Annotated in this window: 106 protein-coding genes, 6 tRNA genes and 4 pseudogenes (2 of these 116 running past the window's edge); 64 read left to right on the top strand and 52 right to left on the bottom strand. The window is 56.2% G+C overall.

From position 1 onward, the window contains the following. From nadR to serB, 3 genes are all read right to left on the bottom strand, one after another. Positions 1–763, bottom strand: the 5' portion of a protein-coding gene (nadR, locus tag L379_RS19270) for a multifunctional transcriptional regulator/nicotinamide-nucleotide adenylyltransferase/ribosylnicotinamide kinase NadR (RefSeq protein ID WP_015572616.1). The gene continues 470 nt to the left of window position 1, outside the view; 763 of the gene's 1,233 nt are visible here — the first part of the coding sequence; the start codon lies at positions 761–763; its stop codon lies off the left edge, out of view. A 35-nt stretch (positions 764–798) separates the two neighbouring features. Further along, positions 799–2,184 carry a DNA repair protein RadA gene (gene radA, locus L379_RS19275; RefSeq protein ID WP_017383829.1) on the bottom strand — a complete coding sequence of 462 codons (1,386 nt, stop codon included), beginning with the start codon at positions 2,182–2,184 and terminating at the stop codon, positions 799–801. A gap of 75 nt (positions 2,185–2,259) precedes the next feature. After that, the gene (gene serB / locus L379_RS19280) at positions 2,260–3,228 is read right to left on the bottom strand and encodes a phosphoserine phosphatase (protein WP_003856524.1); all 969 of its coding nucleotides are present in this window, start codon (positions 3,226–3,228) and stop codon (positions 2,260–2,262) included. Positions 3,229–3,345: 117 nt separating this feature from the next. Between serB and L379_RS19285 the strand changes: the two genes are divergently transcribed. Then, the gene (locus L379_RS19285; protein ID WP_015572615.1) at positions 3,346–3,990 is read left to right on the top strand and encodes a YtjB family periplasmic protein; all 645 of its coding nucleotides are present in this window, start codon (positions 3,346–3,348) and stop codon (positions 3,988–3,990) included. A 39-nt stretch (positions 3,991–4,029) separates the two neighbouring features. Further along, the gene (gene lplA / locus L379_RS19290; RefSeq protein WP_015572614.1) at positions 4,030–5,046 is read left to right on the top strand and encodes a lipoate--protein ligase LplA; all 1,017 of its coding nucleotides are present in this window, start codon (positions 4,030–4,032) and stop codon (positions 5,044–5,046) included. Positions 5,047–5,131: 85 nt separating this feature from the next. Here the strand turns inward: lplA and deoD are convergent, their stop codons facing one another. From deoD to deoC, 4 genes are all read right to left on the bottom strand, one after another. Then, the gene (gene deoD, locus L379_RS19295; RefSeq protein ID WP_003856538.1) at positions 5,132–5,851 is read right to left on the bottom strand and encodes a purine-nucleoside phosphorylase; all 720 of its coding nucleotides are present in this window, start codon (positions 5,849–5,851) and stop codon (positions 5,132–5,134) included. Between the two features lie 125 nt (positions 5,852–5,976). Further along, complete coding sequence (deoB, locus tag L379_RS19300; RefSeq protein WP_003856540.1) at positions 5,977–7,200, bottom strand: phosphopentomutase; 1,224 nt, start codon at positions 7,198–7,200, stop codon at positions 5,977–5,979. A 53-nt stretch (positions 7,201–7,253) separates the two neighbouring features. Beyond that, positions 7,254–8,576, bottom strand: a complete 1,323-nt coding sequence (deoA, locus tag L379_RS19305; RefSeq protein WP_032652511.1) for a thymidine phosphorylase — start codon at positions 8,574–8,576, stop codon at positions 7,254–7,256. 99 nt (positions 8,577–8,675) lie between these two features. Beyond that, a complete protein-coding gene (gene deoC, locus L379_RS19310) occupies positions 8,676–9,455 on the bottom strand; it encodes a deoxyribose-phosphate aldolase (RefSeq protein ID WP_003856543.1) in 780 nt (259 codons plus the stop codon). A 262-nt stretch (positions 9,456–9,717) separates the two neighbouring features. On the opposite strand from deoC, the gene L379_RS19315 reads away from it, so the two are divergent. Both L379_RS19315 and L379_RS19320 read left to right on the top strand, forming a co-directional pair. Beyond that, complete coding sequence (locus L379_RS19315) at positions 9,718–11,253, top strand: YjjI family glycine radical enzyme (RefSeq protein WP_032103051.1); 1,536 nt, start codon at positions 9,718–9,720, stop codon at positions 11,251–11,253. Continuing rightward, the gene (locus L379_RS19320) at positions 11,228–12,088 is read left to right on the top strand and encodes a YjjW family glycine radical enzyme activase (protein WP_017694551.1); all 861 of its coding nucleotides are present in this window, start codon (positions 11,228–11,230) and stop codon (positions 12,086–12,088) included. Before L379_RS19315 ends, L379_RS19320 begins: the two co-directional genes overlap by 26 nt. Here the strand turns inward: L379_RS19320 and L379_RS19325 are convergent. From L379_RS19325 to L379_RS19360, 8 genes are all read right to left on the bottom strand, one after another. Beyond that, positions 12,083–12,865 (bottom strand): TatD family hydrolase, encoded by a 783-nt coding sequence (locus L379_RS19325; protein ID WP_032652508.1) that lies wholly within the window; start codon positions 12,863–12,865, stop codon positions 12,083–12,085. The genes L379_RS19320 and L379_RS19325 overlap by 6 nt on opposite strands. Next, the gene (locus L379_RS19330) at positions 12,862–13,914 is read right to left on the bottom strand and encodes a patatin-like phospholipase family protein (RefSeq protein ID WP_032652506.1); all 1,053 of its coding nucleotides are present in this window, start codon (positions 13,912–13,914) and stop codon (positions 12,862–12,864) included. Before L379_RS19330 ends, L379_RS19325 begins: the two co-directional genes overlap by 4 nt. 122 nt (positions 13,915–14,036) lie before the next feature. Next, entirely contained in the window at positions 14,037–14,198 is a 162-nt protein-coding gene (locus L379_RS19335) for a DUF1328 domain-containing protein (RefSeq protein ID WP_003856556.1), read from the bottom strand. A 124-nt stretch (positions 14,199–14,322) separates the two neighbouring features. Next, positions 14,323–14,940, bottom strand: a complete 618-nt coding sequence (osmY, locus tag L379_RS19340; protein ID WP_015572610.1) for a molecular chaperone OsmY — start codon at positions 14,938–14,940, stop codon at positions 14,323–14,325. Positions 14,941–15,243: 303 nt separating this feature from the next. Continuing rightward, entirely contained in the window at positions 15,244–16,833 is a 1,590-nt protein-coding gene (prfC, locus tag L379_RS19345; protein WP_006810210.1) for a peptide chain release factor 3, read from the bottom strand. A gap of 92 nt (positions 16,834–16,925) precedes the next feature. Continuing rightward, complete coding sequence (gene yjjG / locus L379_RS19350) at positions 16,926–17,603, bottom strand: pyrimidine 5'-nucleotidase (RefSeq protein ID WP_017383835.1); 678 nt, start codon at positions 17,601–17,603, stop codon at positions 16,926–16,928. Positions 17,604–17,622: 19 nt separating this feature from the next. Continuing rightward, positions 17,623–18,066 carry a ribosomal protein S18-alanine N-acetyltransferase gene (rimI, locus tag L379_RS19355; protein ID WP_017383836.1) on the bottom strand — a complete coding sequence of 148 codons (444 nt, stop codon included), beginning with the start codon at positions 18,064–18,066 and terminating at the stop codon, positions 17,623–17,625. Beyond that, the gene (locus L379_RS19360; RefSeq protein WP_023295888.1) at positions 18,035–18,448 is read right to left on the bottom strand and encodes a DNA polymerase III subunit psi; all 414 of its coding nucleotides are present in this window, start codon (positions 18,446–18,448) and stop codon (positions 18,035–18,037) included. The genes rimI and L379_RS19360 overlap by 32 nt, the downstream gene beginning before the upstream one ends. Before the next feature lie 102 nt (positions 18,449–18,550). Between L379_RS19360 and rsmC the strand changes: the two genes are divergently transcribed. From rsmC to L379_RS19390, 6 genes are all read left to right on the top strand, one after another. Continuing rightward, entirely contained in the window at positions 18,551–19,579 is a 1,029-nt protein-coding gene (gene rsmC, locus L379_RS19365; RefSeq protein ID WP_015572609.1) for a 16S rRNA (guanine(1207)-N(2))-methyltransferase RsmC, read from the top strand. 144 nt (positions 19,580–19,723) lie between these two features. After that, positions 19,724–19,810: transfer RNA gene (locus L379_RS19370), tRNA-Leu, on the top strand. A gap of 28 nt (positions 19,811–19,838) precedes the next feature. Beyond that, positions 19,839–19,924, top strand: a tRNA-Leu gene (locus L379_RS19375). Between the two features lie 32 nt (positions 19,925–19,956). Further along, positions 19,957–20,043, top strand: a tRNA-Leu gene (locus tag L379_RS19380). Positions 20,044–20,071: 28 nt separating this feature from the next. Next, positions 20,072–20,157, top strand: a tRNA-Leu gene (locus L379_RS19385). 32 nt (positions 20,158–20,189) lie between these two features. Beyond that, positions 20,190–20,276, top strand: a tRNA-Leu gene (locus tag L379_RS19390). A gap of 42 nt (positions 20,277–20,318) precedes the next feature. On the opposite strand, the gene L379_RS19395 is transcribed toward L379_RS19390, so the two are convergent. Continuing rightward, positions 20,319–20,588 carry a DUF1435 domain-containing protein gene (locus L379_RS19395; protein ID WP_026080652.1) on the bottom strand — a complete coding sequence of 90 codons (270 nt, stop codon included), beginning with the start codon at positions 20,586–20,588 and terminating at the stop codon, positions 20,319–20,321. Positions 20,589–20,804: 216 nt separating this feature from the next. Between L379_RS19395 and L379_RS19400 the strand changes: the two genes are divergently transcribed. Then, a complete protein-coding gene (locus L379_RS19400) occupies positions 20,805–21,869 on the top strand; it encodes a GGDEF domain-containing protein (RefSeq protein WP_032103055.1) in 1,065 nt (354 codons plus the stop codon). A gap of 95 nt (positions 21,870–21,964) precedes the next feature. Then, positions 21,965–22,753, top strand: a complete 789-nt coding sequence (gene fhuF, locus L379_RS19405; RefSeq protein WP_003856570.1) for a siderophore-iron reductase FhuF — start codon at positions 21,965–21,967, stop codon at positions 22,751–22,753. 77 nt (positions 22,754–22,830) lie between these two features. Here fhuF and L379_RS19410 read toward each other — a convergent pair whose 3' ends face one another. Further along, on the bottom strand, positions 22,831–24,177 hold the full coding sequence (locus L379_RS19410; RefSeq protein WP_003856571.1) for a PTS cellobiose transporter subunit IIC: 1,347 nt from the start codon (positions 24,175–24,177) through the stop codon (positions 22,831–22,833). Positions 24,178–24,505: 328 nt separating this feature from the next. Between L379_RS19410 and L379_RS19415 the strand changes: the two genes are divergently transcribed. Next, positions 24,506–24,964 carry a YbaK/EbsC family protein gene (locus tag L379_RS19415; protein WP_003856572.1) on the top strand — a complete coding sequence of 153 codons (459 nt, stop codon included), beginning with the start codon at positions 24,506–24,508 and terminating at the stop codon, positions 24,962–24,964. Between the two features lie 31 nt (positions 24,965–24,995). Here L379_RS19415 and bglJ read toward each other — a convergent pair whose 3' ends face one another. Both bglJ and L379_RS19425 read right to left on the bottom strand, forming a co-directional pair. After that, positions 24,996–25,637, bottom strand: coding sequence for a DNA-binding transcriptional activator BglJ (bglJ, locus tag L379_RS19420; RefSeq protein WP_032652504.1), 642 nt, complete (start codon positions 25,635–25,637; stop codon positions 24,996–24,998). Further along, entirely contained in the window at positions 25,634–26,371 is a 738-nt protein-coding gene (locus L379_RS19425; RefSeq protein ID WP_032652501.1) for a helix-turn-helix transcriptional regulator, read from the bottom strand. Before L379_RS19425 ends, bglJ begins: the two co-directional genes overlap by 4 nt. A gap of 389 nt (positions 26,372–26,760) precedes the next feature. Here L379_RS19425 and L379_RS19430 point away from each other — a divergent pair, with 389 nt between their 5' ends. From L379_RS19430 to L379_RS19470, 9 genes are all read left to right on the top strand, one after another. Then, entirely contained in the window at positions 26,761–27,537 is a 777-nt protein-coding gene (locus tag L379_RS19430) for a threonine/serine exporter family protein (protein ID WP_032652498.1), read from the top strand. Continuing rightward, positions 27,528–28,001 carry a threonine/serine exporter gene (locus L379_RS19435; RefSeq protein WP_015572605.1) on the top strand — a complete coding sequence of 158 codons (474 nt, stop codon included), beginning with the start codon at positions 27,528–27,530 and terminating at the stop codon, positions 27,999–28,001. The genes L379_RS19430 and L379_RS19435 overlap by 10 nt, the downstream gene beginning before the upstream one ends. 44 nt (positions 28,002–28,045) lie before the next feature. Next, on the top strand, positions 28,046–28,498 hold the full coding sequence (locus tag L379_RS19440; protein ID WP_015572604.1) for a MarR family winged helix-turn-helix transcriptional regulator: 453 nt from the start codon (positions 28,046–28,048) through the stop codon (positions 28,496–28,498). 84 nt (positions 28,499–28,582) lie between these two features. Next, complete coding sequence (locus L379_RS19445; RefSeq protein ID WP_003856578.1) at positions 28,583–29,011, top strand: organic hydroperoxide resistance protein; 429 nt, start codon at positions 28,583–28,585, stop codon at positions 29,009–29,011. Between the two features lie 124 nt (positions 29,012–29,135). Further along, a complete protein-coding gene (gene dnaT, locus L379_RS19450) occupies positions 29,136–29,681 on the top strand; it encodes a primosomal protein DnaT (RefSeq protein ID WP_003856579.1) in 546 nt (181 codons plus the stop codon). Beyond that, positions 29,678–30,415, top strand: a complete 738-nt coding sequence (dnaC, locus tag L379_RS19455) for a DNA replication protein DnaC (RefSeq protein WP_003856580.1) — start codon at positions 29,678–29,680, stop codon at positions 30,413–30,415. Before dnaT ends, dnaC begins: the two co-directional genes overlap by 4 nt. Before the next feature lie 84 nt (positions 30,416–30,499). Continuing rightward, entirely contained in the window at positions 30,500–30,982 is a 483-nt protein-coding gene (locus tag L379_RS19460) for a YjjA family protein (RefSeq protein WP_015572603.1), read from the top strand. 271 nt (positions 30,983–31,253) lie between these two features. Continuing rightward, positions 31,254–33,545, top strand: coding sequence for a phosphatidylglycerol--membrane-oligosaccharide glycerophosphotransferase (gene opgB / locus L379_RS19465; protein ID WP_032652496.1), 2,292 nt, complete (start codon positions 31,254–31,256; stop codon positions 33,543–33,545). Beyond that, positions 33,545–34,054: a GNAT family N-acetyltransferase gene (locus L379_RS19470; protein WP_032103061.1), complete on the top strand. Its 510-nt coding sequence runs from the start codon at positions 33,545–33,547 to the stop codon at positions 34,052–34,054. Before opgB ends, L379_RS19470 begins: the two co-directional genes overlap by 1 nt. Before the next feature lie 137 nt (positions 34,055–34,191). Here the strand turns inward: L379_RS19470 and tsr are convergent, their stop codons facing one another. Next, on the bottom strand, positions 34,192–35,856 hold the full coding sequence (gene tsr / locus L379_RS19475) for a methyl-accepting chemotaxis protein (RefSeq protein ID WP_032652493.1): 1,665 nt from the start codon (positions 35,854–35,856) through the stop codon (positions 34,192–34,194). 83 nt (positions 35,857–35,939) lie between these two features. Further along, a complete protein-coding gene (hpaR, locus tag L379_RS19480) occupies positions 35,940–36,380 on the bottom strand; it encodes a homoprotocatechuate degradation operon regulator HpaR (RefSeq protein ID WP_017383846.1) in 441 nt (146 codons plus the stop codon). A 268-nt stretch (positions 36,381–36,648) separates the two neighbouring features. Between hpaR and hpaG the strand changes: the two genes are divergently transcribed. The 15 genes from hpaG (at position 36,649) to L379_RS19555 (ending at position 52,924) form a co-directional block, all read left to right on the top strand. Next, a complete protein-coding gene (gene hpaG, locus L379_RS19485) occupies positions 36,649–37,926 on the top strand; it encodes a 4-hydroxyphenylacetate degradation bifunctional isomerase/decarboxylase (protein WP_032652492.1) in 1,278 nt (425 codons plus the stop codon). Continuing rightward, entirely contained in the window at positions 37,923–39,389 is a 1,467-nt protein-coding gene (hpaE, locus tag L379_RS19490; RefSeq protein WP_032652489.1) for a 5-carboxymethyl-2-hydroxymuconate semialdehyde dehydrogenase, read from the top strand. The genes hpaG and hpaE overlap by 4 nt, the downstream gene beginning before the upstream one ends. Positions 39,390–39,391: 2 nt before the next feature. Further along, entirely contained in the window at positions 39,392–40,243 is an 852-nt protein-coding gene (gene hpaD / locus L379_RS19495; protein ID WP_032652486.1) for a 3,4-dihydroxyphenylacetate 2,3-dioxygenase, read from the top strand. A 9-nt stretch (positions 40,244–40,252) separates the two neighbouring features. Continuing rightward, entirely contained in the window at positions 40,253–40,633 is a 381-nt protein-coding gene (locus L379_RS19500) for a 5-carboxymethyl-2-hydroxymuconate Delta-isomerase (protein WP_023303044.1), read from the top strand. Between the two features lie 154 nt (positions 40,634–40,787). Then, positions 40,788–41,591, top strand: a complete 804-nt coding sequence (gene hpaH, locus L379_RS19505; protein ID WP_015572593.1) for a 2-oxo-hept-4-ene-1,7-dioate hydratase — start codon at positions 40,788–40,790, stop codon at positions 41,589–41,591. Between the two features lie 9 nt (positions 41,592–41,600). After that, a complete protein-coding gene (gene hpaI / locus L379_RS19510) occupies positions 41,601–42,395 on the top strand; it encodes a 4-hydroxy-2-oxoheptanedioate aldolase (protein WP_015572592.1) in 795 nt (264 codons plus the stop codon). A gap of 21 nt (positions 42,396–42,416) precedes the next feature. Next, positions 42,417–43,760 (top strand): 4-hydroxyphenylacetate permease, encoded by a 1,344-nt coding sequence (hpaX, locus tag L379_RS19515; RefSeq protein ID WP_032652483.1) that lies wholly within the window; start codon positions 42,417–42,419, stop codon positions 43,758–43,760. After that, positions 43,732–44,622, top strand: coding sequence for a 4-hydroxyphenylacetate catabolism regulatory protein HpaA (gene hpaA, locus L379_RS19520; RefSeq protein ID WP_017383853.1), 891 nt, complete (start codon positions 43,732–43,734; stop codon positions 44,620–44,622). Before hpaX ends, hpaA begins: the two co-directional genes overlap by 29 nt. 195 nt (positions 44,623–44,817) lie before the next feature. After that, positions 44,818–46,380: a 4-hydroxyphenylacetate 3-monooxygenase, oxygenase component gene (hpaB, locus tag L379_RS19525; protein ID WP_032652479.1), complete on the top strand. Its 1,563-nt coding sequence runs from the start codon at positions 44,818–44,820 to the stop codon at positions 46,378–46,380. A 17-nt stretch (positions 46,381–46,397) separates the two neighbouring features. After that, on the top strand, positions 46,398–46,907 hold the full coding sequence (locus L379_RS19530) for a 4-hydroxyphenylacetate 3-monooxygenase reductase subunit (RefSeq protein WP_032652475.1): 510 nt from the start codon (positions 46,398–46,400) through the stop codon (positions 46,905–46,907). A 120-nt stretch (positions 46,908–47,027) separates the two neighbouring features. After that, on the top strand, positions 47,028–47,285 hold the full coding sequence (locus L379_RS19535; RefSeq protein WP_017383855.1) for an HTH domain-containing protein: 258 nt from the start codon (positions 47,028–47,030) through the stop codon (positions 47,283–47,285). Between the two features lie 219 nt (positions 47,286–47,504). After that, positions 47,505–49,658 carry a carbon starvation CstA family protein gene (locus L379_RS19540; RefSeq protein WP_003856608.1) on the top strand — a complete coding sequence of 718 codons (2,154 nt, stop codon included), beginning with the start codon at positions 47,505–47,507 and terminating at the stop codon, positions 49,656–49,658. 65 nt (positions 49,659–49,723) lie between these two features. Then, a complete protein-coding gene (locus L379_RS19545; protein WP_003856610.1) occupies positions 49,724–49,927 on the top strand; it encodes a YbdD/YjiX family protein in 204 nt (67 codons plus the stop codon). 10 nt (positions 49,928–49,937) lie between these two features. Then, positions 49,938–50,891: a GTPase gene (yjiA, locus tag L379_RS19550; protein ID WP_032652472.1), complete on the top strand. Its 954-nt coding sequence runs from the start codon at positions 49,938–49,940 to the stop codon at positions 50,889–50,891. A gap of 185 nt (positions 50,892–51,076) precedes the next feature. Next, positions 51,077–52,924, top strand: a complete 1,848-nt coding sequence (locus tag L379_RS19555) for a 3'-5' exonuclease (RefSeq protein ID WP_032652470.1) — start codon at positions 51,077–51,079, stop codon at positions 52,922–52,924. Between the two features lie 47 nt (positions 52,925–52,971). Here L379_RS19555 and L379_RS19560 read toward each other — a convergent pair whose 3' ends face one another. Beyond that, on the bottom strand, positions 52,972–54,330 hold the full coding sequence (locus tag L379_RS19560) for an esterase-like activity of phytase family protein (RefSeq protein WP_032652468.1): 1,359 nt from the start codon (positions 54,328–54,330) through the stop codon (positions 52,972–52,974). Positions 54,331–54,741: 411 nt separating this feature from the next. On the opposite strand from L379_RS19560, the gene L379_RS19565 reads away from it, so the two are divergent. Then, entirely contained in the window at positions 54,742–55,287 is a 546-nt protein-coding gene (locus tag L379_RS19565) for a YfaZ family outer membrane protein (protein WP_006810254.1), read from the top strand. A gap of 181 nt (positions 55,288–55,468) precedes the next feature. Here the strand turns inward: L379_RS19565 and L379_RS19570 are convergent, their stop codons facing one another. After that, complete coding sequence (locus tag L379_RS19570; RefSeq protein WP_017694568.1) at positions 55,469–56,839, bottom strand: NAD-dependent succinate-semialdehyde dehydrogenase; 1,371 nt, start codon at positions 56,837–56,839, stop codon at positions 55,469–55,471. A gap of 139 nt (positions 56,840–56,978) precedes the next feature. Then, the gene (locus L379_RS25555; protein WP_050597028.1) at positions 56,979–57,938 is read right to left on the bottom strand and encodes a hypothetical protein; all 960 of its coding nucleotides are present in this window, start codon (positions 57,936–57,938) and stop codon (positions 56,979–56,981) included. Positions 57,939–58,105: 167 nt separating this feature from the next. Between L379_RS25555 and L379_RS19575 the strand changes: the two genes are divergently transcribed. Further along, positions 58,106–59,377 (top strand): DUF445 domain-containing protein, encoded by a 1,272-nt coding sequence (locus tag L379_RS19575; protein WP_032652466.1) that lies wholly within the window; start codon positions 58,106–58,108, stop codon positions 59,375–59,377. On the opposite strand, the gene L379_RS19580 is transcribed toward L379_RS19575, so the two are convergent. From L379_RS19580 to L379_RS19605, 6 genes are all read right to left on the bottom strand, one after another. After that, positions 59,374–60,450, bottom strand: a complete 1,077-nt coding sequence (locus L379_RS19580; protein ID WP_015572578.1) for a DUF2955 domain-containing protein — start codon at positions 60,448–60,450, stop codon at positions 59,374–59,376. The genes L379_RS19575 and L379_RS19580 overlap by 4 nt on opposite strands. After that, a complete protein-coding gene (locus L379_RS19585) occupies positions 60,440–61,507 on the bottom strand; it encodes an HlyD family secretion protein (RefSeq protein ID WP_026094404.1) in 1,068 nt (355 codons plus the stop codon). Before L379_RS19585 ends, L379_RS19580 begins: the two co-directional genes overlap by 11 nt. Continuing rightward, positions 61,504–61,974 carry a MarR family winged helix-turn-helix transcriptional regulator gene (locus tag L379_RS19590; protein WP_015572576.1) on the bottom strand — a complete coding sequence of 157 codons (471 nt, stop codon included), beginning with the start codon at positions 61,972–61,974 and terminating at the stop codon, positions 61,504–61,506. The genes L379_RS19585 and L379_RS19590 overlap by 4 nt, the downstream gene beginning before the upstream one ends. A gap of 149 nt (positions 61,975–62,123) precedes the next feature. Next, the gene (locus tag L379_RS19595) at positions 62,124–62,843 is read right to left on the bottom strand and encodes an ArsR/SmtB family transcription factor (RefSeq protein WP_032652464.1); all 720 of its coding nucleotides are present in this window, start codon (positions 62,841–62,843) and stop codon (positions 62,124–62,126) included. Continuing rightward, entirely contained in the window at positions 62,836–63,159 is a 324-nt protein-coding gene (locus L379_RS19600; RefSeq protein ID WP_032652462.1) for an antibiotic biosynthesis monooxygenase family protein, read from the bottom strand. Before L379_RS19600 ends, L379_RS19595 begins: the two co-directional genes overlap by 8 nt. A 260-nt stretch (positions 63,160–63,419) precedes the next feature. After that, positions 63,420–63,899: a carboxymuconolactone decarboxylase family protein gene (locus tag L379_RS19605; protein ID WP_010427243.1), complete on the bottom strand. Its 480-nt coding sequence runs from the start codon at positions 63,897–63,899 to the stop codon at positions 63,420–63,422. Between the two features lie 102 nt (positions 63,900–64,001). Between L379_RS19605 and L379_RS19610 the strand changes: the two genes are divergently transcribed. Beyond that, positions 64,002–65,390 (top strand): MocR-like pyridoxine biosynthesis transcription factor PdxR, encoded by a 1,389-nt coding sequence (locus tag L379_RS19610; RefSeq protein WP_017694575.1) that lies wholly within the window; start codon positions 64,002–64,004, stop codon positions 65,388–65,390. Positions 65,391–65,475: 85 nt separating this feature from the next. On the opposite strand, the gene L379_RS19615 is transcribed toward L379_RS19610, so the two are convergent. Beyond that, positions 65,476–65,637 (bottom strand): DUF1127 domain-containing protein, encoded by a 162-nt coding sequence (locus L379_RS19615; protein ID WP_003863073.1) that lies wholly within the window; start codon positions 65,635–65,637, stop codon positions 65,476–65,478. Between the two features lie 176 nt (positions 65,638–65,813). Here L379_RS19615 and L379_RS19620 point away from each other — a divergent pair, with 176 nt between their 5' ends. Then, on the top strand, positions 65,814–67,229 hold the full coding sequence (locus L379_RS19620) for an aminotransferase-like domain-containing protein (protein WP_026080655.1): 1,416 nt from the start codon (positions 65,814–65,816) through the stop codon (positions 67,227–67,229). 76 nt (positions 67,230–67,305) lie between these two features. Here L379_RS19620 and foxA read toward each other — a convergent pair whose 3' ends face one another. From foxA to L379_RS19635, 3 genes are all read right to left on the bottom strand, one after another. Beyond that, a complete protein-coding gene (gene foxA / locus L379_RS19625; protein ID WP_103927673.1) occupies positions 67,306–69,414 on the bottom strand; it encodes a ferrioxamine B receptor FoxA in 2,109 nt (702 codons plus the stop codon). A 121-nt stretch (positions 69,415–69,535) separates the two neighbouring features. Further along, positions 69,536–70,492, bottom strand: a complete 957-nt coding sequence (locus L379_RS19630; RefSeq protein ID WP_032652458.1) for a helix-turn-helix domain-containing protein — start codon at positions 70,490–70,492, stop codon at positions 69,536–69,538. 135 nt (positions 70,493–70,627) lie between these two features. After that, entirely contained in the window at positions 70,628–70,861 is a 234-nt protein-coding gene (locus tag L379_RS19635; protein WP_003863067.1) for a DUF2171 domain-containing protein, read from the bottom strand. 219 nt (positions 70,862–71,080) lie between these two features. Here L379_RS19635 and L379_RS19640 point away from each other — a divergent pair, with 219 nt between their 5' ends. Beyond that, positions 71,081–71,266, top strand: coding sequence for a hypothetical protein (locus L379_RS19640; RefSeq protein ID WP_023295865.1), 186 nt, complete (start codon positions 71,081–71,083; stop codon positions 71,264–71,266). 38 nt (positions 71,267–71,304) lie between these two features. On the opposite strand, the gene L379_RS19645 is transcribed toward L379_RS19640, so the two are convergent. Next, complete coding sequence (locus tag L379_RS19645; RefSeq protein WP_015572567.1) at positions 71,305–72,426, bottom strand: ribosomal protein uL16 3-hydroxylase; 1,122 nt, start codon at positions 72,424–72,426, stop codon at positions 71,305–71,307. Positions 72,427–72,560: 134 nt separating this feature from the next. Next, positions 72,561–73,166 (bottom strand): annotated as a pseudogene (locus L379_RS19650) (ATP-dependent Clp protease proteolytic subunit); the annotation flags it as partial. A gap of 85 nt (positions 73,167–73,251) precedes the next feature. Here L379_RS19650 and L379_RS19655 point away from each other — a divergent pair. Together L379_RS19655 and L379_RS19660 are read left to right on the top strand one after the other, a co-directional pair. Further along, positions 73,252–73,638, top strand: a complete 387-nt coding sequence (locus L379_RS19655) for a VOC family protein (protein ID WP_017383871.1) — start codon at positions 73,252–73,254, stop codon at positions 73,636–73,638. A gap of 179 nt (positions 73,639–73,817) precedes the next feature. Continuing rightward, the gene (locus tag L379_RS19660; RefSeq protein WP_017383872.1) at positions 73,818–74,435 is read left to right on the top strand and encodes a response regulator transcription factor; all 618 of its coding nucleotides are present in this window, start codon (positions 73,818–73,820) and stop codon (positions 74,433–74,435) included. Positions 74,436–74,438: 3 nt separating this feature from the next. Here L379_RS19660 and L379_RS19665 read toward each other — a convergent pair whose 3' ends face one another. The 5 genes from L379_RS19665 to L379_RS19685 all read right to left on the bottom strand — a co-directional run bounded on the left by L379_RS19665 (position 74,439) and on the right by L379_RS19685 (position 81,664). Beyond that, the gene (locus L379_RS19665) at positions 74,439–80,024 is read right to left on the bottom strand and encodes a trifunctional serine/threonine-protein kinase/ATP-binding protein/sensor histidine kinase (RefSeq protein WP_032652456.1); all 5,586 of its coding nucleotides are present in this window, start codon (positions 80,022–80,024) and stop codon (positions 74,439–74,441) included. Positions 80,025–80,033: 9 nt separating this feature from the next. Next, a complete protein-coding gene (locus L379_RS19670; RefSeq protein WP_006810275.1) occupies positions 80,034–80,414 on the bottom strand; it encodes a response regulator transcription factor in 381 nt (126 codons plus the stop codon). Between the two features lie 23 nt (positions 80,415–80,437). Further along, positions 80,438–80,698, bottom strand: coding sequence for a XapX domain-containing protein (locus L379_RS19675; RefSeq protein ID WP_003863056.1), 261 nt, complete (start codon positions 80,696–80,698; stop codon positions 80,438–80,440). Next, positions 80,695–80,916 (bottom strand): DUF1427 family protein, encoded by a 222-nt coding sequence (locus tag L379_RS19680; protein ID WP_032652455.1) that lies wholly within the window; start codon positions 80,914–80,916, stop codon positions 80,695–80,697. The genes L379_RS19675 and L379_RS19680 overlap by 4 nt, the downstream gene beginning before the upstream one ends. Positions 80,917–80,977: 61 nt before the next feature. Then, the gene (locus L379_RS19685; RefSeq protein WP_032652454.1) at positions 80,978–81,664 is read right to left on the bottom strand and encodes a hydrolase; all 687 of its coding nucleotides are present in this window, start codon (positions 81,662–81,664) and stop codon (positions 80,978–80,980) included. A 220-nt stretch (positions 81,665–81,884) separates the two neighbouring features. Here L379_RS19685 and L379_RS19690 point away from each other — a divergent pair, with 220 nt between their 5' ends. Genes L379_RS19690 through L379_RS19705 form a run of 4 tightly spaced genes read left to right on the top strand, consistent with a single transcriptional unit; the run spans position 81,885 to position 86,625 of the window. Then, complete coding sequence (locus L379_RS19690; protein ID WP_032652453.1) at positions 81,885–83,756, top strand: amidohydrolase; 1,872 nt, start codon at positions 81,885–81,887, stop codon at positions 83,754–83,756. Beyond that, positions 83,756–84,163 (top strand): DoxX family protein, encoded by a 408-nt coding sequence (locus L379_RS19695; RefSeq protein WP_032652450.1) that lies wholly within the window; start codon positions 83,756–83,758, stop codon positions 84,161–84,163. The genes L379_RS19690 and L379_RS19695 overlap by 1 nt, the downstream gene beginning before the upstream one ends. Continuing rightward, positions 84,160–85,773, top strand: a complete 1,614-nt coding sequence (locus L379_RS19700) for an MFS transporter (protein WP_032652447.1) — start codon at positions 84,160–84,162, stop codon at positions 85,771–85,773. Before L379_RS19695 ends, L379_RS19700 begins: the two co-directional genes overlap by 4 nt. Before the next feature lie 30 nt (positions 85,774–85,803). After that, the gene (locus L379_RS19705) at positions 85,804–86,625 is read left to right on the top strand and encodes an alpha/beta fold hydrolase (protein WP_015572558.1); all 822 of its coding nucleotides are present in this window, start codon (positions 85,804–85,806) and stop codon (positions 86,623–86,625) included. Positions 86,626–86,664: 39 nt separating this feature from the next. On the opposite strand, the gene L379_RS19710 is transcribed toward L379_RS19705, so the two are convergent. After that, positions 86,665–88,059 carry an MFS transporter gene (locus L379_RS19710; protein ID WP_032104358.1) on the bottom strand — a complete coding sequence of 465 codons (1,395 nt, stop codon included), beginning with the start codon at positions 88,057–88,059 and terminating at the stop codon, positions 86,665–86,667. Between the two features lie 45 nt (positions 88,060–88,104). Continuing rightward, complete coding sequence (locus L379_RS19715) at positions 88,105–89,193, bottom strand: cellulase family glycosylhydrolase (protein WP_032652445.1); 1,089 nt, start codon at positions 89,191–89,193, stop codon at positions 88,105–88,107. A gap of 185 nt (positions 89,194–89,378) precedes the next feature. On the opposite strand from L379_RS19715, the gene L379_RS19720 reads away from it, so the two are divergent. After that, positions 89,379–90,386, top strand: a complete 1,008-nt coding sequence (locus L379_RS19720) for a LacI family DNA-binding transcriptional regulator (protein WP_032652443.1) — start codon at positions 89,379–89,381, stop codon at positions 90,384–90,386. Here the strand turns inward: L379_RS19720 and fosA are convergent. After that, the gene (gene fosA / locus L379_RS19725; RefSeq protein WP_032104356.1) at positions 90,372–90,797 is read right to left on the bottom strand and encodes a FosA/FosA2 family fosfomycin resistance glutathione transferase; all 426 of its coding nucleotides are present in this window, start codon (positions 90,795–90,797) and stop codon (positions 90,372–90,374) included. The genes L379_RS19720 and fosA overlap by 15 nt on opposite strands. Before the next feature lie 199 nt (positions 90,798–90,996). On the opposite strand from fosA, the gene trpS reads away from it, so the two are divergent. From trpS to L379_RS26235, 3 genes and pseudogenes are all read left to right on the top strand, one after another. Beyond that, the gene (gene trpS, locus L379_RS19730; RefSeq protein ID WP_032652441.1) at positions 90,997–91,998 is read left to right on the top strand and encodes a tryptophan--tRNA ligase; all 1,002 of its coding nucleotides are present in this window, start codon (positions 90,997–90,999) and stop codon (positions 91,996–91,998) included. 251 nt (positions 91,999–92,249) lie between these two features. Continuing rightward, positions 92,250–92,732, top strand: a complete 483-nt coding sequence (locus L379_RS19735) for a hypothetical protein (RefSeq protein ID WP_032652439.1) — start codon at positions 92,250–92,252, stop codon at positions 92,730–92,732. 3 nt (positions 92,733–92,735) lie between these two features. After that, positions 92,736–92,975, top strand: a pseudogene (locus tag L379_RS26235) (PAAR domain-containing protein); the annotation flags it as partial. A gap of 627 nt (positions 92,976–93,602) precedes the next feature. On the opposite strand, the pseudogene L379_RS0123825 reads toward L379_RS26235, so the two are convergent. Continuing rightward, positions 93,603–94,591: pseudogene (locus tag L379_RS0123825) on the bottom strand (tyrosine-type recombinase/integrase); the annotation flags it as partial. 186 nt (positions 94,592–94,777) lie between these two features. Beyond that, positions 94,778–94,868, bottom strand: a tRNA-OTHER gene (locus tag L379_RS25765). Positions 94,869–94,914: 46 nt separating this feature from the next. Here L379_RS25765 and L379_RS19740 point away from each other — a divergent pair. The 7 genes from L379_RS19740 to L379_RS19770 all read left to right on the top strand — a co-directional run bounded on the left by L379_RS19740 (position 94,915) and on the right by L379_RS19770 (position 101,622). Further along, entirely contained in the window at positions 94,915–95,799 is an 885-nt protein-coding gene (locus L379_RS19740) for a ParA family protein (protein ID WP_050597027.1), read from the top strand. Further along, positions 95,796–96,170, top strand: coding sequence for a hypothetical protein (locus L379_RS19745; RefSeq protein ID WP_032652438.1), 375 nt, complete (start codon positions 95,796–95,798; stop codon positions 96,168–96,170). The genes L379_RS19740 and L379_RS19745 overlap by 4 nt, the downstream gene beginning before the upstream one ends. Further along, entirely contained in the window at positions 96,163–97,518 is a 1,356-nt protein-coding gene (gene dnaB, locus L379_RS19750) for a replicative DNA helicase (RefSeq protein WP_032652436.1), read from the top strand. Before L379_RS19745 ends, dnaB begins: the two co-directional genes overlap by 8 nt. After that, positions 97,515–98,999 (top strand): ParB family protein, encoded by a 1,485-nt coding sequence (locus L379_RS19755; RefSeq protein WP_032652435.1) that lies wholly within the window; start codon positions 97,515–97,517, stop codon positions 98,997–98,999. The genes dnaB and L379_RS19755 overlap by 4 nt, the downstream gene beginning before the upstream one ends. Then, entirely contained in the window at positions 98,983–99,522 is a 540-nt protein-coding gene (locus L379_RS19760; protein ID WP_000938043.1) for a DUF2857 domain-containing protein, read from the top strand. The genes L379_RS19755 and L379_RS19760 overlap by 17 nt, the downstream gene beginning before the upstream one ends. A gap of 18 nt (positions 99,523–99,540) precedes the next feature. Further along, positions 99,541–100,674 carry an STY4528 family pathogenicity island replication protein gene (locus tag L379_RS19765; protein ID WP_032652434.1) on the top strand — a complete coding sequence of 378 codons (1,134 nt, stop codon included), beginning with the start codon at positions 99,541–99,543 and terminating at the stop codon, positions 100,672–100,674. Positions 100,675–101,094: 420 nt separating this feature from the next. Continuing rightward, entirely contained in the window at positions 101,095–101,622 is a 528-nt protein-coding gene (locus L379_RS19770) for an autotransporter outer membrane beta-barrel domain-containing protein (protein WP_023221010.1), read from the top strand. A 468-nt stretch (positions 101,623–102,090) separates the two neighbouring features. Here the strand turns inward: L379_RS19770 and mzaE are convergent, their stop codons facing one another. The 6 genes and pseudogenes from mzaE to L379_RS26230 all read right to left on the bottom strand — a co-directional run. Beyond that, positions 102,091–103,896: an MZA anti-phage system associated AIPR family protein MzaE gene (mzaE, locus tag L379_RS19775; RefSeq protein WP_003863012.1), complete on the bottom strand. Its 1,806-nt coding sequence runs from the start codon at positions 103,894–103,896 to the stop codon at positions 102,091–102,093. Beyond that, entirely contained in the window at positions 103,883–104,911 is a 1,029-nt protein-coding gene (gene mzaD / locus L379_RS19780; protein ID WP_032652433.1) for an MZA anti-phage system associated PD-(D/E)XK motif protein MzaD, read from the bottom strand. The genes mzaE and mzaD overlap by 14 nt, the downstream gene beginning before the upstream one ends. After that, complete coding sequence (gene mzaC / locus L379_RS19785) at positions 104,895–107,753, bottom strand: MZA anti-phage system associated Z1 domain-containing protein MzaC (protein WP_003863009.1); 2,859 nt, start codon at positions 107,751–107,753, stop codon at positions 104,895–104,897. The genes mzaD and mzaC overlap by 17 nt, the downstream gene beginning before the upstream one ends. Continuing rightward, positions 107,750–109,252: an MZA anti-phage system associated ATPase MzaB gene (gene mzaB / locus L379_RS19790; protein ID WP_023284572.1), complete on the bottom strand. Its 1,503-nt coding sequence runs from the start codon at positions 109,250–109,252 to the stop codon at positions 107,750–107,752. The genes mzaC and mzaB overlap by 4 nt, the downstream gene beginning before the upstream one ends. Further along, positions 109,249–111,282, bottom strand: coding sequence for a sigma-70 family RNA polymerase sigma factor (locus L379_RS19795; RefSeq protein ID WP_032652431.1), 2,034 nt, complete (start codon positions 111,280–111,282; stop codon positions 109,249–109,251). The genes mzaB and L379_RS19795 overlap by 4 nt, the downstream gene beginning before the upstream one ends. Before the next feature lie 346 nt (positions 111,283–111,628). Next, positions 111,629–111,730, bottom strand: a pseudogene (locus tag L379_RS26230) (cyclic diguanylate phosphodiesterase (EAL) domain protein); the annotation flags it as partial. A 361-nt stretch (positions 111,731–112,091) separates the two neighbouring features. Between L379_RS26230 and L379_RS19800 the strand changes: the two are divergent. The 5 genes from L379_RS19800 to L379_RS19820 all read left to right on the top strand — a co-directional run. Beyond that, complete coding sequence (locus L379_RS19800; RefSeq protein ID WP_032652429.1) at positions 112,092–112,790, top strand: PFL_4669 family integrating conjugative element protein; 699 nt, start codon at positions 112,092–112,094, stop codon at positions 112,788–112,790. Then, positions 112,780–113,274, top strand: coding sequence for a DUF3158 family protein (locus L379_RS19805; RefSeq protein WP_032652427.1), 495 nt, complete (start codon positions 112,780–112,782; stop codon positions 113,272–113,274). Before L379_RS19800 ends, L379_RS19805 begins: the two co-directional genes overlap by 11 nt. A 565-nt stretch (positions 113,275–113,839) precedes the next feature. After that, positions 113,840–114,256, top strand: coding sequence for an STY4534 family ICE replication protein (locus L379_RS19810; protein WP_001291902.1), 417 nt, complete (start codon positions 113,840–113,842; stop codon positions 114,254–114,256). 120 nt (positions 114,257–114,376) lie between these two features. After that, complete coding sequence (locus tag L379_RS19815; RefSeq protein WP_032652426.1) at positions 114,377–114,841, top strand: PFGI-1 class ICE element type IV pilus protein PilL2; 465 nt, start codon at positions 114,377–114,379, stop codon at positions 114,839–114,841. Next, positions 114,834–114,879, top strand: partial view of a hypothetical protein gene (locus L379_RS19820; RefSeq protein WP_032652425.1) — the start only. 563 nt of this gene lie beyond the right edge of the window; the window shows 46 of its 609 coding nt (coding positions 1–46); it begins with the start codon at positions 114,834–114,836; the stop codon falls past the right edge of the window. Before L379_RS19815 ends, L379_RS19820 begins: the two co-directional genes overlap by 8 nt.

The following is a 114,879-nucleotide window of genomic DNA, read 5'->3' as shown; positions in this document are numbered from 1 at the left end:
AGATGTTAGCCAGCTTATTTACCAGCGTCGATTTCCCGCTCGACTCGCCGCCGAGGATCGCCACCGTACGCACGAAGAACGGCTTCACCTCGGTCGGGATGTAGTCCCAGTAACGGAACGGGTTCTCGCGGATCTGCGCCCCGCTGATGTTCATGAAGGTGCGTTTAGGATCGATCAGCACCGTCTCGATGCCCAGATGCTCGCGGAACTGCGGCGCGTCGGACTCTTCAGAGGTGTAGATCCAGTTAGGCGCAATGCCCTTCTCTTCCATAAACGCTTTGATGCCGTTGCTCCACACGTCCCAGCCGTGCGGATACGGCTCCATGCCCTCTTCGTTAAAGGCATGAATACGAATATTTTTCTGATATTTAAAGGTCTGAAGCAGCCAGCGCAGGCGGTCCGGCACGGTGGGCTGCTGCGACATGGCGCTGTCTTCAAACAGCTGGCGATCGCGGGTTTCATCATAACCCATGATGATATGCAGTTCGTCGACCTGGCTACAGGCGCGCTGGATCAGATAGATATGCCCGGTATGCAGCGGGTAGAACTTACCGAACACCACGCCAATGTTCTTTTGCATCCGCGGAAATTCAAGCCCCAGAAAACGGTGCAGCGCTTCCAGCTTCTGCGCGCTGGGGCTTTTGATTTTGGCGTTCAGCAGTTGGCTCAGGTAGCCCTTGGTCATGCCGCTGGCGTCCGCCACCTGCTGCAACGTGCAGCCCTTCTGGCGGATAGCGGTCTTGATGTAGTCAAATGATGACATAAATTACGGTGCCTCCTGCAAAATCGAATACGTAATTATAAGTCGTCAAAGACATTTAACGCATCTGCAAGTTTTTTAACGCCAAAAACCTGCATCCCTTCCGGAATTTTTTTCGGCACGTTGGCGGCCGGAACAATCGCGCGGCGGAAGCCATGTTTTGCCGCTTCGGAGATACGCTCCTGACCGCTCGGCACCGGGCGGATCTCGCCGGCCAACCCTACCTCACCAAATACCACCAGATCCTGCGGTAACGGTCTGTCGCGCAGGCTGGAGACCATTGCCAGCAGCAGCGCCAGGTCCGCGCTGGTTTCCGTAACCTTCACCCCACCAACCACGTTGACGAACACATCCTGATCCGCCATTTGCAGACCGCCGTGACGGTGCAGCACCGCCAGCAGGATCGCCAGGCGGTTCTGTTCCAGACCGACCGCCACGCGCCGCGGGTTGCCCATCATCGATTGATCCACCAGCGCCTGAATTTCAACCAGCAGCGGACGCGTCCCCTCCCACAGCACCATCACCGAACTACCGGACGTGATCTCGTCGCCACGGCTCAGGAAGATGGCCGACGGGTTGCTGACTTCGCGAAGCCCCTGCTCGGTCATGGCAAACACGCCCAGCTCATTCACCGCGCCAAAGCGGTTTTTATGGCTGCGCAGGGTACGAAAACGGGAATCCGCATCGCCATCGAGCATCACCGAGCAGTCGATACAGTGTTCAAGCACTTTCGGTCCCGCCAGCGAGCCGTCTTTGGTCACATGACCAACCATCACAATCGCCACGCCGCGCGTTTTGGCAAAGCGCGTCAGGTAGGCCGCGGTTTCACGCACCTGCGCCACGCTTCCCGGTGACGACTGAATGTCAGCCATATGCATCACCTGAATGGAGTCAATCACCATCAGCTTCGGCTGCTCTTCTTCGGCGATCATGCAGATCTGCTCGATGCTGGTTTCCGACAGCATATTCAGATTGCCGGTGGGCAGGCCGAGGCGGTGCGCGCGCATCGCCACCTGCTGGAGTGACTCTTCCCCCGTGACGTACAGGGTTTTCATCTGTTCGGCGAGCTTGCAGAGCGTTTGCAGCAGCAGGGTCGATTTACCCGCGCCCGGGTTACCGCCGATCAGAATGGCGCTGCCCGGCACTACGCCACCGCCGAGCACGCGGTCAAATTCTTTGAATCCGGTGGAAAAGCGCGGCAGTGCTTCCAGACTGATATCCGAAAGTTTTTGTACCTTCGACACGCCTGCATTGCCCGCATAGCCACTCAGCCGTTCATTGCGGGCCACGCTCGGCGAAGCCGCCACACCACGCACTTCGGTGATGGTGTTCCAGGCATGACAGGCGCTGCATTGCCCCTGCCAGCGCGGATAATCCGCACCACATTCATTGCAGACAAATGCGCGTTTTGGAGCTTTCGCCACGGTTTACCTCGTTATTTCTGTGCGGTCTGCGCGCCGGGTGGCGCTGACGCTTACCCGGCTTACAAAAGCAGGCCGCTATTTTTGATTAATGCTGCCGGAGAGAATACAGAACACCCCCATCAGATCAGCATGACGGATAGTGACTTCCGTCTTTTCATTTACTTTTGGCTTGGCATGGTAGGCGATACCCAGCCCGGCAACTTTGATCATCGGCAGATCGTTCGCGCCATCGCCGATGGCGACGGTCTGCTCGACCGGAATGGCATATTTCTCCGCCAGACGCGTCAGTGTATTGGCTTTGTACTGCGCGTCCACGATGTCGCCGATGACCTGTCCGGTGAGTTTGCCGTCCATGATCTCCAGCTCGTTTGCCACCACGGTGGTCAGACGCAGCTTGTCACGCAGGTAATCGGCGAAGAAGGTGAACCCGCCGGAGGCAATCGCCACTTTCCAGCCGAGCGTCTCCAGCTTGAGCACCAGCTGCGTCAGCCCCGGCATCAGCGGCAGCTCGTCGCGCACCTGACGCAAAATGTTAGCATCGGCCCCCTTCAGGGTCGCCACGCGCTGTCTCAGGCTGGCGGTGAAATCCAGCTCGCCGCGCATCGCGCGCTCGGTGACTTCCGCCACCAGCTCGCCGCTGCCCGCCAGTTTAGCAATCTCGTCAATACATTCGATCTGAATGGCGGTGGAGTCCATGTCCATTACCAGCAGGCCGGGCGTTTTCAGGTGCGGAATTTTGCCGAGGGGGGCAACGTCCAGCCCGGCGTCGTGCGCCAGACGCGTGGCGCGCTGCGTCAGGGAACCCGCCAGGCGAATAACCTGATAATCTTCCACGCACCAGGCCGCAACGATGACCATCGCTGCGCCCAGTTTGGTTTGATATTGGGTGAGGCGTTGCTTATCCAGGCCGCGTCCGTACAGCAGCCAGCCGCTACGGCCAGCGTGGTAATCGAGAGGCATCACCTCATCGCCACTTAAAGAGAGCGGCAATCCTGGCCATAAAGAGACATCCGTTGGCAGGTCGCACCAGGTAATGTTCGGCATTGAAGCTCCTGTAATTTCGTTCGCGCCGGAAGGTTCCAGAGGGAAAATAACGCATGAGGCTACCCTGTAACCATCACTTCTGGCAACATTAAGCCGTAAATTTTAAGCAGGTGGAATATGGCTCGCGCAAAACTGAAATTCCGGCTTCATCGCGCCGTGATTGTCCTGATCTGTCTCGCACTATTAGTGGCGCTGATGCAGGGGGCATCCTGGTTTAGCCAGAATCACCAACGACAGCGTAACCCGCAGTTTGAGGAGCTGGCCCGGACGCTGGCGCGCCAGGTGACGCTCAACGTTGCGCCGTCTATGCGCACCGAAACGCCGGATGATAAGCGAATAGCCCAGGTATTGCGCCAGCTTACGGAAAACAGCCGCATTCTGGATGCGGGCGTGTACGATGAACAGGGCGACCTGATTGCCCGCGCGGGTGAGCATGTCGACGTGCGCGACAGGCTGGCGCTGGATGGCAAAAAAGCCGGTGGTTATTTCAACCAACAAATCGTCGAACCCATTCAGGGCAAGAATGGTCCGCTCGGCTATTTACGTCTGACACTCGACACCCACACCCTGCCAACCGAAGCCAAACAGGTGGATAACACCACCAATATTTTGCGCCTGATGCTGCTGCTCTCGCTGGCGATTGGCGTGGTACTGGCGCGCACGCTGCTCCAGGGCAAGCGCACCCGCTGGCAGCAGTCGCCGTTCCTGTTAACCGCCAGCAAGTCGGTTCCCGAAGAGGAAGAGAGCGAGAAGAAAGAATAGTGATAAAGTAGGCGGATGATTCGGAAAAGGAACTCTGCCATGTCGACGTTACGCCTGCTAATCTCTGACTCTTACGATCCCTGGTTTAACCTGGCGGTGGAAGAGTGCATCTTCCGCCAGATGCCTGCCACCCAGCGCGTCCTGTTTCTCTGGCGCAACGCCGATACGGTCGTTATTGGTCGCGCGCAAAATCCGTGGAAAGAGTGTAACACCCGCCGTATGGAAGAGGACAACGTCCGCCTGGCGCGCCGCAGCAGCGGCGGCGGTGCGGTGTTTCACGATCTGGGCAACACCTGCTTTACCTTTATGGCGGGCAAGCCGGAATACGACAAAACCATCTCGACCTCCATTGTGCTTAACGCGCTCAATTCACTCGGCGTGACGGCTGAAGCCTCGGGACGTAACGATCTGGTCGTGAAAACGCCTGAAGGCGACCGGAAAGTGTCAGGCTCAGCCTACCGCGAAACGATGGATCGCGGATTCCACCACGGCACATTATTGCTGAATGCCGATCTGAGCCGTCTGGCAAACTATCTGAACCCGGACAAGAAAAAGCTCCAGGCCAAAGGCATTACCTCCGTGCGCGGTCGCGTGGCGAATCTGGTGGAGCTCCTGCCGGGGATTACCCATGAACGCATTTGCGATGCGATCCGCGAGGCCTTTTTCAGGCATTACGGTGAACGCGTAGAAGCCGAGGTGATTTCTCCGGATAAAACCCCGGATCTGCCAAACTTCGCGGAAACCTTCGCCCGCCAGAGCAGCTGGGAGTGGAATTTCGGTCAGGCACCGGCGTTTTCACACCTGCTGGATGAGCGATTTACCTGGGGCGGCGTTGAGCTGCACTTTGACGTCGAGAAAGGCCATATCTCTCGTACCCAGGTATTTACGGATAGTCTTAATCCGGCACCGTTAGAAGCGCTGGCTGCACGTTTGCAGGGCTGTCTCTATCGGGCAGATATGCTGCAACAGGAGTGTGACGCGTTACGTGTTGATTTTCCGGAACAGGAACAAGAGTTGCGGGAGTTATCGGCGTGGATTGCGCAGGCAGTACGCTAATAAAAAAGCCCGCTGGCGCTCTGCTTAGCGGGCCTGGAAAACCGCTGGCCGGGTCAGGCGAAGCCGCCACCCGGCACAACAGGTATTACTCTTTATCGCCGAGCAGAACGGATTCCAGCGCGATTTTGATCATGTCGTTGAAGGTGGTCTGACGCTCGGCAGCGGTAGTCTGCTCGTGGGTACGGATGTGGTCAGACACGGTGCAGATGGTCAGCGCTTTCGCACCGAATTCAGCCGCCACGCCGTAGATACCGGCCGCTTCCATTTCCACGCCCAGAATGCCGTATTTTTCCATCACGTCGAACATGTCGCCTTCTGGCGAGTAGAACAGATCGGCAGAGAACAGGTTGCCCACGCGCGCGTCAACGCCCAGCGCTTTTGCCGCGTCAACTGCGTTACGCACCATGTCAAAGTCAGCGATGGCCGCAAAGTCATGATCTTTAAAGCGAATGCGGTTGACTTTAGAGTCGGTGCACGCGCCCATGCCGATCACCACGTCACGCAGCTTAACGTCCATGCGCACTGCGCCGCAGGAGCCGACACGGATGATTTTCTTCACGCCGAAATCGGTGATCAGCTCTTTGGTGTAGATGGAGCAGGATGGGATACCCATGCCGTGACCCATCACGGAGATTTTGCGGCCTTTATAGGTGCCGGTGAAGCCCAGCATGCCGCGCACGTTGTTCACTTCACGCACGTCTTCGAGGAAGGTTTCTGCAATGTGCTTCGCGCGCAGCGGGTCGCCCGGCATCAATACGACGTCAGCGAAATCACCCATTTCTGCATTAATGTGAGGAGTTGCCATCTTCAGTTCCTTTTACATTGTTGTTTTTGCCGGGTGGCGGCTACGCCTTACCCGGCCTACATTCTGTTCTCCCTCTCCCTGTGGGAGAGGGCCGGGGTGAGGGCATCAGGCCGCACCCAATCCGCTTAGAACATAGCCTTGCCATATTCCATGTCAGACGTACCAAAATATTTCGCGATAGTCTGGCCGATGTCCGCGAAGGTTTCACGGTGACCGAGCGAGCCCGGCTTCACTTTCGGGCCATACACCAGCACCGGAATGTGCTCACGGGTGTGGTCGGTACCGGTCCAGGTCGGGTCACAGCCATGGTCAGCGGTCAGGATCAGAATGTCATCTTCCCCCACCAGCTCCATCAGCTCTGGCAGACGGCGGTCAAACAGCTCCAGACCCGCAGCATAACCGGCGACGTCGCGACGGTGGCCCCAGGAGGAGTCGAAGTCCACGAAGTTGGTGAAGACAATGGTCTTATCGCCCGCTTCTTTCATCTCTTTGATGGTGGCGTCGAACAGCGCATCCAGACCGGTCGCTTTGACCTTTTTGGTAATGCCGCAGTTGGCGTAAATGTCCGCGATTTTACCCACGGAAACCACGTGGCCGTCTTTCTCGTCGACGAGTTTTTGCAGCACGGTCGGCGCCGGTGGCTCCACGGCCAGATCGTGACGGTTGCCGGTACGCTGGAAGTTACCCGCTTTGTCGCCGATAAACGGACGCGCGATAACGCGGCCAATGTTGTAGCCGCCTTCGGTCAGCTCTTCACGGGCGATCTCGCACAGCTCGTACAGTTTATCCAGGCCAAACGTCTCTTCATGGCAGGCGATCTGGAACACGGAGTCAGCAGAGGTATAGAAAATCGGCTTGCCGGTTTTCATATGCTCTTCGCCGAGCTGATCCAGAATCACGGTACCGGAAGAGTGGCAGTTGCCGAGGTAGCCCGGCAGGTTGGCGCGCTTCACCAGCTTATCGAGCAGCTCCTGCGGGAAGCTGTTCTCGTGATCGGAGAAGTAGCCCCAGTCAAACAGCACCGGCACGCCGGCGATTTCCCAGTGACCAGACGGAGTATCTTTCCCGGAAGAGAGCTCGTGCGCCCACGCGTAGGCGCCCACCACTTCCGCGTTACCGTCCATACCGGCTGCGATCTTACCGGTAGAGCCTTCATGCGCTTTTACCAGCCCCAGACGGGTCAGGTTTGGCAGATTCAGAGGGCCTTTACGACCGTTGTCCGCTTCGCCTTTTGCACAGGCTTCCGCGATGTGACCCAGGGTATCGGAACCCACGTCACCAAATCGTTCTGCATCTTCGGTTGCGCCGATGCCGAATGAGTCCAGCACCATAATAAATGCACGTTTCATAATTGTTCTCCGTACTTAGTGCTTCATAAAAATGCGATCAGATCAGTATACCGCTATTCAGTGATACGACGATAGACCGTCGGTGTGGTTTCCGGTGCTTTATCGTCAAGAGATATTGCCGCCTTCACCGCTTTCGCCGCGTCCTGCCAGCTGGCTTCATCTTTCGCGTGGATCACCGCCAGCGGACGTTGGCCGTCAACGCTGTCGCCCAGACGGGCCATATCGGTAAAGCCGACGCTGTAATCAATGGTGTCCGATGCCTGACGACGACCGCCGCCCATAGACACAACAGCCATGCCGAGCGCGCGGGTATCCATAGCCGAGACAAAGCCTTCGCTGTCCGCATAGACCGCTTTGCTGAGCATCGCGGTGGGCAGGTATTTCGCGTAGTTTTCCACGAAGTCGGTCGGGCCTTTCTGCGCCGCCACCATCCGACCAAAGATCTCCGCCGCTTTGCCGTTGTCCAGCACCGCCTGAAGCTTCGCGCGGGCTTCCGCGTCGTCTTTGGCCAACTTGCCGGAGATTAACATCTCAACGCACAGCGCCATGGTGACATCGAACAGGCGCGGGTTACGGTATTCGCCTGTGAGGAACTGCACGGCCTCACGGACTTCAACCGCGTTACCGGCGCTGGAGGCTAGCACCTGGTTCATGTCCGTCAGCAGTGCAGTGGTGCGCACGCCCGCGCCGTTGGAGACGCCAACGATCGCTTCGGCCAGCGCCTCAGAGAGTTCATAGGTTGGCATAAACGCGCCGCTGCCCACTTTCACATCCATCACCAGCGCATCCAGACCTTCCGCCAGTTTTTTGGCAAGGATAGAGGCGGTGATCAGCGGGATGGAGTCTACGGTCGCGGTAATGTCACGCGTCGCGTAGAAACGCTTGTCAGCCGGAGCAAGAGAGCTGGTCTGGCCGATAATCGCCACGCCAACGTCTTTAATAATGTCGCGGAAGCGGTTGTCATCCGGGAAGATATCGAAGCCCGGAATGGCTTCCAGTTTGTCGAGCGTACCGCCGGTATGACCCAGGCCGCGCCCGGAAATCATCGGGATGTAACCGCCACAGGCTGCCACCATCGGGCCAAGCATCAGGGAGGTCACGTCGCCCACGCCGCCGGTGGAGTGTTTGTCCACAATCGGGCCGTTGAGGTTGAGGCTTTTCCAGTCCAGAACGGTTCCTGAATCTCGCATCGCCATGGTCAGCGACACGCGCTCAGGCATCGACATATCGTGGAAGAAAATGGTCATCGCCAGAGCCGCAATCTGCCCTTCAGAGATGGTGTTATCACGAATGCCATTGATAAAAAAGCGGATTTCTTCGTCGCTTAATGGATGACCATCACGTTTTTTACGAATAATTTCTTGTGCGAGAAACACGGTAACCTCCATGCGGAATCGGGTGAATGGCGGCGGATATGTTGACCCGCCCTACGATCCTGTAGGCCGGGTTAGCGTAGCGCCACCCGGCAATTCAACTTAGTAGCTGCTTGCGCTCTTACCGTCACCGTGACCCAGCGCTTTCAGCAGGCTGGCCAGCAGGCTGGACGCGCCGAAGCGGTAGTGGCGGGAATCAGCCCAGTCGGCGCCGAACAGCTCGTCGGCAATCGCCAGGAACTGCTGCGCGTCTTCCGCGGTACGCACGCCGCCCGCCGGTTTGAAGCCAACGGTTTTGGACACGCCCATATCACGGATGACTTCCATCATGATGCGTGCGCTTTCCGGAGTAGCGTTGACCGGCACTTTACCGGTAGAGGTTTTAATGAAATCTGCGCCCGCTTTGATAGAGATTTCAGACGCTTTACGAATCAGCGCCTCTTCTTTCAGCTCGCCGGTTTCGATGATCACTTTAAGCAGCACGTTTGCCGCCGCACACGCGTCTTTACAGGCTTTCACCAGGTCAAAACCGACCTGCTCGTTGCCGGCGATCAGCGCGCGGTACGGGAATACCACGTCAACTTCGTCCGCGCCGTACGCAATCGCCGCGCGGGTTTCTGCCAGCGCGATCTCGATATCGTCATTGCCGTGCGGGAAGTTAGTTACGGTGGCAATGCGCACATCCGGCGTGCCCTGCTCTTTCAGCGTTTTGCGGGCAATCGGGATGAAGCGCGGATAGATACAGACGGCGGCGGTGTTACCCACTGGCGTTTTCGCCTGATGGCACAGGGCGATGACTTTTTCATTGGTGTCGTCATCGTTCAGGGTGGTCAGGTCCATCAGTTTCAACGCGCGCAGGCTGCTTGCAGTTAAATCGGTCATAACATTCTCCAACGGCAGTGCCGTATAAATTTTACCTTGCGGGTCTGTGAGTATTCTAACATTCACCCGCATCCACACTTCGACATTCATCACAGTTAATGAAAACTGTGTGCAAATTTGCATTACTGTAATGAGATCTTCTTCAAATTTTAGTGCGTTAATTGCTGACTAAATCGGCGATATCCCCGTTCTGATCAAAAGCGCCACCAGGCTGGCTTCCTACAATTCGTTCACTATCCGCAGAACAACCAAGGAAGTGAACATGCCCGACGCCCTGCAACAACGTTGCCAGCACATTGTGACCAGCCCGGTGTTAACCCCGGAACAAAAACGTCATTTTCTGGCGCTGGAAGCGGAGAACAATCTGCCCTATCCCGCTCTGCCAGAGGCGGCCCGCGCCGCGCTGGACGAGGGATTCATCTGCGACATGTTCGAAGGCCATGCGCCTTACAAACCGCGCTACGTGCTGCCGGACTACGCTAAATTTCTGGCTAACGGCTCAGAATGGCTGGAGCTGGAAGGGGCTAAAGATCTGGATGATGCCCTCTCGCTGCTCACTATCCTTTATCACCATGTTCCGTCCGTCACATCGATGCCGGTCTATCTGGGCCAGCTCGATGAGATACTCAGCCCTTATGTTAAAATTCTAACACAGGATGAAATCGATAGCCGAATAAAACGTTTCTGGCGTTACCTGGACAGAACCCTGCCCGATGCGTTTATGCATGCCAATATCGGCCCGGCGGATACGCCTGTCACCCGAGCCATCCTTCGCGCGGATGCCGAACTGAAGCAGGTTGCGCCGAACCTGACCTTTATCTACGACCCGGATGTAACCCCCGGCGATCTGCTGCTGAGCGTGGCGGAAAACATTTGTGAATGTAGTAAACCGCATATTTCTAATGGCCCGGTGAATGATAAAATTTTCACAAAAGGTCGCTATGGCGTGGTGAGCTGTTACAACTCCCTGCCGCTGGCGGGCGGCGGTAGCACGCTGGTGCGCCTTAACCTGAAGGCGATTGCGGAACACAGCCGCTCACCGGAAGACTTTTTCACTCGTACCCTTCCCCACTACTGCCAGCAACAAATCGCGATCATCAATGCGCGCTGCGATTTTCTATATGAACAATCCGGCTTCTTTGAGAATAGCTTCCTGGTGAAAGAGGGGCTGATTGATGCCGATCGCTTTGTGCCGATGTTTGGCATGTACGGTCTGGCCGAAGCGGTGAATGTGCTGTGCGAGAAAGCAGGCATTACGGGACGTTACGGTAAGAACGAACAGGCCAATGCGCTGGGCTACCGCATCAGTGAACAGCTTGCGGCGTTTGTTGAAAACACGCCGGTGAAACACGGCTGGCAGCACCGCGCGATGCTGCATGCCCAGTCTGGGATCAGTTCCGATTCTGGCACCACGCCGGGCGCACGTCTGCCGTACGGCGACGAACCGGACCCTGTCAGCCACCTGCTGGCCGTGGCGCCGCACCATAAACACTATCATTCGGGGATCAGCGATATTCTCACCCTGGAGGAAACGGTTAAACGCAATCCTCAGGCTGTGGTGCAGCTGTGCCTGGGGGCGTTCAACGCCGGTATGCGTGAGTTCACCGCGAATGTAGCCGGAAACGACCTGGTGCGCGTCACCGGGTATATGGTGCGGCTCTCCGATCTGGAGAAATACCGGGAGGCCGGCTCGCGCACCAACACCACCTGGCTCGGCGAGGAGGCCGCGCGCAATACCCGTATTCTGGAACGTCAGCCGCGCGTGATAAGCCATGAACAGCAGATGCGCTTTAGTTAGTCAGGTCATACCCTTCTCCTGCGTTGACGGGCCGGGCAGCCGCCTGGCGTTGTTCCTCCAGGGCTGTAACCTGCGCTGCAAAACCTGCCACAACCCGTGGACGATAGGGCGCTGCAACGACTGCGGCGACTGTGTTCCCCACTGTCCTCATGATGCGCTGGCAATTCAGGCCGGGCGCGTCTGGTGGCAGGAGAGTCACTGTCAGCAGTGCGACACCTGTCTGCATCTGTGTCAGCAGCAGGCGACGCCGATGGCGCAACGCTATAGCGTCGAGGAGATCCTCTCCCGGGTTCGCACGTCCGCGCCGTTTATTGAGGGCGTGACCGTCAGCGGGGGTGAGGCCACCACGCAGCTGCCGTTTTTGGTTGCGCTGTTCACCGCGATCAAAGCCGATCCGTCCCTGCGCCATCTGACGTGCCTGGTGGACAGCAACGGCCTGTTAAGCGAAACCGGCTGGCAAAAGCTGTTACCGGTGTTTGACGGCGCGATGGTGGATCTGAAAGCCTGGGGCAATGAACATCACCGTTTTCTGACCGGGCGCGAAAACACGCAGATCAAGCAGAGCATCCGCTGGCTGGCCGATCGTCATCGCCTGACGGAGCTGCGCCTGCTGGTGATCCCCGCTCGGTGTGATTATCTGCACCATCTGCCATCGCTGACCGCTTTTATCCACGCGTTGGGGAACGTTCCTGTGCGGATCAACGCGTTTCATGCTCATGGGGTTTACGGGGAGGCGGCGCGATGGCGGAGCGCCACGCCGGAGGACATCGAGCCGCTGGCGCAGGCCCTGGAACGGCAGCAGATCACGGTGATCCGCCCGGCCCTTTATTTATAGCGTGATGCCGAAGACCGCGCGGGTGTTTTCCAGCAGCGCGCTGGCAATCACATCTTCAGGCTCCTGACGCAGCTCACACAGCACATCAAAAACGCGCGCCGCCTGCTCCGGGCGGTTGGGCTGGCCCTGAAAACCATTCAGCGGCATGTCAGGCGCATCCGTTTCCAGCAGGAGCGAGGTCAGCGGGAGCTGCGCCATCACATCACGGGTTTTGCTGGCACGCGGATAGGTAATGGTGCCACCGACGCCAATCTTATAGCCCAGCTCAATAAAACGCTGCGCCTGCTGAAGGCTTCCAGCGAAACCATGGACCACGCCCCTGCGCGGCACGTCGATACGCTTCAGGTGCATCGCCAGTTTGTCATGGGTACGTCTGGAGTGGAGGATCACCGGCAGATCGTGGCGCTTTGCCAGCCGGAGCTGCGCATCCAGGATCGTCTGCTGGCGCTCAAACTGCGGATCTTCACGATAGAGATCGAGGCCGATCTCACCGATGGCAACCAGCTTTGTATCCGCATTTTGCAGCGTGGCATCCAGCCTGTCGAGATGGTCATCAAGATGGTGCTCAATAACGATCGGATGCAGACCCAGCGCGGCATACAGCGCATCGTGCTCCCGGGCAAGCGCCAGAACTTTGTCGAATCTCGCCGCTTCAATAGCGGGCACAATAATGGCTCTCACACCGGCCTCAGCCGCGCGCGCAATACTTGATGTTTCCTCCCCGCTAAACGGCGGGAAATCAAAGTGGCAATGGGTATCGATAAAGCAGTGCGTCACGCCAGATCCTCCTTATCGAGTAAGCCATCGTTGGCCTGCGGCGCGTCCACCAGCGGCATCGCCACCGCGTCATTGGCCACAACGGCAGGCGGCAAAATGATGCTTTTATGCCGATGAAGAGGCGGTTGCTCCGCCAGCATTTTCCCGACGGTCGCCAGGAAGTAACGCCCGCACAGCCGCCCCGTTTTGTAATCCATACGCAACGCAGGCAGCCGACTGCCCAGCGCCATGCTCAACAGCGGCTTAGGCGGATAAATTTCAAAGATGCGCAGCTTGCCCGGTGGTTTTTCAATAAAACGCTGCATCGCGCCGTAGGTGGTTTCATGCTGCTTCGCGATATTCACCAGCGGTTGCAGGCTGCTGTCGCCCAGCCAGCGTTCCATCCGCTTAAACCACTGTGGGGTGTAATACATCTGCGAAGGCACCGTGCGGATCACCACAATGGTTTTTGCCCCGCGCCGCGCCGCCTCCTGTACCGGCACCGCGTCGCTGATACCGCCGTCAAGATAGCTTATCCCCTCCAGCAGGGCGCCGGTGCGGTAGAATCCCGGGATCGCGCTGGACGCGCGGATGATATCCAGCCAGTTCTCTTTCTGCGGCGAAAAGTAACCCGGCGAATAGTCATCGCCACGGCTGGCGCACATCCAGAACTCTTTGCCGGTATCGAACAGACGTGACGCGGTATCCATGGCCAGCGGCATCTGGCTGGAGGTAGCATCCAGTAACCAGTCGAGATCGATCAGGTTCCCGCCGCGTACGAAGCGTACCGGATTGAAGAATTCTTTGGAGGTGGTGTAGCGCATAATCACTTTGCGCGCATAGCCGGGCTGGTTGCAGACATAGGCGGAGAGGTTCTGCGCCCCGGCAGAGGTACCGAAATAGAGATCGAACGGGTTGAATTGTGCGCGCATAAATTCGTCAAGCACGCCAGCAGTGAAAATACCGCGCTGCCCTCCCCCTTCACAGACCAGCGCAAGCTGGCCTGCATGAAACGGTTTTAACGTCAGCGGCGCAATATTGCCGAGCGTAACGGGAATTCGTTGCCCCACCTCTGCCTTCCTGTTTTCATTATTTTGATGAGACACAGTAACGCACTTCCCCGGTGGTTCTCAAACGAGAAAAAGCCAGTCACGAGGACTGGCTTGAGTTTGTTTAATAAATATTGCGTTTGCTACGGGCGACGTCGACCCGTAAACAGGCTGACCAGGAACAGAATAATACCGACGACGAAGACAATTTTCGCTGCCCATGCCGCGGTACCCGCCAGTCCACCAAAGCCCAATGCGGCGGCAATTAACGCGATAACCAGAAATATAATGCCCCAACGAAACATAAGCCTCTCCTTTACCATAGTTAATGTCGGCCGCTAAACGTGAGCGCTCAGGTCACTCACCGGCTTTTCCAGAATCGTTTTTATTTCGCCCGCGGTTTTCAGCCTGCGGGCGAATGGTACTGCTTTACTTCGTTTTCAGATCGTTTTTGACGCTTTTCACACCATCAATAGCTTTCGCAATTGACTCGGCACGATCGCTTTGTGCCTGATTCTCAACCGTACCGGACAGCTGGACCACACCATCGGTGGTTTCAACTTTCACCATACGGGATGGCACGATGTCGTCAGCTAACAGTTTAGCTTTGATTTCGCTGGTAGTTGCTGCATCTCCGGCATAGCCCTTCACCGACGATTCTTTGCTGTCACGTACGTGCAATTTGTCGCTGACGGAGCTTACGCCCTCAACGCCTTTCGCCACTTTAACGGCTTCTTCGGCCTGGGTCTGGCTTTCAACGAAACCGCTCAGGGTGACAACCTTGTTGTCGGTTTTAACAGAAATATCGGTGCTCTTGATGGATTCGTGATCCACCAGTGCGGCTTTCACTTTTGCTGTGATTGAGCTGTCATCCATGAAATTACCGACTTTATTCATAGAGCTATCGATTTTTTCCCCTGCGGTATTGGCGGAATTTTGCGCTTTATCCATGGTGCTGGTTTCCGCCAGAGCAGAACCGCTTACCAGGACACTACCCAATGTTACAGCCAGCAGAGTTTTAGAAATCTTCAGTCTTGTCATATTCATCGATTTATTCCTGTGTTTTGCCCATTATTTGGGCGACATACTTCCCTAATCTTGGTTTTATATATTGCGAATTAACACCGGGGCAAAATGGAGAACCAATGGATATGCATTGAACAGTTAATTCATCCACGCCCGGTGCTAAACACTGAGTTAAATATAGATCACAATCAGAGGGGTGCATTCAGAATTGGGGAAAAAACGAACGAATAGCGAAAAATTGCGGTGAATTAAGAACATTCCGCAAGGGTTTAATAACACAGGAATTAAAGAAGAGCACGGCGGCTGCCGTGCTCTGAAAGGAAATTAATGCTCGCGCGTTTTGCGGAACTGAACATCAGGATAACGTTCCTGCGTCAGGTTCAGGTTTACCATGGTTGGGGCGATATAGGTCAGGTTATCGCCACCGTCCAGCGCCAGCTGAACTTCGTTCTTACGTTTAAATTCTTCGAATTTCTTCACGTCTGAACATTCAACCCAGCGGGCGGTCGCCACGTTCACCGATTCGTAAATCGCTTCCACGTTGTACTCGCTCTTAAGACGGGCAACCACCACGTCGAACTGGAGCACACCCACCGCGCCCACGATCAGATCGTTATTGGCGATTGGGCGGAACACCTGTACCGCGCCCTCTTCGGAAAGCTGGACCAGGCCTTTCAGCAGCTGCTTCTGCTTCAGCGGATCGCGCAGGCGAATGCGGCGGAACAGTTCTGGCGCGAAGTTAGGGATACCGGTGAACTTCATCATTTCGCCTTGCGTGAAGGTATCGCCAATCTGAATGGTACCGTGGTTGTGTAAACCAATGATGTCACCCGGATAGGCTTCTTCTACATGCGAACGGTCGCCCGCCATGAAGGTCAGCGCGTCGGATATCACTACGTCTTTACCGATACGGACCTGACGCAGCTTCATGCCCTTTTCGTACTTACCGGAAACCACGCGCATAAAGGCGACGCGGTCGCGGTGTTTCGGGTCCATGTTGGCCTGAATTTTAAAGACGAAGCCGGAGAACTTCTCTTCCTTCGCTTCTACTTCGCGGGTGTCGGTTTTACGCGGCATCGGCTGCGGGGCCCATTCAACCAGACCGTCGAGCATATGGTCAACGCCGAAGTTGCCGAGTGCGGTACCGAAGAAGACCGGGGTAATTTCACCGCTCAGGAACAGCTCTCTGTCGAACTCATGCGACGCGCCTTTAACCAGCTCCAGCTCATCGCGCAGCTGGGCGGCCAGCTCTTCACCGACAGCGGCGTCCAGCTCCGGGTTGTCCAGACCTTTCACAATGCGGACTTCCTGAATGGTGTGGCCCTTACCGGTCTGGTACAGGTAGGTTTCGTCTTTATAGAGGTGGTAAACCCCTTTGAACAGCTTGCCGCAGCCAATCGGCCAGGTGATTGGCGCGCAGGCAATCTTCAGCTCGTTTTCCACTTCATCCATCAGCTCCATCGGATCACGGATGTCACGGTCGAGTTTGTTCATAAAGGTGAGGATCGGCGTATCGCGCAGACGGGTGACTTCCATCAGCTTGCGGGTACGATCTTCAACACCTTTCGCGGCGTCGATCACCATCAGGCAGCAGTCCACCGCCGTCAGCGTACGGTAGGTATCTTCGGAGAAGTCTTCGTGCCCCGGGGTGTCCAGCAGGTTCACCAGGCAGTCGTGATACGGGAACTGCATCACGGAGGTGGTAATCGAAATACCACGCTGCTTTTCCATCTCCATCCAGTCGGATTTAGCATGCTGGCTGGAGCCACGGCCTTTAACGGTACCCGCGGTCTGGATCGCCTGTCCGAACAGCAACACCTTCTCGGTGATGGTCGTTTTACCGGCATCCGGGTGCGAGATAATGGCAAAAGTGCGGCGTTTGGCCACCTCTTGCAGATAAGGAGACAACGTCATAATCAATTCTTCTTAGGTAAGCGCGGCAGCAGGCCGCGCATCATGGAATACGAAAAATGCGGCTATTTTACCCATCAACAGGGGGCAGGCAATCATTGTTTACACAGGAGCTGCTCCAGTTCGTTCAATGACGTAACGGTCCAGGTCGGCTCGATGCCTTCCGGCAGCGTGCGACCATGCGCATTCAGCCAGACGGTCGACAGGCCCGATCTCATACCTCCCAGAATATCAGATTCTGCCGTATCCCCCACCATCAGCACGCGATCGCGGTCAGGATTGCCCGCTTGCGCCAGCGCATAATCGAAAATACGCGGATCCGGCTTCGGTACGCCCACCTCTTCGGAGATCACCAGCGCGTCGAAATGATCGCGCAGGCCGGTGCGTTCAAGGCGGATCTGCTGAAGCGCGGTAAAGCCGTTGGTAATGATCCCAAGCTTCACCTTCCCTTTCAGCGAATCCAGCAGAGAAACGGCGCCGGGCAGCGGCGCGCAGATATCCGCCATCGCATTCAGGAAGGCCTCGTTCAGCGCCCCAGGACTGACGTTTAACCGTTCAGCCCACACGTCAAAACGCTGATGCTGAAGCTGTAACGCGGTGATGGCTCCGTTCTGGTAATCCACCCACAGCGGTTTGTTCACCGCCTGATAGTCCTGAAAATCTTCCGCGGTGAACGTCACGCTATAGTCGAGAAACATCCGCTGTAGGCCGCCGAACGAGTCAAACGTAAACAGCGTTTCGTCGGCATCAAAGAAAATCCAGTCCCATTTCATCGTTACAACCTTATTTTCGTTATCCAATCGGCAGAGCCATGATAATGGCGTCTTCACGTCCCTCTGCGGTGGGGTAGTAGTTACGGCGGATAGTCGCCTCGTTGAAGCCTAAGCTTTCATATAGCGCGATGGCGGCGACATTGGACGCGCGCACCTCCAGCCACAGGGTGAAAACGTCACGGGTTTCCAGCTCACGAATGAGGTGCTCAAGCAGTTCCCTGCCCAGCCCGCGGCGCTGGTAAGCGGGATCGACCGCAATATTAAACAGCGTCGCCTCGTCCAGAACGACCTGCGTGATGGCGAACGCAGCCATCGCACCGTCAACGTCCAGGCGGAGATTTAAATAGCGTTCGCCCTGATTGCTGGCAAACGTCTTTTCGCTCCACGGAAAGGCATGGGCGCGGGTTTCAATCGCGAACGCGGTGGTCAGGTCAACCGTCGTGAGGGAAGAAATCGTGTTCATATTCGCAAATTTGTTGCCATAGCGCGCTACGCGCTTTTGGGTTGGCTTTCAGTTCGTCCAGCGCTGGCGAACTGATCTGGCTTCCTTCAAGAGGTAGCTCGTCCACCGCCCCGATTCGCCAGCTGTTACAGCGGCTGTCAGGGGGAAGCATCGCGACGCTTTCAGGCGCCAGCTGTAATACCTGATCGCGGGTCACCTTCAGGGTGCGAAGGACATCCTCAATCAGGGGCTCGTTCAGGGCAGGCGGCGCTTCTGCCACCATCACCAGGCGGACATGCGCAGGGATGGAGATGGCTATTTCGCCCCGCAACGCCGTCGGGCGACGCAAAGCCCACTGGGTAATGCCCAGCTGCTGCAACTGCCAGTCTCGTCGGGATGTCATAGCGAAAACTCCTGTCTCTCAGGCGCGCAAATATAGCAAATGTGTCGAAACTGCGCCATCTACCTACTATAATCCCCGCCTGAGTTTATTGAGGAACAATTCATGTCTGCATTTACCCCGGCAAGTGAAGTCTTGCTGCGTCACAGTGATGATTTCGAAGAAAGCCGTATTCTGTTTGCCGGAGATATGCAGGATGACCTGCCCGCGCGTTTCGACTGTGCTGAAAGCCGTGCCCACACCCAGTACTATCACCACTGGCAGGTGCTGAGCCGCCAGATGGGCGAGCGCGCGCGCTTTAGCCTGGCGGCGGAGCAGAGCGATATTGCTGACTGCGATACGCTCATTTACTACTGGCCGAAAAACAAGCCGGAAGCCCAGTTCCAGCTGATGAACCTGCTTTCTCTGCTGCCGGTCGGCTGCGATATTTTTGTTGTCGGTGAGAACCGCAGCGGGGTGCGTAGCGCAGAGCAGATGCTCGAAGCCTGGGCGCCGCTGACGAAAATCGACAGCGCCCGTCGCTGCGGACTGTACCATGGTCGTCTGGAAAAACAGACCACCTTCGATGCCGACGCCTTCTGGGACGAGTACCAGCTTGACGGCCTGACCATTAAAACCCTGCCGGGCGTGTTCAGTCGTGATGCGCTCGATACGGGCAGCAAGCTGCTGCTGTCCACCCTGACGCCTCACACCAAGGGCAAGGTGCTGGACGTCGGCTGTGGCGCGGGCGTGCTGTCAACGGTTCTCGCCAGCCACTCACCAAAAGTGCGTTTAACCCTGTGTGACGTGAGCGCCCCGGCAGTAGAAGCCAGCCGCGCCACGCTTGCTGCGAATGGCATAGAAGGTGACGTGTTTGCCAGCAACGTCTTCTCCGACGTGACCGGTCGCTTTGACATGATCATCTCTAACCCGCCGTTCCACGACGGAATGGAGACCAGCCTTGAAGCGGCGCAAACGCTGATCCGTGGCGCAACCCGTCACCTCAACAGCGGCGGTGAGCTGCGTATCGTAGCGAACGCCTTCCTCGCGTACCCGAAAGTGCTGGATGAAACCTTTGGCTTCCACGAAGTGATCGCCCAGACGGGCCGCTTTAAGGTCTATCGCACCGTGATGACGCGCCAGGCGAAAAAGTAAACCCCCGGTCCGGCGATGGCCGACGCTGCCATCGCCCATTTTTGCAGCAATCAAAACAACGTGCGCAATTTTCTGTTGACGTAAAGCTGAAAACATCTAGAATGCGCCTCCGTGGTTACGATACTTTTACAGTGTCGATGGTATGCGAAGGTGGCGGAATTGGTAGACGCGCTAGCTTCAGGTGTTAGTGTCCTTACGGACGTGGGGGTTCAAGTCCCCCCCCTCGCACCATAAATCACGTTGATATTGCTCGCACTGGGCGAAGGTGGCGGAATTGGTAGACGCGCTAGCTTCAGGTGTTAGTGTCCTTAGGATGTGGGGGTTCGAGTCCCCCCCCTCGCACCAACGAGGCGATATCAAACCAGTAAGATGACTGTGCGAAGGTGGCGGAATTGGTAGACGCGCTAGCTTCAGGTGTTAGTGTCCTTACGGACGTGGGGGTTCAAGTCCCCCCCCTCGCACCATAAATCACGTTGATATTGCTCGCACTGGGCGAAGGTGGCGGAATTGGTAGACGCGCTAGCTTCAGGTGTTAGTGTCCTTAGGATGTGGGGGTTCGAGTCCCCCCCCTCGCACCAACGAGGCGATATCAAACCAGTAAGATGACTGTGCGAAGGTGGCGGAATTGGTAGACGCGCTAGCTTCAGGTGTTAGTGTCCTTACGGACGTGGGGGTTCAAGTCCCCCCCCTCGCACCAATTATCTTACATCCCCTCAGCAGTGCCTCCTGTTTTTCCCTTTTATTTCAAACTCATCAGAATCACCAGCAGTCCACTGATTAGCGCCACGCATGATGGCAGCAGCACGTAATGCCGTAACTGTTTGTGCCAGATCATTGCGGATGTCACCAGCAAGCCTGAAACAATCATTGCTTTCCAGACATCAATGGGGAGATCGGCAAACATTAGCCCACCGATAATGGAACCAGGCAGTAATATTCCCCACCCACTTCCCAGCGCTTTGCTCAACATGGTTTCACCTCTCGCACTGATAATGATAACCAGTATCATATGATAGTAATTATCACTTGTCAGCATGCGACGTAAGAAATTGCGCCAGCAATTGCTTTCCCATAATGACAGAGAATGTGTAAGGTGATAAATTGCCCACCTGTTAACTTCCGATAAAGTTTTTCTGATAATAAAAATTCAATTTTGTAGCGCCCAATATTACACAACAACACCTTGCTCATTGTTTTAATTGAGTTTTAATAAAAACGCACGCATATGACATCACAATCCTGGCTGTCTTTAGTCAACAAGAAATATCAGCTATCTTTACGTTTGTTTTTATTTCTGAACGCCGCATCAGCATTGTTCTCGGTAACAAACCCTCTCTATTCCGTGCGTGTGTTATCAGTCCCGCTCTTTGCCGTACTGACTATCAGCACAGGCTTACTTATCTGGCACTGGAAAAACAGCACGCGAAAAATAAATATCCCTGTTGTTTCAGCTATTTTTGGTCTTTTATGGGCCTGGCAGATCGTCTCTAAATTTCTGTTAATCACGCACGATCACGCGACCTATTTAATGATGGCGCTATTAACAGTGCTTTTTATAGGGTCTCTGGCGTTCGCAAGTAATATTAAAGCCTTTACGTTACATTCATTTCCCGCTTTTATATCCTGCCTGTGGCTTAGTCCGTCCGAAAACTGGCTGAGAATGGCCTATTTTTTCGCGCTGCCGGTGGTCGCCATTGGTATCCATCATGTTCTTCAGCGGCGCAATGACCGTTTCGCCCAGGAGCTGCTTTCCGAGCTGCTGGAGGAGCGCGAAACCCTGACCGATCTCAGCATGATGGACCCGCTCACCGGCCTATATAACCGTCGCGGGCTGCAAAGCCGGCTGGAGAATCTTCCCAGGCCTGACGCTGGCGAGCACTTCGTGCTGCTGATGGATATCGACCACTTCAAAGCCTACAACGACCATTATGGCCATATGATGGGCGATCAGGCCTTGATCAGGGTCTCGGCTGCGATACGCGACGCCGTGCGCTCACGCGATGTTGTCGCCCGGTTTGGCGGGGAAGAATTTATGGTGCTGTTGAGTAACATCCCGCTGGAGCAAGCGCGACAGACTGCTGAACGCATACGTCAGAAGGTTTACGATCTTAAAATCCCCCATATGTTTAACGAAAGCGTCGCCACTAACGTGACCATCAGCATCGGCATCGCCATGTTCGAAGGTGACGACGTTGAGGGCGCGCTGGCGAAAGCCGATAAAGCCCTCTATGAAGCCAAGCATATGGGACGTAACAGCATTCTGCTGAGCGAAGAGCTTCATACCGCCTGAAACCGCCTTCACAGCGCCAGGATAAAACGCTTGCGCTCGGTTTTATCTATAGTTAGGATTGGCAATCATTATCATTTAGATTTGTAATCCACACTATGGCGACTCGTACCGCACACATCGTTGAGCCCCTACTCTGGCGAGCTCCACTCTCCGCCGGGGAAACGACGCTTGCGGATGCCATTCGGGAAAAAATTGCCGTAACGCGCGCCCATCTGCTGGATTTCATCAAACTGGATGAAGCACCGCCGCATCATGCTCTGACGCTGACTGAGTGGCAACGTCCTGCGGAGCTGCGGTCACTGCTGGCAACCTATTCCGACCATATTTATCGTAACCAACCTACCCTGACGCGGGAAAACAAACCGCTGTTATCCCTCTGGGCACAGTGGTATATCGGGCTGATGGTGCCGCCTGTCATGCTGGCCCTGTTGACCCAGGAAACGATGCTCGATCTCTCGTCGGAACATTTCCATGTTGAGTTTCATGAAACCGGGCGCGCTGCCTGTTTCTGGATTGATGTACATGAAGATCCGAGCGCGAGACACCTGTCAGCGCAGGCGCGTATGGAACGGCTGATTACAAGAGCGCTGGTTCCGGTCATTGATGCGCTGGAAGCGACGGGAGAGATTAACGGCAAACTGATCTGGAGTAATACCGGGTATCTTATCCACTGGTATTTAACGGAGATGAAGCCGCTGCTCGGCGACGAGAAAGTGGATGCACTGCGTCAGAGCTGTTTCTTTGCCAGACAGCTGTCGGATGGACGGGACAACCCTCTTTACCGCACCGTGGTTCCGCGTGAGGGACTTCTGGTACGTCGTACCTGCTGTCAGCGCTACCGTTTGCCGGACGTCCAGCAGTGTGGCGATTGCACGCTTAAGTAGTCTGGCCCGGCCTGAAACCCGCAGAGAGAGGGAACAAACACTAAAAACGGCAACCTGCGTTGCCGTTTTGCTTTTACCTAAGCGACCTGCTGATTTTCCTCTTCTCCATTACGCTGTGCTTCTTCCGCTTCCTGCTGAAGCAACTGTTTCTCGTACACCTTGAAGAACGGGAAATAGATAATGGCGGAAACGCAGGCCAAAACCAGCACCAGAATGGCTGCACGGAAATCCCAGCCCAGCGCCCAGGCGGCACCAACCGGAGCCGGTGCCGTCCACGGCACAACGGAAATCACGCGGCCAATCAGATCAAACTTCATCGCTGCCCATGCCAGCACGGCATTAACCATCGGCGCCAGCAGGAAAGGAATAAAGAACACCGGGTTCATCACAATCGGCGTACCAAAAATCACCGGTTCATTGATATTGAAAATGCTTGGTACCACGCTCAGACGTCCAATGGAGCGCAGGTGCGCGGAGCGGCTACGCAGATAGCAGAACACCAGCCCCATCGTCGCCCCCGATCCGCCGATAACGATAAAGAACGTCCAGAAGGCTTCCATAAAGATGTGTGGCAAAGGCTGGCTCGCCGCCAGCGCGGTCTGGTTCGCCCCCAGGTTTGTCAGCCAGAACATTTGCAGCATCCCGGAGACAATCGCCGCGCCGTGGATCCCGGCAAACCACAGCAGGTGGCCAATCAGCACCGCCAGCAGGATCGCAGGCAGCGAGTCAGCCGCAGAGACCAGCGGTTTGAATATCGACATGATGGCCTGTGGGATCAGCATACCGAACTGCGACTGGATCAGCAGGCTCAGCGGGTATAGCGTGAGCACCACCACCAGCACCGGGATCAGCAGGTCAAACGAGTTTTTGATCATCGGTGGAACCTGGTCTGGCAGGCGGATCCCGATATTGTGTGCTTTCAGGAAACGCATCATCTCAACGCAATAGATCGCCACCAGAATCGCGGTGAAAATACCGGTCCCTCCCAGGCTATCCACCGGTAAAGCGCCTTTGGTTTTAGGGGCGGCGACCAGCAGGAACGCCATCAGCGACAGCATCGCGCACATGAACGGATCCAGCTGATGCGTTTTAACGTAATGTTTGCCCAGGTTGTAGGCAATAGCCGCACAGATATAAAGGGACATCACCCCCATTGTCATATCAAACGGCGTCAGAATTTGACCTTCAAACTGCTTCGCCATATCCAGCCAGGCGCGAGCAAAACCCCAGGTGGTATCAGGCGAAAAAGGCGGGTAAGCGAACACTAATAAAAACGAGCCTACAATCATAAACGGCATCGCTGAGATAAACCCGTCACGAATAGCCATAACGTGACGCTGGGAAGAGATGCGCCCGGCAATAGGGCTGACATAATTTTCAACGAAGCGGAAAATCAGATTAAATGCAGCGTGGTTGGCAGACATAGCAGATCTCCTGTCAGACGTTCGTTTTGGACGCTCTCACGTCACACGTTGTTCCATACATCAGCGTCACAACCTTGCCGGATCGTGTACCTGCGGTACTGCTCAAACGGAATGGTTTCATAATTAGCTCTTATTATTAGATACAGGGGAAGTTACACACTTAGTATTAATCTCTGCATCACGCTCTGCAACCGGTTACTGTAACCGGTTTCTGTGAATGTGAAGGCGATCCAGAAATCGCCCCTGACGGATATTTGTTACTTAAGGGATATTTACAGCGACTAAATTCTTATGACAGATTACGCAGGATATTTGTCAGGAGGAATCAATGAGTTTGCAGTCTGTACAACAGTTTTTTGCCGAACACGCTCCGGATATAGAGATCATTGAGCTTAACCAAAGCACAGCGACTGTTGCCCTTGCTGCTGCCGCGCACAACGTTGAACCCGGCCAAATTGCCAAAACGCTGTCACTGAAAATTAAAAATGACGTGATTCTGGTGGTTGCAAAAGGCGATGCGCGTCTGGATAACAAAAAGCTTAAAGAGACATTCGGCGCAAAAGCCCGCATGCTCAGCAGCGATGAGGTAGTCACCCTGACGGGTCATCCTGTTGGCGGCGTCTGCCCTTTCGGACTGGAAAATCCGCTCTCTGTTTACTGTGACATCACATTAAAACAGTACGCGGAAGTGTTACCCGCAGCGGGTGCCATCCACAGTGCGGTGCGTATATCGCCCGACAGAATGGCGGAGCTGACCGCAGCAAAATGGGTCGATGTCTGCATTTAAACGTTGCGCCAGAAGAACTCTGGCGCACCACTTAACGCTGAGAGAATGAAGGAACGGTGAGAGCTGAACGACGCACTTCCCGGGCAGGGAGATGCGCCAGGATATCCGCCGCATCCAGTAATCCCACGTCAGAATTGACGCCCAGCTTTACCATTGCGTTAAACTTATGCGCCCGGATGGTTTTAATATTGCGTTCAAGCTGCGCCGCAATTTCAGGGATTGAAAAACCCGATGACATATAACGCAGTATTGCCCTTTCGGTTGGGCTTAACATACGATTCTGGCTCGCACACCAGTGATTGTACATGTTGTCATTCACCTGATGCGTTTCGCTGAGTAATGTCTCCAGCCCCTCCATTAGCTGCTTTAGCGGAATCGATTTACTGATTATCCCATGCAAGCGAGAAGGCGAAAGATGGCTGACCAGCCTCGCCTCCATTTCGTCAGAGGCCAGCACGATACGCTGGACGTCGCTGTGGGTGAAGGTGAGATCCCGTAAACAGGCCAGACAGTTTCTCCGCTCTTCACGCTCATCAGACAGTGAATAGATAACCGCATAGAATGAGATATCCGAGAGCGCCGCTTTAAAGCTGGCGAATCTGCTAAACAGGTGCACCTGGTAATGGCTCAGGGCGGGCATCGCAAAGAGATGCTTCAGCCCTACAGCGCTCATTGAGCAGCTTTCGATGACGGCGATATGTCTTGTTGCAGTGGTCTTTTCCATTCCTCAAACTCTCCATAAGCCGACATTAAACTGAGTTCTCGCATTCCCTGGGTACTGCTTATCCACGCGTACATATCGGCATTACTGCGAAGTGATAAGCGGCGCATTGCACTGTTTTTCTGTGCACTGATCGTTTTATTACTTTTATTCAGCAGCGTGGCTATTTGGTTGATTCCCCAACCTTTACCTAATAAACGCAACACCTTGCATTCAGAGTGGGTGAGCGCAATCATTTGCTCACTCTCTTCTTCAATATCGGACGTTTCCGGTATTAATAACGTCTGGCTTATTCGCTCGGCACGTTCACTGCCCGCGCGAATAGCGTTAATAACGCCTTCAATCGGTTCCATATCCGAAAGCAGCGTGCTTTCCGGACGCATAAGAAGCTCTACTGCAAGTGGATAAAGGGGACGCGAGACAAGGAATATCCAGTGAATGTCCCGATACTGATTCATTAATCCATAATACTGCTCAAGCGTGCCGCGAGGATTACGATACTCACCTGAAATATCGGCAATAACGACCCCAGCGCGACGCAATTGTAGTAGCGTCAACTCCTGCATCGAACGGCAGTACGTTATTTCAAAATCAGGAAAATGACGCGTCATGACGCCACCTAGCCCATTTTGCATAACCGGCACTCTACTAATCACCACTCCGTGTTTACCATTCAATGGCAACATAGACCCTCCCTGTCATGAATTCATTATTTAAGAACGAACTAACCCTACGAGTTTAAACACGCTTGCATCCCTCAGTACAAAACGGCTTAATACTCGCAAATCAGAAGAAATGTCCAATGGGTTAAGAAACGCCCAATACTGGCTTAATATCGCATAAAGACCACAAAACTTTAATTAAGATTGCGTGAAAAGATTGAAAATATGAAATTAGAAATACTTAATATATTGTCTTTATAAATCTCTATTTTTATATTCATTAAATAAATAGAAAGTGCGGTTTTCTCCCCCTGCTCACGCGACTGATTGCACAAATGTTGATCTGGCCCAGCGCAAAGGGCCCGGCCCTTTGTGTTAAAAGTAAGCAATCTCTCTTCTCTTCAGGGCGTTTCATGCAGGCAGATCGGTCTACGCAACGTGCTACCACGCGGCTATGTATTCAGTGCGGGCTTTTTCTCTTACAACACGGGGCAGAAAGCGCCCTCGTGGAAGAACTTTCCACACGCCTTGGGCTGGTGCTGGGGATGGACAGCGTTGAGAGCTCCATCTCGTCAAATGCCATTGTGCTGACCACCATTAAAGACGGACAGTGCCTGACCTCCACCCGTAAAAATCATGACCGCGGCATTAACATGCACGTCGTGACGGAAGTGCAGCACATCGTGATCCTTGCTGAACACAAGCTGCTCGATCTGAGGGAGATAGAGAAACGCTTCAACCAGATCAAACCTCTCCGGTATCCACGCTGGCTGGTTGTGCTGATGGTGGGACTCTCCTGCGCCTGCTTCTGCAAGCTCAACGCGGGCGGCTGGGACGGCGCTGTCGTGACCTTCTTTGCCAGCAGCATCGCGATGTATGTCCGCCAGTTGTTGACGCACAGGCAACTGCATCCGCAAATTAACTTCTGCATCACGGCGTTCGTGGCGACAACCGTATCCGGCCTGCTTTTGCGCCAGCCTTACTTCGCCAGCACGCCTACTGTTGCGATGGCCGCCAGCGTATTGCTGCTGGTGCCGGGTTTTCCCTTAATCAACGCCGTCGCTGATATGTTCAAAGGCCACATCAACACCGGTCTGGCGCGCTGGGCGATAGCCAGCCTGCTGACGCTGGCGACCTGTATCGGGGTGGTAATGGCCATGACACTCTGGGGGTTACGCGGATGGGCGTGATGGATTTTCTGCTCGCACTGGCGCAGGACATGCTCCTGGCAGCCCTTCCCGCCGTTGGCTTTGCGATGGTGTTTAACGTACCACAGCGTGCATTACCCTGGTGTGCGCTGCTGGGTGCCATTGGCCACGGCTCACGTATGATCATGATGACCTCGGGCTTTAATATCGAATGGTCGACGTTTATCGCCTCCATGCTGGTCGGCAGCATCGGTATTCAGTGGTCCCGCTGGTATCTGGCGCACCCGAAAGTGTTCACCGTGGCGGCAGTCATTCCTATGTTCCCGGGCATTTCAGCCTATACGGCGATGATCTCCGCCGTCAAAATCAGCCACTTTGGCTACAGCGAACCGCAGATGATCCTGCTTCTGAGCAATTTCCTTAAAGCCTCGTCGATTGTGGGCGCGCTCTCCATCGGCCTGTCGATCCCCGGATTATGGCTTTACCGCAAACGTCCACGCGTATAATAAAATCGCTTGCAATTGTATCGCGCGCTATCTATATTCATTTCATGGACGCAAAAACGAACGACACTACCAACGCGCTTCTGCTGGATAACCAGCTCTGTTTTGCCCTCTATTCGGCAAATCTGGCGCTTAACAAGCTGTACCGGCAACTGCTGGCGCCGCTTAACCTGACCTACCCGCAATATCTGGTGATGCTGGTGCTGTGGGAGCAGGATGATATTACGGTGTCAGACATTGGCGAGCGGCTGTTTCTGGATTCCGCCACGCTGACTCCCCTGCTGAAACGCCTGGAAAGCGCAGGATTAATCTTCCGCCAGCGTTCCCGTCAGGATGAGCGTCAGGTCGCCGTCACCCTGAGCGACGCGGGTCGGGCGCTGCAACAGCAGGCCGTGACGATACCCCACGCCGTGGGCTGTGCAGCGCAGTGTGATACCGACACCATGCTGGCGCTCAAGCAACAGCTCGAACTTTTGCGCCAACAGCTTCATCGCGCGTAAGGCTATACTTTACGCGTCTGATTCTAACTTAATACATCGCGCGCTATTTAATAGTGCATATAAACGTAAGATGAGGAACCTGCCATGTCTTTAGAAAAAGTTGTCTACACTGCCAAAGCCAAAGCAACCGGAGGCCGTGATGGCCGCGCAACGTCTTCCGATGGCGTTCTGGATGTCAAACTGGGTGTGCCAAAAGAGATGGGCGGCATGGGGGGTGAAGTAACCAACCCTGAACAGCTGTTCGCTGCGGGCTACTCCGCCTGCTTCCTGGGCGCAATGAAGTTCGTTGCGGCACGCGACAAATTCGCTCTGCCAAAAGACGCCTTTATTGAAGGCGAAGTGGGGATTGGCCCGCTGCCAACCGGTTTTGGTATCGAAGCGAAGCTGAACATCCACGTTGAAGGGATGGACGCAGCGGAAGCTAAAAAACTGGTGGATGCAGCGCATATCGTCTGTCCGTACTCTAACGCGACGCGCGGCAATATCGACGTGACGCTGAACATCATCGCGTAAACAGCCCTTGTGATTTTAGCCCCGGTAAGCGTAACGCCGCCGGGGAAATCCTCTCCTTTCCTCTCCTCTCTCTGTGCTACCATAACCCTCAATCACGTCCGTAGTAATCAGTTGAGAAAGTGTTATGTCCTCCAGAATCCTGACCACCAGCATTGCTGGCATTGATGCCTTTATGCGCGATCCTCGCGGTGTGTTGACGCACGCCGAAGGCGGCACGCTCGCGGTATTTGCCGACAACGCCCCGGCGTTTTATGCGGTCACGCCGGAACGTCTGGCGCAGCTTCTGGAAATTGAAGCGAAGCTGTCGCGTCCGGCGAGCGATGTCATGCTGGATAATCAGTTTTTTGACGAACCCGCCAGCGCCCCGGTGGCCGTTCCAATGGGGAAATTTCCCATGTACGCCGGTTGGCAGCCGGACGCCGATTTTCAGCGGCAGGCGGCCTTATGGGGAATAGCCCTCGCGCAGCCCGCGACGCCAGAAGAGCTGGCGGCCTTTACCGCTTACTGGCAGGCTGAAGGAAAAGTCTTCCACCATGTTCAGTGGCAGCAAAAGTTCGCGCGCAGTCTGCAAATCAACCGCGCCAGCAACAATGGCCAGCCAAAACGTGATATCAATGCCTTTTCAGAACCGGACAAAAAAATCCCTGATGGATTCCGAGGTGCGAAATGAAAAACGTCGGCGACCTGATGAAACGTTTGCAGAAGATGATGCCCGCAAACGTGAAGCCCGCCTTCACCACCGGTGAAGAGCTGCTGGCATGGCAAAAAGAGCAGGGTAAAATTCGCGCGGCTGCCCTCGCCCGCGAAAACCGCGCGATGAAAATGCAGCGCACCTTTAACCGCTCGGGCATTCGCCCTCTGCACCAGAACTGCTCCTTCGAGAATTATAAGGTCGAGTCACAGGGGCAGATGAACGCCCTCAACCAGGCGCGCCAGTACGTGGATGAATTTGACGGCAACATTGCCAGCTTCATCTTTAGCGGAAAACCCGGCACGGGGAAAAATCACCTTGCGGCCGCAATCTGCAACGAGCTGCTGCTGCGCGGGAAGTCAGTGCTGATTATCACCGTGGCCGATATTATGTCCGCCATGAAGGACACCTTCAGTAACCGCGAAACCAGCGAAGAACAGCTGCTGAATGATTTGAGTAACGTGGATTTGCTGGTCATCGACGAGATCGGCGTCCAGACGGAGTCCCGCTACGAAAAAGTGATCATCAATCAGATTGTCGATCGCCGTTCGTCGTCAAAACGCCCAACCGGTATGCTGACGAACCACAATATCGACGAGATGACCCGACTTCTTGGCGAGCGGGTGATGGATCGCATGAAGCTGGGTAACAGCCTGTACGTCATCTTCGACTGGGACAGCTATCGCAGCCGCGTCACCGGCAAAGAGTATTAAGATATTTCCAGGGAGCACTGGAAGAGCAGAGGTATATACTGAACCCACTTTTGGCCCAAAACGGACCTTGTTGAGTAAATCATTATGAAAAAACAGTTTCTTATCAGCATCCTTACTGGCGCCCTGCTGGTGACTGGCGCAGCGCAGGCCGCATCATGGCAGGAGTCGCTCTCCAGCGCAGCAAGTGAGTTAACCAAAGAGAGCGGCACTTCCCAGGGCGGGCTGTCAGCCTCGTCCCTCACCGGCCTGCTGAGTAACAGCTCCCAAAGCCTGAGCGCCGGAACGATGAACAACGCGGCGGGCATTCTGGAATACTGCGCGAAGCAGAAACTGGCTTCCGTTACCGATACCGAAAACATCAAAAACCAGGTACTGGGTAAACTGGGTCTGGACACCCAGGAGCAGAAAGCGGACACCAACTATATGGACGGTATTCAGGGTCTGCTGAACGCGCAAAATGGCCAGCAGCTGAACCTCAGCACCCTTGGAAATTCATCTCTGGCGAAACAGGTAAAAACGAAAGCCTGCGATCTGGTGCTGAAACAAGGCGTTAATTTCCTCTCCTGATCGCCTCCCATTTTCTGCCACAACACGCCGGGTTTATTACGTTAGTCTTACACCGCGGCGTGAAGTGCGTTTTTTTACCCCCTGCCACCACCTCAGCCTCCGTGTGCCACGATGCGACTGTATTCAAAAATCCGATTTTATAAACCAAATCCTAACAACAGCACACTTTCGTGACACTAAAATTGCAGCTAAGCGACATCGCAATTACATTGTATTACCCAAAAAATAAGCAATTAGTCGGCTAAGCGTCCGGCATGATGAGGATCTGCTGTTGTCAGAGTTAATGTCCCTTGTCCTTTTCCTGGCTTCCATCGGCGTTTATGCCTGGAAAGCCGGTCGTCACACCTGGTGGTTTGTGGCCACCCTGGTGGTGCTCGGCATTTTTATTGTTTTAAACATTACGTTATATGCCAGCGATTACTTTACCGGCGACGGTATTAACGACGCGGTGCTCTACACGTTGACCAACAGCCTCACCGGCGCTGGTGTGGGTAAGTACATCCTTCCGGGTCTGGGGCTGGTGGTCGCCCTGGTGGGCATCTTCGCCGCGCTGGCCTGGGTTCTGCGCCGTCGCCGTCACCGTCCGCATCATCATGGCTACAGCCTGCTGGCGCTGTGCCTGGCGCTGGCCTCCGTGGATGCCAGCCCGGCATTCCATCAAATTACCGAGCTGGTAAAATCCCAGTCGCGCGATGGCGATCCGGACTTTGCGGCCTATTACAAAGAACCCTCGAAGAAGATCGACAATCCCAGACTCAACCTGGTCTATATCTACGGCGAAAGTCTGGAACGCACCTATTTTGATAACGATGCTTTCCCGAACCTGACGCCAGAGCTTGGCGCACTGAAAAACCAGGGCCTCGACTTCAGCCACACCATGCAGCTCCCTGGCACGGATTACACCATCGCAGGGATGGTGGCCTCCCAGTGCGGCATTCCGCTGTTTGCCCCGTTTGAAGGCAACGCCTCCGCCTCGATGTCGAGCTTCTTCCCGCAGAACATTTGCCTCGGCGATATCCTGAAAAACTCGGGCTATGAAAACTACTTTATGCAGGGCGCTAACCTGCGCTTTGCCGGGAAAGATGTGTTCCTGAAATCCCACGGTTTCGATCACTTGTATGGTTCCGAAGAGCTGAAAACCACGGTGGCCGATCCGGCCTACCGCAACGACTGGGGCTTTTACGACGATACCGTTCTTGATGAAACCTGGAAGAAATTCGAGGAGCTTTCCCGCGCCGGTAAACGCTTCTCGCTGTTTGCGTTGACCGTTGACACGCATCATCCGGATGGTTTCGTCTCACGCACCTGTAAACGTCAGGGCTATGACATTGACGGTAAAAACAACAAGTCGTTCAGCGCCGTGACCTGTAGCCAGGAGCATATCGCGGCGTTAATCGAGAAAATCAAAGCGTCGCCGTATTTCAAAAATACGGTCATCGTCGTCTCATCTGACCATCTGGCGATGAAAAACAGCGCCTGGGATGAGCTGAATAAGCTGGATCGCAGCAACCTGTTCTTTGTGCTGCGCGGCGATAAACCGCAGCAGGAGATCATTGCCGCTAAACGTAACTCGATGGATAACGGCGCTACCGTGCTGGATATTCTGGGTGGCGATAACTTCATTGGCCTGGGCCGCAGTACGCTGTCGGGCCAGTCCCTGTCGGAAATCTTCCTCAACATGAAGGAAAAAATCCTCGCCTGGAAGCCGGATATCATTCGTCTGTGGAACTTCCCGAAAGAGATAAAAGACTTCACCATCGATCAGGATAAAAAAATGATCGCGTTCTCCGGCAGCCATTTCCGCCTGCCGCTGCTGCTGCGCGTGTCGGATAACCGCGTCGAGCCGCTGCCGGAAAGCGAATACTCCGCGCCACTGCGCTTCCAGCTGGCGGAATTTGCCCCGCGCGATAATTTCGTCTGGGTCGACAAATGCTACAAAATGGGCCAGCTCTGGTCGCAACAGCTCTCGCTGTCCACCGACTGGTGCGTCTCTCAGGGGCAACTCGGCGGCGAGCAGACCGTGCAACACGTTGACAAACCGCAGTGGCAGGGAAAAACCGCGTTTAAAGATACGATTATTGATACCGCACGCTATCAGCGCAACGTAGACCTGCTGAAAATCGTCGACAACGACATTCGTTATAAAGCAGACAGCTTCATCTTTAATGTTGCCGGCGCGCCGGAAGAGGTGAAGCAGTTCAGCGGTATTTCACGGCCGGAATCCTGGGGGCGCTGGTCTAACGCGCAGTTGGGCGATGAGGTGAAAATTGAATATACCCATCCGCTGCCGGAGAAATTCGATCTGGTGATCACCGCCAGGGCATTTGGTCCCAACGCAAACCATCCTATACCGGTGCGCGTCGGTGATAAAGAACAGACGCTGACGCTGAGCAACGATGTCACCACCAGCACGCTGCATTTCGATAACCCAACGCGCAGCAATACGCTGGTCATTGTGCCACCCGATCCGCAGTCCACTAACGAAGGGAATATTCTCGGTCACGCTCCGCGCAAGCTGGGGATCGGCATGGTGGAGATTAAAATTGTGAGCAGCGCTGGCTGATGACGGCGTTCACTCTTCGCCCGACGCGCATCGACGACGTCGCTGCCCTGCCCGCCATTGAACGCGCGGCGGGGCAGCGGTTTCGCGACGTTCCTGAGCTGGCCTGGCTGGCAGACAATGAGGTTATTTCTGTTGAAGATCACCTCGGTTACGCCGGACGCGGATTAAGCTGGCTGGCGCTGGCTGACGACAGGCCCGTGGGTTTTATTCTCGCCGAAGCTCATCCATCGTCGCTGTTTATTGTGGAACTGTCGGTTCACCTGGACTGGCAGGGACGAGGTCTTGGACGCCAGTTAATCGCCCGTGCCGCCGCGCATGCCCGCAGTCTGGGGCTGAACTCGCTGACGTTAACGACGTTTCGTGATGTCCCGTGGAATGCGCCCTTCTACAGGCGATTAGGGTTTGAAATGATGACGACGCTGACGCCAGAACTGCGCCAGAAACGCGAGGAAGAGACGGCGCACGGTTTAGCGTATGGTTCCCGCTGCGCCATGCGCCTGCCTCTGTAAAATCGCCCGGTGGCGCTGCGCTTACCGGGCCTACAAAACCCAATTCCGCAGGCCGGGTAAGGCGAAGCCGCCCCCGCCAAAACCCACAATCCGTAGGCCGGGTAAGGCGTAGCCGCCACCCGGCAAAACGCACAGCGTCAGAACGTTTCCCAGTTATCGCCCGCGTCTGCGGTCGCCGGTTTACGCGCCACTACCGGTGCGGCAACGCTTTTCGCCGAGGCGAACTCGCGCGCCTTCATCTGTTCCTGCTGAATACGGAACACCGCAACGGCCTGCGTCAGACGGCTCGCCTGCTCTTCCAGTGCCGCGGCCGCCGCCGCAGACTCTTCCACCAGCGAGGCGTTCTGCTGGGTCACGCGGTCCATCTCAGCCACCGCCAGCCCAACCTGGTCGATACCGCGGCTCTGCTCGTCAGACGCAGACGCGATTTCGCCCATGATATCCGTCACGCGCGTTACCGCATTCACGATCTCACCCATGGTTTCACCCGCGCTTTCAACAAGCGTTGAACCAATTTCCACGCGCCCCACGGAGTCTTCAATCAGGCTCTTGATCTCGCGAGCCGCCTGGGCGCTGCGCTGCGCCAGGTTTCGGACTTCACCTGCAACCACCGCAAAACCACGCCCCTGCTCGCCCGCACGCGCCGCTTCTACCGCCGCGTTCAGCGCCAGAATATTGGTCTGGAAGGCAATCCCGTCGATCACGCTGATGATATCGGCGATTTTCTGCGAACTGCCGGCGATGTCACGCATGGTCTGCACCACGTTATCCACCACCTTGCCGCCTTTCTGCGCGGTTTCAGACGCGCTCAGCGCCAGGTTGCTCGCCTGACGGGCGTTCTCGGCGTTCTGCTTCACGGTGGCAGTCAGCTGCTCCATGCTGGCGGCGGTCTCTTCCAGAGAGGCAGCCTGCTGTTCGGTACGGGATGAGAGATCGTTATTGCCCATCGAGATTTCGCTCGCACCGCTGTAAATGGCGTTTGCGCCGTTACGCACGTCACCCACGGTACGCACCAGCTCGCCCTGCATATGGCGCAGGGAGTCAGCCAGTACCCCCATCTCGTTGGAGCCTTCCACGTCGATGCGCTTCACCAGGTCGCCGCTGGCGATATGACGAATGCTGTCAATCAGACGGTTCAGCGGCGAAATCAGCGCCTGACGAATACCCAGCCAGACGGCAACAATCACCACCAGCACCGCAGCCAGCACGCTAATCAGCACCCAGATAGCCTGGCGGTAAGAGCTGTTGCTGTCTTCAACCGCGGTCTGATACAGCGCGTCGTTCTGTTGCAGATAGTTGACGTACTGCTTCTCAAAGCCATCCTGATAGCTCTGGGTCGGCTGGTCGAAGAACTCATTGATTTTGCCCGCCCCCAGCAGCTGGATCAGCTCAGCCAGCGCGCCATGGTAAATATCGTAATTACGTTTGATTTCCAGTGCCGCAACGTCGCTCTGACGCGGGTCGCGCGGCAGCGCTTCGTAATCCGCCCAGTTTTTTTCCGCCTGTTTCAGAGACGCAGAGGCAATCTGCATCAGCTCGGCGACGGTTGAGCCGCTGCCGATATTGTTCTGATCCATCATATAGCGGATACCCGCGCGGTTCAGGGTGTTACGGGTTTGCAGCAGCGCCACCCAGCTACCGTTCAGGGTGGATTGTTGCTGGCGAATGGTTTGCAGGATGGTGAAATTCTCTTTGTCATGCTTCAGGGCATTGAAGAAAAGACCACCAGACGTGAGTTGTAAAAGGCCAAATATCGCTAAAACCAGCAGTAAGCTGGTGACAATCTTGATTCGGTTTAACATGTTTTCTCTTTCCTCAGGCAGATACAGAATATTCGGCCTGGCATGAGAAAACTTTACGAAAATCATCCTGGAATTTAGGGTTTTTACGCTTCGTCCCTCGCGGCGATATGTCGGTTTCCAAGTTCAATAAACTCTTCCAGCAGCGCCGTGAGCTGCTTCATCTTCTCAGGCGTATATTCCGCCTCAATCTGCTGGTACGCCTCTTCCACCTGAGCCTGAGCACGCTGGTACAGCGCGTTGCCTTCTTTCGTCAGCGACACGTACAGCTTGCGCTGGTCAGTCACCGGTTTTAAGCGCAGCACCAGACCGTCGCGCTCCATCCGCGTCAGAATGCCGGTCAGGCTTGGGCGCAAAATACAGGTGCGGAACGCCAGATCGTGAAAATCCATGGAGGGATGCTCGGCCAGCACGCGGACGATACGCCACTGCTGCTCGGTCAGATTATGCCGCTTCACTATCGGGCGGAAGTAGCCCATCGCCGCTTCACGCGCCTGCAACAGCGCGATGGTTAATGAGTCATGCATCATCTACCCCTTACATCATTAACAAATAAACAATTAAAAACAGATGCTTTTATAGACAACACGTTTTAACCCAAAAAGTCTAACAGAAACAAAGTTATTTTTTTAACTTATTGATTTAAATATCAATCTACCCTTTTATGTAAATTTATTGTTATTCGCATCACAAATTATTCACTTCTGATTGCGAAACGAACAGCAAAAGCATAAAACCAGATCATTAACATATTAATGAAATCAAAACCGGACAGCCGGTTTGAGGAGTATGGGAATGAAAGGTACTGTTTTTGCCGTAGCGCTAAACCACCAAAGCCAGCGTGTGGCCTGGGCTGAGGCGTTTGAAAAAGCCCCCTATAACGCGCCGCCAAAAACGGCGGTGTGGTTTATCAAGCCACATAACACTGTTATCCGCGCAGGCGAACCGATTCCCTTCCCGCAGGGAGAAACCGTGTTAAGCGGCGCGACGGTGGCGCTGGTGGTGGGCAAAACCGCCAGCAAAGTACGCGTTGAAGAGGCGGCGGCGTACATCGCCGGCTACGCGCTGGCTAACGAAATCAGCCTGCCGGAAGAGAGCTTCTACCGTCCGGCGATCAAAGCCAAATGCCGGGATGGATTTTGCCCGCTCGGCGAACCTGTCGCCGTTGATAATGTGGATAATCTGACCATCATCACCGAGATCAACGGCCGCGAAGCGGACCACTGGAACACGGCCGATCTGCACCGCAACGCCGCCGAACTGCTGAGCGCCCTGAGCGAATTTGCCACCCTGAACCCCGGCGATGCGATATTGCTCGGCACTCCGCAAAGCCGCGTCGAAGTTCGCCCGGGCGATCGGGTACGTATTCTGGCAGAAGGATTTCCGCCGCTGGAAAACCCGGTGGTGGAGGAACGCGACGTTGCCATCGCTCCGCGCACGCCGCCGCACGCCACGCTGTTTGCCCTCGGTCTGAACTATGCCGACCACGCCAGCGAGCTGGACTTCAAGCCACCCACCGAGCCGCTGGTGTTTATCAAAGCGCCGAATACCTTTAACGGCGACAACCAGACGTCGGTGCGCCCGAACAATATCGAGTACATGCATTACGAAGCGGAGCTGGTGGTGGTCATCGGCAAAACCGCGCGCAAGGTCAGCGAAGCCGAGGCGATGGACTACGTGGCGGGCTATACGGTGTGCAACGATTACGCCATCCGCGATTATCTCGAAAACTACTATCGCCCGAACCTGCGGGTGAAAAGCCGCGACGGGCTGACCCCCATCAGCCCGAACGTAGTGCCAAAAGAAGCCATTCCTGACCCGCACAACCTTCGTCTTCGCACCTACGTCAACGGTGAACTGCGTCAGGAAGGCACCACGGCAGACCTGATCTTCAGCATCCCCTACTTGATTGCGTATCTGAGCGATTTTATGACCCTGCAACCGGGCGACATGATTGCCACCGGCACGCCGAAGGGGCTGTCCGACGTGGTGCCGGGCGATGAGGTGGTGGTGGAAGTGGAAGGCGTAGGCCGTCTGGTAAACCGAATTGTCAGTGAGGAGACTGCAAAATGAAAAAGATTAACCACTGGATCAACGGTAAAAACGTCGCCGGAAGTGAGTACTTCCACACCACCAACCCAGCCTCCGGCGAGGTGCTGGCAGAAGTGGCCTCCGGCGGCGAAGCCGAAATCCATCAGGCCGTTGCCGCCGCCAAAGAGGCGTTTCCGAAATGGGCCAACCTGCCGATGAAGGAGCGCGCGCGCCTGATGCGTCGCCTGGGGGATCTGATTGACCAGAACGTGCCGGACATTGCCGCGATGGAAACCGCCGACACCGGCCTGCCGATCCACCAGACCAAAAACGTGCTCATTCCGCGCGCCTCGCACAACTTCGAGTTCTTCGCCGAGGTGTGCCAGCAGATGAACGGCAAAACCTACCCGGTCGACGACAAGATGCTCAACTACACCCTGGTGCAGCCGGTGGGTGTCTGCGCGCTGGTGTCGCCGTGGAACGTGCCGTTTATGACCGCCACCTGGAAGGTCGCGCCGTGCCTGGCCTTAGGGAATACCGCGGTGCTGAAGATGTCTGAACTCTCCCCGCTGACCGCTGACCGTCTGGGCGAGCTGGCCCTCGAAGCGGGCATTCCGGCGGGCGTGCTCAACGTGGTGCAGGGCTATGGCGCCACGGCGGGCGACACGCTGGTGCGTCATCATGACGTGCGCGCCGTCTCCTTCACCGGCGGTACCGCCACCGGGCGCAACATCATGAAAAACGCCGGGCTGAAGAAGTATTCCATGGAGCTGGGCGGCAAATCGCCGGTGCTGATTTTCGAAGACGCAGACATCGAGCGCGCGCTGGACGCCGCCCTGTTCACCATTTTCTCCATCAACGGCGAACGCTGCACCGCCGGCTCGCGCATCTTCATCCAGCAGAGCATCTACCCGGAGTTCGTCAAACGCTTTGCCGAGCGCGCCAACCGCCTGCGCGTGGGCGACCCGACCGATCCGAACACCCAGATTGGCGCGCTCATCAGCCAGCAGCACTGGGAAAAAGTCTCCGGCTATATCCGCCTCGGCATTGAAGAGGGGGCAACCCTGCTGGCGGGCGGCCCGGACAAACCGACCGATCTGCCTGCGCACCTGAAAGGCGGCAACTTCCTGCGCCCGACCGTGCTGGCGGATGTCGATAACCGCATGCGCGTGGCGCAGGAGGAGATCTTCGGGCCAGTGGCCTGCCTGCTGCCGTTTAAGGATGAAGCGGAAGGCCTGCGCCTGGCGAACGACGTGGAGTACGGCCTGGCATCTTACATCTGGACCCAGGACGTCAGCAAAGTGCTGCGTCTGGCGCGCAGCATCGAAGCGGGCATGGTGTTCGTCAACACCCAGAACGTGCGCGACCTGCGCCAGCCGTTTGGCGGCGTGAAGGCCTCCGGCACCGGGCGTGAGGGCGGCGAGTACAGCTTCGAGGTCTTCGCGGAGATGAAGAACGTCTGTATCTCCATGGGTGACCATCCGATTCCAAAGTGGGGGATCTGATCATGGGAAAATTAGCCTTAGCGGCAAAAATCACACACGTTCCGTCAATGTATCTCTCTGAACTGCCGGGCAAAAACCACGGCTGCCGCCAGTCGGCCATCGACGGGCATAAAGAGATCAGCAAGCGCTGCCGCGAGCTGGGCGTGGACACCATTATCGTCTTCGACACCCACTGGCTGGTGAACAGCGCGTATCACATCAACTGCGCGGACCATTTTTCGGGCGTCTACACCAGCAACGAGCTGCCGCATTTTATTCGCGACATGACCTACGACTACGACGGCAACCCGGAACTCGGCCAGCTGATTGCCGACGAAGCGGTGAAGCTTGGCGTTCGCGCCAAGGCGCACAACATCCCGAGCCTGAAGCTGGAGTACGGCACGCTGGTGCCGATGCGCTACATGAACGCGGATAAGCACTTCAAAGTGGTCTCCATCTCGGCGTTCTGCACGGTTCACGACTTCGCCGACAGCCGCAGGCTGGGCGAGGCCATCATCAGTGCCATCGAAAAATACGACGGCACCGTGGCGGTGCTTGCCAGCGGCTCGCTCTCGCACCGCTTTATCGACGACCAGCGCGCGGAGGAAGGGATGAACAGCTACACCCGCGAGTTTGACCGCCAGATGGACGAGCGCGTGGTGAAGCTGTGGCGCGAGGGTCAGTTCAAGGAGTTTTGCAGCATGCTGCCGGAGTACGCCGACTACTGCTACGGCGAGGGCAATATGCACGACACGGTGATGCTGCTGGGGATGCTCGGCTGGGACAAATACAACGGTAAGGTGGAGTTTCTCACCGAGCTGTTCGCCAGCTCCGGCACCGGCCAGGTCAACGCCGTTTTCCCGCTGCCCGCGTAAGGAGCCACCATGCCGCATTTTATTGCTGAATGTACCGACAACATCCGCGAGCAGGCCGACCTGCCAGGGCTGTTCGCCAAAGTGAACGAGGCGCTCGCCGCCACGGGCATCTTCCCCATCGGCGGCATCCGCAGCCGCGCCCACTGGCTGGACACCTGGCAGATGGCAGACGGTAAGCACGATTACGCCTTTGTGCATATGACGCTGAAGATCGGCGCGGGGCGCAGCCTGGAAAGCCGGGAAGCCGTGGGGGAGATGCTGTTTGCGCTGATCAAAACGCATTTTGCAGAGCTGATGGCCGCCCGCTATCTGGCGCTGTCGTTCGAGCTCGACGAGCTGCACCCGACGCTTAATTACAAGCAGAACAACGTGCACGCGTTGTTTAAGTAGCCGTTTGCTCGCCCGGTGGCGCTGCGCTTACCGGGCCTACAACGGCCCCAAACCGTAGGCCGGGTAAGCGCAGCGCCACCCGGCAACAGCAGCACCGAACCGTAGACCGGGTAAGCGAAGCGCCACCCGGCAACAGCCGCACAAAGGATACGCCATGCTCGACAAACACACCCATACCCTGATCGCCCACCGCCTGCATCAGGCGGAACAATCCCGGGAGCAGATCCGCGCGATCTCGCTGGAGTACCCGGAGATCACCATTGAAGACGCCTACGCCGTCCAGCGCGAATGGGTGAGCCTGAAAATCGCCGAAGGCCGCGTGCTGAAAGGCCACAAGATCGGCCTCACCTCCAAAGCGATGCAGGCCAGCTCGCAGATCAGCGAGCCGGACTACGGCGCGCTGCTGGACGATATGTTCTTCCACGACGGCAGCGACATCCCCGTGGATCGCTTTATCGTCCCGCGCATCGAAGTGGAGCTGGCCTTCGTGCTGGCAAAACCGCTGCGCGGCCCGAACTGCACAATCTTCGACGTCTACAACGCCACGGATTACGTCATCCCCGCCCTGGAGCTGATCGACGCCCGCTGCCATAACGTTGACCCGGAAACCCAGCGCCCGCGCAAGGTGTTCGACACCATCTCCGATAACGCCGCCAACGCGGGCGTGATCCTCGGCGGCCGCCCGATTAAACCCGACGAGCTGGATCTGCGCTGGATCTCCGCCCTGCTCTACCGCAACGGCGTGATCGAAGAGACCGGGGTCGCCGCAGGCGTGCTTAACCACCCGGCAAACGGCGTGGCGTGGCTGGCGAACAAACTCGCGCCATACGACGTGCAGCTTGAGCCAGGCCAGATCATCCTCGGCGGCTCGTTTACCCGCCCGGTTGCCGCCAGCAGAGGCGACACCTTCCACGTCGACTACGGCAACATGGGCTCGATTAGCTGCCGCTTTGTGTAGGAGTGCACCATGGAAAACGCATTTAAGACCGCGCTGAAAGCCGGAAAGCCACAAATCGGCCTGTGGCTGGGGCTGACCAGCAGCTACAGCGCTGAGCTACTGGCCGGGGCCGGTTTTGACTGGCTGCTGATCGACGGGGAGCACGCGCCGAACAGCGTGCAGACCGTCCTGACTCAGCTCCAGGCCATCGCCCCTTATCCCAGCCAGCCGGTGGTGCGCCCATCGTGGAACGATCCGGTGCAGATCAAGCAGCTGCTGGACGTGGGGGCGCAAACCCTGCTGGTGCCGATGGTGCAAAACGCCGACGAAGCCCGTCTGGCGGTCAGCGCCACCCGCTATCCGCCTGCCGGCATTCGCGGCGTCGGCAGCGCGCTGGCGCGGGCGTCGCGCTGGAACCGCATCCCGGAGTATCTGCATCAGGCTAACGACGCCATGTGCGTGCTGGTGCAAATCGAAACTCGCGAGGCGCTGAAAAACCTGCCGCAGATCCTGGACGTGGAAGGGGTGGACGGCGTGTTTATCGGCCCGGCGGATCTGAGCGCCGACATGGGCTTCGCCGGTAATCCGCAGCACCCGGAGGTGCAGGCCGCCATTGAACAGGCGATCGCGCAGATCCTCAGCGCGGGCAAAGCGCCCGGCATCCTGATGGCGAATGAACAGCTGGCAAAACGCTATCTCAGCCTCGGCGCGTTGTTTGTCGCGGTCGGCGTGGATACCACCCTGCTCGCCCGCAGCGCCGAAGCGCTGGCGGCCCGCTTTACCGACGTCACCACAGCAGTTGATAACAATAAATCCGTCTACTAAACGTACGATGTGGAGCGCAACATGACGACCTCAACCCTGCATAATAAAGCTGTTGAACATCGCGTTATTAATAAGCTGTTCCGTCGTTTGATCGTGTTTCTTTTTATCCTGTTTGTTTTCTCGTTTCTCGATCGCATCAACATCGGCTTTGCCGGGCTGACGATGGGCAAAGATCTGGGCCTCACGTCAACCATGTTTGGCCTGGCCGCGACGCTGTTTTACGTGACCTACGTGCTGTGCGGTATCCCCAACAACATCATGCTGGCGAAGGTCGGCGCCCGCCGCTGGATCGCCGGGATCATGGTGGTGTGGGGCATCGCCTCTACCTGCACCATGTTCGCCACCAGCCCCGAAACGCTCTACGTCCTGCGCATGCTGGTGGGCATTGCCGAAGCCGGTTTCCTGCCGGGCATTCTGGTCTATCTCACCTGGTGGTTCCCGGCGTATCACCGCGCCCGCGCCAACGCGCTGTTTATGATCGCCATGCCGGTGACCATGATGCTCGGCTCGATCCTCTCCGGGTACATTCTGGCGATGGACGGGCTGTGGAACCTGAAGGGCTGGCAGTGGCTGTTCCTGCTGGAGGGGCTGCCATCGGTGGTGCTCGGCGTGGTGACCTGGTTCTACCTTAACGACACCCCGGATCAGGCCACCTGGCTGGATGATGACGAAAAGCAGGCACTCAAAACGATGATCGCCCGCGAACAGGAGCTGGCCATTGCGCACGCCGCCACGCCGCGCTCGACGCTGCGCGAGGTGCTGACGCCCGCCGTGCTGCTCTACACGCTGGCCTACTTCTGCCTGACGAATACGCTGAGCGCGATCAACATCTGGACGCCGCAGATCCTGCAAAGCTTCAACACCGGCAGCAGCAATATCGTGATTGGCCTGCTGGCGGCGATCCCGCAGTTTTGCACCATCCTCGGGATGATCTGGTGGAGCCGCCGCTCCGACAGGCTGAAAGAGCGAAAAAAGCACACCATCCTGCCGTATCTGTTTGCAGCGGCGGGATGGATGCTGGCCTCGGCGACCGATCACAGCCTGATCCAGCTGCTTGGCATCATCATGGCCTCAACCGGATCGTTTACCGCCATGGCGATATTCTGGACCACGCCGGATCAGGTTATTAGCCTGCAATCCCGCGCGGTGGCGCTGGCGGTGATCAACGCCATCGGCAACGTCGGGTCTGCCGTCAGCCCATTGCTGATAGGTATTTTGCGCGACGCGACCGGCAGCTTCAGCTCGGGACTGTGGTTCGTGGCGGGTCTGCTGGTGGTGGGCGCGCTGGTACTGACGCGCATTCCGATGACGCAGCGGGATCAACAGAGGAATGATCATGTGCCAGAGCCCCATCGCCAACATTGATATCAGCAAGGATTACGACGAAAGTCTGGGCACAGACGATGTGCACTACCAGTCGTTTGCCCGCATGGCGGCCTTTTTTGGCCGCGACATGCAGGCGCACCGCCACGACCAGTATTTTCAGATGCATTTTCTCGACACCGGGCAGATTGAGCTCCAGCTCGACGACCACCGTTACTCGGTGCAGGCGCCGCTGTTCGTGCTAACGCCACCGTCGGTGCCGCACGCGTTTATTACCGAATCCGACAGCGACGGCCACGTGCTGACGGTGCGCGAGGATCTCATCTGGCCGCTGTTAGAAGTGCTCTACCCCGGTACGCGGGAAGCGTTCGGCCTGCCGGGGATCTGCCTGTCGCTTGCCGACAGGCCTGACGAGCTGGCGGCGCTGAAGCACTACTGGCAGCTAATTGCCCGGGAATCCACGGAACAACTGCCCGGTCGCGAGCATACGCTGGTCCTGCTGGCCCAGGCCGTTTTTACCCTGCTGCTGCGCAACGCGAAGCTCGACGACCACGCGTCAGGCGGCATGCGCGGTGAGCTGAAGCTTTTTCAGCGCTTTAACCAGCTGACAGATGCTCATTACCACGAGCACTGGACGGTGCCGGAGTATGCCAGCGAATTGCATCTCACCGAATCTCGCCTGACCGATATCTGTCGCCGCTTCGCCAACCGCTCGCCGAAACGGCTGATCTTCGACCGCCAGCTGCGGGAAGCCAGGCGTTTGCTGCTGTTTTCCGACAGCACAGTGAGCGAAATTGCCTGGCAGCTGGGGTTTAAAGATCCGGCCTATTTCGCCCGTTTTTTTAACCGACTGACGGGGTGCTCACCCAGCGCATACCGGGCGCAGAAAGTACCGGTTTCCTGAACGCATAACGGTTCGTAGGGCGGGTAAGCGCAGCGCCACCCGCCGAAAAGCCGCACAGATCACAAAACCACCTCTCACCCGAAAAGTACCTGCCGTTGTCCCAATCGTCCCTTCACGTTCCGCCCGTCTCAAGCTTCAATTAAACAACAAAAACAAAACATAAATTTAACAACCATCTTCCGATACGAGGTCCCTATGAAGCCTGAAGATTTTCGCGCTGATGCCAAACGTCCGTTAACCGGTGAAGAGTATTTAAAAAGCCTGCAAGATGGCCGTGAGATTTATATCTACGGCGAGCGCGTTAAGGACGTCACTACCCACCCGGCATTTCGCAATGCGGCGGCGTCCATCGCCCAGATGTACGATGCCCTGCACAAGCCAGACATACAGGATACCCTCTGCTGGGGTACCGACACCGGCAGCGGCGGCTACACCCATAAATTCTTCCGCGTGGCGAAAAGTGCCGACGATCTGCGCCAGCAGCGTGACGCCATCGCCGAGTGGTCGCGCCTGAGCTACGGCTGGATGGGGCGTACGCCGGACTACAAAGCCGCGTTCGGCTGCGCGCTCGGCGCTAACCCTGCCTTCTACGGTCAGTTCGAGCAGAACGCCCGCAACTGGTACACCCGTATTCAGGAAACCGGCCTGTACTTTAACCACGCCATCGTCAACCCGCCGATCGATCGCCATAAACCGGCGGACGAGGTGAAAGACGTTTACATCAAGCTGGAGAAAGAGACCGACGCCGGGATCATCGTCAGCGGCGCGAAAGTGGTGGCCACCAACTCGGCATTGACCCACTACAACATGATCGGTTTTGGTTCTGCGCAGGTGATGGGCGAAAACCCGGACTTCGCGCTGATGTTCGTCGCGCCGATGGATGCCGAAGGGGTGAAGCTGATCTCCCGCGCCTCTTACGAGATGGTGGCAGGGGCGACAGGCTCTCCGTACGACTACCCGCTCTCCAGCCGCTTTGACGAGAACGACGCCATTCTGGTAATGGATCATGTGCTGATCCCGTGGGAAAACGTGCTGATCTACCGTGATTTCGACCGCTGCCGTCGCTGGACGATGGAAGGTGGCTTCGCCCGCATGTACCCGCTTCAGGCCTGCGTGCGTCTGGCAGTGAAGCTCGACTTCATCACCGCTCTGCTGAAGAAGTCGCTGGAGTGTACCGGCACCCTCGAGTTCCGCGGCGTGCAGGCGGATCTCGGCGAAGTGGTGGCATGGCGCAACATGTTCTGGGCGCTGAGCGACTCCATGTGCTCCGAAGCCACTCCGTGGGTAAACGGCGCGTATCTGCCTGACCACGCGGCGTTACAGACCTACCGCGTGATGGCGCCAATGGCCTATGCGAAGATCAAGAACATCATCGAACGTAACGTGACCTCGGGGCTGATCTACCTGCCGTCCAGCGCGCGGGACCTGAACAACCCGCAGATCGACCAGTACCTAGCGAAGTACGTGCGCGGCTCCAACGGGATGGATCATGTCGAACGCATCAAGATTCTGAAACTGATGTGGGATGCCATCGGCAGCGAGTTTGGCGGACGTCACGAGCTGTACGAAATCAACTACTCCGGTAGCCAGGATGAGGTCCGCCTGCAATGCCTGCGTCAGGCGCAAAGCTCCGGCAACATGGACAAGATGATGGCGATGGTTGACCGCTGCATGTCCGAGTACGACCAGCACGGCTGGACCGTACCGCACCTGCACAACAACACTGATATCAATATGCTGGATAAGCTGCTGAAATAACGCAGCGGGAGGTTTCAATGCAATCTGAAGAACGCCTGCGTTTTCGCGACGCGATGGCCAGCCTGTCGGCGGCGGTGAATGTGGTCACCACCGAGGGCGATGCGGGTCGCTGCGGCATTACCGCCACCGCCGTCTGCTCGGTCACGGACACCCCGCCCTCGGTCATGGTCTGCATCAACGCCAACAGCGCCATGAACCCGGTCTTCCAGGGCAACGGCAAACTGTGCGTCAACGTGCTGAACCACGAGCAGGAGATCATGGCCCGCCACTTTGCCGGGATGACCGGCATGGCAATGGATGAGCGCTTTGCTCTCTCCTGCTGGCAGAAAGGACCGCTGGCGCAGCCGGTGCTGAAAGGCGCTCTGGCAAGCCTGGAAGGTGAGATAACCCAGGTGCAAACCATCGGCACCCATCTGGTCTACCTTGTAGAGATTAAGAACATCATCCTCAGCAGCGAGGGGCACGGCCTGATCTACTTCAAACGCCGTTTCCACCCGGTGATGATGGAGATGGAGGCCGCGATTTGATCCCGTTGCACAAAAAAACGCTAAGGTTTCCGCAAAGGTGCGCCGTTAACTATCCATAAGATAAATTTTCCGGGGCGGCTGGCAACGTCGTCAGCCGCCCCCTTAACGCTGGAAAGTCTTATGGCCCCTTCACCCCGAAGCCGCTCGGCTGAACGTCTGGTTGAAATCATTATTGCCCTGCACCGCAACGGAAGCGTTAATCGCCGCGATCTGATGCAAAAATTTGGCATTACCGAACGCACGGTGTACCGCGATTTACAGGCGCTTTCCCCGATTATTGAACACGACGGCAAAGGGCGCTATCAGCTGCTGCCCGCGTATCAGCCCTGCCGCTGCGTGCACTGCCCTGAAGCGAACGACAAAAGCCCACAGGGCTAGATTATTCTCAGTGATCTCAATCACATATTTTCTCCCACCGGGGGTGAGCCTTAACCACTCACCCTCGCTTTTGACCGCTCACGCATCGCTTTCAACCACTCACCCATTTACCGTGCTTTACACGCGCGAGGATCTGGCACGATCGCTCCAGCATTAATCAATACCTCCTCACAACGAACCCTGACCCTTTTTTCTTTACATAAAAAACCAGGTCTTATTATGGATACTAAAAAACTACTTAAGCACGTGCCCTGGGCCATCCTCGGGATCATCGGTGCTTTCTGTCTGGCGGTTGTCGCATTACGCCGGGGCGAGCACGTCAGCGCCCTGTGGATCGTGGTCGCGTCGGTTTCCGTCTACCTTGTGGCTTATCGCTACTACAGCTTGTACATCGCGCAGAAGGTTATGAAGCTCGACCCGACGCGCGCCACCCCGGCGGTTATTAACAACGACGGCCTGAACTACGTGCCAACCAACCGTTACGTGCTGTTTGGTCACCACTTCGCCGCCATTGCAGGCGCGGGTCCGCTGGTCGGTCCGGTGCTGGCTGCGCAGATGGGCTACCTGCCGGGTACGCTCTGGCTGCTGGCGGGCGTGGTGCTGGCGGGAGCGGTGCAGGACTTTATGGTGCTGTTTATCTCCTCGCGCCGTAACGGTTCGTCGCTGGGCGAGATGATCAAAGAGGAGATGGGCCGCGTGCCAGGCACGATCGCCCTGTTCGGCTGCTTCCTGATCATGATCATCATCCTGGCGGTGCTGGCCCTGATCGTGGTGAAAGCGCTGGCCGAAAGTCCGTGGGGCGTCTTCACCGTCTGCTCTACCGTACCGATTGCGCTGTTCATGGGCATCTACATGCGCTTCCTGCGCCCTGGCCGCGTTGGCGAGGTGTCGGTCATCGGTATCGTGCTGCTGGTCGCCTCCATCTACTTCGGCGGCGTGATTGCGCACGACCCGTACTGGGGTCCGGCGCTGACCTTTAAAGACACCACCATCACCTTCGCGCTGATCGGCTACGCATTCATCTCAGCGCTGCTGCCGGTGTGGCTGATTCTGGCTCCGCGTGACTACCTGGCAACCTTCCTGAAAATCGGCGTTATCGTCGGGCTGGCCATTGGTATTGTGATCATCAACCCGGAGCTGAAAATGCCGGCGGTGACGCAGTACATTGACGGTACCGGTCCGCTGTGGAAAGGCGCCCTGTTCCCGTTCCTGTTTATCACCATTGCCTGCGGTGCCGTGTCTGGCTTCCACGCGCTGATCGCCTCCGGCACCACGCCGAAGCTGATGGCCAACGAAACCGACGCGCGCTTCATCGGTTACGGCGCGATGCTGATGGAATCCTTCGTGGCGATCATGGCGCTGGTTGCGGCGTCGATTATCGAGCCTGGCCTGTACTTTGCGATGAACACCCCGCCGGCGGGTCTCGGCATTACCATGCCAAACCTGCATGAGATGGGCGGCGAAAATACCGCGCTGATCCTGGCACAGCTGAAAGACGCCAGCGCACACGCGGCGGCGACCGTCAGCTCCTGGGGCTTCGTGATTTCGCCTGAGCAGATCATGCAGACCGCGAAAGACATCGGCGAACCGTCCGTGCTGAACCGCGCAGGTGGCGCGCCAACGCTGGCGGTGGGTATCGCACACGTGTTCCACAAAGTGCTGCCGTGGGCGGACATGGGCTTCTGGTACCACTTCGGTATTCTGTTTGAAGCGCTGTTCATCCTCACCGCGCTGGATGCCGGTACGCGTGCAGGCCGCTTCATGTTGCAGGATCTGCTGGGTAACTTCGTGCCATTCCTGAAGAAAACCGACTCTCTGGTGGCCGGCGTTCTGGGCACTGCGGGCTGCGTAGGCCTGTGGGGTTATCTGCTGTATCAGGGCGTTGTTGACCCGCTGGGCGGCGTGAAGAGCCTGTGGCCGCTGTTCGGCATCTCTAACCAGATGCTGGCGGCTGTGGCCCTGGTGCTGGGTACCGTTGTCCTCGTGAAGATGAAACGCACCAAATACATCTGGGTCACCGTGGTGCCTGCGCTGTGGCTGCTGCTCTGCACTACCTGGGCGCTGGGTCTGAAACTGTTCAGCACCAACCCGCAGCTGGAAGGCTTCTTCTTCATGGCTAACCAGTACAAAGAGAAGATTGCCGCAGGCGGCGCGGATCTGACCGCGCAGCAGATTGCCAACATGAACCATATCGTGGTGAACAACTACACCAACGCGGGTCTGAGCATTCTGTTCCTGGTGGTGGTGTACAGCATTATCTTCTACGGCATCAAAACCTGGATGAAAGTGCGTAACGTTGAGGGCCGTACGGACAAAGAGACCCCGTACGTACCGGTGCCGGAAGGCGGCGTGAAGACCTCCTCACACCATTAATTAAGCATGTTACTGTAGGCCCGGTAAGCGTAGCGCCACCGGGCTTCTTCTATCTGGAACCCTCAATGTTTGGTAACTTAGGCGAAGCAAAAAAATACCTCGGTCAGGCGGCGAAAATGCTGATTGGCATTCCGGATTATGACAACTACGTTGAGCATATGAAGACCAACCATCCGGATAAGCCGTACATGACCTACACTGAATTCTTCCGCGAGCGTCAGGAAGCGCGCTACGGCGGAAGTGGAGAAGGCGGCGTCCGCTGCTGCTAAAGGAGAAACCATGACCCCGATTGCCGTTACCCTGCTGACCGGTTTCCTCGGCGCCGGTAAAACCACCCTGCTGCGCCACATTCTGAACGAGCAGCACGGCTTCAAAATCGCCGTCATCGAAAACGAATTTGGCGAAGTCTCCGTTGACGATCAGCTGATTGGCGACCGCGCCACCCAGATCAAAACCCTGACCAACGGCTGCATCTGCTGCACCCGCTCTAACGAATTAGAAGACGCCCTGCTGGACCTGCTCGACAGCCGCGATCGCGGTGACATCGACTTCGACCGACTGGTGATCGAGTGCACCGGCATGGCCGACCCCGGCCCGATTATTCAGACCTTTTTCTCCCATGAGATCATTTGCCAGCGCTATCTGCTGGACGGCGTCATCGCTCTGGTGGATGCGGTACACGCCGACGAGCAGATGAACCAGTTCACCATCGCCCAGTCCCAGGTTGGCTACGCCGACCGCATCCTGCTGACCAAAACCGACGTGGCGGGTGAAAGTGAAAAACTGCGCGAGCGCCTGACGCGCATCAACTCGCGTGCGCCCATTTACACGGTGACGCATGGCGATATCGATCTCGCTCAGCTGTTCAACACCAACGGCTTTATGCTGGAAGAGAACGTCACCGCGAAACCGCGCTTCCACTTTATGTCCGACAAGCAAAACGACGTGACGTCGATTGTGGTTGAGCTGGACTACCCGGTTGACATCAGCGAGGTCTCCCGCGTGATGGAGAACCTGCTACTGTCATTTGCCGACAAGCTGCTGCGCTATAAAGGGATGCTGTGGATCGACGGCGAGCCGAACCGCCTGCTGTTCCAGGGCGTGCAGCGCCTGTACAGCGCCGACTGGGATCGCCCGTGGGACGATGAAGTGCCGCACAGCGTGATGGTGTTTATTGGAATACAGCTGCCGGAAGAGGAAATTCGGGCAGCGTTTGCGGGGCTGAAAAAGTAAATCGCCGCTCCCTTTTAAACAAAAAAGGGAGCGTATTTCATTGAAGTAAAATGCGGGTTTCGCCCTTTCTGTTTGCAATATTGTCTGTTATGTTCTTACCAATAATGAAATCATGCTTTGATTAATATACCTTACAATATTAATTAATTGGATTTGTATAATTTTCATCAATTGGTAGGCGTAATATGGCAATCATTATTCCCACAATTAGCAGCTGTAGCGAGAAAATTACGGCCGGAGAAAAAAGGCTGGCAAGGCTTCTGGAGGGTGGGCTCAGCGAACAGTTTACCTGCTGGTATGATACCCGAATGGGTGACAAAGACGATCATCCTGATTTTGTGATTCTGGCCCCCGATAGAGGGCTGCTGTTTATAGAAGTGAAAGATTGGTTTATCACCAAAATAAAATCAGCTAATAAAACCCATATTAATTATGAAACCAAAAACGGCATAGAGCCGTTGAAGAACCCACTCGAACAGGTTCGACAATATACCTTTCATATCATTAACAGCCTGAAAAAAGATCCTCTGCTTCGCCAGCAACAGGGAGAGCATGAGGGCGGTTTTATTATGCCGTATGGGTATGGTGTTTATTTGAGCAACATCACCCGAGCACAGTTAGAAAAGAATTTTACACCCGAAGAGTTGAATGAGATATTGCCCACCAGCCAGGTAATTTGCAAAGATGAGCTGACCGAGTTTATGACCCGAGAACAAATCTCCGTCCGGCTCGAATCCCTTCTGAGACATCGCTTCGCCCATCATGCTACCCCACAACAACTTGACCGCATTCGGTGGCATCTTTATCCCGATGCACGTATTAACTCATCCGTGACGCGGGTTGATCTGGATAATTTTACGTTCCACACTCCTGATGTGGTATGCATGATGGACAGGAACCAGGAACAACTTGCCAGAAGTATGGGGTCGGGACACCGTGTTATTCATGGCGTGGCAGGCTCTGGCAAAACGCTCATTTTGCACCACCGATGTATTGAGCTTGCTAACAACATTGAAAACACCAAACCGATACTGGTGATTTGTTACAACATTACGTTGGCCAAAAAACTCAAAGCACAACTGGAGCAACACACTCTCCGCCTTCCCGTCGACGTCACCCATTTTCACGCCTGGTGTTATCAACAATTAAACGCGCATCGGCGTCTTCCCCCCAGGAGCAAAAACTTTATTGAACTGATGGAGAATGCGCTAACGGTGGCATTTGAAGAGGGAGTGATCAAACCGGAGCAGTACAGCGCCGTTTTGATCGATGAAGGACACGATTTTAAGCCGGAATGGCTCAGAATTCTCGCTAAGATGCCGGACAATAAAGATAGCTCCCTGCTTTTCCTGTACGACGATGCTCAATCAATTTATCAGAAAAAGAAAGCTCTCGATTTTACCCTGTCCAGCGTCGATATAAAGGCTCAGGGCCGCACAACTATCCTGGATACCAATTATCGTAACACCCGACAAATACTCCATTTTGCCAGCAGCGTAGCATTTAATTATCTCAATAATCACATAGAAGCTTCACTCAAATACCAGCAGCCTGCCGCAGGAGGTCTGTCCGGGAAGTATCCGGCGCTGGCCAGCTTTGATAATCAGGACGAGGAGATTACACGCGTCCTTGATTGGGTCACAGAGCAGCGACAGGAGGGTGTTGCATGGTCGGAAATCGCCATACTGTGCCCCTCAACGTACAGCATTTCAGGTATGCTCGCGCCACGGCTTGAAGCCCGCAAGATCCCATATCAGATGATTGTCTCAAGTGATGATAAAAAGCACTGGTCCCCGCAGAATGATTTCCTCTGCGTCATGCCGCTGCCTAGCAGCAAGGGGCTTGAGTTTAACTCGGTCGCCATTATGGATGCGGCAAAGGAAAGGGACAGCGAAGATCTGAGTGACGATATCAAACGCCTTTACGTCGGTTTTACCCGCGCGCGACAGAATCTTCTGGTGACAATGCACGGAACCGGAAACCTGCGAGATCATCTGGTCGAAACCTGGGAAAGGAGTGCTAAAACGATCTAGCTCTACCTCCCCTCTCCCCCCGCGGGGAGAGGGTAAGTGGCTCAGCCCTAGTTCAACGCCTCCGGCAGCGTCACAATCCACAGCTCGCTGTCGGACTCCGGTTTCTTCAACGGCTTCACGCTGAGGGTGGTTTCAACCGGTTTGTCATCCAGCGTCAGCGCCCCCTGCGCGTTCACCCGATAATCCTTGAGCTTCTTGCCTTCGACTGGCTTCTGCATCGCCACCTTCACGCCAAAGTCATTATCGTTCGCCACTGCCAGCGTTTTGCTGTCAATCAGCGCCAGCCCTTCGGCCTTTTCCTGCTGCCAGCCCAGCGCGCGCAGATCGACCACCTGCGTTTTTTCCGCAAGCGTGATGCCGCGCTGCGCCAGCGTTTTCTCATCATCAAACTCCGGGTATTCGCCCGGCTTGTCGAAGGCCGCCAGATCGCTCGCCTTGCTCAGATCAACCCTGTAGATGAGGTTACGCATTGCGTCATTTTTATCCTCGCCCTGTTCAATCAGCAGGATGGTGTGGTTATCCAGCGCCACTATGTCGCCGATTTTGGCGTCGCTGTTTTTGCTGTAGGCCGCGCTGTCGACAGGGTAGCCATACATCGCGGTTTTCCCGGTCGCCGGATCGAAGCTCACCAGACGCGTAAACAGCGCCTGTTTTTTGCTCTTCCCGTCGATATCCAGCGTGCTTTGCACGGCGGCGATAATGCGTCCGTCCGGCATGCGGGTCAGCCCTTCAAAGCCCCGGTTTGCCTGACGCCATTTGATAACGTTTGGCAGACCGCCCGCGATGGATTTCTCCCCTTCCGTCGCCTGCGGACCGTGGATCGCGAGGATTTTCCCTTTACTGTCGACGTTAATCAGGAACGGGCCATACTCATCGCACAGCCAGTAACCGCCCTTCCCGTCCGGCGTGATGCCTTCCGTATCCAGCCCGCGGTTATCGCCTTTCAGCACTTTTAAGGTGTCGCTTAGCGCGACTTCATTGGTAGATCCAATCACGCCGCTTTGCAGCGGCAGGCCGTTGATCTCGCCTTTATCATCATGCAGCGGTCGCGCGTCCACGGCCTCCGCTTTGCCGTTTAGCACACGGATCGTCATCAGCAGCGGGGCGAAATCCGGGGTAGCAAAGATTTTGGCATCGCTTTTCCCCATTTTTGGCGAATCCGCGTTAGGACCGCGATCGGTCACGGTCGCAAACGTCAGCGCATCGCCCTGCTTGCCCGTGAATAACAAACCCGAACCCATCCCCACCGGGAGCCCGTTCGGGAATGCGCTGGCAAACGCACCGCTGTATTTGACATGCGCGCCTTCGGGAAAGCTGACGACGTAGCGCTCCGCGGTTGGCTGTGCCGCCAGGCCAGAGAAAGAGAGCGCACAACCGATTAGCACAGGAATAATTTTTCTTTTCATATTGTTAGCATCCAGTAAGTGAAGCCAACAACGTAATGAAGAAACGTGTCAGAAAAATGACATGTAATGGCAACGAAGCGGCGCGTACGGACGTATATCAATCACCAGAAATGTAAACCTCTGTCTTTATCTGTGTCAGCTGAAATACTTTTGGAAATTATTAGAAACCCAATTAATTCATGGCGAAGGACTATTTTCGCCTCGTTCATTTTACGTTTAGCCAGGAATGTAAACTGTCCCTAAACGCGAATGTATTGGACATTGACGATTTGCCATATAAACAATTCATCAACATTTACCATTCAAAAACCCAACACAAACAGCATATAAATGCGAGACCTATCACATTTGCAGTCATAAACATCGCTTGTTAAGGTGCCCTCAGATTAATTTAATGACGAGGAAACACTCATGAAAAAACTTAACATCCTGATCCTTTCTGCTCTGACCGCCGTATCGGGCTCCGCACTGGCCATGGGTGGCAGCATTGAGCAGGGTAAAAACTTTACTAACCTCAATCTGGAAATGGGGAAATCCTCATCCGGCCTGTATGCGGAGAGCAACTGGCTGAAAAACACCGATGACGGCACCCAGACCGGCGGCGTTGGGGCAGGCTACAACCTGGAAGTGGGTCCGGTGATGCTGAATGCTGGCGCGAAAGCCATCTACATCGGCCCGAAAAAAGGCGATAACGGCGTGGCATTCCCGATTGGCGGCGGCGTTAACGTTGCGCTTACGGACAGCATTCACGTGTTTGGTGAAGGTTATGTGGCGCCAGACGGCCTGAACAACAGCGTGAAGAACTATGTTGAAGCTAACGGCGGCGTAAGCTGGACGCCAGTCAAACCTGTCACGCTGAAAGTGGGCTATCGCCACGTGAGCGTAGACGGTAAAGACGGTCGTCCAAACCACACGCTGATCGATGGTGCATATGTAGGCGGTGGAGTGTCCTTCTAAGCCTGTTTGCGCGTTTTGCCCGGCGGCGCTACGCTTGCACGGGCCTACAATGAAGGGTGCAATGTATTAAAATTATTGCACATTGATTGTAGGCCGGGTAAGCGCAGCGCCACCCGGCAAGAAAGGCGATGCGACCGTTAATAAAAAACCTGCCGGATGGCAGGTTTTTTTTATTACCGCATTACTTGCGAACGACCACCAGCTTCTGGTTCACAAACTCTTTGATCCCCAGGTCCGACAGCTCGCGTCCGTAACCCGAACGTTTTACGCCGCCGAACGGCAGCTCTGCCGCAGTGTCGGTGAGCCAGTTGATGTATACCATCCCGGTCTCAATGCGCGACGCCATTTTCTTCGCGCGCTCGATGTTCTGGCTGAACACCGCGCCGCCCAGACCGTAGTGGGAATCGTTAGCCAGTGCGACCGCTTCGTCGTCGCTTTTCACCACGTAAACCTGCGCTACCGGACCGAAGAACTCCTCGAAGTACGCCGGGTTATCACGCGAGATATGCGTCAGGATGGTCGGCTCAAAGAAGCTTCCGTCACGCTGAACCGGCTTGCCGCCATGGTGCAGCTTCGCGCCATTTTTCACCGCCTCGTTAACCTGTTTAGTTAGCGTCTCCAGCGCGTCTTTGGATGACAAAGGCCCCAGCGTGGTGCTTTCGTCCAGCGGATCGCCAATTTTCACCTGCTTAAACGCCTCGGTGAATTTGCTCAGGAAGGCGTCTGCAATCTTTTCATGCAGGATAAAGCGCTTCGCCGCGGTACAGACCTGCCCGGCATTGTTCAGCCGCGCGTTAACGCCGATCTTCACGGCTTTATCCAGGTCGGCATCGTCCAGCACCACGAACACGTCGTTCCCGCCCAGTTCCAGGGTCGATTTTTTGAGGTGCTTCGCAGCCTGTGCCGCAACCACGCTACCCGCTTTTTCTGAACCGGTCAGCGCCGCCCCCTGTACGCGATCGTCGGCGATGATGTTCGCCACCTGTTCGGACGAGATAAACAGGTTGGTCCACGCCCCTTCCGGCGCGCCCGCTTCACGTACCAGCTGTGCAAAGGTCTCTGCACAGTGCGGCACGATGCTGGCGTGCTTGGCGATCACCGGGTTGCCCGCTGCCAGGTTTGGCGCCAGAACGCGCATCAGCTGATAGTACGGGAAGTTCCATGGCTCGACGGCCATCAGCACGCCGATGGGGTGATGTTCAACCCATGCTTCCCCGAGTTCAGAGTCATACTTCACCGGGGCCAGGAACTGCTTCGCGTTGTCCGCATAGTAGCGGGCGATTTGCGCGCACAGCTTCACTTCGCCGCGGCTTTGTTCGATGAGCTTACCCATCTCCTGACTGGCGATTTTCGCCAGATCCTCCACGCGTTCGTCGATCAGGTCCGCCAGCTTATGCAGCACCGGCAGGCGCTGGCTTATGTCGCCTTTCGCCCAGTCGGAGTGATAGAGCGCATCGGCTGCCTTCAGCGCCGCTTCAACGTCTGCGTCAGTGTGAGAGGGATATTCTTTGATGAGCTGGTTCGTGGCAGGATTTACTGTCTGGTAAGCCATATCGAATCTCCTTGTTTTACCGCTTAGGGTATTAAGGGTAGTCAATCTGACTGGCTTTGAAGGTAAAGTTGGGTATATACGGAGGGTTCTTATACGTTTTCCCCCTTTCGTTTACGGACAGGGGGAACTGTGATTTTAATTATTTCACCCAATGAGGGATATTTTCTGTCGATACATTTTTTACAGTATATCCTTTCCCCTCTTGCGAGTTTTTAACACAAGTTATCTCATCGAACCCCCACTTTCCGTTACGATTGAAAAAGTAAGCTGTGTACTTATCAGTATTATAACCGAAATATCTCTCATTAGGGCGTGATATTTTTTCATTCTCACATGTAAAATCACTCCGCCATTCACTGCCAGTAGAATATTTTAAAACATAATATGCTACTACATCCGGCCTGCTTGAGACAAATAATACAATTAAACTCGTTAGCATTAAAGCGCCCAAAATAGTAAAAAGCCTATATCCTTTTGCATGATCAGCAGTCACGATGAATATTACGTAAGTAGTCAACTGTAATATAAAAAATATCAATACAAAAAATGAACTGAGCTTCCATGTAAACTCCAACCATGGACTGGATGATAAATCCATATTACTCAACTGAAGAAATAAACTTGCCGAGAACGCACTAGATGCAACATAACAAATTGATATAAATGAAAATAACATAACCCGTATATTTTTTACTTTCTCATGGCCATTTTTCTCGAGAACAAAGATTGTTAAAACGCTGCTAATAACAATAAAAATGGAGAACATCACTAACAGTACTTTTGCAAGAAAACCAAACTGTATATTTATTGCAAAAGGAAAAAGAAGAAACGCCCCCCAAGCAAGGAGCGACGCCCATCCGGCCAATTTATTTACAACACCGCCACTTTCGAACCGAATAAAATGAATAATAATTTCCCGGGCTCGCTGCCTTTTTAAATACAGTATTACTAAAAGGCCAATAAATAATGCATATGACAAATAAACTCGAACTGGATCTTTTATTTTCAGCAAAACAAAACAACCTACAAAGAAAAGTAACAAATATAAATCCAAGGATTTATTTTTTATTTCATTTATAAAACGATACAGTAAATTCATTTTATATACCCCAGAAAGTAGATTATTATTAGCTATGAAAAACGAATACTCCGAACCAGAAAGAGAATGCAACAAATCTTCTGATCTGTCAGTTAAAAGAGGAATTTTAATTCTTCACCAGATAGCACATTTTGCATTTTACCTCCATCACCCTCTATCCTTAACCCATGGAAAAACATACCGAACTCAAACGCGCCAAGCTTCTCGCGCTGTCGCTGCTGCTGATTGCCGTCGCAGCGTTTATCACCACTCTGTTCCTGCCGCAAACCTTCTGGGTGCGCGGCGTAAAGGCCATTGCCGAAGCGGCGATGGTCGGCGCGCTGGCGGACTGGTTTGCCGTTGTCGCGCTGTTCCGCCGGGTGCCAATTCCCTATATCTCGCGCCATACGGCGATTATCCCGCGCAATAAAGACCGCATCGGCGACAATCTCGGCCAGTTCGTGCAGGAAAAGTTTCTCGATACGCAATCTCTTGTCGATCTTATCCGTCGCTACGAGCCCGCACAGATGATTGGGACCTGGTTCAGCCAGCCCGATAACGCCCGGCGCGTGGGGCAGCATCTGGTGCAGGTGATGAGCGGTTTTCTGGAACTTACCGACGATGGGCGCATCCAGCGCCTGCTCAAACGCGCCGTCCACAAGGCTATCGATAAGGTCGATCTAACCGAGACCAGCGCCGTCATGCTGGAAAGCATGACCAAAAACAACCGTCACCAGGTGCTGCTGGACGCCATCATCAACCGCCTGATTACCCTGATTCAGCGGGAAAGCACGCGGGAATTTATTGCCGACCAAATCGTCCACTGGCTTAAGACCGAGCATCCGCGCAAGGCGATGGTGCTGCCCACCGAGTGGCTGGGCGATCAAAGCGCGGAGATGGTGTCGAACGCGGTGAACACGCTGCTGGACGATATCAGCCACGACCGCACGCACCAGATCCGTCAGGCGTTTGACCGCGCCACGATCAAGTTCATCGACAATCTGAAAAACGATCCGGAGACGACGGCGAAAGCCGAGAATATCAAACACTACCTGAAGAATGACGAAGCCTTTAACCGCTATCTGGGGGAAATGTGGGCTGACCTGCGCCAGTGGCTGAAAAATGACATGCAGAGCGATGATTCCCGCGTGAAGCAGCGTATCGCCAACGCCGGGCTGTGGTTTGGCGAAACGCTGACCAACGACGCCAGCCTGCGGGCGTCGCTGAATGAGCATCTGGAGCATGCCGCGCACCGCGTGGCGCCGGATTTCGCCGCGTTCCTGACGCGCCATATCAGCGACACGGTGAAAAGCTGGGATGCCAAAGACATGTCACGCCAGATAGAACTCAATATCGGTAAAGATCTTCAGTTCATTCGCGTTAACGGTACCCTGGTGGGCGGAACAATTGGCCTGATCCTGTTTCTGCTCTCGCAACTGCCCGCCGTGCTGGGGCATTAATCTGCTTTTGGCGGCGCGATAACGTAGCGCGTCGCCTCGAAGCGGTTCAGGATCAGGTGCACCAGAAAGACCATCGTCAGCGTGACCACCAGCGCGAAGGTGACGGAGGTGATGCGGTACAGATCGCTGAACACCAGGTCGCTGTCCGGATGCATGTTCTGCCCGAACATAATGCCGATGGTGGTGATACTGGCGAAGCCTACCCCGGCGCCGACCTTCTCCATTACGTGCAGACGCGCGCCAAACGCCAGTCCAAGGCCAATCAGCGGCATCATCAGCAGCATATGGCTGCTGTGATCGTAGAGGATAAGCTGGACGACAAGGATATAAAGACACCCCAGCACCACGCCGACTACGCGCCAGATGGAGCTGATAACCGATCCGCGATAGTGCATCGGGAACAGGATCAGAATGCCCGCCATCAGCGCCGAAAGCGAATCGCTTAAGTCGCTCATCTGGAACACCACGAAAATCAGCGTCGCCACGGTGCCCGAGAGCAGAGACTCGTGGCGCACGCGGGCGTCATCTTTCTCGATCAGCGGCGGCGGCTTACGCGGCTCCACGTCCGGCAGCAGGTAGTTCATCAGCGCGCTCAGGCACACCGCCATTACGCTCGCTTCGATGTTAGAGAATAAAAGCGTGTGCCAGTTGGTGGTGGGGTAGCTCATAAAGTTGAGCATCACGCTCTGGCAAACCACGCCCATCGAGCCGAACAGGAACAGCGGCCCCTTACTCATAAAGCGAAAACGCATCACGTACAGGGCAAACACCACCAGCGTCATAATGACCGGCCACTGGGACAGATAGCCGATGATAAACACCATTTCGATGCAGTTCAGCGAGGCGCTGAAGATAAACTGCTTCGCCACGTGGCGGTTAAACACCGGCACCAGCGAGAGCAGCATGATCGGATAGACCACAAAAAACACGCCGTAGCTGGTGTTGTAGAAACTCGAAATACTGAGCGCAATCATCCCGGCAAAGACGATACGCAGGGTCTGGCGAAAGTCGTTTGCCGTATAGACGATGTTGCCGTGCGGGGTAAATACCCGCGCCAGGGTGCTAATAGACATAGTGAAGCAGGCTCACCAGATGGATTTGCATCCCGGAGAAGAATCGCGCAAACGGCCCTTCGCTATTGTAGAGCTGCACGGTGGCGCGCGCGCCGGTCGGCAGCGACTTCGGTAAGGCTTCGTCCAGCGCCACGTGAATGCGCATACGCTGGGCATCACGCACCCAGCGGTTGGAGGTTTCCGGTTCAGAAAGTTGACCGTTTACGGCCTCCTGTCCGGCGAGGATCCCCGCGTCGCTGCTGGTGACGTGGGCACGGAAAACTTGCCCCGGGAAGGCGTCAAACACCACGGCGGCGTCGGTCCCCTGGTGGGTATGCCGCAGGCTCTTCTCGCGGAAATCCGCCACGATATCGATCCGGGTGTTCACCAGCGCCAGCGCAGCCGAACCGGACGAGGCGTAAAAACCGGGGCTTAATTGCAGGTTACTGACCGTGCCGTCCGCCTCGGCGTAGACCTTCGTCCAGCCAAGATTCAGCTCCGCTTCATCCAGCGCGTTACGGTATTTTTGCAGCGTCACGTTGCGGTGCTCATCCCGCTCGCCGCGCTGAATGCGCAGGTTATGAATATTCGCCTGAATCGAGCTGACGGACTGCTCGCTGCTCTGCCAGGTGGTACGGACCTTATCCAGATCCGCCTGCGACACGTTCTGCAAGGTGCTCAGTTTCTGGTAGCGGTCGAAGGTCACTTTGTCGTTACGCGCCGTCAGCACCGCGGTTTTCAGGCTGGCCTGCGCCGCGGCAATCTGCGCGTCCAGCTGATCGTTAGACAGACGCGCCTGTTCCAGCGCAATCTGCGCCGCTTCGACCTTATTGCGAAACGGCGTGGCGTCGAGCTCAAACAGCAGATCGCCTCTCTTAACCTGGCTATTGTTGTGGACATGTACCGCCGCCACATACCCGGAGACGCGGGCAGACACCGGGGTCACCACGCGCATCACGGTGGAGTCCGGCGTCAGCGGGATCCAGATATCCGCGACGATAAAGTAGACAAACATCAGCAGGAAAGAGGCAATACTCACCCTTACCCAGCGGGCAAACTTTTGTTCAGGAGTCATTATTTTTCGGTCTTATTATCTTCTTCGCGGATTGTCCGCAAATTGCAGGCGATTTGATTGAGTGTGGCGCTGAAAATATCGAGATGTTCCGGCGCGATGTTTTGCGATACGCGCGCCTGATACGTCTCAATCACCTGAGAGAGCCTTTCAAGAATGGCTTTTCCCTCAGGCGTCAGCGTCAGCAGCCGGATACGCTTGTCATACGGCGAGACGGTGCGCAGCAGGTAGCCCTGCTTTTCCAGCTGTGTCAGCGTACGCATTAGCGGAGGCAGTTCAATCCCCTGCACTTCCGCCAGCTCGCTGACCGAGACGTTATCCCCGAGTTGATGAAGCTGCATCATCACCGTCCAGCTCGACTGGGTTAACCCGGTGTCGAGGATGGCGTCGTCGATGACTGCGCGCCACTGACGCACGATCATCGCCATCCGCATGCCCATCGGCCTGCGGCTAAACAGATCTTCTTCACTCATGGGGAATCCTCTCGTAGTACGCCATTACGATAATAGTTATCAGGGTAAGTATCAAGAAACGAGAAGTTAAAGCGCAGGAATTGCGAAACGATGTTCTCCCTCTCCCTGTGGGAGAGGGTCGGGGTGAGGGCATCAGCCCGCAGCGGCGTTTAGCGGCTAAAATGCTTCCTGACGGCACTTTTCCCCGAAGCCGTCACCACCACCTCCCTGTACCCCGCCACCCGCTGGATCCAGCCTTTGCTTTCCATGTGGATGAGCAGCGCCGCGCCGGCCTCTCCCCCCAGATGAAACCGCCGCTCGCTCCAGTCCAGGCAGGCGCAGCACGCCTTCCGACGCGGATGAGCGCTTAACGGAATACCGAGCGCCAGGAACTGCTCCCGACCATACAGGGTCAATGCGGAACTGTCAGCCTCCAGCCAGCCTTCCGCCTGCATGAAATCATAGATCTGCACCGCCACCGCGCCTGCGAGATGGTCGTAACAGGTCCGGGCTTCACGCATGGCTTTCGGCGCAGTAGTTTCCGGCGGGGTAATGCGGCTCCACGAAAGCCCCATCATCTGTTCCACCAGCGCCGCCACGTCGTGCCCGGCAAGACGATAATAACGATGCCGCCCTTGCGACAGGCAGGTAATTAGCTGCCCTTCAACCAGCCGGGCAAGATGCCCGCTGGCGGTCGACGGCGCAACGTCTGCCGCCGCACTCAGTTCGGTGGCCGTCCACGCCCGCCCGTCCATTAGCGCACAGAGCATCTTCACGCGCGACGGATCGGCCATTGCCGACGCTACTGCCGCCATGGCCTGTTCCAGCGCCGCCGCAATTTCACCCTGCTCGCCGGGCCTGTTGTCGAAAATCACATGAACGTCATACATCCGCGTGCCCTCCCGTTTCGGAGCTGTACTCCCGCATCAGCTGCGCCACGCGAATACGGTAGAAAGAAAAAATCGACGCCCGTCCTTCGGCCTGCGCCGCCTGATGGAAGACATTCTGCTTCCAGCGGCGGACGGCCTCTTCATCCCGCCACCAGGAAAGGGACAGGATTTTGCCGTCGGTCGTCAGGCTCTGGAACCGTTCGATATCAATAAAGCCGTCGATGTCGGCCAGCAAAGGCTTAAGCTCTGCGGCAAGTTGAAGATAGCGCGCCTGATGCGCCGGTGCAGCTTTAGCTTCGAAAAGGACTGCGATCATGAAGGGCTCTCCGTTGTGATGATATGGAGAGAATGCAGAATGGAGAGATACAATGCTTCGGTAAGGAGCGAAGCGTTGTGCCGGATGGCGCTGCGCTTATCCGGCCTACGGTGTTTTGTAGGCCCGGTAAGCGTAGCGCCACCGGGCAGGGTTTAACCCACAATCGACCTCGGCTCCATAAACGCCCGAATCCCCCACTCGCCATCGTCACGTCCCGCCAGGCTTACGGGTGCTGGTGGCGATAATCCGCGAGCGCGGGATTACTCCAGGTTAGCCTTGTTCAGCCCATATGCCGCATCCAGCGAGCCCGGCTCCATGCGGGAGGTAATGCCCAGGCGGTTCCAGGCGTTGATCGCTACGATGGCGAAGTTCAGCTCTGAAATTTCCACGTCCGAGAAATGCTCCGCCACGCTGCGGTACAGCGCGTCGCTCACGCCGTGAACGCCAATCTGGGTCAGCGCTTCGGTGAAGGCCAGCGCGGCTTTCTCGCGGGCGCTGAACAGCGGCGACTCCCGCCATGCCGCCAGATGGTACAGGCGCAGCTCGCGCTCGCCGGCAATTTTGGCCTCTTTCGAATGCATATCCAGGCAGAAGGTACAGCCGTTCAGCTGCGAGACGCGAATGTCGATCAGGTGCTTCAGCGCCGGATCAATGGAGGTTTTCGCCACTTCCATGCTCAGGGCGGAAAGCGCGTTGGCGAGTGCAGGTGTGGCTTTGTGGTGGTTTACGCGGGTGCTCATTGTCTTTCCTCTTTTTTGTGCGGTTTTTATCATGCGATAAGGCAAATCTACGCCGTTAATGACATAGTAAAAAGACACAAAAAACCTGAAATGAGGTAGGACATGAAGCCAGGCTATCACGACATTTATACCCGCTATCGCGATAACATCACGCGCGGCGTACTGAAGCCCGGCGACAAAGTGCCTGCCATCCGCGTGCTGGCTGAAGAGCTGAAGGTGGCGCGAAAAACCGTTGAAACAGCCTATGCCATTCTGACGGGGGAAGGATATCTGGTAAGCCAGGGCGCGCGCGGCACGCGGGTGAATCCGGATCTTCTGCTGCCCGCGCAAAACGCTCCGGCAGAACAAGCGACCGGCACGCTGCCGGCGTCGTTGATTAGCCAGCGCGAACGGGCCGGTTTTCTGCGCCCCGGCATTCCCGCGCTCGACAGCTTCCCCTATAAAAAATGGCTGCTGCTGGCAGGCCAGGCGACGCGCGCCATGCGTCAGGATGAAATGCTCAACCCGCCGGTGCTGGGCTGGTATCCCCTGCGCGAGGCAATTGCCCGCTATCTCAATATCTCGCGCGGGTTGTCCTGCACCGCAGAACAGGTGCTGATCACCAGCGGCTACAGCGGCAGCCTGCGCCTGATCCTCGACACGCTCGCCAGCCGCAGCGATAAGGTGGTATTTGAGGATCCGGGCTACTTTATGGGCCAGCAGTTGCTCAAGCGCATTGTGCCCCGCCTGCACACCGTGCCGGTCGATCGCGCAGGGATGGATACGGACTACCTGCTGCGTAATCACCACGATGCCCGCTTCGCCATCGTTACCCCGTCGCACCAGAGCCCGCTGGCGGTGACGCTCTCCCTGCCGCGCAAGCAGCAGCTGCTCGACTGGGCGTCACAAAACGAGGCGTGGATTATCGAAGATGACTATGACGGCGAATTTCACTACACCCGCAAAGTGCTGCCGTCGTTGAAAAGCCTCGACCAGCATGACAGGGTGATCTTTATGGGCACCTTCAGCAAAACCATCATGCCTTCACTGCGCATGGGCTACGTGGTGATGCCCGCCAGCACCGTCGGCGCGTTTACCGACAGCGCGGACATCCTCACCAGCGGCCAGCCGGTCCTGACGCAAAAGATCCTCACAGCCTTTCTCAACGAGGGGCATTTTTTCCGTCATCTGAAAAAGATGCGCGCGCTCTATCAAACCCGCCGCGACTGGATGATTGCCGCCCTGCGTGAGGTCTATGGTGATCTGTTCTTCACCGAGCAAAACGACGGTGGAATGCATATTGTCGCGTTCCTCGCAAAGGGAAGCGCTGACCGGGAGATCGCCCGCTGCTGGCAGGAACAGCAATTGCAGGTCAATGCGCTTTCGGCGTGGTATCGCGGGTCGGGCAAACGCTACGGGCTGGTGATGGGCTATAACAACGTGCGGTCATATCAGGAGGCGGTTGAGCTGCTGGAAAGGCCGAAACGGCAGACGCTTGCGCTGTTGAGCTGAAAACCGCCGGGTGGCGGCTGCGCCTTACCCGGCCAACGGTCTCCTGTAGGCCCGGTAAGCGTAGCGCCACCGGGCAACCCTATGCTCACACATCATATCGCGATAACCCGACGTCCTTGAGCTGCTCGTCGCTCATCTGGCTCAGAATACGGCGGGTACGGTTGATGCGATACCAGTTACGCAGCGTTTTCGCTACCCAGACAAACGCGATAAACGGACGTTTTGAACGATTCTCGTAGAATTCCATGATGCTCTCCTCGCTGTGCCAGTGGAGTTATCATCATGGAAAACGGCCAGTACAATACAGATTCAAAAACTGCTTTTGTTTACCATACAGATCCGCTAAAACGGTATCTGCATGGTGGTTTACCCATCAATCTGTACTGGTTTAATGCTCTGTATGGTGAAAAAAAAGGATACAGCATGACGCGCTATCAACATCTGGCCAACCTCCTGGCGGAACGTATCGAACAAGGGCTGTATCGCAGCGGTGAACGTCTGCCGTCGGTACGCACGCTGAGCCAGGAGCACGGCGTGAGCATCAGCACCATACAGCAGGCCTACCAGATCCTCGAAAACCGCCAGCTGATTACGCCTCAGCCGCGCTCCGGCTATTTTGTCTCGAAACGCAAAGCCCAGCCGCCCGTCCCGGCGATGACGCGCCCGGTGCAGCGCCCCGTGGACGTCACCCAGTGGGACGAAGTGATGATGCTGCTGGACGCCCGCGCCGACAAAGAGATGATCTCCTTTGGCGGCGGCTCACCGGACATTAACCAACCGAGCCTGAAGCCGCTGTGGCGTGAGATGAGCCGCATTGCGCAGCATAATCCGGGCGAAATGCTGAGCTATGACGTGCTCGACGGGCGCCTGGAGCTACGCGAGCAAATCGCCCGTCTGATGCTGGATGGCGGCTCCACCGTGGCGGCAAACGAGATTGTCATCACCAACGGCTGCCACGGCGCGCTGTCGATCGCTCTGCTCTCGGTGTGCAAGCCGGGTGACATCGTGGCAGTCGAGTCACCATCGTTTCACGGCACCATGCAGATGCTGCGCGGCTTTGACATCAAGGCCATTGAAATTCCCACCGATCCCGAGACCGGGATCAGCATCGAGGCGTTAGAGCTGGCGCTGGAGCAATGGCCGATCAAGGCGGTGATCCTGGTGCCGAACTGCAATAACCCGCTCGGGTTTATCATGCCGGAGTCTCGCAAGAAGCAGGTCTTAGCCCTGGCACAGCGGCACGATATCGTGATTGTTGAGGATGACATTTACGGCGAGCTGGCGGCGGAGTACCCGCGTCCGCGCACCATTCATTCTATGGACATAGATGGCCGCGTGCTCTTATGCAGCTCGTTTACCAAAACCGTGGCGCCGGGCCTGCGCGTCGGCTGGATCGTGCCGGGGCGCTATTACGACCGGGTGATGCACATGAAGTACGCCGCGGGCGGGTTTAACGTGCCGGGCACGCAGATGGCGGTGGCGGCGTTTATTCGCGACGGCCATTACCATCGCCACGTGCGCCGTATGCGTCAGATTTATCAGCAGAATATGGAAACCTATACCTGCTGGGTGCGGCAGTATTTTCCGGCAGAGATATGCGTCACCCGCCCGCAAGGAAGCTTCCTGCTGTGGGTTGAGCTGCCGGAGACGGTCGATATGGTGTGCGTCAGCAAGCAGCTGTGCCGTCTGAAGATCCAGGCTGCGGCCGGGTCGCTGTTTTCTGCCTCCGGGAAGTACCGCAACTGCCTGCGGATCAACGTGGCGTTGCCGCCGACGGAGAAGAACCGCGAAGCGCTGAGGAAGATGGGCGAGGCAATTGTGATTGCGATGGAGGAGTAGTGCGGCCGGTTGCCCTCACCCCAACCCTCTCCCAAAGGGAGAGGGTGGAAACCGCCACCGGGCAATGGTCAACGACTCAGAACTTCCACGAAACGCTGCCAACAATGCTGCGTTCTGCACCGAAGTAGCAGTAAGAGAGCGAGTTACACGCCGCGACGTAGCTTTTGTCCGTCAGGTTATTGACGTTCAACTGCGCGCTCACGCCCGTGAGCCCCACTTTCGACAGGTCATACCCCACGGTCATATCCACCAGCGTGTACGACGGAAGCGTATGGGTGTTCTGGCGATCGCTGGCGATCCCGTTGACATAGCGCACGCCGGAGCCGACGGTCAGGCCGTCCAGAGGGCCGGTTTTGACGTCGTAACTCAGCCAGGCGCTGGCCATGTTACGCGGGGCATAAACGGCGCGCTTGCCCTCCTCTTCCGGGCTGCTCTTCTTGTAGCGAATATCCGTGTAGGTGTACGCGGCCTGCATACGCAGGCTGTCGGTCAGCTGACCAATCGCCTCCAGTTCAACGCCTTCGGATTCGATTTCACCGATGGAACGGTACGGATCGGTCGGCTCCTCTTTAGTGGCAATGTTCTTCTGGTTAATGCGGAACACCGAGGCGCTGAACTGGCTGTTCATCCCCTCCGGCTCATACTTCACACCCGCCTCCCACTGCTTGCCCTTCATCGGATCCAAAATGTTGCCCTGCTCGTCGGCAAAGCTGGTCGGCGTAAAGGCGGTAGAGTAGCTGACGTACGGCGCGACGCCGTTATCAAACAGATACAGCAGCGCCGCGCGGCTGCTGAAGTTATTTTTATCCAGATCGCTGCGGGTGTGGTTGAAGTTGTCGACGTTCGACACGCTCACCTGGTCGTAACGCCCGCCCAGCGTGAGGCGCCAGCGGTCAATGGACATCTGATCCTGTAGGTAGTAGCCGGTCTGGCGCAGCTTGTGTTTTTCCCTGCTGTACTGGGTGATGTAGTCCGGCTTCGCGCCGTAAACAGGATGGAAAGCGTCAATCGGCGGGAAGCCGCCGTAGTAGCCGGTGACGTTGTTGGTGCGGTCCTGGTAGTCCATGCCGATCAGCACGCGGTGGTTTACCGCCCCGGTATCGAAGCTGCCGTCGACCTGGTTATCCAGGGTGATGGCGTTCATCTTCTCGTCGGAGCCGGAATAGCCGCGGTTCAGCTCGGTGTCATTCAGCCAGCCTGCGGCATACACCTGGTTCAGCTCGACTTTGGTGTGCAGGTAGCGCAGCTTCTGGCGCACGGACCAGCCGCTGTCAAACAGGTGCTCAATGTTATAGCCGACCATGTTTTCCCGACGATCGTACTTGTCGTAATCGTCCTCGCCCTCGAAGAAGGTGTTGGAGATTTTCTTACCGCTGTGCGGTACAACGGTGCCCTCATATGGCAGGCCGGAGTGGCTGCCGCCTTCCGGATCGCGGTGCAGGTAGGCCATCAGATCCAGACGGGTGTTGTCGGTGATACGCCAGGTCAGGCTCGGCATCAGGGCGTAACGCTCTTCCTTCAGCGGATCGAACTGGGAATCGGCATAGCGGGTCATCCCGCTGAGGCGCACCGCCACGCGGTCGTTATCATCAACCGGGCCAGTGACGTCGAACATCGCCCCACGCTGGTTATTGTTACCGGCGAAGAGCTTGATCTCCCCGCCAGGATCGAACGATGGCTTACGGGAGGTGAGCGCCACAATCCCGCCCGGCGATGAGCGACCATAGAGCACGGAGGCCGGACCGCGCACGACTTCGATACTGTCCAGGAACCACGGGTCAACCACCAGCGAGCTGTGGGAGTTGGTGTCGCCCATCATCTTCAGGCCGTCGAGGTAGACGTTATCCAGGCTGCCGTCCGAGAAGCCGCGCAGCACCATGTAGTCAAAGCGGTTTGACGCCCCGATCTGGTTGCTGTAGACCCCCGGCGTGTAGCTCACGGCCTGACGCACGCTGGTTGCGCCCTGCTCTTCGAACTGCTCGCGAGTGACGATAGAGACCGACTGCGGGGTTTCAATATCCGGTGTTTCAAGCTTGGTGGCCGCAGACTGCATCTGCGAGGTCACCACCACGGTGTCAGTTTTTTGGGCATCCTGCGCCAGTAAAGGAAAAGCAACGCTACCGGTAACCCATCCCACCAGCAGTGCCAGACGCGATTTAGCAAACATAACCCTCTCCAGAGATATTTCTTATTGTTAATAAGAATTATTACCTTTTTGAGAGTGCAAACGGCTATGCGTGCCGCCAGGTTACGTATGCGCGATGCTAAACCACACGGAATGCATTCGCGCGACAGGAGAAATTACGTTAGCGGAGTTTGCGCACGTCCCCCGGTGAAATCCCGTAATGACGACGAAACGCGGTGGCAAAGTTGGTGGCATGCTGATACCCGCACATCCAAGCCGCCTGCTGCACGCTGTGGCCTTCCAGCAGATAGCGGCGCGCCAGCGCAAGGCGACAGTCGCGAAGGTAATCGAAAAGCGTGCAGCCGTAGCGCTGACGGAACTTGCTGCGCAGGCTGCTTGGGCTCATTGCGGCAAGGGCTGCCAGCTGCGCGAGAGTATGATCCCGTTCAGGAGACTGTTCCAGCAGGCTCCGCACGCGTTCAAGACGCGCATGCTCAGGCCGGCGCGGGCAAGGCTGCTGGCGCTGGTTGAGGCCATGGCCGAGCAGCTGATACATCAGCCCCTCCAGCAACAGCTTGCGTGAGAGCACGCTTCCCCCCTGCCGCTGCACATGCAGAATACCTGACATCACAAACTCGGGAACCTGCCAGACAAACGCGGGTGCATTCAGGCTTTGCCATTCCAGAAGCAATGACTCAAGCAGGGCTTCACGTCCGGCATCGTGCGGGTAGACGCCAAACGAGAGCGTTTTCAGCGTGCTGTCGGCATCGTGACGCGCGCTCATCACCTGATCTTCACTCAGACGTGAGCTGAACGCCATGCCCGGGCGGACGGGATAATTGATACCATTGAGCGTGAGCGTCACGCACCCTTCCAGCACCACCAGCATATAGAGCGGGCTGCTGTGGCGAGAGGTGGTTTCATAGGGCTGTAATACACGTACGTCGGAGTGGGTCAGCGAAATGCCGGACGAGAGCATCATCTCTTCAACATTCCCCTGCAACACGGGGCTACCGCTGACCTGCGCCTCTTTTAACTGGGGGAAACGGTAGTCGATGCCGTAGCGCTCGCCGAATACCTGAAAATCTTCAACAAAAAATATGCGTTTCGCTGATCTATTTTCACTCTGGAGCATCATTCGGGGCCTGCATCGGGGAAAGGACAGGCAAAACAGTATCATCCATTTGTAATGGCAGCAATCACCGGGCGCAGACACTATTACGCTCCGGACGAAGCCGGAGCGAAGGCATATATTTCCTTGCGAGAAATATATTTATGCTTCCTGCCACTCAGCAAAAACCTCTTTATGGTTTTTGGTCAGGACAACTTTATTATCTTCGACCTTATCAACCCAGCCGAGAGGAATAAAGTGGTGTTTGCCGCCCGATTCCGGATCGCTCTTCGCAAGCTTGATACGCTCACCATCAAGATGGTCCACAACCCCGACGTGCGTTCCGCAGCTGGCGACAACCTGAGTGTGATCCTTAATTGCGCTTTTATCTACCATAATTATTCTCCTGTTTCGGTTATTTGCCTGTTGCACGAAATTAACTGTAGCGCATAAATTCAGGCTTAAACGTCCTGTTAGCATTTTGAAACATCATTGACAGAGCTGAATATTAAGTCTACTTAATGCCGAAATGGAAAAATAAGAATGAGATGAATTATTACCGACTGATTATTTCCCGTTCATAATTAGATTATCGCAACCAACGAGGAGGTATTTATGACGATTCGCAATAATCGGGCAGAAATTTCACTGGCTCTTGGTGAAGCGGTTTTAGACATCGTGCAAAAAGGCCATGAAGTATCGCGAGAAAATCTCGCCCAGGCGATGAAAATCAAAGCGGAGAAAGAGCGCGACGATGAGCGGCTTCTTAACTACTGGAAGGCCTGTAATATGCTGGTCTGAACCTGGCGGCGTTTAGCCTGACTAAACGCCGCCCGCTGTTACTCGTCGAAGAACCAGTAGCCCTGATTAATCAAACCGGTCAGCTCTTCCACAAACGCCGGATTATTCAGCGCATCGCCCAGCTCAGCCTGGCCGAGCTCGGTGAAGCGGCACAGCGCATCCGCACCGTTCACATCCGCCGTTTCCAGCTGTTCGCTGTTGATAAAGACGCTGCCGTTGATGTTCAGCACGCGCAGCCCGCTCAGGCGGGAGAGCGTTTCGCCCCCTTGCAGCGCGTCGAGCACCTCTTCTGCGGAATACGGCGGCTCGGCGGCGGCAATATCCAGCTCGTGACGCGGCGTGGAGACGAAGCTGCCAAACCATTTCGTAAAATCATCTGGCTTGCTAATCATGTCGATCATCATCTGGCGAATGCGATCGAGCTCGTACTGCTCCACGCGGCCAGGGTGTTCGCGGCAGGTCAGATCCGGATCGCTGTAATGTTCGCCGCCCAGATCGTTCTCCAGCGCGTAGTCGGCAAAGCTGCTGATCAGATCGCGACCGTTCGGCCCGCGGAAACCGACAGAGTAGTTGAGCGCGGTTTCATGGGTGAAGCCGTCATGCGGGAATCCAGGCGGAATGTAAAGGATATCGCCCGGCGCCAGATCTTCGTCGATGATCGGCTCAAACGGATCGACATGCAGCAGGGCCGGATGCGGACAGAACTGACGCATCGGCAGCTTGTCCCCCACGCGCCAGCGGCGGCTGCCCATCCCCTGGATAATAAACACATCATACTGATCGATATGCGGCCCAACGCCGCCACCCGGGACGGAGAAGGAGATCATCAGGTCATCAAGACGCCAGTCCGGCAGGACGCGGAACGGACGCACCAGCTCTGCTGCGGGCATATGCCAGTGGTTCACCGCCTGCGCCAGCAGGGACCAGCCGGTTTCACCGAGGTTATCGAAATGCTCAAACGGGCCATTGCTCGCCTGCCACTTGCCGTTAGCATGGCTTACCAGGCGGCTATCAACTTCCGGCTCCATCGCCAGACCCGCCAGTTCATCAGGGGTAATGGGGTCGACAAAATTCGGGAAGGCATTTTTCAGCACAACGGGTTGTTTTTGCCAGTATTTTTCAAGAAATTCCGGCCAGTTCAGGTTCAGTTGATACGCCATGGATAGCACCAGTGAGAGGGGAGACAGGCGCGATTATAGAAGAGACAGCGAGGGGGGAACTTGTCATGGGTCAATCGAGCGCGCGTAGGTCGGGTAAGGCGAAGCCGTCACCCGACGCACACGCGGGCTAAAACTTAATCCAGGTTCAGCTCGTCATAATGGGTAATCAGTTTACCCACGATGCCGTAGTCCAGCGCTTCCGCCGGTGACATCCAGAAGTTACGGTCGGTGTCTTTCTTCACTTTCTCCAGCGGCTGGCCGGTGGCGTCAGCAATCAGCTTGTTCACGCGCTCCAGCATGCGGATGATCTCGCGCGCTTCGATTTCGATATCCGTTGCCTGACCGCGCACGCCGCCCAGCGGCTGGTGGATCATAAAGCGGGTATTCGGCAGAGCGTAGCGGTGCTCTTTTTTCGCCGCCAGGAAGATGGTGATCCCGGCGCTCGCCACCCAGCCGGTGCCGATCACATGCACTTCCGGACGGATAAACTTAATGAAGTCGTGGATGGTGTCGCCCGCTTCTACGTGGCCGCCCTGACTGTTGATGTACAGCTTGATCGGATCGTTGCTGACGCTTTGCAGCAGGATCATCTGAGTGATGACCTTCTGGGCCAGCTCCTGGTTAATCTCTCCGGAGATGACAATCGAACGGGATTCCAGCAGTTTTTGCTGTAGAGCGCCCGCGCCGTTTGTTCCTTCCGCTTTTTCCTTGTCGCTTTCTTTCAGTGTGTAGTGCATTGTTGTTTCCTCAGCTTGTCGCGCTCAAAACCAGAGTGTAGCCTGTTTTACCGGTGAAAGTCCTCACAGACAAATAACGAGGGATCTTATGAATATTGCACATGTCGCACTCTGGACCCGCAGCCTGGACGCGCAGGTTCAGTTCTGGGAAACGGTGTTTGGCGGCCGCAGTAATGACCGCTACGTCAGCAAAAATCGTCCGGGGTTTAAATCTCACTTTATTACCCTGGATGACGGGCCGACCATCGAGCTGATGACGCTGCCGGGCCTGCCCAGTGCACCTTCGCACCCGGAATTTGTCGGCTGGGCGCATATCGCCATCAACGTCGGCAGCAAAGCGCAGGTGGACAGTATGGCAGCGCAGGCGCAGGCAAGCGGCTCCCTGCTCAGCGCCCCGCGTATGACCGGGGACGGTTTCTATGAAGCGGTGATTGCGGACCCGGACGGCAACCGTATTGAGCTTGTCGGTGCATAAAAACAGCGTTTCGTTCCTTCATCGCCTCCGCTCCAGCTCGCTATACTTCATATGGTTATCATATTGCTAAATGATAATGATATTTAATGTGTTAAGATGAAAGTCAGCATAAACAGTCTCTTACGTAGCCATAGTGACTGTTTGCATCCTCGACATTTAAATCAACACCGGGGCGGTGAATGGAACACATTGTTTATGTGGTTGATGACGATGACACAGTCAGGCAGTCCGTTGTCAGGCTGCTGGAATCTGCGGATATACATGCCCTTGGCTTTTCCTCAGCAGAAGCCTTTCTCAGCCATCCCTTTGAGGATCTGCCCTCCTGCGTGATCCTCGATATGCAAATGCCCACGATAACCGGGTTTGATGTCGCAGATGCGCTGAAAGACAGCGGGCGGGAAATACCGATCATCTTTCTCACCGGCCACGGCACCATCCCTATGTCCGTCCGGGCGATCAAAGGCGGGGCCTACGAATTTCTCACTAAGCCCGTTGAATCCAGCGCGCTCATCGGCTCCATCGAATCCGCGCTCAGGCTGGCACAGCACAACGCCGCCCGCGTCAAAGAGCACTACGCCCTGAAACAGCGCCATCTGTCCCTCACGCCGCGCGAGCATGAGGTGCTTGAGCTGGCCGTCAGCGGCAAGCTCAACAAGCAGATCGCCGCCGAGCTGGGCGTCAGTGAGATTACGGTGAAAGTGCACCGCCGCCGGGTGATGGAGAAAATGCAGGTCCGCTCCGTGGCTGAACTGGTCAGGGCCGTCGAGCGCCTGACCAAACATCAGCCAGCGGAATAACCGTTACATCTCCTGTCCGGCAAGCGGCAACGCGAAGGTAAACACCGTGCCGTACGGCTCTCTGCGGCGCGCGCTCAGTTTCCCCCGGTGCCGTTCAATAATGCTGGCGCTGATGGTCAGCCCCATGCCCATTCCCTGCGCTTTGGTCGAATAGAACGAGTCAAAGATCCGCTCGGTGAGCTCCGGCTCAATGCCGCTGCCGGTATCGGCGATCTCGAAGATCACCTTCCCCTCGGCGCAGTTCGCGGTGGCGATCGTGATGCTGCACGGGCGATCCGTCACTTCCGCCATCGCTTCCATCGCATTCATCACCAGGTTAAGCAACACCTGCTGGATCTGCACGCTGTCGCCGATGATAAAGCTGTCGTCAGCGTTCAGAAGATAATCAACGCTTATGTGTCGCAGCTCAAGTTCGCTGCGGGAAAGCATAATGATGTGGTGGATCAGGAAGTGCAGATCGATTCGCGTAAACGTGGGGTCCTGTTTGCGCGTCAGAGACTGAATGCTGCGGATGATCTCCCCTGCCCGCTCGCCCTCGGCGGCGATCTCCTCCAGCCCCTCGCGCACTTTTTCCAGCCGCGCCGGATCGCGGTTGAGCCAGCGCAGGCTCGCGCCGGCGTTCGAGACAATCGACATCAGCGGCTGGTTGATCTCGTGCGCGATCGAGGAGGTCAGTTGCCCGACGGTAGTGGCTCGTGAGACCCGCGCCAGATCCGCCTGCGCCACCCGCATCGCATCCTCCGCCGCCCGCTGGCTGGTGATGTCGGTAATGATGCCGTAATACTCATTCACCTCGCTGCCCACCCCCACCGGATCGCCAATCCCGAGGATGTAACGAACGGAGCCGTCGGTGCGGATGATGCGAAACTCCGCGCGCATCGACAGCCCGTCACGCACGCTCTGATTAACGAGGGTGCTGATCCGGCCATAATCATCCTCATGCACGAAGGTCAAAAACTCCGCCATTGAGATCATCTTTTGCTGCTCCGGCAGGCCAAGGATACGGGCGTATTCTTCGGACATAAACATCAGATCCTGCACCAGTTCCCAGCGCCAGCTGCCGGTATGGCTGATCTGCTCGCCCAGCATCAGTGAGGTCTGGCTGGCGCGCAGCTCTTTCTCCACCCGTCGGCGCTGGATGTTTTCCGCCAGCAGCTCGGCGTAGAGCCGCGCCGTCTCCAGCGAAACCGCCGCCTGCGCACCCAGCAGGCTGACCACGCGCGAATGTTCGGCGGTAAACACCTCCGGCATCAGGCGGTTTTCCAGATACAGAATCCCCACCAGCCGCGCCTGTTTGAACATCGGCACGCACATCACGGCGGCGCCGGACGTCACCAGATACGGATCCTGGCTGAACGGGTGGAACTCCTCCGGTTTGCCGGTGCGGATCTCCTGCCCGGTGCGGATCACCGCGGCCAGCACCGACAGCGGCATGTCCGTCGCCATCGGTGACGCTTTCAGGATGCGCACCCGCACGCCGTCGGTACTGGTCCAGGCGCTGGCTTCAATCTCCGGGATGTGATTATCGCTGACGCGCAGCAGCAGGCCACGCTGCGCCCCGGCCCGTTCAAGCAGCAGCGTCATCAGGTTTTCGATTAAACGTTCAAGGTTGATCTCTTCGGATAAGGCGCGTGAGGCTTTGATGACGCTCTGTAAATCGCGGATCACCTCGTTCTGGGCAAACGCCGCCGTGTCATACGCGCGGCTCTGCCCGGAGGCCAGCAGATGGGGGAAATCCTGCTCCAGCTGGCGCACCTTGGCCTGCGCCCCGACGCGCCCCCAGGCGGCAATCGCGCCGCGGAAATGGGCGTCGGAGGCGGTCGGGTAGCCGCAGGCCAGCGAGAAACGCCCGGCCAGCTCGTGCGCCAGGGCATTGATCGGGTTAAACCCGCCCTCCCGCGAGAGTCGCACCGCTTTTTCATACTGCTCCAGCGCGATGCTGTTCATGCCGTCCAGACGGACGATTTCGGCATAAATCAGCGCCTCTTTATCGGCAAATGTGCCCGGATTGATCCGCGCCCAGAGGGCAATTTTGTCGTAATGGTGATGAATACTGCGGCGATAATCCGCCGAAAAGGTTTCCGGCGTGAGCTGGCGGGAGAGCGCCAGCGCGCTGTAAAAATGGTAATCCAGCAGATGAATATGACCCGGCGCGGACCACGCATACCAGCCCGCCATTTCTAAATCCGCCTGTGCATCGGCGTATTCGCCGCAGGAAAAGTGCGCCATCCCGCGATAGAGCCAGTACCAGAAGAGCATGGTCGAGGTCTGCTCGGGCGCCTGCTCCGGCGGCGCGGGCAGCAGATCGTCAGGCAGCGCCTGGGCGGCGCTCCATGGGCCCGTCACCGGCGTGCGTAAAAACTCCACGTAGCGGCGCTGAATGTGCAGAACGGTTTCAATGTCCTGGTAATCCGTTTTGCGCACAAAGGCCAGACCGCGATCGATGCTGGTCAGCACGCCATCCAGATGGTCGCCCCGGGAGAGGAAGTTAATGATCTGATGACAGGCCGCGAAGCAGGCCATCGTCATGTCGCCGTGGGTCACCGCTGAGGTAAAGCAGGCCTTGGCGCACTCGATAGTGTACGACAGCGGCTGGGTCCAGACGCTGAGCTGGTCGAGCGGCAGCAGAGTTTTAGCTTCATAGGCATCATAGCCGTGGCGGTTCACCAGCTCACGAGCCAGCGTGCCGTACTCAAACCCGAGACGGTATTCGGCGTAGCGGTGGCCAATCAGCACGCCAAACCAGGCCATCGCCGTGGTGGAAGCACCGGTTATGCCGTGATCGAGCGTGAGGTGCATCATTCGGCACAGGAGTAAAAAGTGCAGGCGCGGGCAGGTAAAGCTGGCGAAAATACTGGCGCTGTAAAGCAGGTTCATCACCGCTTCGGTCTCTGCGTTCTCCATCAGCTTAAGCTGAGAAAACGGGTTCTGCGGCGCGTCGGCGGTGCGTTGACAGAACTGCTGCCAGGCCTCGTCACATTCGGCATTTTCCGGGTAGCGGCTGATCTGGATCCCGAACACGCCCAGCCAGCATAACGACGCCTCCAGCGCCAGGCGGATCTCCGACTGGCGCATATAAACTTCCGCCAGCAGGTTGGCGGCCAGCGCTTTCTCCGTCAGCCCGCCCGGTGAACCGAGGATCGCATCGCACAGCGCACGCGTGCGCTCCAGGTGTCCGAGCGCAAACTCACAGCCCGCCTCTTCGATATCCAGCATAAAGTCCGAGACCGGGCCCGCATTCCCCAGCGCTCTGGCGGTCTGGATATAGCTTAAGGCGGAAAGGTAATCGCCGGTACGCTTCGCACGCCGCGCGGCCTGAAGGCTCAGCTCCCGGAATCGCTGCCGCTGGGGTGCAGGCTGGATGCAGTCCAGCGCGGCGCTGACGTGGTGAACCGCGCGGAACAGCAGTTCGTTGCCCGCCGTCTGCCGCGCGGCATCCGCCAGCAGGCTGGCGGTGGTCAGGTGCAGATGGCTTTTCTCGCCCTCATCCAGCAGGGCAAAGGCGGCTTCCTGCACCCGATCGTGGGTAAAAGCGTACTCTTTCTCCGTCAGCACAATCAGCTGAGCGGTCACCGCCGGATGAAGCGCGTAGCGGATTTCCGCCGCCGACCGCCCCACCACGCGGCACAGCATCTCCAGCTCGCCCGTGCAGCCGAGGCAGGCGATGCTGCCCAGCAGGCGGCGCGTCTCGTCGGGCATCTCCTTGAGCTGTTCAAGCACCAGCGTCACCACGTTCTCGGTGTAGTGCCGGGCGCGGATGGCCTGGAGATCGTAATGCCATTTCCCCTGATATTTGTTGTGCACCACCAGTCCGTCATCGACGATGCGGCGGAAAAATTCCTGCACGAACAGCGGGTTGCCGCCGGTTTTTTCATGGATCAGCGTGGCAAGATCGGCGGTACCGGTACTGCGGGCATGAAAAATCCCCCCGAGCCAGCGCGCCACGGCCTTCACCGACAGCGGCTGCGGCACGATCGTCGTGGCGTGCTGCGCCGCCTCCGGCAGGCTCGCCAGCGCGGTCTGCAAGGTGGGCTCAGAAAGCGAACTGAGATCGCGGTGCGCCACCACCACCAGCAGCGGGATGGCGCCGCAGGCGCGCAGCAGGTGATCGAGCGTTTGCAGGCTGGCGGCGTCGATCCACTGCACATTATCCAGCAGCAGCACCAGCGGCGCGCCCTGGGTGGCGAAGGTTTTCACCAGCGCCAGCATCATATGGCTGAAGCGCGCCCGCGCGTCGATGGAAAAGGTATCCGCAGAGAAACGCGGTTTGTTCTCAAGGAGTAAATTCAGCTCCGGCACCAGGCTAACGGCCAGCTCCTCGAAGCCTTCCAGCGCGCGCGACAGACGGATTTTCCACGTCGCTACCTCCCCGGCTGGCAGCCCGAGCAGGTGCAGCGTGAGCGTCCGAAACGCCGAACTCAGCACGCCGTAGGGCAGCGTGGGAGAATATTGATCGACCTTGCCCACCGCCAGCAGCACCTTGCGCTGTTGCAGCGATTTCAGCGTGGTGGCGATCACGGAAGATTTGCCGATCCCCGAAGGCCCCCCAATAGTCACCAGTTCCGGCGCACCGCTCTGGCTGACCCGCTCAAACGCGGCGATGACGTCGCTGGCCTGCGGATGTGCAGAGAAAAGCGAATCGGCAAGATGGATCGCCGGAGAGCGATCCTGCTGGCCGGGAATAAAGTCGACGATCTCACCTTCGGCGGTCAGCGTCGCCTGGCAGCGCCTGAGGTCGGCAATCAGCCCGTCGACGGTCTGATAGCGATTCTCCGGATTCTTCTCCAGCAGCTTAAGGATAATGGTCGACAGCATGCCGGGTACGTCCGGGCGCACCCGCCCCGGCGCAAGCGGCTCAGAGGCAATGTGGTAATGCGCCCAGTTGGTCTGGTCATCAGCGCTCAGTTCAAACGGCAATCGCCCGGTCAGAAGTTCATAAAGCACGATACCCAGACTGTAGAGATCGCTCCGGCTGTCGACGGCGCGCCGGGTACGCGTGGTGTGTTCCGGTGACATGTAGGCGGGCGTGCCGCCAGACGCGGCAAGCCGGGACTGGGAGAACGCGTCGGAGGTGCCGCAGGAAAGACCGAAGCTGCAAAGACGGCAGGTGGCGTCGTGATGAACGAAGAACGCCCCGGGTTTGATATCGCCGTGGATCAGGTTGTGCAGATGCATCTGGCGCAGGGGACCGCAGATGCGGATCGCCATTTCGATAAAGCGGGCGATCCCGGAAATCGCCTTACCTGCCCGGCACGCCAGCAGTTCAAAGCAGAACGGCGCGTAGACCAGCGCAAAACGTCCGCGGTACTGGGTTGAAGCGACGGGCCGGATAGCCCAGCCGTCATGAAGCCGGTCGCGCAGGGCAAACTCGTTTTTCAGCAGCCGCGTTGCCCGCTCCTCTTCTTCATCGCTGACCGCGGTGGCAATAATAAACGAACCGCCGGACTGGGGATGCCGCCCGTTCATCCAGGAGATGCCGCCCTCCTGCGCCAGCACGGTAAAAATGACATCCTCTTTCAGAACAAAAGCCCGCCCTTCATGGAGACTTCCCCGGGCGGGCCAAAATGCAGGCGACGTATGTTCGTTCATCCGCGATCCTTATTGTCGGCGGGTCAGCTCCCGCTGAATATGATCCAGCAGAATATCGATGTTAATCGGCTTACGCAAAAATGCAGCGGCGCCCAGACTGAGTGCATACCGCTGCATATTTTCATCAGCATGACCGGAGATAAACAGTATTGGCGGTGGCGGCGTGGCCAGCAACCGCAGCTTCTCAAACAGCTCGATGCCGTTCATGCCGCGTAGCTTGATGTCGGTGATCACCAGCGACGCGCCGGACAGGGCGAGAGGGTGGCTCAAAAACACCTCTGCCGAATCGAAGGTATCGGTAGCATACCCTTCCGATTGCAGCAGGTTACTGAGCCCGCTGCGAACAGAGCGTTCGTCATCAATGATGGCAATGCGCCACGGCAGCGTCATGCTGTCTTTCCTCAAACAAATCGTTACGCGTCGCGGCTTTCCTTCGCGGGCGCTGGGGGCGCGGTACCGCTGATCTTCGGTACGCATTCATGACGAAACCAGGCCAGGGTCAACGGTTCGCGGCTCACCAGACGCCGTCCGATGGGGATTAGCTGTTCACCCACCAGCATGCCGAACAGGCCAAGCAGCGCGACGACCGGCGGCGCCGGGGAATGCACGTCGAGCAGGGCGTAAAGTACCCCAGCCGCGACCCCGCACACCAGCGAAATAATCCAGGCCTTCATGATGACGCTCCAGACAGGTGCTGAACGTGGGGAACCGTCACCTGCACGCCCTCGGGATTGTCGCGGGATAAAAGATGACGCATCGCCTGTTCCCCCGCCAGCATCCCCAGCAGGCCAATCAGCGCCAGCGCGGGCGGCGCGGGGGAACGCACCTTCAGCACGGCATACATCAGGCCAATCAACACGCCTGCCGCGAGGGATATCAACCCTGTACTCATTGTGAACTCCAGAGAAAAAGGCAGCGGCGAGCAGGATGAGGGACCAGCCCGCCAGCGGAACTTAGCGAGCCGGAACCGGCGCTAAGGTGCGGTGCTCGCTCTTCTGACGAGACGGCGCTTTGTGCACCATGGTGTAGGCGTAATCCACACCCATTCCGTAGGCGCCGGAGTGCTCGCGCACGATATCCATCACCGCGGTGTAGGTCTCTTTGCGCGCCCAGTCACGCTGCCACTCCAGCATCACCTGCTGCCAGGTCACCGGGATCACGCCCGCCTGGATCATGCGCTGCATCGCGAAGTCGTGGGCTTCTTTGGAGGTGCCGCCGGAGGCGTCTGCCACCATATAAATTTCGTAGTCGCCTTCCAGCATCGCGCACAGGGCAAAGCTGTTATTGCACACTTCGGTCCACAGGTCAGCGACAACCACCTTCTTCTTGCCGTTGGTCTTCAGCGCGTCGCGCACCTTCTGGTCGTCCCAGGAGTTCATGGAGGTACGCTCCAGGATGTCCTGGCCCGGGAACACGTCCAGCAGCTCCGGATAGGTATTGCCGGAGAAGCTTTCGGTCTCAACGGTGGTGATGATGGTTGGGATGTTGAACACCTTAGCCGCTTTCGCCAGCGCCACGGTGTTGTTTTTCAGCACCTGGCGGTCAATAGACTGCACGCCGAACGCCATCTGTGGCTGGTGATCGATGAAGATGATCTGACAGTTGGCAGGGGTTAAGACTTCGAGCTTAGAAGTGGTCATAAGATTATCCAGTGAGGTTAAAGGTTAAAATCGCCGCGAACAGCACGCCGATAAAATCGCGTTCATCCTATGACCCACAGCGCTGTGGTGTAATTATCTCTTCGTATAGTTAACCTTAGGTATAGTTATACTTTGGTATACCTATCCTATTGTATAACTGGATCTTTGCCGAAACCGGTTCCCATAATCCTGACCATTCCCCTCTTAGTCTGGAGCTATTATGGTTACCCTCGGTAAAGCCGATCTCATTCTGGTTAACGGCCAGTTTCACACCGTCGATCGCGAGAATCCTGTCGCGGAAGCCGTTGCCGTGCGCGACGGAAAATTTCTGGAAGTGGGTACCGTCGCCGAGGTGATGCAACACCACTGCGACGGCACTAAGGTGGTCGACTTAAAAGGCCACACCGCCATCCCCGGCCTGAACGACTCGCACCTGCACCTGATCCGCGGCGGCCTGAACTACAACCTCGAGCTGCGCTGGGAAGGCGTGCCGTCCCTGGCCGACGCCCTGCGGATGCTAAAAGAGCAGGCCCTGCGCACGCCATCGCCCCAGTGGGTGCGCGTGGTGGGCGGCTGGAGCGAGTTCCAGTTCGCCGAGCGCCGCATGCCGACCCTGGACGAAATTAACGACGCCGCGCCTGACACCCCGGTGTTTATCCTCCACCTGTACGACCGCGCCCTGCTCAACCGCGCCGCGCTGAAGGTGGTCGGCTACACCAAAGACACGCCAAACCCGCCGGGCGGGGAGATCCAGCGCGACGCCAACGGCAACCCGACCGGAATGCTTATTGCCCGTCCGAACGCCATGATTTTGTACGCCACGCTGGCGAAAGGGCCGAAGCTGCCGCTGGAGCAGCAGGTCAACTCCACGCGCCAGTTCATGCGCGAGCTGAACCGCCTGGGGCTGACCAGCGCCATCGACGCGGGCGGCGGCTTCCAGAACTACCCGGAAGATTACGAGGTGATTGCCGAGCTGCACGAGAAAAAGCAGATGACCATCCGCATCGCCTACAACCTGTTTACCCAGCGTCCGGGCCACGAGCTGGAAGACTTTGAAAAATGGACCGATATGCTTACGCCGGGCCAGGGCAGCGATTTCTTCCGCCACAACGGCGCGGGCGAGATGCTGGTCTTCTCCGCCGCCGATTTTGAAGACTTCCTCGAGCCGCGCCCGGATCTCGCGCCGGGCATGGAGGACGAGCTGGAGCGCGTAGTGCGCCATCTGGTGGAGCACCGCTGGCCGTTCCGCCTGCACGCCACTTACAACGAATCCATCAGCCGCATGCTGGACGTGTTCGAGAAGGTGAACCGTGACATTCCGTTCAACGGGCTGCACTGGTTCTTCGACCACGCCGAAACCGTGTCGCAGGCCAACATCGACCGCATCAAAGCACTCGGCGGCGGCATTGCCGTCCAGCACCGCATGGCCTTCCAGGGCGAGTACTTTGCCGAGCGCTACGGCATCGAAGCCACCCGCCACACGCCGCCGGTGGCAAAAATGCTCGAGACTGGCGTGCCGGTGGGCCTGGGAACGGACGCCACCCGCGTGGCGAGCTATAACCCATGGACCGCGCTCTACTGGCTGGTCTCCGGCCGCACCGTTGGCGGGATGCAGATGTACGATCACAGCGCCCGTCTGGATCGCGATACCGCCCTCATGCTCTGGACCCAGGGCAGCGCGTGGTTCTCCAGCGAGCAAAACCAGAAGGGGCAGATCAAGGTCGGCCAGCTCGCGGATCTGGCGGTGCTCAGCAAAGATTACTTCCGCGTGCCGGAGGAGGAGATCAAGGGCATCGAGTCCGTCCTCACCGTGGTGAACGGCGATATCGTCTATGCCGCAGGCGCTTTTGGCCCACTCGCGCCGCCCGCCATTCCGGTCCTGCCCGAGTGGTCCCCGGTGGTGAAGGTGCCGGGCCACTACCGCAGCGCGCCGCCGCAGGCCGCACGCGTGGGCATGAGTGTGGCTCACCACTGTAGCGGCCCGTGCGGGGTTCACAACCACCAGCATGACTTTGCCCGCACGTCAGCGATGCCGGTATCCGACGATAACGCTTTCTGGGGGGCGCTGGGTTGCAGCTGCTTTGCATTCTGATGAAACAAAATGACGTTTCGCCCCGGATCGATCCGGGGCTGTTCTTTCTGCGCCTGACCGGCAGTCTGCTGCTGCTTTACGTGCACGGCCTGCCGAAGGTGCTGCATTTCAGCGAAGAGCTGACGCGCATCGAAGATCCGTTTGGTTTTGGGCCGTATGCCAGTCTGATCCCGGCGATCGTCGCCGAGGTGATCTGCCCGCTGTTTATCATTGCGGGGGTTTACACCCGCCTGGCGTGCCTGCCGATTATCGCCGTGCTGCTGGTGGCGATGCTGGCGGTTCATCCGAACTGGTCGATTGCCGAGGGGCAGTTTGGCTGGCTGCTGCTGATTATCTTCACCACCCTCGCCCTTACCGGACCGGGCCAGTGGCGAGTGCAGCGTAAAACAACGGAGAGGTTCGCATGACCCAGGTTAACGACGTTCGCGACGCACACGTCGAGACGACGCCCGCGGTTTCACCCTGGCAGCCGCTGAGCCAGCCGGTGTTCCGCATGCTGTGGATCGCCACGGTGGTCTCTAACGTCGGCTCATGGATGAGCGACGTCGGTATCAACTGGAGCATGCTGACGCTCAGCGCCGATCCGCTGGATATCGCGCTGGTGCAGGCGGCGAGCAGCCTGCCGATGTTCCTTTTCGCCCTGCCGTCCGGGGTGATGGCGGACATCGTTGATCGACGTAAATACCTGCTCTTCTCCCAGCTGTGGGTGTTCATTGCCGCCGCCGGGCTGACGCTGCTCTCTTTTACCGGACACGTCACCCCCACCGTTCTGCTGGCGGCGACGTTTCTGCTGAGCGTGGGTACGGCCATGAGTTCGCCGCCGTTTCAGGCGATTGTCCCTGACCTGGTGAGCAAGCCCGAGCTGGGTTCCGCCGTGGCGCTTAACTCGCTCGGGGTCAATATCAGCCGGGCAATTGGCCCTGCGCTGGGCGGTTTTCTGCTGTCGCTTGCCGGGCCGTGGATGGTGTTTGCCCTGAACGCGCTGTCCGTGATGGGCGTGGCGTGGGTGCTGTGGCGCTGGCGTCCGGCACCGTCCGTGCAGCGTTTGCCACCGGAGCACTTCTTCTCTGCGGTGCGCTCCGGGATTCGCTACGTGCACGCCGCGCCGGTGCTGCGCAACGTGCTGGTGCGCACCGTGGCCTTTTTTGTTTTCGGCAGCGCGGGCTGGGCATTGCTGCCGCTGGTGGCGCGCCGCGAGCTGGGCTTAGGCCCGGCGGGCTACGGCGTGATGCTGGCGTGTATCGGCCTTGGCGCCATTGCCGGGGCCATCCTGCTGCCGCGTCTGCGCCAGCGGCTGAACGCCGATCGGCTGATGGTGGCCGCCAGCCTGACGTTTGCGATCACCATGCTGGCGCTGGCATTTGTACGTCACTTTTGGCTGCTAAACTTGTTTGAGTTCTTTACCGGCTTCGCGTGGATTGCGGTGCTCTCCACCCTCAACCTTGGCGCGCAGCGCAGCGCCGCACGCTGGGTAAAAGCCCGGGCGCTGGCGGTGTATCTGACGGTCTTTTTCGGTTCGATGACCGCAGGCAGCGCTGTCTGGGGCCAGATCGCCTCGCAGTTCGGCACTCCGGCTTCGCTGGTGGTCGCCACGCTGGGGATGGTGCTGGCGAGCATGACGGTGTTCCGCTGGAAGCTGGAGAAAGATCCGGATTTAAATCTCGACCTGAGCGGGCAGCCGCTGGACGGGGTGGAGATTGAACTCCCGAACGAGCGTGGCCCGGTGCTGGTCTCGCATGAGTACATCATCGACCCGCAGAACGCGAAAACGTTTTTGCAGGCCGTGCACGAACTACGCCGGGTGCGCCGCCGCGCCGGGGCGATGAGCTGGGCGGTGTACGAGGATATTGAACGTCCGGGTCTGTTTATCGAGACCTTCCTGATGGGTTCCTGGATCGAGCATCTGCGCCAGCAGGAACGCCACACCATGAATGACCTCCTGTTGCAGAGCCGCGTTCTGGCTTTTCATCAGGGCACAACATCACCGGCAATTCGTTATCTGGTCGCGCCGGTCTGAACATAACAATCACCTGTAGAGGAACACACTATGGCAACGTTTAAGGCAAAAGATGGTACGCAGATTTATTACAAAGACTGCGGCGCGGGAAAACCGGTTCTTTTCAGCCACGGCTGGCCGCTGGATGGGGATATGTGGGACAGCCAGCTGAACTTCCTGGCCGAGCGCGGCTACCGCACCATCGCCTTTGACCGTCGCGGGTTTGGACGTTCAGATCAGCCGTGGAACGGCTATGACTACGATACCTTTGCGTCCGACATTAACGACCTGATCACCACGCTGGATCTGCGCGACGTGACGCTGGTGGGCTTCTCCATGGGCGGCGGCGACGTGACGCGCTACATCAACAACTACGGTAGCGAACGCGTGGCCGGTCTCGCCCTGCTGGGCGCGGTAACGCCCATTTTCGGTAAATCCGAAAGCTACCCGGAAGGAGTCGATCAAAGCGTGTTCAGCGGGATTCGTGACGGACTGCGTAAAGATCGCGCCCAGTTCATCAGCGACTTCGCCACCCCATTCTACGGCACCAACGCCGGGCAGACCGTTTCTGCCGGTGCCCTGACGCAGACGCTGAACATCGCCCTGCTGGCGTCCCTGAAGGGCACCATTGATTGCGTAACCGCCTTCGCCGAGACCGATTTCCGCCCGGATATGGCGAAAATCGACGTGCCGACGCTGGTGATCCACGGCAGCAACGACCAGATCGTGCCGTTTGAAACGACCGGCAAGCTGGCGGCAGAGATGATCAAAAACGCCACGCTGAAAGTGTACGACAACGCGCCGCACGGCTTCGCGCTGACCCACCAGGATCAGCTCAACGAAGATCTGCTGGCGTTTGTGAAGTCGCTGTAAGTCATTACGCGAAGCCTGATGGCGCTTCGCTTATCAGGCCTACAAGGGCTGGTCCTGTAGGCCGGGTAAGGCGCAGCCGCCACCCGGCGCTTTCGCAGACGCATTCCGCTCCGCCAGCAGCCGACAAACCTCCGCATGCTTCTCCTCGGTAAAGGTGAAGCGCGACATAAACCCCATTCGAATCAGCGAGCCTATCGCCGGTAACAAACAAATCCCGAAGAACAGCCCCGCCAGCACGCTGTCGCTCTGGGCCTGTGCCTGCGGCACATAGTCGATCATCGTCAGAAACACGCCGATGAGCCCGCCGCCCACCGCCACCGACATCTTGCCGGTAAAGGTCTGCCCGGAGAAGGTGATCGCCGCGCAGCGCTTGTGGGTGTGATACTCCGCATACTCGATGGTGTCGGCAATCATCGACGAGGTGAGGATGTTGGTCATCATCACGAACAGCGTGCTCAGGCCGAGCAGGACAAACAGCAACGCCGTGTGCTGATAGCCCGTGAACCACATCACCACGCGCACCGCCACGTCCAGCCCGCAGAGGATCATAAACAGCTTCCGCTTCTGCATCCGACGGGTCAGCAGCGGGGCGACCAGGCACAGCACCGCCGCCACTATCCCCATCACGCCAATTGCCATTTGCAGGCTGCCGTCGCCCATATTGTTGATAAAGAAGTAGATATAGAGACCGCCCGCCACGTTATGGAACACGCAGAAAAAGAACGACAGCAGGACAATAAACAGCGGCTTGTTCTGGCGCAGGTTGTGGAAGGTGTCGCGCATCGTCACCTTCTCCGGGCTCGGCGGCACGCGCTCTTTGATCTGCATAAAGCCGTTGAGCATCAGCGGCAGGCCCACCAGCATCATCACCAGCGCCGCCATAAAGTAGCCTTTATCGTTGCTGTACTGGGCAAAGAACGCCGCCAGCTTCGGGAAGAAGATGTTAGCGCAGGCGATCCCGGCATTCACTCCGAGCATCGCCGCCGTCACCGCGCGGGTGCGCTGGCCGGAGTCGTTGGTCATCACCGATGACATCGACCAGAACGGGATATCGGAGATGGCGTACAGCGTGCCCCACAGGATATACGTCACCCCGGCGTAGAGGATTTTGGTGGTCATGTCCGCTTCGATTTTATAGAACGCCAGCAGGGTGACCCCGGTGATCAGCAGCGGGGCGATCAGTAAAAAGTGGCGAAACTTGCCGAACCGGCTGTTAATGGTGTCCATAATGCTGGCAAACAGCGGATCGTGAACCGCATCCCACGCACGGGCAATCAGGAAGATGGTGCTTGCCGCCAGCGCCGAGATCCCCAGCACGTCGGTGTAAAAATAGTTAATAAACGAACCCACTAAACCAAAGCTAAAACACTGACCTAAACCATAGCCAAAGTAAGACCACAACTCGCGAGACGGTATTTTCATTGTCATTGCCATAGTGCGTACCTGGTTGCCCGGCGACAGCGCGCCGGGTCATTATTATTAGCCCTGCGGATTCGGGGCGATTTTGCGCAGCTTCTTCATCAGCGCGATTTCAGCGCGTGAGAACGGGATACCGTTCTCCTCAAACACGTCGTGGAACCACAGGCGGCAGTAGTCTGTGGACTCCTTCATCACTACCGGCCACGGCAGCCAGGTCTGGGTTTTACCGCGCACCAGCCCCCACTGATACGGCGCGACCTTCGCCATGTACATCAGCGGGAGCTGCTCTTCGATGGTGCCGCCCACGTGACGCGCCAGCCATTCGGTGCAGAAGATTGGGCGGCCCAGCGCCTGAAGCTGCTGGATAATCGCCGTCATGCGCCCGGTATTGGTATAGGCGTGGTAGCTCACCACATCTGACAGCGCCAGCGCGGTCTGGTCCAGCGGGTGCTGGTAAAACGTCTCGCCCTCTTCTTCCGCCGGCAGACGCCACGCGCAGACGGTGAGCGGCTGGGTTGGGTTTTCTTCACGCACCCACTGGAATGCGAGCTTCATAAGCTTATGTGCGCAGGTCTCCAGCTTCGCGTCGTACTGCACCTCCTGCGTGCCGGTGGCGAAAATGCCGCGGTTGCCCGGCTCGTTATACAGATCCCAGAGCAATACGCGCTTATCCTCGCGGAACTGGCGCACAACGTCGCGGATATAGCGCTCAATCTGTGGCCAGCAGTCGCGATCGCACACCTTATTGCGTCCCGGGCTCGCTGCCGCCTGGCTGTTGTGCTTGCCCGGTACGGGCGGCTTTTGCGGGCCGAGGTACGGCTCGTCGCCGGAGAACCCGCAGTCGTCCATCAGGGTCAGCATGGTGCTGAACCCATGACCGTCGGCAATCGTCAAAAAGCGGTCGATGCGCGCCATCAGCCCGTCGCGGTCGTGCTCCCAGACGATGAACGGCAGGTTGATGCGCAGGGTGTTATAGCCCGCGTCCGCCGCCCAGCCCAGCTCGCGGTCGATGGTTTCGGCATCGAAGGTCTCTTCCTGCCAGATATCGGTCCAGTTCACCGCCGTCGACGGCAGATAGTTAAACCCGCACAGCCAGCCTTTCTGCTGATACCACGCCTGTGCCTGCTCCCTGCTCCACTGCTCTTTCATTACGCATCCTCTTGCTGATAATATTTAGCTAATAAATATTAGTCGCAGAATAAATGCGCAAATCGTGGCGCTCAGAAAAGCGACGCCTCTCACAAAGTTCACGCTTCGATGGATGAGAAACGTGATCGACGGCGCTAAAGCGTGCGGTTAGGGTATGATGCGAAATCGCGAAAGGGAGAGGACGGATGAAGCGAAAAACAAAAGTGACGATGAACGATATTGCCCGGGCGGCGGGGGTGTCGCAGGCGACGGTATCGCTGGTGCTCAACCAGTCCCGCAACATCAAGCTCAGCGACGACACCCGCCAGCGGGTGATCAACGTCGCCACCGAGCTCGGCTACGACCGCCTCCCCGCCGTTCACGCCCCGCGCAACCAGGAGGAGATCGCCATGCTGGTCAGCTCCATGCAGAGCTTCGACCCGTTTATCGACGCCATCAGCCAGGCGCGGGAAGCGGCGTGGCGCAACGAGACCCTGCTCACCGTCTACGACTACGGCGACGACGTGGAGCTGGCCCTGAACATCATCCGCCAGCTGGACAAGCGCAACTGCATCGGGATTATCCTTGCCTCTCCGGTCACGAACGTCGTCGATATGACGGCATTCCAGGACTGCACCCGCATCCCGCTGGTGCTGCTCAACCAGCGCGACCCCGGCTCGCCGCTGCTGCCGTCGTTTATTCCGGACGACTACGCCAACGCTTTCCAGGTTACCAGACACCTCATCGCCTGCGGCGCCACGCGCATCGCCCACATCACCGGCGAGAGCTGGATGGAGGCCTCGCGCCAGCGTCTGGCGGGCTACCAGGCGGCATTACAGCAGGCCGGACTGGCGTGCGACGACGGTCTGGTGCGCCAGACCAACTGGCAGTTCAGCGAGTCCTTTACCGCGACAGCTTCGCTGCTGGAACTGGCCGAGCGCCCGGACGCCATCTTCTGCGCCAGCGACTGGCTGGCGATCGGCTGCTACCAGGCGCTGGCGGTGAACGGCGTGCGCATTCCGCAGGATATGCTGCTGGCGGGCTACGACGACCAGAAGATTTCCGAGCAGCTCACCCCGCCGCTGACCAGCATCCAGTTGCCTTACAGCGAGCTGGGACGGCTGGCGGTGGAGTACCTGTGCAATCAGGAAGATGCCGCCACGCACGTGACGCTGGCGGGCAGGCTGAAGGTGCGCGCCTCAAGCCTTGTCTGAGGTAAACACCATGCCCGCATAGGGCTTCTCGCGACACGCCGCCAGCCGCGCGGCGAGGCTACCCACGTGCAGCTCCAGCTTGTGCCCGTCCGGGTCGAGAAAGTAAAACGATGCTCCCTCGCTTTTGTTCTGCTTCCAGACGGTGACGCCCGCCTGCTCAAGCCTTTGCGAGAACGGTTCAAAATCCGCTTCCGCCACGGTAAACGCGTAGTGGGTATAGTCGCTCTCCTGCGGCGGCACGTACCGGCGCGCCTCGTCGTACGACAGGCAGACCCACAGATCGCCGCAGGTGAGGTAGGCCCCGGTATTCCAACGGGCGTGCAGCGCAAGCCCCAGCAGCTCGTGCCAGAAGGTGACGCTTTTTTGCAGGTCGCTGACCGCGAGGGTCAGGTGGTTGAGTGATTGCAGCATGACGTGCCCTTTTGTTTTTCGCGCCGGACGTGATACGGTAAAAGCATGAACATAAACCACGCCGTCCTCACCGTAAACCGCTGGTGGCTGCCTTCTTAAAGGCGGCCCGGAGTTGTTTTCCTCATTTTCAGATAGCCGCCGAAAGGCGGCTTTCACATTTTTAAGACCCCTTTCGGCCACTGCACATTAAGGAGTCTTTATGAACGCACCCACCATCCTCACCGGCGATCGTCCAACCGGCCCGCTGCACCTCGGCCACTTCGTCGGATCGCTGCGCCAGCGCGTGGCGCTGCAGCAGACGCACAGCCAGTTTGTGTTGATTGCCGACCTGCAGGGGCTGACCGACAACGGTAGCAACCCGCAGAAGATCCGCGACAACATCCCTGAAGTGCTGGCCGACTACCTCGCCGCGGGCATCGACCCGAACCTGACCACGATCTGCCTGCAGTCTGCCCTGCCCGCCCTCGCCGAGCTGACGATGCTGTATATGAACATCGTCACCGTTGCCCGCGTGGAGCGTAACCCGACGGTGAAAAACGAGATTGCGCAGAAGGGTTTCGCCCGCTCGCTGCCGGTCGGGTTTATGGCCTACCCCATCAGCCAGGCGGCGGACATCACCGCGTTTAAGGCCGAGTGCGTGCCCGTCGGCGACGACCAGCTGCCGATGATTGAGCAGACCAACGAGATTGTGCACAAGATGAACAGCCTGCTGCCCGCCCCGGTGCTGCGCCGCTGCAAGGCGATGCTGAGCGACACCAGCCGCCTGCCCGGCATCGACGGCAGCGCCAAGATGTCGAAATCGCTCGGCAACACGCTGCACCTTTCGGCCAGCGAAGAGACGATTCACCGTGCGGTCAGCGCCATGTACACCGACCCGAACCACCTGAAGGTGAGCGACCCGGGGCAGATTGAGGGGAATGTGGTGTTTACGTACCTCGACGCGTTTCATCCGGACAAGGAGAAAGTGGCGGCGATGAAGGCGCACTATCAGGCGGGCGGGCTGGGTGACCGGACGTGCAAGAACGAGCTGGAAGCGTGCCTGCAGGAGCTAATTGCGCCGATGCGGGAGCGGCGGGCGATGTATATGCGTGACAGGGGCGAGTTGATGGCGATGCTGAAGCGCGGGACCGAACGGGGGCAGGGGGTGACGCAGGCGACGTTGAGGGAGGTGAAGGTGGGGCTGGGGGTGCCGGTGTTTTGAAATAACGTCATGCAGCGTATATATTCAAATAATACATGCGCTGCATAATATTATTTATCGGCAATTCAGCGAATATTACATTTATAATTAACAGGAACCATTACTATCCCTTCTTTAAAAGATGACCAATATCAATCTGGATATTTATTTCGGATTTTAGCCCGACTTATTAACCACTTTATGTATTTTCGCCTTACAGGCTAAAGCCTAGCATTGCTGCATTTACTCTTCTGCCCCTACAAGGAATTGTCATGCAGCTTTATACCAATGAATTTACCGCTGAGTTGAAAGCGGAAATAGATCGTTCGCCTTTCTCCGATGAACAACTGGCCGCCATGCCCGAGGACGCGCGCGCCATTATTGCTGAACAGGAAGCCTTTCATCGACAACATCCCGTCACCGCCAACTGGCGGATCGCCACGGCTGGCAGCCAGACCCGAATGGGCGGCATGGTACTTCCCGTCGATCGTGAAGCCACAATGCTCATGGACGATGGGAGTTACACCAGCCCGATTGTCGAAGGAGACTGTGTGGCCTATCCGGATGGAACGCTCGCCACGATTATGACCTCATCAGGAACCGCTTTTACCTGGAAAGGACACGGCGTTGCCCTGGTAGGCAGCCTGCTTGATAACGATGACGAGATTATCAGCACACCGCTCGGCAGTACTTATCTGGTCACCCGCGAAGGGATTCCACCTCAAGAGGATTTCTTAACCTGGCCCGGAGAATAGGCCATGGGCTACCGTTCCACGAACTACGGCCGCGGTCAGGCGCTGCACGGCGACAGAACGACCACCGGCGCAATATGTTGTAGCACCCTGCCCAACTGCACCGAGCACGGGCGCGGCGTTATCCGCGTTGGCGATAAAACTACGGCATGCCCTAAATGCGGCAAACAGGGCGTTGTTGCAGACGGCGAACCTCGCGTTAACTGGATGGGACAAACCTCAGCCGTCGATGGTTCTGTCGTCATTTGTGGCTGCCCGCACGGAACCAACCGCGTGATCGCCACATCGGGAGAGTGGCTCGGCTCCGGTCCCTCTCCTGAACAGATCGCACAGGAAAAGCATCAGGCCATGCTCGCAGCACGCCGAAAAGAGCAAGAGGCCGAAGCGCAGCGACAAGCAGAAGAACGCGATCGCAACCGGGTCTTTGCGAAATCCTGCCTGCGCGGTGAAGGATGTAACGATGCAGGCACCGAAAGTGAGCCGCACACCAACTTCGCCGAGATGGCATTTTACCAGGCCATGCCCAACGACGCCCCTCAGCACGCCCAGGCGGCAAAGCGTAAGGCGCCCCCAAAGCCGAAGCAACGCAGCGCGCTTTATCTTTGGTGGAATGGGCATCACGAGGAGATGGACTATCAGGCTGCCGTTGCAGCCGAAGAAAGGGCCTGGACCGCGCGGAACGCGATAGCCGATGCCAGCGAACTCGTACTGGTTGGCGGGCGTACGATTACTTCCGGCATATGGGCCGTGCGCGGCGCTGCACTTGGCGAAATAGCCACGGGAGACATCGGTGCCCCTGTCGCAGGGCTGCTGATAGGGATGTATCCCGGCAAGCTGAACGACGGAGAGCAGGATTTTATCGACAGGATGCGCGCCGAACAGATGCGGGAAGCCCCTAACCGTGTTTTCACTCATGGGTTTACGCGGGTCGTGATCGCCAATGAAAATCAGCTCGTGCTCCCCACAAAACTGTTTTATCTGTTTCAGGATCGCCAATGCCTGCTTAGAAAGCGGAACCAGATGCGGTGTGCGCATTTTTGAACCGCGATGAGAATGTTTCACTCCTAGAACAGGCTCTCGTTCCGGCGGGATTGTCCACATTGACGTTTTAAAATCTATCTCTGACCAGCGAGTAAAACGCAGCTCACTGGAGCGAATAAAGATAAGCAAAGTAAGTTCTGTTGCCCAGCAGGTTAGCGGCCTGCCGGTATAGCCATCTATTTTCTCAAGTAACTCAGGGATGCGCTTTAACTCCAGTGCCGGACGATGTTGCCTGTTTCCAGAAGCAACTGCCCCAGCCATCTCCTGAGCGGGGTTATAATCAATCCACTCTGCACAGCATAACGCATGATTGCTGTGGTTCGCTGTTGAAGACGGGCAGCAACCTCAAGACGTCCAGACATCTCCACGGCTTTAATAGGTGCTAATAAATCGCGAGTCTTTAATTCCGTGATATTACGCTCCCCGAGCTCTGCGAAGAGATTATCTTCCAGGCTTTTTAGCACACGATGGGCATGATCTTCAGACCACTTTTTATTGGTGCTATGCCACTCAATCGCCACCTCTTTAAAAGTATGGGCTTTTCTCTGCTCAACCTTATCACTTTTCTTTTTGTCTCCTGGATCGACGCCATTCGCCAACAGCTTACGCGCTTCGTCGCGGCGTGATCTAGCATCCGCCAATGTGATTTCAGGATATACCCCAAGTGCCAGCATCTTTTGCTTGCCGTCAAAACGGTACTGCAAACGCCAGTACTTAGAACCATTAGGATGGACGAGAAGATGCATACCGTTGCCATCGGTCAGCTTATATTGCTTATCCATTGGCTTGGCTGTTCTGACTTTGATATCTGTTAGAGCCATGCTTATCCCCTCCCTGTTGGTACAAGCATTATCGAATCGGAAATACCATCATCTGTACCAACAGGTGTTGGTAGATGTACGTTGATGTCGGTTGACCTTGAGAGAGTTAATATAGCGGGAAAAGTGGGTAAATATCGGATTTTAGACATAAAAAAAGACCTCAGTTGAGGTCCATTTACATGCTTTTGGTGCGAAGGCCGGACTCGAACCGGCACGTATTTCTACGGTTGATTTTGAATCAAAGCGATCGGGTAACTTAACCTACTAACAAATCAGCGTTTTTACAGTGAAGTCCTTTTCAGAAAACGAAAAAGGCACTGGTTATGAAAAACGCAGATGCACCTGATTTACCTACATTAATTGCCGCCATTCTCTCCACCAAAGGCGGCGTAGCGAAAACCACCGATACGGCGAACCTCGGCGGCTACCTGGCCGATCAGGGGCTGAAAGTCCTGATGATTGACGCCGATATCCGCCAGCCGACGCTCAGCAGCTATTACCCTCTTGATAACGAAGCCCCCGGCGGTATCTACGAGCTTATCGCGCAGAACGAACTGGATCCAGCCATCATCATCTCACACACTTCCATTACCGGATTGGATATCATCATTTCCAACGATCCGCGCGGCGAACTGATGAGCCTGCTCCAGGCTGCACCCGACGGCGTAATCCGCCTGCGCCATCTGGTACGCCAGATAACCGGCTATGACGTCATTCTGATCGATACCATTGGCGCACGCACCATAGCGCTGGAAATGGTACTGTTAGCCAGCGATCTTATTATCTCCCCGGTATTGCCGGAAATGCTCTCCGCACGCGAGTTCCTGCGCGGCACGCTGCAAATGTACCGGGATCTCCAGCCTTTCACCCGCTACGGTATCTCGCTGCCGCCGTTGAAAGCGGTGATCAACAAGCTCGACCACACTAACGATGCCCGCGAAATTCACCACAACCTGCTTCAGGTTCTCCAGCACAAACAGAAAGAGCAGGAGCTACTGGTGCCTACCGAGATCCTGATGACGCCGGTTTACGCCAGCGTGGCCTATCGCCGGGCGGCATCGCTGGGACTACCGGTGCATCGTCTCGATACTTCCCGCGCCAGAGGGCAGGCAACCCCCTGCGCCGCCGAAACCATGCAGATGCTGGCGAAAGAACTGTTCCCGCAGTTTCTCGCCCTGCCCCATCAGCGGATGGAGGGTATCGCATGAAACGGAAAATCTGGCGGGCATTCTGCTCTTATTACGCCCAACATCCCTTTGAGCAAGACGATGAAGTGATCGTGTTCTTTGAAGCCGCCGATCGTGAAGAAGCGCGGGAAACGCTGCCGGTGTTAATGTCGCTGCTCTGGCATATTCCGCCGGAAAAGGTGGACTGCTACAACCTGGAGGATGAAAACGAGCTGCGAGATACGTCCGGTTCGCTGACCGCCCCCAGAGACTGGCCGCTGTTTGAAATCGGCTGGTCCAACAATAAGCCGCTCTACTCCAGCGATTTGCCGCTATTACTGCTGCCGCCTCATCAACAGACCCGACTATGGGAAGCCTTTCTGGCTTGTCAGGAGGGTAATCGAGATGAGTAAGCGCAAGCGGCCACAACCGCCCCACTCCGTCGAAGCGGAACAATCGGTGCTCGGCGGGCTGATGTTGGATAACGATCGCTGGGATGATGTCGCCACGCAGATTTCCGCGCAGGACTTCTTTATCTCCGCGCACCGGACGATTTATTCCCATATGCAAACCCTGGTTGAACAGGGAAATCCCATCGACCTGATCACCCTGAGCGAAACGCTGGAAAAGCAGGAGCAACTCGAACAGGTGGGCGGTTTCGCCTATCTGGCGGAGCTTTCCAAAAACACGCCCAGCGCCGCCAATATCATTCCCTACGCGCAATACATTGCCAGCTACGGTGAACTGCGCCAGCTTCTGTTATTAGGCAATGAACTGAGCGATATGGCAGGCCAGCCGCGCAGCAATGTGGCCGATGTACTGAACTTTGCCGAACAAAAGCTGTTTGCCATTGCGCAGTCACATCAGGAGGGCGGCCTGACCGACATCAACGCTTGCTTTGACAACGTGCTGGCAGGCATCGCTCAGCGCTATGAGGCCGAACGCGGTAGCCTCAGCGGTACGCCATCCGGGCTGGAACAGCTCGACGCCCTGACCTGCGGCTTCCAGCCTGCCGACCTGATTATCGCCGCCGCACGCCCTTCCGTAGGTAAAACCGCTTTCGCCCTGACGCTGTGCGTCAACGCGCTAATGCTCCTCCCCACCCAGCCAGTACAAATCTACAGCATGGAAATGTCAGCAGAGCAGCTACTGCTGCGGCTGGTTTCTCTGATTGGCCGTGTCTCGCAGACCCGGCTACGCAGCGGCGATCTGAGTGATGACGACTGGCAGCAGATTGGCCTCAGCGCCAGTATCCTGATGAACGAGTGGAAAGATCGTCTGCTGCTCGACGATTCCGGAATCCTCACCCCATCCCTGCTACGCAGTCGGGCCAGACGATCGCTGCGCCAGTACGGGCTTCCCTCGCTGATCGTGGTTGATTACTTGCAACTGATGCGCAGCGGCGGAGCGGAGAATCGCAATCAGGAGATCTCGACGATCTCCCGATCGCTGAAAGCGCTGGCGAAGGAACTCAACTGCCCGGTACTGGCGCTGTCGCAGCTTAACCGGGCGCTGGAGTCACGCCTTAACAAGCGCCCCTGCAATGCCGACCTGCGCGATTCTGGCTCTATCGAGCAGGATGCCGACGTGATCTTATTCCTCTACCGCGACGAGCTGTATGATCCCAACACGCTGGATCGGGGTATCGCCGAAGTCATTGTCAGCAAACAACGCAACGGCCCGGTTGGCACGGTACGTACCCGCTTTATCAGCGATCAAACCCGCTTCGAATCGCTCAGCCAGCAGGGAGTGGGGTCATGAACAACAAACTGACTTCGACGGACCTCCAGTCCCGCCTGCTACAGGGCAATTTTGATCGGGGAAGATCGCCCGATGAACGGTTCGCCGATCCACTGATGGAAACCTCGATGATCGTCACGCTGGAGCAACTTCGCCCTTACGATCTCAATCCGCGACTGATGCGTAACCCCAGCTATGACGACATCAAGGAATCGATCCGTCGTCGCGGGCTGGACACGCCGCCGCCGATCACCCGTCGTCCCGATCAGGAGTGGTTCATCATCGCCAACGGCGGCAATACCCGCCTGTCGATCCTCAATGAACTGTGGCGCGAAACGCATGACGAGCAGTTCTGGCGCATTCAGTGTCTGTACAAGCCGTGGGCCGGTACATCCGATCAACCCATGCTGGGCGAACTGCGCTGCCTGATCGGCCATCTGGCGGAAAACGATATGCACGGCAAACTCAGCTTCATCGAGCGGGCGCTGGGGATCAACAAGGCGCGGGAACTGTACCAGCAGGTGGAAAAGTGCCAGCTTTCGCAACGGGAGCTGGCGGAGCATCTGAAGAACGATGGCTACCCCATTAATCAGTCGCATATCAGCCGGATGGAACAGGCTCTGGAATACCTGCTGCCCTGTATCCCCGAAGTACTGTACGCCGGGATGGGCCGCTCGCAGGTGGAAAAATTGCTGTCATTGCGGTCAGCATCATTACACCTCTGGCAGCGTCACGCTGATGGAGATGCCTGTTCCTTTGATAATCTCTTTTCCTCCGCGCTGTCGCTGTTCAACGACCAGCCCGAAGACTTCGCCATCGAACGGGTGCAGGATGAGCTGCTGGGGCTGATGAGCCAAGAGCTGAACGTTGACTACAATCTGCTGTTGCTAGACGTCGATCCCTCAGAGCAAAAACGTCAGGCCGTGCTCGGCCCTACGCCGGAACCACCGCCTTATGTTCCACCGGAAGAACCCGAACCACGCCCGATAACGCGCAGGCGTAAACCTGAAACAGATGAAGAGGACGTTGGCGCGCCTGCTCCTCTGCCTGAACCAGAGGAAGCACCATCGCTATTGTGTGAAGGGACCGAACCCGTCACAGATATCTGGCGCATCCCACAACTGTGGGATACCACGGAGTCCTTACGCTCGGTCAGCGATCGCCTGGCGTGGGATCTGGCTGAGCATTACGTCATCGACGACCGGATAATTTCAGATGCCGATGTAAATGGCATTGGCTTTCATGTGATGCCATTCGCATCAGATCACCCCATGTTCACCCGGCCACAGTCACGCGCCTGTTGGGCGCTGCTAGCGGCGCTCAATGAGATCCCGCTAACGGAAGATCTAGCCTCTGCACTGACGCCTGGGCTCTTTTTTCAACGTAATGCAGACGGCTTCTTCTTCAGCGATGAATTTCTTATTAAAGCATTCCGGCTGATCCGTATTGTCCGCCGGATCAAAGAGTTCCAGCAGGAGGCACAACATGCTGCCGACGATTAATCAGGCCGTTTTGTCACAGGTGATACAGGCCCTGAAGGACGGCAATGTGCGCTATTGCGAAGCGCTGGGCTTTGACCGCGAGGAGCTGAACGAACTGAACGCCCTGACCTTTGAAGAGCTAATGCACATGGGCAACACCTCGGCGCAGTTCCTGAAAATCACCATCAACCATGACGTGCTGCGCAAAATGCTGGTTCAGGTGCGTCAGGAGCAGAAATTCCAGCAACTGGTCGGCCAGGCGGTACAGCTTGGCGGTTCAATAGCGTTAATCAGCCACTACTTCGGGATATCGACTGCTGAAATCAGCGCCCGCCGTCGGCTGATGGGGATCCACGTTCGTCAGGGGCGCAACCAGGTTCCCGGCGAAGAAGAGGAAGCCGCGCTCTGGAACCGTTGGCAGGAGATCAAAGTCGATAACATCGACTCCATCCCAGCGCTGGAAGCCATGATGCTGCTGGCACAGGAACGTTCGCTCTCACTGACCGTGGTCTGGAATCTGATCCGACAGTGGGAAAAAAGCTGAGTGACTGAGGGGAAGATCATGACACCGTATATCCAGGCGCTGATCAACATGACCGGCGATAAACTCCAGCAACGGATACAGAAGGATCCGACATCCGCTTCCGATAGCCTGCTGTTTATGGGCAATCAACATGACACGGTTCCGCGTCGTCTGTTGCAAGATCCGCTGTTATCGCCCAGAGATAAATTTGCCTGGCAGGTGATCCGAATGCAGGCGCAGGACAACGGTGGCGCGGTGTTCCCCTCTTACAGCGAATTGCAGGTGCAGCTATCTAACCGCCCGCAGGATGAAAAAGCCTCGCGCAGTACCGTCAGCCGGGCATTGCTGATGCTACGCCTGACGCGCTGGCTCAGCCTGTGCCATAAGGCGCGGGATCGGGTATCCGGGCGCATCCTCGGGAATATCTATGCCCTGCACGATGAACCGCTGAGCGTGCTGGACGCCGTGCGCTTTGATGCCAGCTATCTTCATTTGCTGGAGCAGTGCTCGCGACATGAAAACAAGTCCATCCGCGCCACTGCGCAAGGTATTTTGTACGACATTCGCCAGGACACCAGTCTGCGCTATCTATCCTCGCGTATAGAGTTGCTGGAAGAACGCGCCCGCTGGCAGCAGCGCCAGTCTCCTGAGGAGACTAAGCCAGAAACGTCCGGTCTCAATACGGTACCAGGCAAAATTTCACCGAGTACCGAATCGGGACTAAGCCGGAAACCGGGGCCTGGCGGCTTAGTCTCAAACCAGGACCGGGATTCTGTACGTACTGTATCTACAGATATTTGTAATAGTACTACCGCGCGCGCGAACAACTCGCCGCCGAACTGGCCGCTGGAAATTCCATTAACCCGTCCTGAAAAACAGCTTGTTTTACAGGCCATGCAGAATCTGCCGCCTCCGCTGCGCCAGGAAGTGCTCAATGACGCAGCTCAACGCGTTGCCCGTGGCGGCATACAAAACCCGCTCGCCTATCTGCTGGCGACACTACGCAAGGCTCAGGGCGGTGAGTTTAATCAGTATCGGCGCGGCAAAGCGAAAGTGCCGGAGTTTGTGCAGCCTGTGGTTTCAGAGCCAGACATACCAGCAAGGCCGCGTCAAAAACGGGATATCAGTAAGTTGGTTGCGGAGATTCGGGCGCAGTGTTTGGGGAGTGGCTGATGTTGTGACGGCTTTAGAGATTCCTGCTCACATGTTTATAAAAACCGTTTTTATCGACATATGGTCGGAACGTGTCGATGGCATAAACATATTTCGGTCATATGTTTAAAAAAATGCATTTTATCGACGTATTTACAGATGGTTAATTTGGGTTGTCCGGCGTTGTCTGTATGAATTAATGGATAAGCAGTACTCCATTTTTGATGTTTTTACAGCTTGTAGGCTGTTTTTAGACATTACAGCCTACAAGCTGTAAAAGCCGATGCCTTCATGCTTTTCAGCTGCATAGTTAAAAAAAATGACAATACAGGTACTTTTAGTACCTAAAAACGAAATAATTTAAACTATCCAAGTACACGACATCGATATGGAAACCACGATGATGCCACTTCATAAAAACGGTTCCCCAGCCTGGATGGGATGCTGAAAGGCAATCTGTTTAACCAGCACCTGAATGCCCGCATGAGTTCCGGCAGCCATGCCGACGGCAGTTACACCATCCCCGGATTAGGTGGCAGCCTGGTTGCCGGGTATAACGCCAGATTCGCCAATACCACACTTTCTCCCTTTGTCGGTTTCACGGGCTTCATCCCGCAAAGTGATGATTACTGGCTATCGAACGGAATGCAGGCACATCTTGGTACGGCTGAATCTGCGCTGGGGCAAGTCGGGTTTCGGCTGCGCCAGAATATTACTACTCACAGTGGTATGCAGTTCATTCCGTGGCTGAAAATCGCGCTGGAGCAGGAGTTTGTGCATAACAACCCGGTCAGGGTTAATGACGATAATTTTAATAACGATAGCGCCGGAACACGAGGAAGCTACCAGGCTGGCATCAGCGCCACTCTCACGCCGCACACGCATATTTACGCCAGTATCAATTACGAGAAAGGCGATGGGATGGAATCGCCGTGGACCGGGAATGCGGGTTTCAGCTACCGCTTTTAATAACGCCGTAAAACTTCAGCGATAAACACCGCGCTGTTCCATAAGAAAGTCTTAGTATCAATATACGCCCCATTAATGGAACAAATAGGTCCTTTGTTATGGCAATGGTTCAACTACCCCTTCTAAATTAGCCCCGTAATATACTGGTGAATTTTTCACTTGATGTTAGCCTAAGCTTCCCCTAATAGTGAATCAGCAATATAACACTCTATTAAACATCTAGCAGTCAACGCTAGTAACGCACACAAACTCATACTGTCTTACCTTTAAATGCTTGCGCAAAAAATTATTTATAAGCAGGGCATCACAAACAAGAAACCTCGCTAAAGCGAGGTTCTGTGCATAATTAATGCTGGATTTAAAATACAGCTGTTAATTGTATATAGATGCGATGCCATAGCACATCCAGACAGAACAACCGCTGCCATACGTCAGTAATACTCACATATCATGTTGATACTGAACTCATCATGCAATTTCATCATGCGAGAAGTCATCCTTTTTTCCCTGTGCGGAGAAATAGATTTTACTGCGCACGTAGTCCCAGCATTCAGGCTTTTTCGCCCATTCAGAAATCATCCTGCCATTTGCCGATTCAGCCAGAAGGCTATTTACTCGGTGAGCCAAGCTGACAAGACGATTCCCCATCGTTTCCTCGATGCCCTGTTGATTCCAGATCTCTGCCAGATCCGTTTCGTTACCATAAAGATGTGAATAGGCGGCAACAGTATAGGCGGTGATATTCGCCTTAAATGCGGGGAAAAGTGAATTAATCAACTTATAGGCTTTCTTATAAATAATGGCCTGAGCGATATAATTTTTAAAAGTTTCAATGTTCAGTTCATCCCCATAACGCTCAGTATCCTTGTCAATCATCGTCATTAATGCGGCAAAGTTTTTCTGTCCGCCGAGGCTGACTAAATCCGGACGCTGGAGCCAGGCACAGTGATATTTTGCGAAATCCGTTTTCGTTATCCGACGAGATGGAGGAATTGCGTCTTTTAACCGTTTAATTCCCGCTGGTGTTTTACCTTCTCGTTCCAGCATGACCTTATAACTGCCGTTTGCTCGTTCGTAAAACCAACGACTGTATCCGTCCGGGCAATACACCGTGTTTGCCATTTTTTCCAGCTGTACATGTACCGGTCGATTGGCTGACAGATCGGAAATATTGACTTTATTCTGGCTATTCGAGAAGCGCGAAATATCCGCAATTAACATCTCTTCTTGTGCATTATTCGTCTGTTTCAGCACAATGACTTTTGCGGGTACACGCACGTTACGCAGATTGGTTGCCGGGAATTTCTTTTTGGTGAAAAACATGGAAGCCGTCGTCTGCCCACCGTTGACGATCTGCATCCCCTGCATCCACGCAATACCAGGGCCACCTCCCGGTGCCTCACCAAGCCTGACCTGATCGGCAACAATCACAATGCCGTTGTTATAAGCCATAAAACGCTCAGGCTGCTCACGTAAAGTGTCACGAATCCCCTTGTTGACTTTCCCCGTCTGACTCAGAAATGAGCGAACGTTCGCTTCCAGAATCCGGTTGCCATATTTTTCATAGATAAATCGCAGTGTCTCTCCTGGAACCACCGTCAGCGCATAATCGTACTCACCCATTTCATCCGGGATCCAGACACAGGGAAGCGCCCCCCCTGCCACCTCATCAAAATTAACCTGCAGTTCATCGCGTGGCTTACCTTCCTGCCAGTGGTTAAACAAGCGGACAATGTCCATAACCTCTAATTTAATGGTTTTACCGGCCACGTCACGAGACTGATACCAGCGGGTTTTCACCTGACCATCGGTCAGTACATAAATTCTGATTTGCTCCAGTTCTGCATAGGACTGCTCGATGGTCGTCACCAGTTGCCAGGCATCATTGGACTGATCGAGCGTGGATGATAATTTACCGTCAACGCACTTCTGCAAAAATTGAATGCAGTAACCGGCAATCGCTTTTGTCTCTGCATCCGGGACGTGGCAAAGCTCATCGCTACCGTGATAAATGCTGACAAAAAGGTCAAGTTGATCACCATCTTCTGAGAAAGCATAACCGCTGAGACGCACATTGTGTCCACTGACTTTCGCCATAAAGTGACACGTCTCGGCATCATCGAATGTCATACCGATATCGGCCATATGACGCATAACAATATCGGTAAAAATCAGCTCCGGAAAAGGTGACTCAACCCCTGGCTGAGCCATTTGATCCTGATATTCCTTGCGAATCTCATTCTGGGTTTGACGTAAAAAATCAATAAGTTCCATGCGGTAATCCTGCAAAGTGTGACAAGCAATGGTTAAAATCTTGGGCCTGAGGAATAAGTGTCTGGAGTTCGAGTTGATAGCACGCACTCACCACCGGCAACGGGACATTTGCATGCGTCAAAGAGGGAAAATCCGCTTCAATGGGGAGTGCGAACGCCTCTGTCAGCAAGAAATGACGTGTATAGAATTCAGCATGTTCAGTGAAATATCCGACGTGACAAAGCGATCCCTCAAAAAGACAAGCCGCCGTAGCGTTTCCCTCAAGCCGTTGACGAAGACGGCTAATGATGTCATTCAGGGTTGCACCGGTGGGATGCTCGCTGAAGCGCAAACCACACAATACAAGCGATCCTGCCCGCAGCCAGTCTAGTTGTTCAAGAGAGTGGATAGTTACGCAAAAGCCCTGCGCTGCCGTGGTGCTTTTTATCTCAATGGCGCGTTCATCGAGTGCAAAATCCTGTAGCCCATGCTGCGGTCCTATCCATGCTTCGACTGCCGTTGACGGAGCAAGACCGCTCTCGCTCAACCGCTCCAGACACGTCAATTCGCCGATTAACCCAACTTCTTCTTCTTGACTGAGTGGACGGGTATCGCGCTCCATAAACGCCTGCCATAAACGAATCCGACGAAGCAGAGTTTCAAACAGGCACGGCCTCGAAACGTTCAGGAGCGAATGGAGAATATCCAGAATCATCGTCGTAAAGACATCCACATTCCCTGTTTGCTGGCGACGGATCATCAAACCGTTCTGCCACCCCTCCTCTGTTCCGGCCATCTCAACGCGGAATCCTTTACAAGATGGCAGCGCCGCCGACCCAAGCGAAAGAGGATGAGGAAACACGGCAATCAGCATTTCTTCATTATCAGGCTGACGACGCCCGGCATGAAAGCTACAGCCCTGGTGCGTAAAAAGCCGAATCCCGCGCCAGCCCTGAGCGCCAGGCAGTTCGTCTATCTGAGATCGATCTAAGGCTTTCCAGGCCGCCAGCAGATCGTCTTTACTCAGCCGCACCATACTCTTGCTCCCATAGTACGTTGTTCACTTTGTACTCCACCGTTACCCCACTGCGGCTTCCCGGAAAACTGATGCCAAAAGCCACCACAGGTAAGGCATCGTCCTGATATTCCACTGCCGGCAATGCCTGCTGCGGGTCCAGTAAGTAAATGAGCAATAAACCTTTTTGACGCTGTGCTGGAATGTCGTTAATGCCAAATCCTTTAATCCGACGCAGTACCACGCCACCTGGAACGACGGGCTCCTCTCGCCCTTCATTGCGTCCGGGATCGGCATGAAAAATACGCTGCGTTTCTTCCAGCGCAGCAAGCCAAGTTGATTCATCACAGTCAATCCCTTCATCGCGTGGGGAAAGTAAACGGCCAATGGAATAACGGTCAGTGACCCCTTCAGACGCTTTACGCATCATAAGCGGTACGGAAAAGCCGCAAACATCGTGATGGCGATCGATGCCGCCCCCTATCACCGCCACCGTCCATTGGGTGAGTTCATCAACGCGATTCATCCGCGTAACAAAATCCGCCAGTAGTTTGCTGTTAGCTTTTCTGGCCTGAGCATGGGTCTCATATTCCGTTAAGAAATCGATGATCGGCTCAGGGGAGATATTTTGCCAAATGACCCCATTCCATTTTTCAATCTTATCTCCGCGTCGTCTCTCAGGTATCGGCGCGCCAGCACCGACGCGCCCGGTTAGACGCTGGAAAGCCACGTAGTTACGCTTGTGATACTCCTGTTCTTTAAACAACGAAATCGTTTCGACCACCGTGCCGCTGAAAGAGAGCCATAGTGAACGCGCGCTACGCATTTTTAAGGGCGAGGTCACCATTAACACAGGGTGTGATTTCACTTTTAGCCCGAAATCACGTGGGGTGCCGCCGCTGGCGACCATATTGTCAAACTCTTCCCGCAGCTCTTCTGACGCATCCGCAATGTGCTCAAACCATTCAATCAGCTCATCGGTGGTATAAAGCCGGCATACATCCAGATATCCCTGGCGATAACCAAACCAACGCCCCATCTGCATTAACGTGTCATACATGCGGGAGGCGCGTAAAAAATAACTAGTGCATAATCCCTCAAGCGTTAGCCCTCGAGCCAGTTTGTCTCCGCCAATCGCAATGACTTTTAAGCCTGTCGCACTGTCCGAATAATCAAGCGCATCCTTCGCCGTTCCGTTTATCATTCGTACCGACACGTTTTCTATCACGGTATACAGCTTGTCGACGATCTCCTGCCATTCGAAGGCGTCGTCCGGAACCTGCTGCGGCATAACGTCGCGGATCGCCTGATTCGTCGGCAAAAAATCGGCCTGCCAGAGTGACTCAAGCTGATGTAAAAAAGGTTCGTGTCCAATCCTTCGCGTCAGTCGCTGCCTCACGTCCTGAATGTAGGCATCAATATTTTCATAAACAACCGATTGCACCTTATTGAAACGAGTCACATGGACCAGCATCGAACTGTGTTTTTCTCCCTGACCGCGTAATTCTCTGACACAGCATGCTAGTAAAAAACTGTCGATGGCGTGTTTTAGCGAGTCCGGGAAATGAGTTAGCGTATCCAGTGTGGGATAGTGCGAACTCTTATGAGAAACCGGCATCCACCCCCTTTTTCCGTCATCGCTACAGTGATCACTCACTCGCCTAATCAAAGGCAACTCTCCGCTCCGGCCTTCCGCGGTGGCCCGCCCAAATACCCTCGCAGGGCCGATGTAGTTAGAGGGTGCGCCGAGATTAATGATAAAGGCGGAAGGGAACAAATCCGGACCTTCGTCACGTGTTTCATTGCTCTCGTGAATAAAAATATTGGCAAAGGGCGTAGCGGTATATCCGACATACGCCTTACGGCTAAACTGCATCAACAGCTTACGAATCAGACTATTTATTGCCGTTGGCTGATGTTCAGCATCCGGTTTTCCATCGTCATCGTAGACAATTTCCCCCGTATCAACTGAGGCGTTGTCCGCTTCATCATCAATCATCAGCAGCGGCAATTCCGAAACAAAACGCTTTCCGGTGATGGGGTCGACGCTGGTGGCAACATGGTTCTCAATCCAAGTATGCAGGCGCTTCAAAATAGACTTATTTTTCTTTACTACGAACAGCCAGGGCCGTTGCTCGGGGCTGATCCCCAAATTCTTAGCCACTCCGGCGCTGAAGTCGCCCTTTTCTGATCGGTTAGTGACGTAATTGGGACGAATGACAGGATCGCTATCAATATCGCCCACCCCAATGATGGTCACTTTTTCTCTGAGTGGGCTCGTCTCGTAACCAAGAAATCCTTCATCAAGACGCATTTGGGTCTGCGAGCGGAGGTTGTTATGCAAACCAGCGAGCACAATGATTATCTTATATCCCGCATCTGCGGCTTTACAGATTAGACCGGTATAGTGGCTGGTCTTCCCCGACTGAACATGGCCGACCACCAGCCCACGTCGGTCCCAACGCCCTTCCCGCCCCGGTTGCTCAAGTAATCCCAGAACACGATCCGTTGAACGGTCAAGGGTATCCAGGACTCCCCAAGGCATCGTTTTGCCAAGCCACTGGCGATATCGATGCCAGTAGCGCCACTCGCGTTTCACATCAGCGGTCAGCCAGGGTTGATGCCCTTCGTCATTACTCAGAGAAGAATCTTCTCCCATCCAGATGCTGTAACGGCGGATCAACTCTTCGACCAAGATCTCCCGACTATCAAGGCGGCTCCACTCAGGTTTCATCTGACAAACCATATCAATATGTTGGCGCAGAATACCGGGCGTGATCGTGCTTTTATCCTGACTTTGCAGGAACGTTTGCACAATCTGCAATACACTCAGTTGCGTGTCATCCAAGGGATTAAGACTCATAGCGATTTCTCATGTTGATCGTCAGGGAGTTGTGCAATTAATTCGGGATAATTATCGAAGGGTTCCATATTTTGCAGGTGCTGTTTCGCCAGCGCCGGTGACATCGCCTGCTGTCCAACCATAGTCTTGTACATGACCTGCAATACGGACAACACCTCTGCGGGCGGTGCAGTTTCAAAACCTGTCCGCGGCGTCTCTTTTGTCTCAGCCGTATCAAGCCAGATTTGCTGAACTGGAACGGTTTCCTCAATCAGTCTTAGCATGGCCTGAATTTGTGGAGATAACTCACCGGCCTGCGAAAGGACATTGCTGATAACAGGATGTTGTAACGAAATCTGATAACGAACACCGGATGGCGTCTTCTGCGCTTGCCAGAGCTGAACAAGTTCCTCGCCGGGCTTGCGCTTATTCATTTTCCCGCGTTTTGCAAATGTCCGTACCGCACGATCACGCGTTGATTGCGCCAGTTGGGTTAACCAAGGCCGCAGCGAAACCGGTGGGCGGGCCATCGACTTACGAATATCAATCTTCCAGTCTATGTCAGCATCATTAGGGATATCCAGACGGATTCGCGCAAGGCGGTGGGTTTCATCTTTCGTCCAGGCCCGGGGGCTTCCGAGTCCAAGCCAGTTGCCCGCCACCAGCAATCGCTCATTCCGGTATACATAAAATCCTTGCTGGGCCGTCCAGCCTGCCGGTCCTTGAGCCTGTTGATACTCCTGCGTCGTCAGGTGATCCTGATGCGGCAGAACATGACACTCTACCTTCACGGCAGGAGCGCCTGGCGCCATTGCCGAAGGCGAATGCCAAGGCTTGGAAGGATGCCCGCTGAGAAAGGGATCCCAGGCTTTAATTTTGCGACCATTGAGGGTGAGAGTGAGTCGGGGAGCGTTCCCCTCAAGGAATCGGTGAAATACCATCGCCAGATGTTGTTCAACGCCATCCATCAGATTGAGGAAATCTTTCTCACCGTAGCCGGGGGTGACAATTCGGTCTAAAACGTCCCACAGCACCACCGTACCGTGGGAGTCAGGTTCCGCATTTGCTAACGCCTCCTGACTTCCTGGGTCAGCGCCTTCAAGCAAATACCAACCGTCGTCCGTACTGGCGGCGAGAATGTCCAGATCCCAACGCAGGATGGTCGTTATCCCCTCTTTTTTGGAGGCGACCGTCAGACGGCGACATTGCGAAAAGGAGGCGGTTTTGAGTCCCAGACCGAAGCGGCCCAGATCGTGTCCTGAACGCTTTGTCAGCGGGTTTTTGACCCCCAGCCGCATCGCAACATCCAGTTCAGCGGCCGACATGCCGCAACCATTATCCCGAACCACGATATAGCTATCCGACTCACGCCAGTGAAAGGTCAGATCGACCTTACGGGCACCGGCACTAATGCTGTTGTCGATGATGTCAGCCAGTGCGGTGGCGGTGTTGTAACCGAGCCCTCGCAGCGCTTCGATCATAATGGCTGCATTCGGTGGCGCATGGCGCATGGTCGTCATTCTTCTTCTTCCTGCATCTCGCTCAATGCGGTTTCCCACTGTTCGACGAAGCCGCCTAATTTCGACGCCCGGCTGTGATAGCGGAGCTTACGGAGCGCTTTGGCTTCTATCTGACGTATCCTTTCTCGCGTGACATCAAACTGTTTACCCACCTCTTCCAGCGTAAAATCTTGCGTCATACCGATGCCAAAACGCATTTTTATGATCTGCTTTTCGCGTGGCAACAACGTTTCCAGCACCAATGAAACACATTCTCTTAGCTCGAGATACTGAACGGGAGCACTGGTGAAATCCTTTCTGGTCAGGATCGCGTCTCCCGACAGCGCCGCTTCGCTGTCCTGGGCGTCAGCATGAAAATCGCCAATCAACACCGTCTGTTCTTCATATTTTGCCATCCGATTGAGTTGATTTTCTGGAAGGTCAGTCAATGCTTGCAGCCGTTTGATCGTGGGCGTTATCCCCTGGCGATACAGCAATTGATCCCGACTGTTTCGCCAGCGCCTGAATTGCTCATAGAAGTGAACGGGTAAACGGATGAGCTGCGCCTGATCGGCAATCGCGCGGCTGATCTTCTGGCGGATCCACCAGGTGGCATACGTGGAGAATTTAAACCCGCGTCGATAGTCGAATTTTTCAACGGCCTTGATCAAACCCAGATTACCTTCCTGGATCAGGTCCTCGACATCTAATCCCCGCCCGCGATATTTATTCGCGATGGTGACGACCAGACGCAAGTTGGCGTGGATCAGCCCCTCCCAAGCCTCTCTGTAACTGCTGACATACAGACTTATTTTATGACCTTCATCAGGGATGAGCGTTCGGGCGCGCTCAACTATCTGTTGCAGGTCGGCATACTCCGGGCGGGGGATATGATTATCCTGATACTCGCCTGCTTTCCCACTTCTCAGCAGAACGAGCAGCTCGATAAAGCTGATAGTGTCATCGTTATCGTCATCGGATACGGGAGGCATTTCCTCATCCGCTTCTTCTGCGACGTCTTCCTCTTCAGAAATCTCAGGCGCTGGCGCCGGAAGGTAATTGGGCTGCAGCAACTGCATATATTCCGCTTCGGATAAACCCGCCAGGATTTTTATCAGATTGATTAGCGCCGTATCCATGCGCTGGCCGAGTCGTTCTTCTTTTGTTTTATCCACGACATCCCACTGGCGGATATCCACGAGATAGTTTTCAACGATGCCGAACTGCCGCAATGCATTGAAAGCATCAAACCAGGGTTCAAGAGGTTCACTCACAGCTAATGTCGCCGGAGCAGCGTCAGGCGGAATAATATCATCGTCATCCACAATCAGCGGTAAGTCCCTGATCAATGCCTCTACGCTGAGCCGGAATTCAGGCCACTGCATACCGAAATCCTCTTCCCCGGCATGCCAGATGTCACGCAAAGAGATACGCCCCGTATCCAGTGCGCCAATGAGCAACGTTGAGAGATGAGGGTAATTTTGCGGAGAGTGAGAAACTGGCGTCAGTGGTTCAGGGAGCGTGAGTTCGATATCGCTCCACTCAGCAGAGTTATCTTTCGGGCGATAGCGTGATAATAATTGCTGGGCTTCAGCGGAAGCATGTCTTAACGTCAGATTATCTTCGGCGGGCTTCAATTCAACTTCTGCATCCCACAGCATAAAATCCATCGGGATTTCAGCGCTGGGTAATTCTGCCTCTGTTTCTGAGTCCTCGACTGAAACCACAGAGCGTTCCAGTTCGGCAAGTGAAAGAGGCTGACGATAACGGGCCAACAGATCACGCAATTTTTGCTCCTGCGCAAGGTCACTAGCGCGAAGCCCGAGGTTGTTTTGATGTTCAACATCAACACCCGCACTCAACAACATTTCGCAAATAGCGAAATGTCCATACTGGGCCGCAATCATCAATGGGCTGTTTCCCAGAGAATCTCGTGAATCTTTGGGTAATCCCCTGTTGAGATGATACTCCACCACGGAGGAAATTCCGCTTTTTAGCGCCCGAATAAGTAAAGGGGGAATGCGATAAAACTCAGAAATAGTGCGATGCATGTTGACCGTCTTTCCCTTGTAAACTACATCCGCGGAAATGCAATCTATCTTATAGGGAGAAAATTGAATTTGGTACTGTATAAAAACAACCTATCATTTTAGGTGATCTTCATCATTAAATGTAAAGATGGCAGGGACTGTTATCAATGTAGATATTACCCTTTGATATTTAAATTAACAAATTGAAAAATAACATTATTAGACAAAAAATATTTGTTGATAAAGCATTTTCCCAACAGCCCGGGCAGATTCACTCAACGCCTGCTAGTCTCTTTTCCTTACGTATCAGAAGACATGCTGGATATCAACACCCCATGCCTCGTCACATAAACTAAAATTCGTCCAGCTACCCTATCTCCAATTTCACTTTAGGCTTCGACAAAATGAATTTTAACAGTTCGATGAACTGATCAGGTTTAAAGAAATAATAGCTCCGTTGAAAGGTAATTAACCAGGTCAAGTTAGACAGACTCTTTTTCTCAATCACTTGCTTATAAAACAGGTAACAAACTCCCATCAGAAGTTGAGCGGAAAACGACCAGAAAACATTTTATAGGATATTCCAAGGTCTAAGCTAAACCCGGAACAAAAATTGCCTCTGATAAATCAGCAAGATGTCATGGGGATTGATGTCACTGGCATCACACCAGTACCTATCAATCTAAACAAACCAATAGGCAAAAGGGTGATGCCAGTGGTATCAAAATTTCCAGCAAACAATCTTCCTGCCTGCGTTTTCGTTTTCCCATTGCTCACAACCCCTCACGCCATCACTCTGCGCTGACACCCACCCGCAACAGGAAACAGATATGTCGGACTACACCTTCAACATGGGTCCCCTGCGTAGTGCGATCCATATTCAGCTTCATACCCACAATGCCACCCGGCTGTGGACCGGGCGACGGGCGACCGAGAACGGCCCTGCGCCAATCATTGGAATGCCGCGCTTTATCGAAATCCTTAATCAGATGCGCATTGCCGCAGAACATAACGATCCTTACGCCGATCTGTGGATGCTGCGTATGGAAGAGAAACTGGCGCAGTCGCGTAAGTTGATGCAAGTGATGCTGGATCAGGCAAAAGCCATGTTCAGCGAATTGCCAGAAGGCATCGATATTGAAACCTGCTTCAATGTTCAGCCTGCCCGCTTTCCGCTGTTTATCAACGCCCCGCTGGCCTATCAGGGTGTTTATCTGCTGACCGACTTCGACCAGCTCGCACGCCAGCTTCTGCTGGCCTCTCATATCGCCGTCATCTTCCGCAGGGAGATGCACAACCGGTTAAATAATGGCGCAACGGTTATTCGCAGCGCCTTCGGTCTGGCGCAGAAATATCACGGCTCCGGGCTGACCCGTCAGGATTTTATCGACGATACGCCGCAGGCCAGAGCCGCCATTGAACGTTTAGGCCCGCTACCGGAAGCGATACTGAGCGGCAAGCTGCGCTCATCGTTTTCATCACCATTGCCTGGCAAGGCCGAAAATCCCGGAGTTGCCGATGATGAATAACCCCATAACCGGCTATCAGTCGCTGGCTGATGAAGACTATAAAATGCTGGCTTACGTCTCCTCGCTAAAAGGCCTTTTAAAGCCTTTTAAGAGTAAGGGGGAGCTTGAGCTGCTGGAGAGCAACGCCCAAAGCGTGCGCGAGATGATGGAACCATTGATGCAACGCCTGATCCAGAGCGCCAGACGCTACCCTGTGCGCCAGCTTCCGCTGATATTCACCATCGGACCGGCACCGTCCGGTGCAAACTTCCTGCGCTGGCGGAACCAGCAAAACAACAAATCCGGCACCCCGGCATTCTGCAACCTGATTGGCGATCCCAAAATCCCGCAACGTGCCAGAGATGCCTTGCTGGAAATCGAGCGGGATCGCATCGTTTTCAATATGCAGATGTCGGTACTGACCTTCATCATCCGCCAGGCGCATGAGTGTCAGGAAAAGATGAACCAGGCAGAAATGCTGTATCAGGGGCGGCAAAATAGCTGACGCAGGACATGAATTGCAGCACGACACTAAGCGGCTGCGCGATTACTCTCGATGCACTCCCAACAGCGCGGCATGTTTTGCTGGTTCGCGCTCGTGACACTCCCGTCGCGCAAAACACCCTTTACGCTCCTGTTCAGTATCATTCCGGGCGGATAGCCAGGCGACAGCCGTCTCGCTATCCGCCCGGACCTCCTGCATTTTTCCGGCGCCCACCGGATAACAACGGGATCCGTTTGTGCGCAAGCGCCAGTTTTTGCGATTTACACTGCTGACAGAAATCGCGCGTAACCCTACGCGGGCAGTGACCCCTTCAGCCCGCTGCACCTTAACAGCCTCCGCACGGAACACAATATTTAAGGTGCAGCAAACAGAATATCGCCTCGCAATTTCCCTTCCCCCTCGTTTAAATCCCCTTGCTTACCTGGTAGCCGGAACCTGCACGCTACCCGCCGTAAGGCGTGGTTCCAAATCCTTTTAATTGCGCAGCATCACACAGGCGCATCCCTTTCACCCGATGCACTCTGCATATCACCAAGCGCCGCGTTCAGCCACGCGGGAGGATCCTATGAGCGAGAAAACTTACTTCAATCTGTACACCAGCGGTCTGGGTTACGTAAACCGTGTCCGCACCGTCACCCCAAAACGCGGCGAACCCTTTTTATGTTGTGACATTGCCGCATTAAGCGGGGCTGCCGATGACGTGGACTATGTCCGCTTTGACTGCAAAGTCACCGGTAGCGAAGCACGTAAGCTGATTGCCCGCTGCGAGCAGGCGGTCAATGAAAAGCGCAAGGTGCTGATCCACTTCCGGTTGGGCGATTTATACGTCGATATGTTCACCTACAGCAAAGGCGAGCGTAAAGGCGAAACGGGCGTCAGCCTGAAAGCCCGGCTGCTCTATATTGGTCTTGTCAAAATTGACGGTGAAGTCGTCTGGCAGGCCGGAAATCAGGAAGCAGAGGCAGAAGCTGATGCCGCCTGAATCTTCATTGCGACGCCCACTCAGGGCGTCTTTCTTTCACAACCGAAAAACGATTTCACATTGTCTGACTTCTCACCATTGCGCACCCTCAGGCTATTCCTCACAAGATTCAGAGAGACAATGGCGCGAATAACAGGATGGGTTATCACACTGCTGATGCTGGGCGGCTGCACTACGCCCCAACAGCCCGTTGCGCCTGCACAAAAACCCGCAACGCCGCCCGCACCTGAAGTCGTGCGCTATGACCGTTACCTGTTGATCAACACCCACCCCGACGAAGCCCAGCGCAACCCGCTACACCAGATAGTCAACATTAACCTGCCGCTGAACCTGAAGCTCACCGTGGGCGACGCCTTTACCTGGCTGCTGAAACAGAGCGGCTACAGCCTGTGCGTCGATGACCATCCAACGCAGTTTCTGGCTGGAAAACCGCTGCCGCTTTCGCAATACCGGCTCGGCCCGATGCGACTGGAAGAGGTGCTGAAAACGCTAGCCGGACCGGGCTGGCTGATGCAGACCGACGTACTGAACCGCGAAGTCTGTTTTCACCTGAACATACCGGGAACGGGAGACCATCATGCTTAAACGTCTGGCTTACCTGACAACCGGCGCTGCTCTCCTGC

Origin of the sequence: Enterobacter sp. MGH 33 (assembly GCF_000534535.1) — a bacterium.
In the GTDB taxonomy this organism is placed as follows: domain Bacteria; phylum Pseudomonadota; class Gammaproteobacteria; order Enterobacterales; family Enterobacteriaceae; genus Enterobacter; species Enterobacter hormaechei_C.
The sequence above is the reverse complement of the archived record's forward strand: the minus strand, read 5'-3'. Positions and strand labels throughout refer to the sequence as shown.

What these genes read in the sequence shown, in the direction of transcription:
- serB (WP_003856524.1), bottom strand. Translation starts at nt 3,228, where the DNA reads ATGCCGAACATTACCTGGTGCGACCTGCCAACGGATGTCTCTTTATGG.
- L379_RS19285 (WP_015572615.1), top strand. Translation starts at nt 3,346, where the DNA reads ATGGCTCGCGCAAAACTGAAATTCCGGCTTCATCGCGCCGTGATTGTC.
- lplA (WP_015572614.1), top strand. Translation starts at nt 4,030, where the DNA reads ATGTCGACGTTACGCCTGCTAATCTCTGACTCTTACGATCCCTGGTTT.
- deoD (WP_003856538.1), bottom strand. Translation starts at nt 5,851, where the DNA reads ATGGCAACTCCTCACATTAATGCAGAAATGGGTGATTTCGCTGACGTC.
- deoB (WP_003856540.1), bottom strand. Translation starts at nt 7,200, where the DNA reads ATGAAACGTGCATTTATTATGGTGCTGGACTCATTCGGCATCGGCGCA.
- deoC (WP_003856543.1), bottom strand. Translation starts at nt 9,455, where the DNA reads ATGACCGATTTAACTGCAAGCAGCCTGCGCGCGTTGAAACTGATGGAC.
- L379_RS19315 (WP_032103051.1), top strand. Translation starts at nt 9,718, where the DNA reads ATGCCCGACGCCCTGCAACAACGTTGCCAGCACATTGTGACCAGCCCG.
- L379_RS19320 (WP_017694551.1), top strand. Translation starts at nt 11,228, where the DNA reads ATGAACAGCAGATGCGCTTTAGTTAGTCAGGTCATACCCTTCTCCTGC.
- L379_RS19335 (WP_003856556.1), bottom strand. Translation starts at nt 14,198, where the DNA reads ATGTTTCGTTGGGGCATTATATTTCTGGTTATCGCGTTAATTGCCGCC.
- osmY (WP_015572610.1), bottom strand. Translation starts at nt 14,940, where the DNA reads ATGAATATGACAAGACTGAAGATTTCTAAAACTCTGCTGGCTGTAACA.
- prfC (WP_006810210.1), bottom strand. Translation starts at nt 16,833, where the DNA reads ATGACGTTGTCTCCTTATCTGCAAGAGGTGGCCAAACGCCGCACTTTT.
- yjjG (WP_017383835.1), bottom strand. Translation starts at nt 17,603, where the DNA reads ATGAAATGGGACTGGATTTTCTTTGATGCCGACGAAACGCTGTTTACG.
- rimI (WP_017383836.1), bottom strand. Translation starts at nt 18,066, where the DNA reads ATGAACACGATTTCTTCCCTCACGACGGTTGACCTGACCACCGCGTTC.
- L379_RS19360 (WP_023295888.1), bottom strand. Translation starts at nt 18,448, where the DNA reads ATGACATCCCGACGAGACTGGCAGTTGCAGCAGCTGGGCATTACCCAG.
- rsmC (WP_015572609.1), top strand. Translation starts at nt 18,551, where the DNA reads ATGTCTGCATTTACCCCGGCAAGTGAAGTCTTGCTGCGTCACAGTGAT.
- L379_RS19395 (WP_026080652.1), bottom strand. Translation starts at nt 20,588, where the DNA reads ATGATACTGGTTATCATTATCAGTGCGAGAGGTGAAACCATGTTGAGC.
- L379_RS19400 (WP_032103055.1), top strand. Translation starts at nt 20,805, where the DNA reads ATGACATCACAATCCTGGCTGTCTTTAGTCAACAAGAAATATCAGCTA.
- fhuF (WP_003856570.1), top strand. Translation starts at nt 21,965, where the DNA reads ATGGCGACTCGTACCGCACACATCGTTGAGCCCCTACTCTGGCGAGCT.
- L379_RS19410 (WP_003856571.1), bottom strand. Translation starts at nt 24,177, where the DNA reads ATGTCTGCCAACCACGCTGCATTTAATCTGATTTTCCGCTTCGTTGAA.
- L379_RS19415 (WP_003856572.1), top strand. Translation starts at nt 24,506, where the DNA reads ATGAGTTTGCAGTCTGTACAACAGTTTTTTGCCGAACACGCTCCGGAT.
- bglJ (WP_032652504.1), bottom strand. Translation starts at nt 25,637, where the DNA reads ATGAGCGCTGTAGGGCTGAAGCATCTCTTTGCGATGCCCGCCCTGAGC.
- L379_RS19425 (WP_032652501.1), bottom strand. Translation starts at nt 26,371, where the DNA reads ATGTTGCCATTGAATGGTAAACACGGAGTGGTGATTAGTAGAGTGCCG.
- L379_RS19430 (WP_032652498.1), top strand. Translation starts at nt 26,761, where the DNA reads ATGCAGGCAGATCGGTCTACGCAACGTGCTACCACGCGGCTATGTATT.
- L379_RS19435 (WP_015572605.1), top strand. Translation starts at nt 27,528, where the DNA reads ATGGGCGTGATGGATTTTCTGCTCGCACTGGCGCAGGACATGCTCCTG.
- L379_RS19440 (WP_015572604.1), top strand. Translation starts at nt 28,046, where the DNA reads ATGGACGCAAAAACGAACGACACTACCAACGCGCTTCTGCTGGATAAC.
- L379_RS19445 (WP_003856578.1), top strand. Translation starts at nt 28,583, where the DNA reads ATGTCTTTAGAAAAAGTTGTCTACACTGCCAAAGCCAAAGCAACCGGA.
- dnaT (WP_003856579.1), top strand. Translation starts at nt 29,136, where the DNA reads ATGTCCTCCAGAATCCTGACCACCAGCATTGCTGGCATTGATGCCTTT.
- dnaC (WP_003856580.1), top strand. Translation starts at nt 29,678, where the DNA reads ATGAAAAACGTCGGCGACCTGATGAAACGTTTGCAGAAGATGATGCCC.
- L379_RS19460 (WP_015572603.1), top strand. Translation starts at nt 30,500, where the DNA reads ATGAAAAAACAGTTTCTTATCAGCATCCTTACTGGCGCCCTGCTGGTG.
- L379_RS19470 (WP_032103061.1), top strand. Translation starts at nt 33,545, where the DNA reads ATGACGGCGTTCACTCTTCGCCCGACGCGCATCGACGACGTCGCTGCC.
- tsr (WP_032652493.1), bottom strand. Translation starts at nt 35,856, where the DNA reads ATGTTAAACCGAATCAAGATTGTCACCAGCTTACTGCTGGTTTTAGCG.
- hpaR (WP_017383846.1), bottom strand. Translation starts at nt 36,380, where the DNA reads ATGCATGACTCATTAACCATCGCGCTGTTGCAGGCGCGTGAAGCGGCG.
- hpaG (WP_032652492.1), top strand. Translation starts at nt 36,649, where the DNA reads ATGAAAGGTACTGTTTTTGCCGTAGCGCTAAACCACCAAAGCCAGCGT.
- hpaE (WP_032652489.1), top strand. Translation starts at nt 37,923, where the DNA reads ATGAAAAAGATTAACCACTGGATCAACGGTAAAAACGTCGCCGGAAGT.
- hpaD (WP_032652486.1), top strand. Translation starts at nt 39,392, where the DNA reads ATGGGAAAATTAGCCTTAGCGGCAAAAATCACACACGTTCCGTCAATG.
- L379_RS19500 (WP_023303044.1), top strand. Translation starts at nt 40,253, where the DNA reads ATGCCGCATTTTATTGCTGAATGTACCGACAACATCCGCGAGCAGGCC.
- hpaH (WP_015572593.1), top strand. Translation starts at nt 40,788, where the DNA reads ATGCTCGACAAACACACCCATACCCTGATCGCCCACCGCCTGCATCAG.
- hpaI (WP_015572592.1), top strand. Translation starts at nt 41,601, where the DNA reads ATGGAAAACGCATTTAAGACCGCGCTGAAAGCCGGAAAGCCACAAATC.
- hpaX (WP_032652483.1), top strand. Translation starts at nt 42,417, where the DNA reads ATGACGACCTCAACCCTGCATAATAAAGCTGTTGAACATCGCGTTATT.
- hpaA (WP_017383853.1), top strand. Translation starts at nt 43,732, where the DNA reads ATGTGCCAGAGCCCCATCGCCAACATTGATATCAGCAAGGATTACGAC.
- hpaB (WP_032652479.1), top strand. Translation starts at nt 44,818, where the DNA reads ATGAAGCCTGAAGATTTTCGCGCTGATGCCAAACGTCCGTTAACCGGT.
- L379_RS19530 (WP_032652475.1), top strand. Translation starts at nt 46,398, where the DNA reads ATGCAATCTGAAGAACGCCTGCGTTTTCGCGACGCGATGGCCAGCCTG.
- L379_RS19535 (WP_017383855.1), top strand. Translation starts at nt 47,028, where the DNA reads ATGGCCCCTTCACCCCGAAGCCGCTCGGCTGAACGTCTGGTTGAAATC.
- L379_RS19540 (WP_003856608.1), top strand. Translation starts at nt 47,505, where the DNA reads ATGGATACTAAAAAACTACTTAAGCACGTGCCCTGGGCCATCCTCGGG.
- L379_RS19545 (WP_003856610.1), top strand. Translation starts at nt 49,724, where the DNA reads ATGTTTGGTAACTTAGGCGAAGCAAAAAAATACCTCGGTCAGGCGGCG.
- yjiA (WP_032652472.1), top strand. Translation starts at nt 49,938, where the DNA reads ATGACCCCGATTGCCGTTACCCTGCTGACCGGTTTCCTCGGCGCCGGT.
- L379_RS19555 (WP_032652470.1), top strand. Translation starts at nt 51,077, where the DNA reads ATGGCAATCATTATTCCCACAATTAGCAGCTGTAGCGAGAAAATTACG.
- L379_RS19560 (WP_032652468.1), bottom strand. Translation starts at nt 54,330, where the DNA reads ATGAAAAGAAAAATTATTCCTGTGCTAATCGGTTGTGCGCTCTCTTTC.
- L379_RS19565 (WP_006810254.1), top strand. Translation starts at nt 54,742, where the DNA reads ATGAAAAAACTTAACATCCTGATCCTTTCTGCTCTGACCGCCGTATCG.
- L379_RS19570 (WP_017694568.1), bottom strand. Translation starts at nt 56,839, where the DNA reads ATGGCTTACCAGACAGTAAATCCTGCCACGAACCAGCTCATCAAAGAA.
- L379_RS25555 (WP_050597028.1), bottom strand. Translation starts at nt 57,938, where the DNA reads ATGAATTTACTGTATCGTTTTATAAATGAAATAAAAAATAAATCCTTG.
- L379_RS19575 (WP_032652466.1), top strand. Translation starts at nt 58,106, where the DNA reads ATGGAAAAACATACCGAACTCAAACGCGCCAAGCTTCTCGCGCTGTCG.
- L379_RS19580 (WP_015572578.1), bottom strand. Translation starts at nt 60,450, where the DNA reads ATGTCTATTAGCACCCTGGCGCGGGTATTTACCCCGCACGGCAACATC.
- L379_RS19590 (WP_015572576.1), bottom strand. Translation starts at nt 61,974, where the DNA reads ATGAGTGAAGAAGATCTGTTTAGCCGCAGGCCGATGGGCATGCGGATG.
- L379_RS19595 (WP_032652464.1), bottom strand. Translation starts at nt 62,843, where the DNA reads ATGTATGACGTTCATGTGATTTTCGACAACAGGCCCGGCGAGCAGGGT.
- L379_RS19600 (WP_032652462.1), bottom strand. Translation starts at nt 63,159, where the DNA reads ATGATCGCAGTCCTTTTCGAAGCTAAAGCTGCACCGGCGCATCAGGCG.
- L379_RS19605 (WP_010427243.1), bottom strand. Translation starts at nt 63,899, where the DNA reads ATGAGCACCCGCGTAAACCACCACAAAGCCACACCTGCACTCGCCAAC.
- L379_RS19610 (WP_017694575.1), top strand. Translation starts at nt 64,002, where the DNA reads ATGAAGCCAGGCTATCACGACATTTATACCCGCTATCGCGATAACATC.
- L379_RS19615 (WP_003863073.1), bottom strand. Translation starts at nt 65,637, where the DNA reads ATGGAATTCTACGAGAATCGTTCAAAACGTCCGTTTATCGCGTTTGTC.
- L379_RS19620 (WP_026080655.1), top strand. Translation starts at nt 65,814, where the DNA reads ATGACGCGCTATCAACATCTGGCCAACCTCCTGGCGGAACGTATCGAA.
- L379_RS19630 (WP_032652458.1), bottom strand. Translation starts at nt 70,492, where the DNA reads ATGATGCTCCAGAGTGAAAATAGATCAGCGAAACGCATATTTTTTGTT.
- L379_RS19635 (WP_003863067.1), bottom strand. Translation starts at nt 70,861, where the DNA reads ATGGTAGATAAAAGCGCAATTAAGGATCACACTCAGGTTGTCGCCAGC.
- L379_RS19640 (WP_023295865.1), top strand. Translation starts at nt 71,081, where the DNA reads ATGACGATTCGCAATAATCGGGCAGAAATTTCACTGGCTCTTGGTGAA.
- L379_RS19645 (WP_015572567.1), bottom strand. Translation starts at nt 72,426, where the DNA reads ATGGCGTATCAACTGAACCTGAACTGGCCGGAATTTCTTGAAAAATAC.
- L379_RS19655 (WP_017383871.1), top strand. Translation starts at nt 73,252, where the DNA reads ATGAATATTGCACATGTCGCACTCTGGACCCGCAGCCTGGACGCGCAG.
- L379_RS19660 (WP_017383872.1), top strand. Translation starts at nt 73,818, where the DNA reads ATGGAACACATTGTTTATGTGGTTGATGACGATGACACAGTCAGGCAG.
- L379_RS19665 (WP_032652456.1), bottom strand. Translation starts at nt 80,024, where the DNA reads ATGAACGAACATACGTCGCCTGCATTTTGGCCCGCCCGGGGAAGTCTC.
- L379_RS19670 (WP_006810275.1), bottom strand. Translation starts at nt 80,414, where the DNA reads ATGACGCTGCCGTGGCGCATTGCCATCATTGATGACGAACGCTCTGTT.
- L379_RS19675 (WP_003863056.1), bottom strand. Translation starts at nt 80,698, where the DNA reads ATGAAGGCCTGGATTATTTCGCTGGTGTGCGGGGTCGCGGCTGGGGTA.
- L379_RS19680 (WP_032652455.1), bottom strand. Translation starts at nt 80,916, where the DNA reads ATGAGTACAGGGTTGATATCCCTCGCGGCAGGCGTGTTGATTGGCCTG.
- L379_RS19685 (WP_032652454.1), bottom strand. Translation starts at nt 81,664, where the DNA reads ATGACCACTTCTAAGCTCGAAGTCTTAACCCCTGCCAACTGTCAGATC.
- L379_RS19690 (WP_032652453.1), top strand. Translation starts at nt 81,885, where the DNA reads ATGGTTACCCTCGGTAAAGCCGATCTCATTCTGGTTAACGGCCAGTTT.
- L379_RS19695 (WP_032652450.1), top strand. Translation starts at nt 83,756, where the DNA reads ATGAAACAAAATGACGTTTCGCCCCGGATCGATCCGGGGCTGTTCTTT.
- L379_RS19700 (WP_032652447.1), top strand. Translation starts at nt 84,160, where the DNA reads ATGACCCAGGTTAACGACGTTCGCGACGCACACGTCGAGACGACGCCC.
- L379_RS19705 (WP_015572558.1), top strand. Translation starts at nt 85,804, where the DNA reads ATGGCAACGTTTAAGGCAAAAGATGGTACGCAGATTTATTACAAAGAC.
- L379_RS19710 (WP_032104358.1), bottom strand. Translation starts at nt 88,059, where the DNA reads ATGGCAATGACAATGAAAATACCGTCTCGCGAGTTGTGGTCTTACTTT.
- L379_RS19715 (WP_032652445.1), bottom strand. Translation starts at nt 89,193, where the DNA reads ATGAAAGAGCAGTGGAGCAGGGAGCAGGCACAGGCGTGGTATCAGCAG.
- L379_RS19720 (WP_032652443.1), top strand. Translation starts at nt 89,379, where the DNA reads ATGAAGCGAAAAACAAAAGTGACGATGAACGATATTGCCCGGGCGGCG.
- fosA (WP_032104356.1), bottom strand. Translation starts at nt 90,797, where the DNA reads ATGCTGCAATCACTCAACCACCTGACCCTCGCGGTCAGCGACCTGCAA.
- trpS (WP_032652441.1), top strand. Translation starts at nt 90,997, where the DNA reads ATGAACGCACCCACCATCCTCACCGGCGATCGTCCAACCGGCCCGCTG.
- L379_RS19735 (WP_032652439.1), top strand. Translation starts at nt 92,250, where the DNA reads ATGCAGCTTTATACCAATGAATTTACCGCTGAGTTGAAAGCGGAAATA.
- L379_RS19740 (WP_050597027.1), top strand. Translation starts at nt 94,915, where the DNA reads ATGAAAAACGCAGATGCACCTGATTTACCTACATTAATTGCCGCCATT.
- L379_RS19745 (WP_032652438.1), top strand. Translation starts at nt 95,796, where the DNA reads ATGAAACGGAAAATCTGGCGGGCATTCTGCTCTTATTACGCCCAACAT.
- dnaB (WP_032652436.1), top strand. Translation starts at nt 96,163, where the DNA reads ATGAGTAAGCGCAAGCGGCCACAACCGCCCCACTCCGTCGAAGCGGAA.
- L379_RS19755 (WP_032652435.1), top strand. Translation starts at nt 97,515, where the DNA reads ATGAACAACAAACTGACTTCGACGGACCTCCAGTCCCGCCTGCTACAG.
- L379_RS19760 (WP_000938043.1), top strand. Translation starts at nt 98,983, where the DNA reads ATGCTGCCGACGATTAATCAGGCCGTTTTGTCACAGGTGATACAGGCC.
- L379_RS19765 (WP_032652434.1), top strand. Translation starts at nt 99,541, where the DNA reads ATGACACCGTATATCCAGGCGCTGATCAACATGACCGGCGATAAACTC.
- L379_RS19770 (WP_023221010.1), top strand. Translation starts at nt 101,095, where the DNA reads ATGCTGAAAGGCAATCTGTTTAACCAGCACCTGAATGCCCGCATGAGT.
- mzaE (WP_003863012.1), bottom strand. Translation starts at nt 103,896, where the DNA reads ATGGAACTTATTGATTTTTTACGTCAAACCCAGAATGAGATTCGCAAG.
- mzaD (WP_032652433.1), bottom strand. Translation starts at nt 104,911, where the DNA reads ATGGTGCGGCTGAGTAAAGACGATCTGCTGGCGGCCTGGAAAGCCTTA.
- mzaC (WP_003863009.1), bottom strand. Translation starts at nt 107,753, where the DNA reads ATGAGTCTTAATCCCTTGGATGACACGCAACTGAGTGTATTGCAGATT.
- mzaB (WP_023284572.1), bottom strand. Translation starts at nt 109,252, where the DNA reads ATGACGACCATGCGCCATGCGCCACCGAATGCAGCCATTATGATCGAA.
- L379_RS19795 (WP_032652431.1), bottom strand. Translation starts at nt 111,282, where the DNA reads ATGCATCGCACTATTTCTGAGTTTTATCGCATTCCCCCTTTACTTATT.
- L379_RS19800 (WP_032652429.1), top strand. Translation starts at nt 112,092, where the DNA reads ATGTCGGACTACACCTTCAACATGGGTCCCCTGCGTAGTGCGATCCAT.
- L379_RS19805 (WP_032652427.1), top strand. Translation starts at nt 112,780, where the DNA reads ATGATGAATAACCCCATAACCGGCTATCAGTCGCTGGCTGATGAAGAC.
- L379_RS19810 (WP_001291902.1), top strand. Translation starts at nt 113,840, where the DNA reads ATGAGCGAGAAAACTTACTTCAATCTGTACACCAGCGGTCTGGGTTAC.
- L379_RS19815 (WP_032652426.1), top strand. Translation starts at nt 114,377, where the DNA reads ATGGCGCGAATAACAGGATGGGTTATCACACTGCTGATGCTGGGCGGC.